Source organism: Parasulfitobacter algicola (assembly GCF_013315265.1).
Taxonomy (GTDB): domain Bacteria; phylum Pseudomonadota; class Alphaproteobacteria; order Rhodobacterales; family Rhodobacteraceae; genus Parasulfitobacter; species Parasulfitobacter algicola.
Genome location: NZ_JABUFE010000002.1, coordinates 1 through 110,566 on the forward strand (window position 1 = coordinate 1; position 110,566 = coordinate 110,566).

The 110,566-nt window shown below is 50.7% G+C and carries 128 protein-coding genes (1 of these 128 cut by a window edge); 45 read left to right on the plus strand and 83 right to left on the minus strand.

The genetic code is table 11. The features are described from left to right. Positions 1-167: 167 nt before the first annotated feature. Positions 168-722 carry a hypothetical protein gene (locus HRQ87_RS03715; protein WP_174135402.1) on the minus strand — a complete coding sequence of 185 codons (555 nt, stop codon included), beginning with the start codon at positions 720-722 and terminating at the stop codon, positions 168-170. Between the two features lie 121 nt (positions 723-843). On the opposite strand from HRQ87_RS03715, the gene HRQ87_RS03720 reads away from it, so the two are divergent. Beyond that, positions 844-2,229 (plus strand): cytochrome P450, encoded by a 1,386-nt coding sequence (locus HRQ87_RS03720; protein WP_174135404.1) that lies wholly within the window; start codon positions 844-846, stop codon positions 2,227-2,229. Here HRQ87_RS03720 and HRQ87_RS03725 read toward each other — a convergent pair. From HRQ87_RS03725 to HRQ87_RS03735, 3 genes are all read right to left on the minus strand, one after another. Continuing rightward, on the minus strand, positions 2,226-3,695 hold the full coding sequence (locus HRQ87_RS03725; protein WP_174135405.1) for a carboxypeptidase M32: 1,470 nt from the start codon (positions 3,693-3,695) through the stop codon (positions 2,226-2,228). The two genes, HRQ87_RS03720 and HRQ87_RS03725, sit on opposite strands and share 4 nt — an antisense overlap. Continuing rightward, on the minus strand, positions 3,696-4,838 hold the full coding sequence (gene ctaA / locus HRQ87_RS03730) for a heme A synthase (RefSeq protein ID WP_174135407.1): 1,143 nt from the start codon (positions 4,836-4,838) through the stop codon (positions 3,696-3,698). 109 nt (positions 4,839-4,947) lie between these two features. Further along, positions 4,948-6,393: a Glu/Leu/Phe/Val family dehydrogenase gene (locus HRQ87_RS03735; RefSeq protein WP_174135409.1), complete on the minus strand. Its 1,446-nt coding sequence runs from the start codon at positions 6,391-6,393 to the stop codon at positions 4,948-4,950. Between the two features lie 611 nt (positions 6,394-7,004). Here HRQ87_RS03735 and HRQ87_RS03740 point away from each other — a divergent pair. The 3 genes from HRQ87_RS03740 to HRQ87_RS03750 are packed head-to-tail and all read left to right on the plus strand — an operon-like array spanning position 7,005 to position 10,254. Continuing rightward, the gene (locus tag HRQ87_RS03740; RefSeq protein WP_174135411.1) at positions 7,005-9,143 is read left to right on the plus strand and encodes a TadE/TadG family type IV pilus assembly protein; all 2,139 of its coding nucleotides are present in this window, start codon (positions 7,005-7,007) and stop codon (positions 9,141-9,143) included. Then, positions 9,140-9,697, plus strand: a complete 558-nt coding sequence (locus HRQ87_RS03745; protein ID WP_174135413.1) for a TadE/TadG family type IV pilus assembly protein — start codon at positions 9,140-9,142, stop codon at positions 9,695-9,697. The genes HRQ87_RS03740 and HRQ87_RS03745 overlap by 4 nt, the downstream gene beginning before the upstream one ends. A gap of 11 nt (positions 9,698-9,708) precedes the next feature. Next, the gene (locus tag HRQ87_RS03750) at positions 9,709-10,254 is read left to right on the plus strand and encodes a TadE/TadG family type IV pilus assembly protein (RefSeq protein WP_174135415.1); all 546 of its coding nucleotides are present in this window, start codon (positions 9,709-9,711) and stop codon (positions 10,252-10,254) included. 5 nt (positions 10,255-10,259) lie between these two features. Here HRQ87_RS03750 and HRQ87_RS03755 read toward each other — a convergent pair whose 3' ends face one another. Together HRQ87_RS03755 and HRQ87_RS03760 are read right to left on the minus strand one after the other, a co-directional pair. Continuing rightward, complete coding sequence (locus HRQ87_RS03755) at positions 10,260-10,730, minus strand: hypothetical protein (RefSeq protein ID WP_174135417.1); 471 nt, start codon at positions 10,728-10,730, stop codon at positions 10,260-10,262. Positions 10,731-10,794: 64 nt separating this feature from the next. Next, positions 10,795-11,073, minus strand: a complete 279-nt coding sequence (locus HRQ87_RS03760) for a DUF3572 domain-containing protein (protein WP_174135418.1) — start codon at positions 11,071-11,073, stop codon at positions 10,795-10,797. A gap of 89 nt (positions 11,074-11,162) precedes the next feature. On the opposite strand from HRQ87_RS03760, the gene HRQ87_RS03765 reads away from it, so the two are divergent. Further along, positions 11,163-12,548: a diguanylate cyclase gene (locus tag HRQ87_RS03765; RefSeq protein ID WP_174135420.1), complete on the plus strand. Its 1,386-nt coding sequence runs from the start codon at positions 11,163-11,165 to the stop codon at positions 12,546-12,548. Here HRQ87_RS03765 and HRQ87_RS03770 read toward each other — a convergent pair. From HRQ87_RS03770 to HRQ87_RS03785, 4 genes are read right to left on the minus strand one after another with little or no spacing between them, the layout of a single operon-like run. Then, positions 12,545-12,997, minus strand: a complete 453-nt coding sequence (locus HRQ87_RS03770; RefSeq protein ID WP_174135422.1) for a periplasmic heavy metal sensor — start codon at positions 12,995-12,997, stop codon at positions 12,545-12,547. The genes HRQ87_RS03765 and HRQ87_RS03770 overlap by 4 nt on opposite strands. Before the next feature lie 3 nt (positions 12,998-13,000). Beyond that, complete coding sequence (locus HRQ87_RS03775; protein WP_174135424.1) at positions 13,001-13,321, minus strand: hypothetical protein; 321 nt, start codon at positions 13,319-13,321, stop codon at positions 13,001-13,003. Then, positions 13,308-13,940, minus strand: coding sequence for an RNA polymerase sigma factor (locus HRQ87_RS03780; RefSeq protein ID WP_343035134.1), 633 nt, complete (start codon positions 13,938-13,940; stop codon positions 13,308-13,310). Before HRQ87_RS03780 ends, HRQ87_RS03775 begins: the two co-directional genes overlap by 14 nt. 18 nt (positions 13,941-13,958) lie before the next feature. Next, a complete protein-coding gene (locus HRQ87_RS03785) occupies positions 13,959-14,363 on the minus strand; it encodes an EF-hand domain-containing protein (protein WP_174135426.1) in 405 nt (134 codons plus the stop codon). Positions 14,364-14,528: 165 nt separating this feature from the next. On the opposite strand from HRQ87_RS03785, the gene HRQ87_RS03790 reads away from it, so the two are divergent. Continuing rightward, positions 14,529-14,915 (plus strand): DUF983 domain-containing protein, encoded by a 387-nt coding sequence (locus HRQ87_RS03790; protein WP_174135428.1) that lies wholly within the window; start codon positions 14,529-14,531, stop codon positions 14,913-14,915. Next, the gene (locus HRQ87_RS03795) at positions 14,908-15,576 is read left to right on the plus strand and encodes an NUDIX hydrolase (RefSeq protein ID WP_246251732.1); all 669 of its coding nucleotides are present in this window, start codon (positions 14,908-14,910) and stop codon (positions 15,574-15,576) included. The genes HRQ87_RS03790 and HRQ87_RS03795 overlap by 8 nt, the downstream gene beginning before the upstream one ends. On the opposite strand, the gene HRQ87_RS03800 is transcribed toward HRQ87_RS03795, so the two are convergent. Continuing rightward, positions 15,573-16,478, minus strand: coding sequence for a fatty acid desaturase (locus tag HRQ87_RS03800; RefSeq protein ID WP_246251734.1), 906 nt, complete (start codon positions 16,476-16,478; stop codon positions 15,573-15,575). The genes HRQ87_RS03795 and HRQ87_RS03800 overlap by 4 nt on opposite strands. A 105-nt stretch (positions 16,479-16,583) precedes the next feature. Here HRQ87_RS03800 and HRQ87_RS03805 point away from each other — a divergent pair, with 105 nt between their 5' ends. Beyond that, positions 16,584-17,444 (plus strand): helix-turn-helix domain-containing protein, encoded by an 861-nt coding sequence (locus HRQ87_RS03805; protein WP_174135432.1) that lies wholly within the window; start codon positions 16,584-16,586, stop codon positions 17,442-17,444. Here HRQ87_RS03805 and HRQ87_RS03810 read toward each other — a convergent pair. The 3 genes from HRQ87_RS03810 to HRQ87_RS03820 are packed head-to-tail and all read right to left on the minus strand — an operon-like array spanning position 17,424 to position 19,449. Next, on the minus strand, positions 17,424-17,894 hold the full coding sequence (locus tag HRQ87_RS03810; protein WP_174135435.1) for a 3-hydroxyacyl-CoA dehydrogenase NAD-binding domain-containing protein: 471 nt from the start codon (positions 17,892-17,894) through the stop codon (positions 17,424-17,426). The two genes, HRQ87_RS03805 and HRQ87_RS03810, sit on opposite strands and share 21 nt — an antisense overlap. Further along, complete coding sequence (locus HRQ87_RS03815) at positions 17,891-18,406, minus strand: lipocalin family protein (RefSeq protein WP_174135437.1); 516 nt, start codon at positions 18,404-18,406, stop codon at positions 17,891-17,893. Before HRQ87_RS03815 ends, HRQ87_RS03810 begins: the two co-directional genes overlap by 4 nt. Continuing rightward, positions 18,406-19,449, minus strand: a complete 1,044-nt coding sequence (locus HRQ87_RS03820) for an aldo/keto reductase (RefSeq protein WP_174135439.1) — start codon at positions 19,447-19,449, stop codon at positions 18,406-18,408. Before HRQ87_RS03820 ends, HRQ87_RS03815 begins: the two co-directional genes overlap by 1 nt. A gap of 119 nt (positions 19,450-19,568) precedes the next feature. On the opposite strand from HRQ87_RS03820, the gene HRQ87_RS03825 reads away from it, so the two are divergent. The 4 genes from HRQ87_RS03825 (at position 19,569) to HRQ87_RS03840 (ending at position 23,057) form a co-directional block, all read left to right on the plus strand. Further along, positions 19,569-20,129, plus strand: a complete 561-nt coding sequence (locus HRQ87_RS03825) for a YceI family protein (RefSeq protein WP_174135440.1) — start codon at positions 19,569-19,571, stop codon at positions 20,127-20,129. A gap of 134 nt (positions 20,130-20,263) precedes the next feature. Continuing rightward, the gene (locus HRQ87_RS03830) at positions 20,264-22,066 is read left to right on the plus strand and encodes a methionine--tRNA ligase (RefSeq protein ID WP_174135442.1); all 1,803 of its coding nucleotides are present in this window, start codon (positions 20,264-20,266) and stop codon (positions 22,064-22,066) included. Continuing rightward, positions 22,063-22,581: a hypothetical protein gene (locus HRQ87_RS03835; RefSeq protein ID WP_174135444.1), complete on the plus strand. Its 519-nt coding sequence runs from the start codon at positions 22,063-22,065 to the stop codon at positions 22,579-22,581. Before HRQ87_RS03830 ends, HRQ87_RS03835 begins: the two co-directional genes overlap by 4 nt. Next, entirely contained in the window at positions 22,581-23,057 is a 477-nt protein-coding gene (locus HRQ87_RS03840; protein WP_174135446.1) for an META domain-containing protein, read from the plus strand. The genes HRQ87_RS03835 and HRQ87_RS03840 overlap by 1 nt, the downstream gene beginning before the upstream one ends. Here the strand turns inward: HRQ87_RS03840 and recO are convergent. Next, the gene (gene recO, locus HRQ87_RS03845) at positions 22,955-23,686 is read right to left on the minus strand and encodes a DNA repair protein RecO (RefSeq protein ID WP_174136285.1); all 732 of its coding nucleotides are present in this window, start codon (positions 23,684-23,686) and stop codon (positions 22,955-22,957) included. The genes HRQ87_RS03840 and recO overlap by 103 nt on opposite strands. 103 nt (positions 23,687-23,789) lie before the next feature. On the opposite strand from recO, the gene HRQ87_RS03850 reads away from it, so the two are divergent. Beyond that, positions 23,790-24,029 carry a hypothetical protein gene (locus HRQ87_RS03850; protein WP_174135448.1) on the plus strand — a complete coding sequence of 80 codons (240 nt, stop codon included), beginning with the start codon at positions 23,790-23,792 and terminating at the stop codon, positions 24,027-24,029. 11 nt (positions 24,030-24,040) lie between these two features. On the opposite strand, the gene HRQ87_RS03855 is transcribed toward HRQ87_RS03850, so the two are convergent. The 12 genes from HRQ87_RS03855 to folK all read right to left on the minus strand — a co-directional run bounded on the left by HRQ87_RS03855 (position 24,041) and on the right by folK (position 33,029). Then, positions 24,041-24,370 carry a DUF1491 family protein gene (locus HRQ87_RS03855; RefSeq protein WP_174135450.1) on the minus strand — a complete coding sequence of 110 codons (330 nt, stop codon included), beginning with the start codon at positions 24,368-24,370 and terminating at the stop codon, positions 24,041-24,043. Continuing rightward, positions 24,367-25,272 (minus strand): GTPase Era, encoded by a 906-nt coding sequence (gene era / locus HRQ87_RS03860; RefSeq protein ID WP_174135452.1) that lies wholly within the window; start codon positions 25,270-25,272, stop codon positions 24,367-24,369. The genes HRQ87_RS03855 and era overlap by 4 nt, the downstream gene beginning before the upstream one ends. Further along, on the minus strand, positions 25,269-25,952 hold the full coding sequence (gene rnc, locus HRQ87_RS03865; RefSeq protein ID WP_174135454.1) for a ribonuclease III: 684 nt from the start codon (positions 25,950-25,952) through the stop codon (positions 25,269-25,271). Before rnc ends, era begins: the two co-directional genes overlap by 4 nt. Next, entirely contained in the window at positions 25,949-26,818 is an 870-nt protein-coding gene (lepB, locus tag HRQ87_RS03870; RefSeq protein WP_174135456.1) for a signal peptidase I, read from the minus strand. Before lepB ends, rnc begins: the two co-directional genes overlap by 4 nt. Before the next feature lie 52 nt (positions 26,819-26,870). Continuing rightward, complete coding sequence (gene acpS / locus HRQ87_RS03875; RefSeq protein WP_174135458.1) at positions 26,871-27,284, minus strand: holo-ACP synthase; 414 nt, start codon at positions 27,282-27,284, stop codon at positions 26,871-26,873. Beyond that, complete coding sequence (locus tag HRQ87_RS03880; RefSeq protein ID WP_174135460.1) at positions 27,281-27,742, minus strand: ABZJ_00895 family protein; 462 nt, start codon at positions 27,740-27,742, stop codon at positions 27,281-27,283. The genes acpS and HRQ87_RS03880 overlap by 4 nt, the downstream gene beginning before the upstream one ends. Positions 27,743-27,763: 21 nt before the next feature. After that, a complete protein-coding gene (locus tag HRQ87_RS03885) occupies positions 27,764-28,513 on the minus strand; it encodes a pyridoxine 5'-phosphate synthase (protein WP_174135462.1) in 750 nt (249 codons plus the stop codon). 61 nt (positions 28,514-28,574) lie between these two features. Next, on the minus strand, positions 28,575-29,165 hold the full coding sequence (locus HRQ87_RS03890; RefSeq protein WP_174135464.1) for an exopolysaccharide biosynthesis protein: 591 nt from the start codon (positions 29,163-29,165) through the stop codon (positions 28,575-28,577). Between the two features lie 9 nt (positions 29,166-29,174). After that, entirely contained in the window at positions 29,175-29,846 is a 672-nt protein-coding gene (locus HRQ87_RS03895; protein WP_174135466.1) for a DUF2062 domain-containing protein, read from the minus strand. A gap of 11 nt (positions 29,847-29,857) precedes the next feature. Further along, positions 29,858-31,993 carry a RelA/SpoT family protein gene (locus HRQ87_RS03900; RefSeq protein WP_174135468.1) on the minus strand — a complete coding sequence of 712 codons (2,136 nt, stop codon included), beginning with the start codon at positions 31,991-31,993 and terminating at the stop codon, positions 29,858-29,860. Between the two features lie 12 nt (positions 31,994-32,005). After that, entirely contained in the window at positions 32,006-32,359 is a 354-nt protein-coding gene (gene rpoZ, locus HRQ87_RS03905) for a DNA-directed RNA polymerase subunit omega (RefSeq protein ID WP_174135470.1), read from the minus strand. 79 nt (positions 32,360-32,438) lie between these two features. Continuing rightward, on the minus strand, positions 32,439-33,029 hold the full coding sequence (folK, locus tag HRQ87_RS03910) for a 2-amino-4-hydroxy-6-hydroxymethyldihydropteridine diphosphokinase (protein ID WP_174135472.1): 591 nt from the start codon (positions 33,027-33,029) through the stop codon (positions 32,439-32,441). Positions 33,030-33,126: 97 nt separating this feature from the next. Here folK and HRQ87_RS03915 point away from each other — a divergent pair, with 97 nt between their 5' ends. From HRQ87_RS03915 to HRQ87_RS20155, 7 genes are all read left to right on the plus strand, one after another. Continuing rightward, complete coding sequence (locus HRQ87_RS03915; protein WP_174135474.1) at positions 33,127-33,708, plus strand: LabA-like NYN domain-containing protein; 582 nt, start codon at positions 33,127-33,129, stop codon at positions 33,706-33,708. A 145-nt stretch (positions 33,709-33,853) separates the two neighbouring features. Next, complete coding sequence (gene ispH, locus HRQ87_RS03920) at positions 33,854-34,804, plus strand: 4-hydroxy-3-methylbut-2-enyl diphosphate reductase (protein WP_174135476.1); 951 nt, start codon at positions 33,854-33,856, stop codon at positions 34,802-34,804. Then, a complete protein-coding gene (locus HRQ87_RS03925; protein ID WP_174135478.1) occupies positions 34,801-35,256 on the plus strand; it encodes a DUF3429 domain-containing protein in 456 nt (151 codons plus the stop codon). Before ispH ends, HRQ87_RS03925 begins: the two co-directional genes overlap by 4 nt. Then, entirely contained in the window at positions 35,249-35,845 is a 597-nt protein-coding gene (locus HRQ87_RS03930; RefSeq protein ID WP_174135481.1) for a class I SAM-dependent methyltransferase, read from the plus strand. Before HRQ87_RS03925 ends, HRQ87_RS03930 begins: the two co-directional genes overlap by 8 nt. Continuing rightward, on the plus strand, positions 35,838-36,293 hold the full coding sequence (gene rnhA, locus HRQ87_RS03935) for a ribonuclease HI (RefSeq protein WP_174135483.1): 456 nt from the start codon (positions 35,838-35,840) through the stop codon (positions 36,291-36,293). Before HRQ87_RS03930 ends, rnhA begins: the two co-directional genes overlap by 8 nt. Positions 36,294-36,614: 321 nt before the next feature. Beyond that, a complete protein-coding gene (locus tag HRQ87_RS03940) occupies positions 36,615-36,935 on the plus strand; it encodes a hypothetical protein (RefSeq protein ID WP_174135485.1) in 321 nt (106 codons plus the stop codon). 458 nt (positions 36,936-37,393) lie between these two features. Further along, positions 37,394-37,543: a hypothetical protein gene (locus HRQ87_RS20155; RefSeq protein WP_246251740.1), complete on the plus strand. Its 150-nt coding sequence runs from the start codon at positions 37,394-37,396 to the stop codon at positions 37,541-37,543. Between the two features lie 18 nt (positions 37,544-37,561). Here the strand turns inward: HRQ87_RS20155 and HRQ87_RS03950 are convergent, their stop codons facing one another. From HRQ87_RS03950 to def (HRQ87_RS03970), 5 genes are all read right to left on the minus strand, one after another. After that, on the minus strand, positions 37,562-37,825 hold the full coding sequence (locus tag HRQ87_RS03950) for a hypothetical protein (protein WP_174135489.1): 264 nt from the start codon (positions 37,823-37,825) through the stop codon (positions 37,562-37,564). A 79-nt stretch (positions 37,826-37,904) separates the two neighbouring features. Beyond that, entirely contained in the window at positions 37,905-38,810 is a 906-nt protein-coding gene (locus tag HRQ87_RS03955; protein WP_174135491.1) for a hypothetical protein, read from the minus strand. Between the two features lie 36 nt (positions 38,811-38,846). Then, positions 38,847-39,758 carry a methionyl-tRNA formyltransferase gene (gene fmt / locus HRQ87_RS03960; RefSeq protein ID WP_174135493.1) on the minus strand — a complete coding sequence of 304 codons (912 nt, stop codon included), beginning with the start codon at positions 39,756-39,758 and terminating at the stop codon, positions 38,847-38,849. After that, a complete protein-coding gene (gene def, locus HRQ87_RS03965; protein WP_174135495.1) occupies positions 39,755-40,255 on the minus strand; it encodes a peptide deformylase in 501 nt (166 codons plus the stop codon). Before def (HRQ87_RS03965) ends, fmt begins: the two co-directional genes overlap by 4 nt. Beyond that, positions 40,255-40,776 (minus strand): peptide deformylase, encoded by a 522-nt coding sequence (gene def / locus HRQ87_RS03970; protein ID WP_174135497.1) that lies wholly within the window; start codon positions 40,774-40,776, stop codon positions 40,255-40,257. Before def (HRQ87_RS03970) ends, def (HRQ87_RS03965) begins: the two co-directional genes overlap by 1 nt. A 97-nt stretch (positions 40,777-40,873) precedes the next feature. Between def (HRQ87_RS03970) and HRQ87_RS03975 the strand changes: the two genes are divergently transcribed. Next, positions 40,874-42,046 (plus strand): MalY/PatB family protein, encoded by a 1,173-nt coding sequence (locus tag HRQ87_RS03975; RefSeq protein WP_174135500.1) that lies wholly within the window; start codon positions 40,874-40,876, stop codon positions 42,044-42,046. 101 nt (positions 42,047-42,147) lie between these two features. Next, entirely contained in the window at positions 42,148-43,137 is a 990-nt protein-coding gene (locus HRQ87_RS03980) for a glutathione S-transferase family protein (protein WP_174135502.1), read from the plus strand. 128 nt (positions 43,138-43,265) lie between these two features. On the opposite strand, the gene rplQ is transcribed toward HRQ87_RS03980, so the two are convergent. From rplQ to leuC, 16 genes are all read right to left on the minus strand, one after another. Further along, positions 43,266-43,685, minus strand: coding sequence for a 50S ribosomal protein L17 (gene rplQ, locus HRQ87_RS03985; RefSeq protein WP_174135504.1), 420 nt, complete (start codon positions 43,683-43,685; stop codon positions 43,266-43,268). Positions 43,686-43,802: 117 nt separating this feature from the next. Next, positions 43,803-44,819 carry a DNA-directed RNA polymerase subunit alpha gene (locus HRQ87_RS03990; protein ID WP_174135505.1) on the minus strand — a complete coding sequence of 339 codons (1,017 nt, stop codon included), beginning with the start codon at positions 44,817-44,819 and terminating at the stop codon, positions 43,803-43,805. 107 nt (positions 44,820-44,926) lie between these two features. Next, positions 44,927-45,316 (minus strand): 30S ribosomal protein S11, encoded by a 390-nt coding sequence (gene rpsK, locus HRQ87_RS03995; RefSeq protein ID WP_174135507.1) that lies wholly within the window; start codon positions 45,314-45,316, stop codon positions 44,927-44,929. Positions 45,317-45,327: 11 nt separating this feature from the next. Then, positions 45,328-45,696: a 30S ribosomal protein S13 gene (gene rpsM / locus HRQ87_RS04000; protein ID WP_174135509.1), complete on the minus strand. Its 369-nt coding sequence runs from the start codon at positions 45,694-45,696 to the stop codon at positions 45,328-45,330. Positions 45,697-45,882: 186 nt separating this feature from the next. Beyond that, positions 45,883-46,533 (minus strand): adenylate kinase, encoded by a 651-nt coding sequence (locus HRQ87_RS04005; protein WP_174135510.1) that lies wholly within the window; start codon positions 46,531-46,533, stop codon positions 45,883-45,885. Then, positions 46,530-47,885 carry a preprotein translocase subunit SecY gene (secY, locus tag HRQ87_RS04010; RefSeq protein WP_174135512.1) on the minus strand — a complete coding sequence of 452 codons (1,356 nt, stop codon included), beginning with the start codon at positions 47,883-47,885 and terminating at the stop codon, positions 46,530-46,532. The genes HRQ87_RS04005 and secY overlap by 4 nt, the downstream gene beginning before the upstream one ends. Positions 47,886-47,991: 106 nt before the next feature. Further along, positions 47,992-48,465 (minus strand): 50S ribosomal protein L15, encoded by a 474-nt coding sequence (gene rplO, locus HRQ87_RS04015; RefSeq protein ID WP_174135514.1) that lies wholly within the window; start codon positions 48,463-48,465, stop codon positions 47,992-47,994. Positions 48,466-48,701: 236 nt separating this feature from the next. Further along, positions 48,702-50,837 (minus strand): xanthine dehydrogenase family protein molybdopterin-binding subunit, encoded by a 2,136-nt coding sequence (locus tag HRQ87_RS04020; protein ID WP_174135516.1) that lies wholly within the window; start codon positions 50,835-50,837, stop codon positions 48,702-48,704. A gap of 2 nt (positions 50,838-50,839) precedes the next feature. Next, positions 50,840-51,301 carry a (2Fe-2S)-binding protein gene (locus HRQ87_RS04025; RefSeq protein WP_174135518.1) on the minus strand — a complete coding sequence of 154 codons (462 nt, stop codon included), beginning with the start codon at positions 51,299-51,301 and terminating at the stop codon, positions 50,840-50,842. Positions 51,302-51,413: 112 nt separating this feature from the next. Beyond that, positions 51,414-52,181, minus strand: a complete 768-nt coding sequence (locus tag HRQ87_RS04030; RefSeq protein ID WP_174135521.1) for a CDP-alcohol phosphatidyltransferase family protein — start codon at positions 52,179-52,181, stop codon at positions 51,414-51,416. A 3-nt stretch (positions 52,182-52,184) separates the two neighbouring features. Further along, positions 52,185-52,562, minus strand: coding sequence for a hypothetical protein (locus HRQ87_RS04035; protein ID WP_174135523.1), 378 nt, complete (start codon positions 52,560-52,562; stop codon positions 52,185-52,187). Continuing rightward, complete coding sequence (locus HRQ87_RS04040; protein WP_174135525.1) at positions 52,562-53,509, minus strand: phosphatidate cytidylyltransferase; 948 nt, start codon at positions 53,507-53,509, stop codon at positions 52,562-52,564. The genes HRQ87_RS04035 and HRQ87_RS04040 overlap by 1 nt, the downstream gene beginning before the upstream one ends. Further along, positions 53,506-54,150 carry a lysophospholipid acyltransferase family protein gene (locus tag HRQ87_RS04045; protein ID WP_246251743.1) on the minus strand — a complete coding sequence of 215 codons (645 nt, stop codon included), beginning with the start codon at positions 54,148-54,150 and terminating at the stop codon, positions 53,506-53,508. The genes HRQ87_RS04040 and HRQ87_RS04045 overlap by 4 nt, the downstream gene beginning before the upstream one ends. 73 nt (positions 54,151-54,223) lie before the next feature. Beyond that, positions 54,224-55,276 carry a quinone-dependent dihydroorotate dehydrogenase gene (locus tag HRQ87_RS04050; protein WP_174135526.1) on the minus strand — a complete coding sequence of 351 codons (1,053 nt, stop codon included), beginning with the start codon at positions 55,274-55,276 and terminating at the stop codon, positions 54,224-54,226. Next, positions 55,273-55,611 carry a DUF952 domain-containing protein gene (locus HRQ87_RS04055; protein ID WP_174135527.1) on the minus strand — a complete coding sequence of 113 codons (339 nt, stop codon included), beginning with the start codon at positions 55,609-55,611 and terminating at the stop codon, positions 55,273-55,275. Before HRQ87_RS04055 ends, HRQ87_RS04050 begins: the two co-directional genes overlap by 4 nt. A 116-nt stretch (positions 55,612-55,727) precedes the next feature. Beyond that, complete coding sequence (gene leuC, locus HRQ87_RS04060) at positions 55,728-57,131, minus strand: 3-isopropylmalate dehydratase large subunit (protein ID WP_174135528.1); 1,404 nt, start codon at positions 57,129-57,131, stop codon at positions 55,728-55,730. Between the two features lie 228 nt (positions 57,132-57,359). Here leuC and HRQ87_RS04065 point away from each other — a divergent pair, with 228 nt between their 5' ends. From HRQ87_RS04065 to HRQ87_RS04095, 7 genes are all read left to right on the plus strand, one after another. Continuing rightward, complete coding sequence (locus tag HRQ87_RS04065) at positions 57,360-58,709, plus strand: mechanosensitive ion channel family protein (protein WP_174135529.1); 1,350 nt, start codon at positions 57,360-57,362, stop codon at positions 58,707-58,709. An 81-nt stretch (positions 58,710-58,790) separates the two neighbouring features. Beyond that, complete coding sequence (locus tag HRQ87_RS04070) at positions 58,791-59,243, plus strand: DUF805 domain-containing protein (RefSeq protein ID WP_174135530.1); 453 nt, start codon at positions 58,791-58,793, stop codon at positions 59,241-59,243. Between the two features lie 111 nt (positions 59,244-59,354). Next, the gene (locus HRQ87_RS04075) at positions 59,355-60,284 is read left to right on the plus strand and encodes a threonine-phosphate decarboxylase (protein WP_174135531.1); all 930 of its coding nucleotides are present in this window, start codon (positions 59,355-59,357) and stop codon (positions 60,282-60,284) included. Continuing rightward, positions 60,281-61,189: an adenosylcobinamide-phosphate synthase CbiB gene (gene cbiB / locus HRQ87_RS04080; protein WP_174135532.1), complete on the plus strand. Its 909-nt coding sequence runs from the start codon at positions 60,281-60,283 to the stop codon at positions 61,187-61,189. The genes HRQ87_RS04075 and cbiB overlap by 4 nt, the downstream gene beginning before the upstream one ends. A 59-nt stretch (positions 61,190-61,248) precedes the next feature. Then, complete coding sequence (locus tag HRQ87_RS04085; RefSeq protein ID WP_174135534.1) at positions 61,249-62,421, plus strand: lytic murein transglycosylase; 1,173 nt, start codon at positions 61,249-61,251, stop codon at positions 62,419-62,421. Positions 62,422-62,507: 86 nt separating this feature from the next. Then, positions 62,508-63,002, plus strand: a complete 495-nt coding sequence (locus HRQ87_RS04090) for a PRC-barrel domain-containing protein (RefSeq protein WP_174135536.1) — start codon at positions 62,508-62,510, stop codon at positions 63,000-63,002. A gap of 120 nt (positions 63,003-63,122) precedes the next feature. Further along, positions 63,123-63,971 (plus strand): glycosyltransferase family A protein, encoded by an 849-nt coding sequence (locus tag HRQ87_RS04095; protein WP_174135538.1) that lies wholly within the window; start codon positions 63,123-63,125, stop codon positions 63,969-63,971. Positions 63,972-63,973: 2 nt separating this feature from the next. Here the strand turns inward: HRQ87_RS04095 and smc are convergent, their stop codons facing one another. Then, a complete protein-coding gene (gene smc / locus HRQ87_RS04100; RefSeq protein ID WP_174135540.1) occupies positions 63,974-67,429 on the minus strand; it encodes a chromosome segregation protein SMC in 3,456 nt (1,151 codons plus the stop codon). A 174-nt stretch (positions 67,430-67,603) separates the two neighbouring features. On the opposite strand from smc, the gene HRQ87_RS04105 reads away from it, so the two are divergent. Next, on the plus strand, positions 67,604-68,059 hold the full coding sequence (locus HRQ87_RS04105; RefSeq protein ID WP_174135542.1) for a GNAT family N-acetyltransferase: 456 nt from the start codon (positions 67,604-67,606) through the stop codon (positions 68,057-68,059). 42 nt (positions 68,060-68,101) lie between these two features. Here HRQ87_RS04105 and HRQ87_RS04110 read toward each other — a convergent pair whose 3' ends face one another. After that, positions 68,102-68,476: a hypothetical protein gene (locus HRQ87_RS04110; protein WP_174135544.1), complete on the minus strand. Its 375-nt coding sequence runs from the start codon at positions 68,474-68,476 to the stop codon at positions 68,102-68,104. A gap of 104 nt (positions 68,477-68,580) precedes the next feature. Beyond that, a complete protein-coding gene (locus HRQ87_RS04115) occupies positions 68,581-70,239 on the minus strand; it encodes a thiamine pyrophosphate-binding protein (RefSeq protein ID WP_174135546.1) in 1,659 nt (552 codons plus the stop codon). Between the two features lie 75 nt (positions 70,240-70,314). Between HRQ87_RS04115 and HRQ87_RS04120 the strand changes: the two genes are divergently transcribed. From HRQ87_RS04120 to HRQ87_RS04130, 3 genes are all read left to right on the plus strand, one after another. Next, positions 70,315-70,851: an NADPH-dependent FMN reductase gene (locus tag HRQ87_RS04120; protein WP_174135548.1), complete on the plus strand. Its 537-nt coding sequence runs from the start codon at positions 70,315-70,317 to the stop codon at positions 70,849-70,851. A gap of 202 nt (positions 70,852-71,053) precedes the next feature. Continuing rightward, the gene (locus HRQ87_RS04125; RefSeq protein ID WP_246251746.1) at positions 71,054-71,860 is read left to right on the plus strand and encodes an abortive infection family protein; all 807 of its coding nucleotides are present in this window, start codon (positions 71,054-71,056) and stop codon (positions 71,858-71,860) included. A gap of 233 nt (positions 71,861-72,093) precedes the next feature. Continuing rightward, positions 72,094-72,900, plus strand: coding sequence for an HTD2 family dehydratase (locus HRQ87_RS04130; RefSeq protein ID WP_174135550.1), 807 nt, complete (start codon positions 72,094-72,096; stop codon positions 72,898-72,900). On the opposite strand, the gene HRQ87_RS04135 is transcribed toward HRQ87_RS04130, so the two are convergent. Continuing rightward, positions 72,895-73,938 (minus strand): NAD(P)/FAD-dependent oxidoreductase, encoded by a 1,044-nt coding sequence (locus HRQ87_RS04135; RefSeq protein ID WP_174135552.1) that lies wholly within the window; start codon positions 73,936-73,938, stop codon positions 72,895-72,897. The genes HRQ87_RS04130 and HRQ87_RS04135 overlap by 6 nt on opposite strands. Before the next feature lie 51 nt (positions 73,939-73,989). Here HRQ87_RS04135 and mnmC2 point away from each other — a divergent pair, with 51 nt between their 5' ends. Together mnmC2 and HRQ87_RS04145 are read left to right on the plus strand one after the other, a co-directional pair. Beyond that, positions 73,990-74,649: a tRNA (5-methylaminomethyl-2-thiouridine)(34)-methyltransferase MnmC2 gene (gene mnmC2, locus HRQ87_RS04140; protein ID WP_174135554.1), complete on the plus strand. Its 660-nt coding sequence runs from the start codon at positions 73,990-73,992 to the stop codon at positions 74,647-74,649. Continuing rightward, the gene (locus tag HRQ87_RS04145) at positions 74,646-75,515 is read left to right on the plus strand and encodes a DMT family transporter (RefSeq protein ID WP_174135556.1); all 870 of its coding nucleotides are present in this window, start codon (positions 74,646-74,648) and stop codon (positions 75,513-75,515) included. The genes mnmC2 and HRQ87_RS04145 overlap by 4 nt, the downstream gene beginning before the upstream one ends. Here HRQ87_RS04145 and HRQ87_RS04150 read toward each other — a convergent pair. Then, a complete protein-coding gene (locus HRQ87_RS04150) occupies positions 75,481-77,499 on the minus strand; it encodes a lytic transglycosylase domain-containing protein (RefSeq protein WP_174135558.1) in 2,019 nt (672 codons plus the stop codon). The genes HRQ87_RS04145 and HRQ87_RS04150 overlap by 35 nt on opposite strands. A gap of 154 nt (positions 77,500-77,653) precedes the next feature. On the opposite strand from HRQ87_RS04150, the gene dapA reads away from it, so the two are divergent. Further along, positions 77,654-78,526 (plus strand): 4-hydroxy-tetrahydrodipicolinate synthase, encoded by an 873-nt coding sequence (gene dapA / locus HRQ87_RS04155; RefSeq protein ID WP_174135560.1) that lies wholly within the window; start codon positions 77,654-77,656, stop codon positions 78,524-78,526. 33 nt (positions 78,527-78,559) lie between these two features. Here the strand turns inward: dapA and HRQ87_RS04160 are convergent, their stop codons facing one another. Continuing rightward, entirely contained in the window at positions 78,560-78,718 is a 159-nt protein-coding gene (locus tag HRQ87_RS04160) for a hypothetical protein (protein ID WP_174135562.1), read from the minus strand. Between the two features lie 108 nt (positions 78,719-78,826). Between HRQ87_RS04160 and HRQ87_RS04165 the strand changes: the two genes are divergently transcribed. Both HRQ87_RS04165 and smpB read left to right on the plus strand, forming a co-directional pair. Continuing rightward, a complete protein-coding gene (locus HRQ87_RS04165) occupies positions 78,827-79,699 on the plus strand; it encodes a LysR family transcriptional regulator (protein ID WP_174135563.1) in 873 nt (290 codons plus the stop codon). A gap of 43 nt (positions 79,700-79,742) precedes the next feature. Continuing rightward, entirely contained in the window at positions 79,743-80,219 is a 477-nt protein-coding gene (gene smpB / locus HRQ87_RS04170) for an SsrA-binding protein SmpB (protein WP_174135565.1), read from the plus strand. 29 nt (positions 80,220-80,248) lie between these two features. On the opposite strand, the gene HRQ87_RS04175 is transcribed toward smpB, so the two are convergent. From HRQ87_RS04175 to HRQ87_RS04210, 8 genes are all read right to left on the minus strand, one after another. Continuing rightward, positions 80,249-80,413, minus strand: a complete 165-nt coding sequence (locus HRQ87_RS04175; RefSeq protein WP_174135567.1) for a hypothetical protein — start codon at positions 80,411-80,413, stop codon at positions 80,249-80,251. Between the two features lie 114 nt (positions 80,414-80,527). Next, positions 80,528-81,247: a gamma-glutamyl-gamma-aminobutyrate hydrolase family protein gene (locus HRQ87_RS04180; protein ID WP_174135569.1), complete on the minus strand. Its 720-nt coding sequence runs from the start codon at positions 81,245-81,247 to the stop codon at positions 80,528-80,530. Next, complete coding sequence (locus tag HRQ87_RS04185; RefSeq protein ID WP_174135571.1) at positions 81,244-82,218, minus strand: amidoligase family protein; 975 nt, start codon at positions 82,216-82,218, stop codon at positions 81,244-81,246. The genes HRQ87_RS04180 and HRQ87_RS04185 overlap by 4 nt, the downstream gene beginning before the upstream one ends. A gap of 67 nt (positions 82,219-82,285) precedes the next feature. Beyond that, positions 82,286-82,798, minus strand: coding sequence for a pyridoxamine 5'-phosphate oxidase family protein (locus tag HRQ87_RS04190; RefSeq protein ID WP_174135573.1), 513 nt, complete (start codon positions 82,796-82,798; stop codon positions 82,286-82,288). 106 nt (positions 82,799-82,904) lie between these two features. Further along, a complete protein-coding gene (locus tag HRQ87_RS04195) occupies positions 82,905-84,440 on the minus strand; it encodes a phospholipase D-like domain-containing protein (RefSeq protein WP_174135576.1) in 1,536 nt (511 codons plus the stop codon). Next, positions 84,440-86,125 carry a sensor histidine kinase gene (locus HRQ87_RS04200; protein ID WP_174135578.1) on the minus strand — a complete coding sequence of 562 codons (1,686 nt, stop codon included), beginning with the start codon at positions 86,123-86,125 and terminating at the stop codon, positions 84,440-84,442. The genes HRQ87_RS04195 and HRQ87_RS04200 overlap by 1 nt, the downstream gene beginning before the upstream one ends. A gap of 49 nt (positions 86,126-86,174) precedes the next feature. Continuing rightward, positions 86,175-86,732, minus strand: coding sequence for an RNA polymerase sigma factor (locus tag HRQ87_RS04205; protein ID WP_174135580.1), 558 nt, complete (start codon positions 86,730-86,732; stop codon positions 86,175-86,177). Continuing rightward, positions 86,729-86,890, minus strand: coding sequence for a NepR family anti-sigma factor (locus HRQ87_RS04210; RefSeq protein WP_174135582.1), 162 nt, complete (start codon positions 86,888-86,890; stop codon positions 86,729-86,731). Before HRQ87_RS04210 ends, HRQ87_RS04205 begins: the two co-directional genes overlap by 4 nt. Before the next feature lie 105 nt (positions 86,891-86,995). Between HRQ87_RS04210 and HRQ87_RS04215 the strand changes: the two genes are divergently transcribed. Next, positions 86,996-87,808 (plus strand): response regulator, encoded by an 813-nt coding sequence (locus HRQ87_RS04215; RefSeq protein ID WP_174135584.1) that lies wholly within the window; start codon positions 86,996-86,998, stop codon positions 87,806-87,808. Positions 87,809-87,861: 53 nt separating this feature from the next. Here HRQ87_RS04215 and HRQ87_RS04220 read toward each other — a convergent pair whose 3' ends face one another. The 4 genes from HRQ87_RS04220 to HRQ87_RS04235 all read right to left on the minus strand — a co-directional run bounded on the left by HRQ87_RS04220 (position 87,862) and on the right by HRQ87_RS04235 (position 91,844). Next, positions 87,862-88,359 (minus strand): Dps family protein, encoded by a 498-nt coding sequence (locus HRQ87_RS04220; protein WP_174135586.1) that lies wholly within the window; start codon positions 88,357-88,359, stop codon positions 87,862-87,864. A gap of 56 nt (positions 88,360-88,415) precedes the next feature. Next, the gene (locus tag HRQ87_RS04225) at positions 88,416-90,059 is read right to left on the minus strand and encodes an acetolactate synthase large subunit (RefSeq protein WP_174135588.1); all 1,644 of its coding nucleotides are present in this window, start codon (positions 90,057-90,059) and stop codon (positions 88,416-88,418) included. Further along, a complete protein-coding gene (gdhA, locus tag HRQ87_RS04230) occupies positions 90,059-91,402 on the minus strand; it encodes an NADP-specific glutamate dehydrogenase (protein ID WP_174135590.1) in 1,344 nt (447 codons plus the stop codon). Before gdhA ends, HRQ87_RS04225 begins: the two co-directional genes overlap by 1 nt. A gap of 79 nt (positions 91,403-91,481) precedes the next feature. After that, on the minus strand, positions 91,482-91,844 hold the full coding sequence (locus HRQ87_RS04235) for a hypothetical protein (RefSeq protein WP_174135592.1): 363 nt from the start codon (positions 91,842-91,844) through the stop codon (positions 91,482-91,484). 85 nt (positions 91,845-91,929) lie between these two features. Between HRQ87_RS04235 and HRQ87_RS04240 the strand changes: the two genes are divergently transcribed. Both HRQ87_RS04240 and HRQ87_RS04245 read left to right on the plus strand, forming a co-directional pair. Next, positions 91,930-92,658 (plus strand): Crp/Fnr family transcriptional regulator, encoded by a 729-nt coding sequence (locus HRQ87_RS04240; protein ID WP_174135594.1) that lies wholly within the window; start codon positions 91,930-91,932, stop codon positions 92,656-92,658. Beyond that, positions 92,658-94,034 (plus strand): MATE family efflux transporter, encoded by a 1,377-nt coding sequence (locus tag HRQ87_RS04245; protein ID WP_174135596.1) that lies wholly within the window; start codon positions 92,658-92,660, stop codon positions 94,032-94,034. Before HRQ87_RS04240 ends, HRQ87_RS04245 begins: the two co-directional genes overlap by 1 nt. Here HRQ87_RS04245 and HRQ87_RS04250 read toward each other — a convergent pair. Genes HRQ87_RS04250 through HRQ87_RS04265 form a run of 4 tightly spaced genes read right to left on the minus strand, consistent with a single transcriptional unit; the run spans position 94,031 to position 96,450 of the window. Further along, positions 94,031-95,026, minus strand: a complete 996-nt coding sequence (locus HRQ87_RS04250; RefSeq protein WP_343035136.1) for a DNA topoisomerase IB — start codon at positions 95,024-95,026, stop codon at positions 94,031-94,033. The genes HRQ87_RS04245 and HRQ87_RS04250 overlap by 4 nt on opposite strands. 47 nt (positions 95,027-95,073) lie before the next feature. Next, entirely contained in the window at positions 95,074-95,289 is a 216-nt protein-coding gene (locus HRQ87_RS04255; RefSeq protein ID WP_174135599.1) for a hypervirulence associated TUDOR domain-containing protein, read from the minus strand. Between the two features lie 43 nt (positions 95,290-95,332). Next, positions 95,333-95,593 carry a DUF7218 family protein gene (locus tag HRQ87_RS04260; protein WP_174135601.1) on the minus strand — a complete coding sequence of 87 codons (261 nt, stop codon included), beginning with the start codon at positions 95,591-95,593 and terminating at the stop codon, positions 95,333-95,335. Beyond that, positions 95,593-96,450: a formate/nitrite transporter family protein gene (locus HRQ87_RS04265; protein ID WP_174135603.1), complete on the minus strand. Its 858-nt coding sequence runs from the start codon at positions 96,448-96,450 to the stop codon at positions 95,593-95,595. The genes HRQ87_RS04260 and HRQ87_RS04265 overlap by 1 nt, the downstream gene beginning before the upstream one ends. A gap of 160 nt (positions 96,451-96,610) precedes the next feature. On the opposite strand from HRQ87_RS04265, the gene HRQ87_RS04270 reads away from it, so the two are divergent. Further along, on the plus strand, positions 96,611-96,796 hold the full coding sequence (locus HRQ87_RS04270; RefSeq protein WP_174135605.1) for a DUF6324 family protein: 186 nt from the start codon (positions 96,611-96,613) through the stop codon (positions 96,794-96,796). 1 nt (position 96,797) lies between these two features. Here the strand turns inward: HRQ87_RS04270 and HRQ87_RS04275 are convergent, their stop codons facing one another. From HRQ87_RS04275 to HRQ87_RS04310, 8 genes are all read right to left on the minus strand, one after another. Continuing rightward, entirely contained in the window at positions 96,798-97,238 is a 441-nt protein-coding gene (locus HRQ87_RS04275) for an MmcB family DNA repair protein (RefSeq protein ID WP_174135607.1), read from the minus strand. Positions 97,239-97,325: 87 nt separating this feature from the next. Continuing rightward, positions 97,326-97,820, minus strand: a complete 495-nt coding sequence (locus HRQ87_RS04280) for a hypothetical protein (RefSeq protein ID WP_174135609.1) — start codon at positions 97,818-97,820, stop codon at positions 97,326-97,328. Positions 97,821-98,230: 410 nt separating this feature from the next. Next, the gene (locus HRQ87_RS04285) at positions 98,231-98,539 is read right to left on the minus strand and encodes a hypothetical protein (protein WP_174135611.1); all 309 of its coding nucleotides are present in this window, start codon (positions 98,537-98,539) and stop codon (positions 98,231-98,233) included. A 58-nt stretch (positions 98,540-98,597) separates the two neighbouring features. Continuing rightward, entirely contained in the window at positions 98,598-99,065 is a 468-nt protein-coding gene (gene nusB / locus HRQ87_RS04290; RefSeq protein WP_174135613.1) for a transcription antitermination factor NusB, read from the minus strand. Beyond that, positions 99,062-99,613, minus strand: coding sequence for a 6,7-dimethyl-8-ribityllumazine synthase (locus HRQ87_RS04295; RefSeq protein ID WP_174135615.1), 552 nt, complete (start codon positions 99,611-99,613; stop codon positions 99,062-99,064). The genes nusB and HRQ87_RS04295 overlap by 4 nt, the downstream gene beginning before the upstream one ends. Further along, positions 99,613-100,737 (minus strand): 3,4-dihydroxy-2-butanone-4-phosphate synthase, encoded by a 1,125-nt coding sequence (gene ribB, locus HRQ87_RS04300; protein ID WP_174135617.1) that lies wholly within the window; start codon positions 100,735-100,737, stop codon positions 99,613-99,615. The genes HRQ87_RS04295 and ribB overlap by 1 nt, the downstream gene beginning before the upstream one ends. Continuing rightward, positions 100,734-101,300 (minus strand): hypothetical protein, encoded by a 567-nt coding sequence (locus tag HRQ87_RS04305; RefSeq protein ID WP_174135619.1) that lies wholly within the window; start codon positions 101,298-101,300, stop codon positions 100,734-100,736. Before HRQ87_RS04305 ends, ribB begins: the two co-directional genes overlap by 4 nt. Beyond that, entirely contained in the window at positions 101,297-101,887 is a 591-nt protein-coding gene (locus tag HRQ87_RS04310) for a riboflavin synthase (RefSeq protein ID WP_174135621.1), read from the minus strand. The genes HRQ87_RS04305 and HRQ87_RS04310 overlap by 4 nt, the downstream gene beginning before the upstream one ends. 162 nt (positions 101,888-102,049) lie before the next feature. Between HRQ87_RS04310 and HRQ87_RS04315 the strand changes: the two genes are divergently transcribed. The 3 genes from HRQ87_RS04315 to HRQ87_RS04325 all read left to right on the plus strand — a co-directional run bounded on the left by HRQ87_RS04315 (position 102,050) and on the right by HRQ87_RS04325 (position 106,543). Further along, a complete protein-coding gene (locus HRQ87_RS04315) occupies positions 102,050-103,351 on the plus strand; it encodes a capsule biosynthesis protein (RefSeq protein WP_174136291.1) in 1,302 nt (433 codons plus the stop codon). An 81-nt stretch (positions 103,352-103,432) separates the two neighbouring features. After that, entirely contained in the window at positions 103,433-104,563 is a 1,131-nt protein-coding gene (locus HRQ87_RS04320) for a polysaccharide biosynthesis/export family protein (RefSeq protein ID WP_484555903.1), read from the plus strand. Beyond that, positions 104,564-106,543 carry a capsular polysaccharide biosynthesis protein gene (locus HRQ87_RS04325; protein ID WP_174135625.1) on the plus strand — a complete coding sequence of 660 codons (1,980 nt, stop codon included), beginning with the start codon at positions 104,564-104,566 and terminating at the stop codon, positions 106,541-106,543. On the opposite strand, the gene ribD is transcribed toward HRQ87_RS04325, so the two are convergent. The 5 genes from ribD to rpoD form a co-directional block, all read right to left on the minus strand. Then, complete coding sequence (ribD, locus tag HRQ87_RS04330) at positions 106,540-107,631, minus strand: bifunctional diaminohydroxyphosphoribosylaminopyrimidine deaminase/5-amino-6-(5-phosphoribosylamino)uracil reductase RibD (RefSeq protein WP_343035151.1); 1,092 nt, start codon at positions 107,629-107,631, stop codon at positions 106,540-106,542. The two genes, HRQ87_RS04325 and ribD, sit on opposite strands and share 4 nt — an antisense overlap. After that, the gene (gene nrdR / locus HRQ87_RS04335) at positions 107,631-108,101 is read right to left on the minus strand and encodes a transcriptional regulator NrdR (protein WP_174135627.1); all 471 of its coding nucleotides are present in this window, start codon (positions 108,099-108,101) and stop codon (positions 107,631-107,633) included. The genes ribD and nrdR overlap by 1 nt, the downstream gene beginning before the upstream one ends. Before the next feature lie 155 nt (positions 108,102-108,256). Next, positions 108,257-108,673: a hypothetical protein gene (locus tag HRQ87_RS04340; RefSeq protein ID WP_174135629.1), complete on the minus strand. Its 417-nt coding sequence runs from the start codon at positions 108,671-108,673 to the stop codon at positions 108,257-108,259. Positions 108,674-109,023: 350 nt separating this feature from the next. Next, positions 109,024-109,815 carry a glycosyltransferase domain-containing protein gene (locus HRQ87_RS04345; RefSeq protein ID WP_174135631.1) on the minus strand — a complete coding sequence of 264 codons (792 nt, stop codon included), beginning with the start codon at positions 109,813-109,815 and terminating at the stop codon, positions 109,024-109,026. 24 nt (positions 109,816-109,839) lie between these two features. Further along, positions 109,840-110,566, minus strand: partial view of an RNA polymerase sigma factor RpoD gene (gene rpoD, locus HRQ87_RS04350; protein WP_174135633.1) — the 3' portion only. Its footprint extends 1,253 nt past the window's final position; 727 of the gene's 1,980 nt are visible here — the last part of the coding sequence; its start codon lies off the right edge, out of view; its stop codon occupies positions 109,840-109,842.

Here is a 110,566-nt window from a genome sequence, read left to right on the forward strand (position 1 = left end):
GTCTTGCCGTGGTCAACATGACCAATCGTACCGATGTTAACATGCGGTTTATTACGCTCAAACTTTTCCTTTGCCATTCCTCAGGCGCCTCTTCAGGTTAATGGGGTCCGCGTGACCCGGTTCATCATCGCGCGCGACATATTGTGATTAGTAAAAGAAATCAAGCATCAGTTGATATCTGATTGCGAAACACCAAACCATGTTTTGTTTTCAACCAACCATTCTTCGATCTTCTTTGCAGCATTGAACGCAAGGTTTTCCATCTGCTTTTCCTTGGTTTGGGTCAAACCCGACCCAATTGCATTTTCTGCAGACAGGGATTCAAAGACAACAAACTGCCGAACTTCTGTGTTAAGCTTTTCGCCTTTGCGATCGTCCCAAAGCGTAACCGAAACGACAATCGTAGATTTGGGCGATACAACCAACGGTATGCCCGGAATAGCCAAAGCATAAGCATCAATGGAAACAGCAACATTATAGAATTTGTCGCCGTCATAGCGGCCAAGACGATTATCAATCGCTGTCTGTAAAACAGCTTCCCATTCATCTGCCGTTGCATCACGGGACGGATCAATTCTGCGGGCCGTTTCACCAACAACGATATTATGGCCCATCTTGAAATTACCCAGTTCCTCTAACGGGCGGGTTTCCAAATTAGGTTTGGCACAAGCTGTTACTAAAATGAGTGATGTAGCGATCAAAAACAGGCGGTGAAAGGGCATTGGTCTCTCCGGAAAAGGTCTTGGTGTTGCCTTAGCCCAGCAATTCAGGGTGTGCAATCATGACCAATGGACGCCGCACGCCTAATGGCTATATGGATGATATGTTATATGTGAGTATTAGATGACCCAAACAGACATTCCCGCCCGCGTCCCGCTTGTGACCCAACCCATGGGCGTTTGGCAATCGTTGCAAACTGCCCGTAAAAATCTGATCGAGATCATCCCCGATATCGCAACAAAACAACCGATGATCACAGGCAAAACCGCGATTGTGCGCTGGCACATGGTGATGGACCCTGACGGCAACCGGCGTGTACTGAAGGATAATTTGGAAAATTATCCAAAATCAGACGTGACCAAGAATATTCTTGAACCTGCCATTGGCAAAAGTCTGTTTAATGCCGAAGGCGCGCATTGGCGATGGCAACGACGCGCAGCAACGCCTGTCTTTACCCATCGCAATATCGCAAATCTGGCCCCGATCATGGGCTTGGCCGCAGATCGGTCGACCGAGCGTTTGGCGCAATCATCAGGCCGCGCAGTGGATCTGTTTCAGGAAATGGTGGCCGCCACATTCGAGGTAATTTCCGACGTGACCTTTTCCGGCGATGAGGGGTTTGACCGCATGGGCGTTCATACTGCAATCGACAATTACATCGCACAAACGGCCAAGCTGTCATTATTTGATATCGTTGGTGTACCAACCTGGGTGCCACGTCCTTCGCGCATGATATCGTCCGGGGCTATTAAGCAGATGAAGGCCATTGCAGATAACGCCATCAATAACCGACGGGACGGATCATCGCGCGATGTGCCGGATTTGCTTGATTTGCTGCTGGAAGGCGAAGATCCCAAAACCAAACGCCAGATGACCACGGCGGAACTGCGCGATAACCTATTGACCTTTATCGTGGCGGGCCACGAGACGACTGCCCTGACGCTGGCCTGGTCACTGTATCTGTGCGCCTTCGATCAGGATGTGCAGGACAAAGCCCGGGCCGAAGCGCAATCGGTTTTAAACGGCAGCACTGCCAACGCTGACGATGTGCCGAAACTTAAATACATCCGTCAGATCATTGATGAAGCACTGCGTCTTTATCCCCCTGCTGCCCTTTTGTCGCGCACTGCGCAAAGTTCCGATACCTTATGCGGTCGTGACATCCGAAAAGGTGATACAGTTATACTTCCCATATATGCATTGCACCGCAATCATCTGTTGTGGGAAAACCCTGACCACTTTGATCCGGACCGCTTTGTTGACCCAAAAGCGATCAACCGTTTTGCCTATCTGCCGTTCGGGGATGGTCCGCGTATTTGCATCGGCGCCAGTTTTGCATTGCAAGAGGCGGTCATCATTCTGGCCACTCTTATATCGCGCTTCCGTTTCAAGCGTGTGCCAGGCAAAGACCCAAAGCCTGTGTTAATCCTGACATTACGACCGGAAGGCGGCGTTTGGCTTGACGTTGAGCGGATTGACGGTAAAGCAGGTGTCGCAAAGACAGCCTAAATATTATAAATATCTAGAAATTTAGCCTCAAGATAATTCAGCAATGGCTTTTCTGTTGGGTCCGCACCTGTTGCCTGTTTTATTAAATCGCGCGGTTCGTACAGGCCGCCATGACGTTGCAGGTTGTCGCGCAACCAGATTGTTGCAGCCGTTAAATTACCTTGTGACAACTGCGCATCAAGATCGGGAACGGCAGCTTGCAAAGCCTCAAACAAACATCCAGCATAGACATTACCAAGTGTATAGGTTGGAAAATACCCAAACAACCCAACCGACCAATGTACATCCTGCAAACAGCCATTTGCAGGCATATCGACCGCAAAGCCGAAATCAGCCAGAAAGCGATCATTCCAAGCGACTTCAAGATCGCCGACAGCCAGTCCGCCCGACATCATCGCGCGTTCCAGATCAAAGCGCATCAAGATATGCAGGTTATATTGCACCTCATCGGCCTCGGTTCGGATAAATCCATCCTGCACAGCGTTTACGGCACGGTAAAATATGTTCGGGTCTTCGATGCCAAAATCACCGAATGTATCAATCATTTGTCCGTGCAACCAACCGGTGAACGCGCGACTGCGACCAAGTTGGTTTTCATAAATTCGGCTTTGGCTTTCATGAATACCCATGGATGCCCCCGCCCCCACAGGTGTCAGCAAATAGGCCGGATCAATCTGCTGTTCATAAGTGGCATGGCCGACCTCGTGAATGGTGGAATAAAAGCAGTTGAACGGATCATCCGCAACGGTGCGCGTGGTGATCCTGACATCTTGACCAGAGCCTGATGAAAAGGGATGGACAGCTTTGTCGATGCGCCCACGTGTCAGGTCATACCCGAAAACCTCAGCCAGTTTTGCAGATAGCTTCAACTGACCCGCTTCATCGAAATTCCCTTGAAGTACAGGTGGTTGATCTGCGTCTTTGATTTGGTCACGCAATGCAACCAAACGGGGGCGCAATGCATCGAACATGTCTTCCAGATCAGCCGTCGTTGCCCCGGGTTCATAATCATCCAGTAACGCATCATATACATTACCGCCATCAGCCAGCGCTGCCCCTTCCTCGCACTTTAGGCTGACAATCTGTTCAAGCGTGGGCGCGAAATCTTTGAATGAATTTGCCTCTCGCGCCTTAGCCCAGATCCCTTGGGCCACACTGGTGGCACGGGCAATTTCCACGGCCAGCTTGGCAGGCACCTTCTGAGATCGCTCAAAACTGCGCCGGATGTGGCGCAACTGTGCTTTTTTCACAGCATTTGAAGGTTTGGCGGACGCTAGCCAATCACCGATACGCGGATCAGTTCGACGCGCATGCAAGACGCTTTCAATCGCAGCCATTTCTTCTGATCTTTGCTCCGAAGCCCCGCGGGGCATCATGGTTTCCTGATCCCAACCCAAACGGCCTGCGATTTCAGACAGCGCTTCTGTTTCGCGCTGATATGCCATCAGACTTGTGTATGCAGACATCTAATCTCTCACTGATTGGGCAAATGGATAACCGGCCAAAAACCGCGCCCGAATGACTAGCACCCAAAGCACCACAGCGCCAAATTGATGTACAATCGCGATGTGCCAAGGGGCTGAATACATCACTGTGACGATGCCCAGAACCATCTGCACAATCATCATGCCAAGTACGGCATGAAAAGCAAACCGCGTGTTGGTATTTGGGCTTTTACGTCCGCGCAGCCAAACCACTATGGCAAAAATCATCAGCAGATATCCGGCTATACGATGCATGAACTGCACCAATCCGTCATCTTCGAAGAAATTGCGCCAGATGGGTTCCAGCTGAAATGGATCGGGCGGGAAAAACCCACCGGCCATAAGTGGCCAATCAACATAATTACGACCTGCATCGATCCCCGCAACAAGTGCACCGATCAGAATTTGCAGCATCACAAAATGCATCAAGCCAGTGCCCATACCGAATAACTTGGCTTCACGCGCGCGCCTGGCTTGCAGCAATTCCGCCTCGGTCCGAGACAGCTTAAAGACCAGCCACGCGATAAAGCCTAAAATAGCAAAAGCTAATCCAAGATGTATGGCCAGACGATACGATGCGACATCCAGCATGCCATCACGCAAACCTGATGATACCATCCACCAGCCAATGGCCCCTTGTGCACCACCCATAGCACCCAGGATTAAAAGCGGTCTGGTCCAGCCCACAGGTATTTGCTTGCGGATCAAAAAGTATAAAAAACCCAATGCCCAGACAAAGCCAATCACCCGACCCCACTGCCGGTGCCCCCATTCCCACCAATAAATCACCTTGAATTCCGCCAGGCTCATGCCGCGATTTTGCAATTGGTATTCTGGGATGGCGCGATATTTATCAAATTCCGACGCCCAGTCTTGGGCCGTCACCGGGGGTATTGCCCCCATGACAGGGAGCCATTCCGTAATCGACAGACCGGAATCTGTCAAACGCGTTAAACCGCCAACCGCAATCATGATGACTACCATCGCAAACAAAACCAACAACCACGCACGAATAGCTTTGCGGGCACCTTTTGGCGCACGGTCGATTGCACCCGGTTGCGCCGTTGCTGTCGCAGATCCAGGCGACTGACTGACTTCTTCAAATATATTCCGCTTGCCGCTCATCATACTCTCATTGCTTTTTGCGAAAGCTAGGCTTGATGACAGGCAGCTTCAAGCGCCAAACCAGCGCAGGGTATACTGCGGCACCGCTAAAGCGCCGCAGATCGCAAGATTAAAGACCTTTGGCGCGATAGCTGGCGGCCACACGATCAATAGCGACCAGATATGCCGACGTGCGTAAATCTTCGACATCACCTCGTTCGTGCCACACTTCACGCATGGCCTGATAGGCGATGCGCATTGTATCATCCAAACCGGATCGTACCAATTCAATCTCATCTGCGCCGCGCAGATATTTTTCTTTAAAACCGGGGCTTAGTTCCCATCCCAACATCTTATCGGACGACAGTCTTTCAAGCTCATCCGTCAAAAGTTGATGGCGCGCTTCTTCTTGTCTGCGTTGAATACGGCCAAAGCGAATATGGCTTAGATTTTTAACCCATTCAAAATAACTGACTGTTACGCCGCCTGCGTTTGCATACATGTCGGGTATGATTACGGTCCCTTTTTTGCGCAAGATATCATCCGCACCAGCAGTGATCGGACCATTGGCTGCTTCGATGATCAACGAGGCTTTGATACGATCTGCATTTGACAGATTGATTACACCCTCTAACGCCGCAGGGATCAAAATATCACAATCTTCTTCAAGAATGGCGGCACCATCTGCTGTGTAAGTTGCATCTGGAAAGCCCTTTACACCACCGTGTTTGACGATCCATTCATAAATAGACGATACGTTCAATCCAGCTTCATCGAAAAGTGCGCCATCGCGCTCAATGATACCAGTAATGATCGCACCGTCTTCTTCCTGCAGAAACTTTGCGGCATGATACCCCACATTTCCCAAACCTTGTACGATCACACGCTTGCCGTCCAGCTTGCCCGACATACCAGCTTTTTCAATATCGCGGGCATCACGGAAAAATTCACGTAATGCATATTGAACACCGCGACCGGTTGCTTCGACACGACCGGCAATACCGCCTGAATTCAATGGCTTGCCAGTAACGCAGGCTTTTGCGTTGATGTCGGTTGTGTTCATCCGTGCATATTCATCTGCAATCCAGGCCATCTCACGTTCCCCGGTTCCCATATCGGGCGCAGGAACGTTCTGTGACGGATTGATCAAGTCGCGCTTTGCCAGTTCATAAGCAAAACGACGCGTGATGCGTTCAAGCTCGTGTTCTTCGTAAAGTCTTGGGTCGATGCGCAAACCGCCTTTTGCACCGCCAAAAGGTGCTTCAACCAAAGCACACTTATAGGTCATCAATGCAGATAGCGCCTCAACCTCGTCCTGGTTAACGCCCATTGCATAGCGAATGCCGCCTTTGACAGGTTCCATATGTTCGGAATGGACTGATCTATAGCCGGTAAATGTATGAATTTGACCACGTAGCCTGACACCAAATCGGACAGTATAAGTTGCATTGCAGACGCGGATTTTTTCTTCCAATCCCGGGGGAAGGTCCATTAATGCAACCGCGCGATTAAACATCATATCGACACTTTCACGAAAGCTTGGTTCGCTTTGCGCGGATTTTTGATTAATTGTCATTTCAATTCCCCCCTGATTTCAAACACATATACAAGCCGTGCTACGATTCTAACGCTATGTCGAATCTGTTTTACAAATCTGCGAAATATTTAGTGTAAAAGTTGAGTTACCAACCCGGAGCGATTCGCGTTAAACACCGCTTGACCAAACGTCATTGCCAATGAGTATCACGAAACAATCTGGATCAGGCGAGCAATTTATCGCTTATCATCGTGTCAAACATGTAAAATTGCAATTTTAAGTAAGAACAATTCTATTCAGATTGCGCCAATCGTATCGTAAACGGAAATCCTTGCCCCATTTTTGCCACAACTTGACAGTTAAGTAGTGCTGTGCAGATTGGGTGATATCTGTAAGTGTAAACTTAGGTTACTTTTGGGGAGCTAACCGAGTTGTTAAAGGTGCGATATTAAATGGGCGTGAATGGGAATATTCCGAATGCCGACCTGCTGCCATTGGTCTGCTCTAAAATGCATCCTCAGATTTGTACACTTTATTCTGCGCGGTCGCAGTTAAAAGACCTGTGCCTATTTACAAGTAATGACACGCTGAACTGAGACCGCTTTGGAAACTAGATTGCCAAAGCTGTACTATGCCTGGAGGCGGAACACATGAAGAAGACGAAAACGATGGACACAAAAAATTCAACGCAGCGCAACAAGAGCGCCGCTCAGAAGTTTCTGAAGAATGAAGATGGTAACCTAATCCTTTTCAGTTTCTTTATGTTTATCATTATGGTTTTCACGTCAGGTATGGCGGTTGACATTGCTAGACATGAAAGTAGACGAGTCACGCTTCAAAATGTTACTGATTCAGCTACACTTGCAGCGACACGTGTTGCACGTGGCGATACTTTTACAGAAATAGACGTTGTAAAAAGTTGGTTTGCAGTGGCTGGCTTTGATGGTGTGGTTAGCGACGATCAAATTCAGGTTCTTGAAAAAGTGGTCGAAAGAGATGCCGATGGCAATGTTATAGGTGTTTCATCACGTTCAGTACAGGTGCAAGCACAGCTTGAAGTTCCAACGGCATTTATGACCTGGCTCAATGTTGATATGATGGTTGCGCCATCCGCAAGCACGGCGAAAGAAACAACTCAGGATATTGAAATATCTCTGGTCTTGGACATTTCCGGATCAATGGCTGGTGATAAAATCATAGCCCTTCAAAAAGCTGCTGCAGGGGATAGAAATGACGCCGATGGTGTAGATACTGGTTTCATTGAAATCATGCTTGCGGATAATCCGACGACGCAAGCTGAAATTAATAATGGTTTACCTCTGACAACCATTTCATTGATCCCCTATAGTCAGTCCGTTAATGCAGGTGCAGCGTTATTCAACCAGTATAATGTACAAGATGGTACCGCCCCTGACGACGAATCTCGCAAACACAACTATTCGCATTGTGCAAACTTCACTGATCAGCAGATGACTCAGGTGAGCCTAAAGCCAAATACCTCTGTGGCTGATCCAGCGAGTACAAATGATAACCCTTTGCCAAACCTTCCCGTGACCGGTGATTTGATCATTCAACAATCATTTTTCAGCACAAATACAAGTGGAGATCCACAGCCTATAAGTGGGGGCATAGTTTGTAACTATGCTGGAAAAAATCAGATTATTCCTGTCAGTATGAATGAAGCAGCGCTAAGAACTGCAATCTATGGGTACACAGCAGGGGGTTGGACAGCGACGGACCATGGCGCAAAATGGGGTGTTGCATTGCTGGACCCCGATACGCAGCCGACCATCACCGCACTCCAATCCTTTCAAAATGGTCCTGAACTTATTGACAACAACAGAAACACTCCAAGAATTGGGTACAAATACAGTAATAGTGTTTTATTTAATCCAAATCGAAAAATATCGCCACAGGCAGTCAGCCCTTGGATCAGCAACCGTCCCGCTCCTTATCAAAACAGCGATACTAAAAAAGTACTCGTTATTATGAGTGACGGCGCAAACACTAGGCAATATGAACTAAAAACGGCTTTGGATAATCTAAATAGTGAATATCTACCAAATGGTATCAAAGGTCAGATGTCGCCTGTTTTCTATAGAACCCGGCCAAATCCAAATGGTGGGCGCTATAGCGTTTTAGTAGAGGGTGATTTTGATCTTGGAGCATATACGGAATATTTGGATGACAATGCAGCTAATCTTTTGACAGACGAAGGTATTGACGTCACAAATATGAACGATAGACAAGTTGAAGACACCATTCAACTATGGCTGGATAGTGATCCTGACGATCCGTTTTCACAAAGGCCAAGATTTTATCACGAAGATGATGAACGTTACGCACGTCATATTGACCAAAGTCGTGGTGATCACAATCCCAACAATATGGACATCATACAACTAAGCTGGGCAGAACTTTATGTTAACTATAACACGCGCAAAGTTGCAGAAAAGTTCTTTAGGGATGCAAGGGATGACGATTATCTGACGAATGCAGATTATAATATGATCCGTACTCCTTATAAGGAAAATCATTCTGGCACCTTAGCTGATGCAAGGCTTAAAAATATCTGTAACGCTGCAAAGGCAACTCGAAACATACAGATCTATACCGTTGGCTTTCAGATTGACGCGTCATCAACCGAAGAAGTGCTTCTTCAGGATTGCGCAAGCAACGATTCCGGTGGAAATTCCAAGCTGTACTTCCCTGCTACAAACGCGTCAGAACTTCAGTCTGCGTTTAGGAGAATTGCCGAAAACATCAAGCAACTGAGATTGACCCAATGATCACTTCATTCATGATGAAAGTCAAAAAAACTGTCTTCGGGTTCAAGCGATCCGAAGACGGCGCAGCCACAATTGAATTTGTGATCATGTTCCCAGTCATTTTTAGCATATTTTTGTCCGCTTATGAGATGGGGCTATATATGCTGAACAACGTGATGCTGGAACGTGCTGCTGACCTTACAGTGCGGGAATTGAGACTGGGAAATCCAAATGTAACAAGCGCGAATGGACTTAAGCAAGAATTGTGCAAAAATCTGAGTATTGTTTCTGATTGTGCTGAAACTGTTGAAGTTGCACTGCAACCAGTAAGCACTGCTACTTGGTCGCCATTTCCGACATCAATACCATGCCGCACACGGGATGAGCCGGTCGATCCATTGAATGAACCAACAGTTGATGCCGGATCCGACAACGACCTGATGTTTGTAAGGTTTTGCTTAAAGATTAAGCCTTTCTTCGGAGATTCACTTTCTATCGGACTGAGTACGATAACAGATGCAAATGATGATCTGAATATCTTTGCGACAACCGCATTCGTAAATGAGCCGAGCTAATGGATTGTTTGATGAAACATATAAAATCTTTTGTTAAAGACACGCATGGATCGGCATCTCTGGAAGCAATACTTATACTTCCAATGCTACTTTGGGCATATGTAGCAATGATAGTATTCTGGGATGGCTATAAAAGCGATTTAATCGTTGAAAAGGCTTCATTTACAATAGCTGATACGCTTTCACGCGAACGCAACCCAGTAGACCAGAATTATCTTGATGGTTTAAACCGAACGTTTGCATGGCTTTCCTACACCAATCAACCAACAAGCGTACGAGTTACAACCGTTAGGCAAAATGTTGATCCAGACGGCAATCGTGAGCTTGTGATGTTGTGGTCAAAGGCATCCGGAGAATTGAGCCCACATGGAAGTGTAAATAATGTTGAGGCATTCACCCCTTTGCTTGGTGGTGGAGAAGAAGCTATAATAGTTGAAACAAAGATGCTGTTTGTCCCTTTTGCAACAGGAGTTCTCCCAGAAATCCCAATCTCTAAGAGAGTTCTGATTTCTCCGCGCTTTGTTGCAAGCTATTGCTGGGATGATGACCCCTGCTAAAAAAGCTATTTAGGTTTTAATCTACTAATAAGAATCTCAGCCATAAATTTTGTTTGATGGGCGGCAGTGATGCCGCCTATTCCTATTTTACGGCCTGTGCACCACCATAGTCCGGGTGACCATGACCTTTCAGCAGGTTGGTCCAAATAAACGACAAATCCGTTTGTTGGCTTAAAAGCGAATAACCCACGATCAACGCGGTTTATATTTGTAAGTTTCGTCAGGATACGGCCGGATGACTCTCTCAATTCCGTCTCAGTCAGTTCTATTGAAACCGATGTGGCGACATACATACGATATGCAAACCACATCCCCCCTGCCCCAGCCAAAATCAATACAATTTGCCCCAAGTAAGAACGCGTTGGCGCGGTAATACCAACCCAGATCAACAGCAAACCAAGAAAAACAAGACCACCTATCCCGAAGGCTTGTTTCAACTGCGATGGCTTAACTTCAGCCAGAATTTTTTCAGACATTTTGTCCCTTTTGGATTTCTTGGACCTTACATTCAAATCATGGTGATTTGAAAGATAAACGCCGTTATGTCCAGTGCACGTGACCGCCCCCCGGCAGATATGTCCTTGCGATCATCGGCTCTGTATAATCAAATCCTTCCGCATCACAAAACTGCTGTACCCACGCATCGTCCATCATTAAAAAATCCAGGACGGAAACCAAAAGATCAGGTTCAGCTGCACGTGATTTCAAATCAGCCTCTGATACACCTGTCGCCCCCATAAAAACCGGTAAGACTTCATCGTTACCTGCCAACCACGTCAAAGCTTTCAGCGCCAATGTTTCGGCGTATTCTTGCCGCATAGATTGCTTCCTCGGTTTACTGGAAAGGCTTTGTTAACCTTTCTCATCAAAAAAGAATATACCGTGTCCTAAAGAAAAGAAGGTCTTTGATGCCTGGTCGTATCCTGATTGTAGACGATGTCGCTAGCAATCGCATCGTAATGCAGGTCAAGCTTGAATCGGCACACTATCAAATTGTCCAAGCTCGCACTGGTGGCGAGGCCCTTGATATCGCACAACGCGAAACGCCAGACCTTATTTTATTGGACATGATGCTGCCAGACATGAATGGCAAGGCCGTATGTGAGGCCCTGAAGAATAATTATGAAACGGCACAAATCCCCATCATCGTTATTACATCTGCATCAGATCTTACCACCAAGATGGCTGCACTCGAAGCCGGAGCCGAAGAATTTTTATCGAAGCCAGTAGATGATATCACTTTACTGGCTCGTGTTCGCAGTCTTCTGCGCGCACGCGATGCAGCTGATGAACTTAGACTGCGTGATGGTACAAACCGTGCATTGGGATTTGCAGAAGAAGAAACCGGATTTGAGTTACCGCCAAAAGTTGCGCTTATCGCACCAAACGCCAAAACTGCACAAAACTGGAAAGACGGACTGAACACGAAACTGCGTGGAAAGTTTGATGTGGTCGACAAGACGAATGTTCTTGATATGGAAACTGCACAAAAAGCACATGATGTCTTTGTTATATCCGCACATTTAAATGTTCGGGACGAAGGCCTGCGGTTAATAACTGACTTGCGTAGTCGTGCGGGTACAAGACATTCCGCAATACTGATTGTCGTTCCCTCAGGTGACAGTAATTTGAGTGCGATGGCATTAGATCTTGGTGCAAATGATCTGATTGCCGAAGGTTTTGATACCGCAGAATTGGCTGTACGCTTGAAGACTCAAATCCGACATAAGCGGCATTCGGACCGTTTACGCGCACGGGTAAAGGATGGACTGCGCGCAGCAATCACGGACCCCCTGACAGGGCTTTATAACCGCCGCTATGCGATGCCACATCTGGAACGAATTGCCGAACGCGCGCATACGAATGGTAAGCCGTTTGCATTGATGCTATTGGACTTAGATCACTTCAAATCTGTAAACGATGCCTATGGCCACGCGGCTGGTGATCAGGTATTGCAAAGCGTTAGCCAATGTCTTCAGGAAAACCTGCGCGCCGTTGATTTGGTGGCACGTATCGGGGGTGAAGAATTTATGGTTGCAATGCCGGACACCAGCTTAGAAGCTGCCAGAGGTGCTGCCAAAAGGCTTTGTGGGGTGATTAGATCAACACCAGTAAAAATTTCAGGCTATTCAGATCCAATATACACAAGTGCAAGCATAGGCGTCGCGATGGCTGACTGGACCCTGAATTCTTCTGCAGATGTGGAAACGGTTTTGCGCCACGCTGATCGTGCCCTTTACGCGGCAAAGGCCGATGGACGAAATCAGGTCACAATAAGCAAAGGGGCCGCCTAACGCATTCTACGTCGCTGCAATATTTTTTCTAACCGATCTACATACGACAATCTTTCTTCATGCGTCATTGTTTGTAACCGTTGAATAAGCATGGATTGAACAAACTTTTGTCGATCCATAAGGAATGTACTTTGATCTGAAAGAATACGTTCAACGGCATCAGTATCCAACGTCTCGGCGCGTAAAAGATCAAATACGTCTTGAAAACCGCGACGCATCCCCTGCATCTGCTCGGGCGACACATTAAACAGCTGCTGGCTAATTTGTCGACGATCTGACGGATCAAGCGCACGTGCATAGGGGCTGAATATCTGAGATCCAGCCCTGACTGGCTGATTAGTGAATACACGCCCCAAAACGATACCAACAATCAGAAAGTTTAGAGCCAGCGAAATTGCAAACCCAATCTTGATCCAAAGCGGTAATTTTTTTTTCAAAGCATTTTGCATGCTTCACCCTTCGTCCATAAAAACACTGACGTCTAATAAAAGATTATCAGACGCCCATATGTCAGCTTCTGACATATAAATATCGCTCACTAACATTGGTGATGTCAGGCCAATAACAATGCCAATACTACAGGCGGTTGCCAACCCTACAGTCACAGGCCAGCCACCCAATTCCGACCATATTTTGTGCCAAAAAGGTGCGTTTTGTGATGCTGCATCATTAAGAATGCGATCGACCAAAGGAACAGGTGGCACATAGGGTGTCGCACGCGCAGCTTCAAAGAAGACGTCTAGATCTGCATCATCTTTTTTATTCTGTTGCATAACTTAAAGCATCCTTTTGATCTGCAAGCATCACACTCAACGCGCGTTTGCCGCGTGCCGTTAAGCTTTCAACAGCCTCCACACTTATGTTCATAATATTCCCAATTTCAGGATTACTGAGTTCTTCAATATGACGTAAAATAATTGCCTGGCGCTGACGATCCGGCAAATTCATTAAAGCGGCTTGCAAGGCACTTGAGCGCGCTGCGTTTTGTAAGCCAGCCGTAACTGGTGGCTGTGTATCTTTCACATCTGATATAACATCCAGACTCATCGGGCGAGTTTTGCGCAATTGGTCTGTGCACAAATTGGCGGTGACCTGATAAAGCCAGGTGGAAATTTTTGCCTCACCCACACGCCATTTCGGTGCGATTTTCCAAAGTCTAAGCATAGCTTCCTGTGTTATATCCTCTGCCAGATCCTGCTGACCTAAAACACGGCTGGCATAACCAAAGACCATTGGCGAAAGCCGGGTGGTCAAAATTTGCGCAGCCATAGGGTTCCCTTTCGCGTAAAGCGCCAACAGTGTTTCATCAGCAGCCTGGATCATGGCATCATAAGACATTGACATCAGTGGATGACATAAGTCGTTTTGAATACGCTTTGTATGCAAATCCAAAACGACACTGCCATTAGGCTATCCCTTATTTTGTTGGCGCATATTGGTGCGACCTGCGTCAAATTCAGTCTTTGAGATTGTACCGTTGCGATCCGTATCCAAGCGCCTGAACATCCGCCCTTCGCCTCTTTGTTGCGGCATCTCATCTTGTGTCAATTGTCCGTCATCATTTGCATCCATACGCGCCATCATTCGACCCGCACGGTTTGCCGCCAACGTTTCAAGCTCGGATTGTGACAATGCACCGTTTCGATCAGCATCTGCATTGGAAAAACGCAACGCTTGCGCCTGCTGCATTTCTTCGCGGCTTAATTCGCCGTTCCCATCTTTATCTAACATATCAAAAGACATTGATTTTCCCTGCTCTTGCGCCATAGCACCGCTTGCAGCGATCAGTATGATTGCGAACCCATATCTTATCATCGCTTGTCTCCATTTTGCGATTTCGAATAAAGGTTAAACGGTCGTATGGGCGGATTCCGTCGTAAAACGTGTAATTTTTTGCGACATCGCGTCACAAAAGTGATTAATCTCTTTTCCTATTGTGCAATATGACCCATCTCATGATGTGTAACATATAGGGCTCTCATGACCGAAGATGCGACAGATCGACTGATGAAACCTGCGATGTGGAACGGATGGCGCAAACGCTGTCCCAACTGCGGCAAAGGGGCTTTGCTGAAAGGCTATTTGAAAGTACGTGACACTTGCGTTGAGTGTGGTCAGGATTTGCATCATCATCGCGCAGATGATGGGCCTGCATATCTTACGATTTTGATCGTGGGTCACTTGATGGCCCCACTGCTGCATATCGTATTTGTTCAGTTCCGCCCCCACCCTGTAGTTCTGGCTGGTATTTTTTGCGTCGGATGCGTGGCCTTGTCTTTATATTTACTACCACGACTAAAAGGCGTCATTGTTGCGATCCAATGGTCACGCCGAATGCATGGGTTTGGCAAATTGCAGGATGGATAAATCTGTAGTTCGAAACGCTGCAACGATTATCGTTGTTAGAAACCCGCAAAATGATCCGCGTGTTTTGATGGGGCAGCGCGGAAAATCGGCAGCATTCATGCCAAACAAGTTCGTATTTCCAGGTGGCGCGGTTGATCATGGTGATCAAGACATTCCATTGCTAGAGGATGTGTCAGAGCCCTGTAAATCGAGACTGGAAAACTGTCTTGATGTTTCATGCAATGCGATTGCTGCTGCCGCAATTCGTGAATTGTGGGAAGAATCCGGATTGGTTTTAGGCGAACGTGCTGCGTGGCACACACCCCCATCTGATTGGCAGGATTTTGCAAATCTAGGGTTTCGCCCTACACCTAAAGGATTGCGGTTCGTATTTCGTGCTATCACACCACCAGGGCGGCCCCGGCGCTTTGATGCAAGGTTTTTCTTATTGGATGCAGCCCATTTACATGGCGATCTAGATGATTTTTCCCGCGCCAGTGATGAGCTGTCTCATTTACAATGGATCCAATTACCCCAAGCCCGCAGTTTTGATCTGCCTTTTATTACCGAGGTGGTGTTGGCCGAAGTCAGTTCCAGGTTGCCGATACTAGATGCGCCGGAAAGCGTGCCCTTTTTCAAAAATAACGATGAAGAAAGCCTGTTTTTACGCCTGCGTGGCTAAGGGTTTCTGCGCCAGATCGGGTGTGGGACGGGGTCTTTCGCTTTCCAAAAATAATCCCTGAAGACCTGCGCATAGGACGCGAAATAATACCCTTCGTTGCGTTTCAGATATCGATCCACATTCGCGCGATACACTGCAGGCAAACGATACCAAGGCAGTTTGGGGTGCATATGATGAACAACGTGCAGGTTATTGTTCAGAAATAGAAAAGCCAATGGACCGTGATCTTCGATAATAACCGTTCGACCGCGCGCCTTTTCATGGGCCTGATGTTCCAGAAAGGTGCGGATTTTCAAAATTGACAATCCCAGATATGTCGCCACCAGATATGCCCAAACCGGCATAGGCGCATAAATTAGCCAAATAATCACAATGCCCATCGCAGGAATATGCCATACCCATCCCATAAGAACTTTTAGATCTTTATTCCGAATGGCGACCCAGTCTGCACGCATAAAAGACAATTGCGAGATTACAGGCCCTACCGTCAATCGTCCCAGCAAACGGTTGTTGAACAAAAGCAATGTCTGCATCCAGCTTGGCAAACGCGCCCATTCCCCGCCGTCCATATAGTTGCTTTCAGGATCATCATAGGGATCCGTTAGAATACTATCCTGATGGTGGGCCAGATGTGTATCCCGAAACCTTAGAAATGGAATAAACAAAGGTAACGCAGGAAAGACCAGCGCCTGATTTAATGCTTTTGTTTTAAAGGGATGGCCATGGATGATTTCATGTTGAAGGGATGCAAACTGCGCTATGGCCAAACCCGTTATCACGATCCCAACAGGCAGCCACAGCGCAGAAAGCCACATCGTGCTTAAAATCCAAACGAAATACGTAGCGGCCAGTAATATCAATGTCGGCCATTCAATATCACGCGCTTTTTGCCAAAGCGTCATTTTTTCCCCAATTTTGATTAGCAAGCCGACATTAGCACTTGTATCAAATGTGCATAATTCTGAAGATACGCAGCATGAATTCAATTTTGTTTAGGAAATTCACAAGTGTTGGGAAAAACCGATAAACGTGACCGCGCGCAGATGTTTCGTGACAGGCTAATGCTTGCAATGACACAGATCGGCAGCAACCAAAGTCAGCTTGCACGCAATGTCGGTGTTGATCGGTCAACGATTAGTCAAATTTTAAATGGCGATGGAACGCGATTGCCCAATGCCCAAGTCGTCGGTGAATGCGCTTTGGCGTTGGGGGTTTCGACGGATTGGCTTTTGGGGCTTTCTGAACGTCCAGAAAGTGCAGCTGATCTGCTTGCAGCATCAATGACCATGACCCATGCCCCCCGCGCTTTGGTCGATGAACAGATATTTGCTTGGCACAAAGAGGCCGCTGGCTATAAAATTCGCCATGTTCCAGCAGGGTTACCGGATATGTTGAAAACCCATGATCTTTTACAGTGGGAATATGAACCATCGCTTGGGCGCACAACAGATCAAGCGATTGGCGCATCTGAAGATCGCTTGTCATGGATGCGCAGTTTGCAATCTGATTATGAAATCGCAATGCCACTACATGAACTGCAGGTTTTTGCGCAAGCCAAAGGCTATTACTGCGGTCTTCCGGCATCCATCAGGCGTCAACAAATCGATTGGCTGTTAACGCTTCACGAACAGCTTTACCCATCCTTGCGGATTTTTCTGTTCAATGCGCGAAAGCTGTACTCTGCACCCATCACAATTTTTGGACCGTTGCTGTCAGTAATTTATATGGGCAGCAATTATCTGGCTTTTCGCGATACTGAACGGGTTCAGGCAATTACCCGGCACTTTGACGGATTGGTCCGCGAGGCTGAAATCTCGTCCCGTCATTTGCCGGCATTTTTACAATCCTTACGCGACCAGATGCCCTGACCATTGCGTACGAACATCACAACCGGCATCCGCCAAAAAGGCTTGTGCAAGATCAACAAAAGCATTCGGGTTCCGGTGTGAAGCCAAAAGCCTGATACAATCTGTCCGTCGATGGGCCAACAAGATCTGCTCTGATCGTACAGCACAACTTTGTAATTGTTTGATAGTGAATATTTGAGATGCCGACGCAACAATAGCATCGGTACTGCAATGCGATTGCACGACCTGCAGCACTTTTTGCTTTAACGCTAACCTTTCGGGCACACATTCTTGTATCCAGGCAGCACCAGAAACCGCATCAGACATCGTTTTGTGAAATGTAATATTTTCAGCCGTGAAATGCGCCGATGTATCGGGATCAAATATACGGACACTTAACCCTTGATCAGAAAACCAAGTCACCCAACTGGTGCCTTCTTGACCACATCCTATCACAGTGACAACGGTCATTGCGGCGTACGCACCAACTTACTAACGTCGTACCCGTTGAAATCCAGCACCTCAAGCGCCGCGCGCAAACGGTCTGGTGAAATTTCAGGATCTCTGTTCAAAATCCAACCCGCCCGACCATTTGGTGTGCCGACAACAGCCGTACGATAATCTGCGTCCACCCAAAGCACCCAATAAGGCGCGCTAAAGGGAATACCGTTGAAAGATACGTCCAACCGTCCGGGCGATACGACTTGCGCTTGACCCTGAATTGAACGGACCTGACCATCCAGTGTATCTTGTCGGCATGTATTTTTAACAGAAAGTGTCCCATCGGGCTGAACTTTATATTCAGCCGTTACACCGACACAGCCCTTTTGAAACGGCACAGGAAAGCGCGCAATTTCATACCATAACCCGGCATAGAGATCGGCATCAAACCGCGTGGTTGACGCGATTGGGACATTTTCATCACGATATGTCGGAGCCACCGCGCAACCCGCCAACAGCGCAAATAGAACAAGCCAGCGCATCAGTATGGCATCGGGTGAAGTTTATGAGCTGCTGTAATCTCGGATAGGATTTCATCACTTAGCGTCACATCAACAGACCCAAGCGCACGGTTCAAATGATCCATTGTCGTCGCACCAAAGATGGCCGATGCCATGAATGGGCGCGTTCGACACCAGGCCAAAGCCATATGCACAGGATCCAGCCCGTGCCGTTCAGCAATCTGCAAATAAGCATCAACCGCAGGAAAAGCACGATCTGTCCGACGCCCACCCAAATCGCCATTCAAATCCATTCTGCTGTTCTTTGGGACAACACCGTTTTGATATTTTCCGGTCAAAAGACCCGCCGCAAGAGGTGAAAAGGCCAAAAGCCCCACATCTTCATTCACGCTTAATTCAGCCAGATCAGTATCATAAAGCCTGCACATTAACGAATATTCATTCTGAATTGACGCCACCCGCGGCAGGCTTTTTTCTTCGCTGATGCGCAACCATTGTGCTGTGCCCCAGGCACTTTCGTTCGACAGGCCAAAGTGACGAATATTCCCCTTGTCGACCTGCTTTTGCAGCGCCTCAAGCGCCTCTTCCATGTGTGCCATCGTGTCGGCCCGGTCTTGCCCGGACGGATCAAATGTCCAGTTCTGCCGGAACATATAAGACCCGCGGTTTGGCCAGTGGAATTGATACAGATCGATGTAATCTGTCTTTAGTCTTTTCAGGTTGCCTTCGATTGTCACAGGGATACTTTTCGCTGAAATCCCAGCACCATCACGTACATGGGCAAAACCAGACCCTGAATGTTTTGTTGCCAGAATAATATCCGACCGCCGACCAGTTTTGGCGAACCACTCACCAATAATCTCTTCTGTGCGGCCAACAGTTTCAGCTGTAATCGGATTGACCGGATACATTTCAGCCGTATCAATGAAATTGATCCCTGCATCCAGCGAACGGTCGATCTGTGCGTGGCCTTCTTCAAGCGTATTCTGCGACCCCCAGGTCATCGATCCCAGGCACAGCTCGCTGACTATGATGCCGGTGCGCCCCAATTCTTTCATCTGCATGTAAACGGCCCCTCTGTTATGTGTTATTCGGGACTTTAGCGGATCACCCCGGGACAACAACCCGATTAAAAAGACATGAGTCAGAAAACTATTTGAATGACAAAAGGTACATACGGATTATGCGACTTATACTCTTTCTTTTTTGTGTGCTTGCAGGTCCGGCATTGGCCGATCCGCAAGCCTACAGGCTGGATGCACAACGATCGAGCGTGGGCTTTACCTATGCTTTTCAGGGGCAGCCCACGCAAGGGACCATGCCGGTGCGGTCTGCCGATATCACCCTTGATCTAAGGGATGTATCGCGCAGTCAGGTTACGGTTGCGCTGGACCCAAGCCGGGCACGAGCGGGGTTTGTCTTTGCCACGCAGACGATGAAGGGGCCCAGTATTCTGGACACCGCGCGGTTTCCGACGATTACCTTCCGGTCAACGCGTGTGACGGGTACGGTGAACGATGCGCGTCTGACGGGTGATATCACGATCCGTGGTGTGACACGGCCTATTACGCTGACAGCCGGGCTGTTTCAGGAACAGGGCGTTGATCCAGCGCAGCGGGACAAGCTGCTGATTGTGATGAAGGGGTCGGTGAACCGCAATGATTTCGGCGCGGGTGGCTGGCCCGATTATGTGGATGAACGGATTGATCTGAACATTCGCGCCTGGATTGACCGGGTGCAGTAGGCCGGTTTCGGACTGGGGGCTGCCTGCCCCCAGACCCCCGGGAGTATTTTTTGAACAATGAAAGGGCGTGGCGCTTGCATCGGGTCGTGCGGGGGCGTTAAACGGATCGGACCACAGCAACAAAGGCGTGTTCCATGGCCCGGCATCTAATTACCTCTGCCATTCCCTATATCAACGGCATCAAGCATCTGGGCAATCTGATCGGGTCCCAACTGCCTGCCGATCTGTTCGCCCGCTATCAGCGTGCGCGCGGGCATGAGGTGATGTTTCTGTGTGCCACCGATGAACATGGTACGCCGGCTGAACTGGCGGCGGCCAAGGCGGGCAAGCCGGTCGATGAATATTGCCGTGAGATGCACGCCATTCAGTTGGAGTTGTCGAACGGCTTTCGGCTGTCTTTTGATCATTTCGGCCGATCCTCAAGCCCGCAGAACCACCGGCTGACACAGTATTTTGCTGGGCGTCTGGCCGAGGCCGGGTTGATTGAAGAGGTCAGTGAAAAGCAGGTTTATTCGAACGCTGACGGGCGGTTCCTGCCCGACCGCTATATCGAAGGCACCTGCCCCAACTGCGGCTATGACAAGGCGCGGGGGGATCAGTGCGAAAACTGCACAATTCAGCTGAACCCCACCGACCTGATCAACCCGCGCAGTGCGATTTCGGGATCAAGTGATCTTGAGGTACGTGAGACAAAGCATCTTCACCTGCGTCAATCCGCGATGAAGGATAAGCTGGATCAGTGGATTGATGAAAAGATCAACCAATCCACATTTTCAAAGCTGCACGAAGGCAGTGATTCAGATGAGAGCAGAAAGCTACTCACAGATCCTAGGACTATGCCTTGGCCCGTGCTGACGACCTCGATTGCCAAGAAGTGGCTGCACGATGGTGACGGTCTGCAGGATCGCGGCATCACCCGCGATCTGGACTGGGGCATCCCAGTGAAAAAGGGCGATCAGGACTGGCCGGGGATGGAGGACAAGGTCTTCTACGTCTGGTTCGACGCGCCCATTGAATACATCGCCTGCGGTGGCGAATGGGCCGAGGCGCATGGCAAGACGGATGCCGACTGGGAACGCTGGTGGCGCACCGATAAAGGCGCCGATGACGTGCGCTATACGCAGTTCATGGGCAAGGACAACGTGCCCTTCCACACGCTGTCGTTCCCGGCGACGATCATGGGGTCGGGCGAACCGTGGAAGCTGGTCGATTATATCAAATCGTTCAACTATCTGAACTATGACGGCGGCCAGTTCAGCACGTCGCAGGGGCGTGGTGTGTTCATGGATCAGGCGCTGGCGATCCTGCCTGCCGATTACTGGCGCTGGTGGCTGCTAAGCCATGCGCCCGAAAATTCAGACAGCGAGTTCACCTGGGAAAATTTCCAAGCCTCGGTCAACAAAGACCTGGCCGATGTGCTGGGCAATTTTGTCAGCCGCGTGACCAAGTTCTGCCGGTCTAAGTTTGGCGAGGAAGTGCCCGCGGGGGGTGACTATGGGCCGCAGGAACAGGCGCTGATCGACGATCTGACCCGCCGCATCCGCGCGTATCAGGCGCATATGGACGCGATTGAGATCCGCAAAGCCGCAGGCGAGTTGCGCGCGATCTGGGTGGCCGGGAATGAATACCTGCAATCGGCCGAGCCTTGGGCCAAATTCAAGACCGACCCAGATGCCGCCGCTGCCGTCGTACGCCTGTCGCTGAACCTGATCCGGCTTTATGCGGTGCTGTCGCAACCGTTCATTCCCGATGCCGCTGCCACGCTGATGACGGCGATGAACACCGACGACAACAGCTGGCCCGATGATGTCGAACAGGCGCTATCGGCTTTGCCCGCGGGTCATGGCTTTGCCGTTCCAGACGTGCTGTTTCGCAAGATCACGGATGAGGAACGCGAAGACTGGCAAACCCGATTTTCAGGCACGCGCGACGGATGAAGGCCATTCTGTTTCCATCGGCTGAGACACTGACCAAGTGGTTGGCCAGCCGAACCGATGCGGACGAGCATGTCGTTGCTTTGCCCGAAGCCGAGGAATATTCAGCCAGTCTTGAAATCGAACATGCCATCATCGCCCATGGCTGGTGGCGCATTGGTCCTGCGATTTCCAGACGTGGTAACAGTGTTGCGGTGATCCGTCCTATGGAAAAGGGCAAGGTGCTAAGTGACCACATGACGGCGGCGGCAATTGGGGCCAGGGTGCGCGGCTGGATGATGCCCGCAGGAAACGCCCTCATCAAGGCTGACCCAATGGCCCAGGATGTAAAAGACATCCCCGAAGATTTGCGCAGTATTCTTGAGGATCACGATGTTTCGGATGTGTGGGAAATGGTGCCCGTCAGCATGCAGAACATCATGCTTGCAAGTCTGGCGCTGGCACCGCCGGATGAACGTCAGGGGGCCATGATATCGATCGCAGATAACCTTGTGAAAATCAGGCAACGATATCAGTGATGTGGCGGGTTTTCTTTCTGGTACCTTTCTTGGTGGCTGCCTGTGTGAGGGATGAAACCATATCTGCATATGCTGAAAAGAACGCGATATATGAACTAATCGAGATCAATAATATGGTTGTTTCAAGTCTTGCGACGATCCAGTTTCCGAGCAAAGGCAAAGTTACAGGTCAAGGCCCGTGCAATCGTTTCAACGCCAAGCAATCAGCGCCATATCCGTGGATCAATTTGAGCTTGATCGAAAGTACCGAACTGGCCTGTCCAAAACTTACCGATGAACGCCAATACTTTGAATCCCTGGGCAAAATGACATTGGCCGAGGTGTCAGGGGATGTACTGATTCTGTCGAATGACGAAGGGGATCAAATGGTGTTTCAGACGCGTAGGCAACGCGTGAGAACATCCAGAAATCTGGCGCGAACAGGCGGTAAGGGGCGGTTACCCAAAGCAGGTGCCAAAGCGTTTTCCAGAAAATAACCAGTCGTGCGTAATGCCAACACGATCTCTGCATCATCTGATGTGCCACTACCCAGCATGACAGGCGGTAAAGGCAGCAGCTTATCGGCCCAATCCCCTGCGCCTTGCTTTGTAACTGCCCGCCCGCTTTTAGGCGAGACATATGCGAGCCCATCGACCGCGCCCGTCACAGCACAAGTGGACAGATCAAGGCCAAAGCCCAATTCCTCAAGCAGGGCCATTTCCCATTGCAAATAGGCCAATGGCCACAGCGTGTTTTGCCCCAATAAATCCAACAATGCAGTTGTACGGGCATAAAGCGGCGGGTGGGGCTCGCGTTCAGCCAGCGCAAAACATAACAACCCGCAGACCGTATTCAGGCCAGCCAAAGCCATTGCATCGCCCATGACCAAAGCCGCACGACTGCGCAGTGGTTCAACCGCAAAAGTCCCGATATGTTCATCTAACCGCGCTTTCCAGACAACATCCAACTGCGCGCCCGGCTGCAGAACAGGTGCGATTTTGCGGCTGCTTGCCCCACGCACGACCCCAGCATGAAGACCGTTTTGTTCAGTAAAAATCTCGATAATTGCAGCGGTTTCCCCGTGTTTGCGCACGGATAACAACACACCTTGGTCGCGCCATTCGATCATTCATAAATGCCCAATTTAATCTGGTCATGCTTACCATAAAACTTGCATTTTTGTTCATGAATGATCATCAAGACATTCAATAATAAGGACAAAACAGAATATGCAGAAAATAGCACTTGCGATTCAACCCGTTGTGAAAATTGCCGCCTATGTTGGTATATTTATAGGTATATGTGGAATGGGTCTTGGCCTTGCGGTTATATTCGGTATAGCGCCGCCCCCGCCTGATGATATTACAGGCTTTCATATAATCGTTGGCAGTGCGGCATTTATTGCAGTCATGATACTACAGCTTTTTATTTTCAAATATCTGATCAACCAGGTAAAAAACAATACCTGAAAAATTGATTACTACTCTAATCCCGGTTCATCCAGCATGTGCCGCCCGGCGCGGTCTTCAACTTCGATCACCCACAGATCAGGGTCAAACCCGCGCTGCTTCTGGATACTGGCGTCCACATCCGTCTCGGACCCTTCGACCAGCACACCCCACGTTCGATCCCCTGTCATCAGATCAAAGGACCGCTGATAGACCACGGCTTGTCCGTCAAGCGTGTTCAGCTTCACAAAAACGGCCCCTGCTGTTGCATCCCCTTTGGCTGTGACAAACGCCGGAATATCCGCCAAACGCAATCGCGTCAGATAAGCATACACCCAAAAATCAGCGGTCAGTCGCGTCATGCGTTCCCGTCACGAAAATCAAGGCCCATTTCGGAGTAGCGTTCCTTGTCCTCAAGCCAGTTCGGGCGGACTTTAATCTGCGTGAACAGATGCACTTTGCGGTCCAGAAACTCTTCCAACTCTTCGCGTGCGGCTTTGCCCACAGCCTTGATCGTTTCACCTTTGTTGCCAAGCACGATACCTTTGTGGCCGTCACGCATTACATAAATCAGTTGATCAATCCGGACCGAGCCATCCTTGCGATCGTCCCATTTTTCCGTCTCGACCGTCAGTTGATAAGGCAGTTCCTGATGCAATCGCAGTGTGAGCTTTTCGCGCGTAATTTCTGCCGCGATCATGCGCAGTGGCAGATCAGCAATCTGATCTTCGGGATAAAGAAATGGACCTTCTGGCAATTGATCGGCCAACCATGCCTTAAGGTCATTGGCGCCGTGTCCCTTTTCAGCAGAAATCATAAAGGTTTCGGCAAAGTTAAACCGATCATTCAGATCTTTTGACAGGCCCAGCAAAACCTCAGACTGCACACGGTCGATTTTATTGATCGCCAACGCAATCGTCTGACCTTCGGCCCGCTCTTGCAGGCTGTTCAGAATAGCTTCGACACCATCCGTGATGCCCCGGTGCGCTTCGACCATCAGTACAACAATATCGGCATCGGCAGCCCCACCCCACGCAGCAGCCACCATAGCGCGGTCCAGCCTGCGGCGTGGGCGAAACAAGCCGGGTGTATCCACAAAAACAATCTGTGCATCGCCGTGCATCGCTACACCACGAATACGTGCGCGGGTGGTTTGCACCTTGTGTGTCACGATGGAAACCTTGGCACCCACCATCCGATTCAGCAGGGTCGATTTTCCCGCATTCGGTTCCCCGATCAACGCCACAAAGCCTGCACGTGTCATTCTGATTGTACCTTTTCCAGCAGGGCTTTCGCAGCAGCCTGTTCTGCGTGTCGTTTCGAACCGGCTGTTGCGATCGCCGTCTGACCAGAGCTTAGCTGTACTTCAATCGTAAAAATAGGGGCATGGTCTGGGCCTTTGCGGCTTAATTCAACATACGCAGGCGGTGTCTGCCCCCTGGCCTGGGCCCATTCCTGAAGCGACGTTTTTGCATCACGCGCGTCCGCTTCGACACGGTTAATCCGGTCACCCCAAAGACGCAGTACCAGTGCCTTGGCGGCATCAAAGCCTGCATCACGGTAAACGGCTGCAATCACTGCCTCCATCGCGTCGGCCAACAAAGCCTCTTTCCGGCGCCCGCCTGATATCATCTCAGACCGACCCAGTTTAAGCACATCACCAAGATTTATCTGCCTGGCAACATCGGCACAGGTTTCCTTGCGAACAAGCGCATTGAAACGAGGTGCCAGTTGACCTTCGCTGGCGTTTCTGTCCGCTTCCAATAATGCCTCGGCCATAACCAGCCCCAGCACACGGTCACCTAAAAATTCCAGCCGTTCGTTATCATCACGCGTCGGCGATGAGATGGACGCATGCGTCACCGCACGGATCAGGATTTCGGGTCGCTTGAAATCATGTCCGATCAATGCCGCAAAGGCCTGAAGATCTGCTGCCAGCTTCAATCGAGCCTCTTGAAGAAACGATCTGATCGCCATGTCCAGAAAAACAGAATTGAGGCGCCTTCGGCCGAGAAAATCACACGGTCTGCGCGGCCAACCAGAAATTCTTCGGATACAAAACCAACACCGGGTTGGGGAAAGCTGTTTTGCGCAACGCGGCTATCGACCGAGTTATCGCGATTATCACCCATAAAGAAATAATGACCCTGTGGTACGATATATACCGGAGTGTTATCTTGTATTTTTGGACCAATATTCAGAATGCTGTGGCTAACCCCATTGGGCAACACTTCTGTAAAGCGCTCTTTTTCACAAATAGCCCCTTGGCCGGGGTTTCCATTTGAACAAGACGGTGTGTTTCGCGGATCCCTAGGGAAGGTAAAATCACCTGTTCTGACGCCGCGCATAACCATCTGTATTGTACGTGGGATCACCATCGTGGTGCCCTGAAGCTCATAGGTTTCTTCGAAATCCTCGACCTGAGTGGTGGGGACAGGTTGACCATTCAAATGCAAAAAACCTTGCACCATCTGGACCCTGTCGCCGGGCAGACCGACCAGACGTTTAATATAATCCTGATTGGTTACCGGGTGACGAAAAACCACAATATCGCCACGTTCAGGTTCACTGCCAAACAACCGACCGCTGATGGGGCATGCAGCAAAGGGGCACGAATATTTCGAATAACCATAGGCCATTTTATTGACGAATAAAAAATCGCCAATCAGCAGCGTATCTTTCATGGATCCAGACGGAATCCAGAACGGCTGAAAAAAGAAAGACCGGAAAATCCCGGCGATCAGTAACGCATAAAAAACGGTCTTGAGCGTCTCATTGAACCCGTCTTTTTTAGCAGCCTTGTCGGCCATAATGTAAACTCCTGCAAAACTTGGTGTTACATGCGCAGCCTGCGCGGGGGTGTCAAGCGGGCGAAGACGATATTGGCCGCGCTTCGATCACGACAAAGGCTTGGGCCCAAGGATGATCATCGGTCAATGTGACGTGGATAATCGCCTCATGACCCGGTGGCGTCATGTCTGCAAGGCGTTCAGCCGCCCATCCAGTAACAGCCATAACAGGCTGACCCGTTTTCAAATTGCTAACAGCCATATCTTTCCAGGAAATACCCATACGCAGGCCTGTACCCAGCGCCTTTGAACAAGCTTCCTTGGCGGCCCACCGCTTGGCATAAGTGCCAGCGGTATCCTTACGACGTTCTGCCTTGCGTTGTTCAATATCGGTAAAAACACGGTCACGGAACCGATCTCCGAACCGATCCAGCGTTCCTTGGATCCGCTCGATATTTGCCAGATCAGTTCCGATGCCAAGTATCAATCGAACGTCCTTGAAACATCATCCACAAGCGATTTGGCTTGAATTTTGGCACCTAAGCCAAAACCAATGCGATTGGATATCAGCGCGATGACACCAAACACTAGCGTAGCAAGAAGCATTGCCGCCGCAAAAGCCGCAGGAGCCATTTCTTCTTCGCCAAACCGCATCGCCCAGAATACCAATGCCGCCAAAGGTATGATTATCGCCACGAAAATCAGGCTCATGTATGTCGCAGTGATCCATGCATATCCATTGCTGGGTCTTTGCCCACACACACGAACATACCGCATGCCCGAATCCATCGCTGCAAACATCGGGGTCAGAACAGAGGCAAAGCCTGTCGGCAACTCAAGTCCCGCAAAAGTTGCAGCGATATAGTTCACTGCACTCAGGGCGAAGTTCAACCCTATGAAAATCAATGTGTATCTAAGATAACGAACAGGCTTTTTTTGCGACATTTACATACTCTTTTCAACTCGTTAGTGACGTGCCTCATCCATCAAGGCGCGCATCTTTTGGATGGCAGGTTGTAACCCAAGAAAGACTGCCTCTCCAATTAAAAAATGCCCTATGTTCAGTTCCTGAACCTCAGGTAAGGCTGCGATGGGCTGGACTGTGTCATAGGTCAGACCATGGCCCGCGTGCACCTCAAGACCAAGCGAATGGGCAAAGCTAGCCATATCGCGCAGGCGATCCAATTCGGCGTTACGTTCATCAAACTGGCCCTCTGCATGCGCATCGCAATAGGCGCCGGTATGCAATTCAATTACTTGTGCACCAATGCGATTTGCGGCCTCGATCTGGCGCTTGTCTGCGGCGATAAAGATGGACACACGGCAGCCTGCGTCACGCAATGGCGCAATAAAATGCGCCAGTTTATTTTCTTCGCGCGCCACCTCAAGCCCGCCTTCTGTCGTGCGTTCTTCGCGTCGTTCGGGCACAATACAAACCGCATGCGGTTTATGACGCAGCGCTATTTTCTGCATCTCATCCGTAGCGGCCATTTCAAAATTCAACGGCAAGTCAAGCGCTTCCATCAATCCTTCGATATCAGTATCCGAGATATGGCGACGATCTTCGCGTAAATGGGCCGTGATCCCATCGGCCCCTGACTCTTCGGCCAATTTGGCCGCGCGAATAGGATCGGGATAAATTCCACCCCGCGCATTACGGACTGTCGCCACATGATCAATATTCACACCAAGACGAAGTTTACCAACCGCCGACATATCAGAACTCCTTGTGACCGAATGCATGTTTACGCCCTGCCGCAAGCGCGTCAATGCCCGACTAAAACAGCTTGGTCAGAATGAAAACCGGCAGTGATGCCGCAATGGTCAAAAACAAGCATCCAAACACGACATACAATCCATCGCGCGCCAAAAGGCTAAGCGAAAAGCAAAGTATGGCAGCGCCCATCAAGGAAGAGGAAAAGGGGATAGCTTCCATGAACGGAATGGCAAGTCCTGCGACAATTGGTAAGGCCTGAACCACATAGATCATCGGAGGCCCAACAAGCAGGCGAAACCGTTTTCTTGAATGACGGTCCAACCAATTGGCCAACCAGCGTAGCCTGCGCGTACCTGCCTGCAACCGATCAAGCGCAATATGCCGATTTCGCAGGAATTTTGGCAACCAAATGCAATGGCGCTGCATCAACATCTGGGCTGCAACGACCGCAACCAAAAGACCGCAAACCGATGAAAACAGCGGAATACCACTGAGTGGCGATATTAACAAAAGCGCGGGCGCAATCATCATAGGTAAAAAAGATGTCGCGCCAAAGGTGCTTAAAACCGAACCAAGAGTAGGACTTTCATTTTCCTGAAGATCATTCAGACGGTCAAGAACCTGAGTCACAGACTGCGGGTCATGGGCCATATGTCTGCCTTAGCGTGGCGGGTTCTTTGCTGCTTGTTCTTTTTCGGCGGCCTTGCGGGCTGCCTTTTCGCGTAAATTCGCAAGCTTGGCCTTGATCCGGCCCTTTCGGCGGTTTTGATAAGCACGGATCAGCGGAACGCTTATAAAATACGCGATATAGCCCGCCAACATACCAGGGATCAGACCACCAATCAGATAGGGATAGAAAATATCGGTGTAAAAGACAGTAAGCCCCGACCAATCTGCCGTCCGATCTGTGAAAATCGCCAGAAAATTGTGCCAAAGGTCGTTCCCCGCATCAACAAACTTACCACCCAAAGACCGATCTACATCTGTCTTGGGTTCTTTGCCCAAAAGCAAATACCCCGTATTCAGTGATATAATACCAATTGGCACATACGTAAGAGGATTGCCAAAAAAAGTGGCCAGCAATGCCGCCAGAATGTTGCCACGCATAAAGATAGCTGTGGTTCCGGCAACGATAAAATGCACCCCGTAAAAGGGCGTGAATGTGGTAAAGACGCCAGCCCATATGCCGCGTGCGATTTTTTCAGGGGTATCGGGAAGTCTGCGCAAACGATGTTTGACATAGACAAATGCACGTCCCCATCCACCGCGAGGATACACAAATTCGCGCAGTATCTTGAAAATGCTTCGTCTGTCGCGGCGTTTGAATACCAAGTCTTCTTTCCCTATTCGGCAGCAGCCGCCAAACCCCTTCCCGGATCGCGTACACGCGTTACATGAGCAACGTCTGTTTCCGCTTCAAGTGCGGTCATCACAGCATGCAGGTGTTCTACGTCACGTAAATCTACGTCGATAATGAGGCGATAGTAGTCCGGTTTCCTGTCAATAAAATTAAGATTGCTGATATTGGCCTTTTTCTCTCCGATCAATGTGCAAATCCGTCCCAGCACACCTGCATCATTACTTATGGTCACTTCAAGGCTTACTGTATAAATTTCCGGGTGTGGGCCATCGTGCCAACGCAAATCAATCCAGCGTTGGGGCTGATTTTCGAATTCCACCAGCTTTTCACAATCAATCGCGTGCACCACCACCCCCTGCCCACGGACCGTAATGCCAATAATTCGTTCGCCCGGAACAGCCTGGCAACATGGGGCACGGCGGAAAGACTGATCAGGATTCAGGCCAACGACAGCATGATCTTCTGATACCAGATCCCCCTGTTTTGCTGCCAGTGCGGGATAAAGCACTTCGATAACTTCGCTGGTTGTCAATTCAGCACTACCAAGACGCGCCAAAAGTTCATCACGATCAGGCAACGCCATATTGCGCGCGGCCGTTTCCAATGCTTTGTCCGTCGCGCGTTTCCCAATGTGCGAAAAGGCCACCCGCGCCAGTTCTTTCCCCAACTTCACAAAGCGTTCGCGGTCTTCTTCACGCAAGGCTTTTCTGATCGCCGATTTTGCCTTGCCGGTGACAACAATATCAATCCAGGTGGCTTGTGGCGTTTGACCCTGAGCGGTCAGAACCTCGACCGATTGTCCGTTTTTCAGTCGCGTCCACAAAGGCACACGCAGACCGTCAACCTTGGCCCCGACACATGCGCTTCCGATGCGGGTATGAATGGCATAGGCAAAATCAATAGGCGTCGCACCACGGGGCAGCTTGAACACATCGCCCTTGGGGGTAAAGCAAAACACCTGATCCGAATACATCTCAAGCTTGACAGCTTCGAGAAATTCGTCGTGATCCTCGGCAGCTTCAAACCGTTCCTTTAAGCCCGCGATCCATTTTGCGGGATCAACTGCAAAGGGGTTTTCGGAACGGACGCCATCACGGTATGACCAGTGCGCGGCCACACCGCTTTCAGCCACATCATGCATCTGGCGGGTTCTGATCTGAACCTCGACCCGTTTCCCATCCCGGCCAGAAACGGTGGTGTGCAAACTGCGGTATCCGTTTGACTTGGGCTGGCTGATGTAATCCTTGAAGCGCCCCGGCACAGCCCGCCAACGTTGATGAATAGCGCCAAGCGTGCGATAACAATCGCCTTCCGTGCGGGTAATAATGCGAAATCCGTATATATCGGACAGACGCGAAAAACCCTGATCCTTTTCCTGCATCTTGCGCCAGATCGAATAGGGTTTCTTGGCGCGGCCAAAGACATCTGCTTCAATATCAGCTTCATCCAACTCGTCACGCATGTCGCTGGTGATCTTGTGGATCACATCGCCCGTTTCTTTCTGCAATGTGATAAAGCGGCGGATGATCGACGCACGACCGTCGGGATTTAGCACCTTAAAAGCCAGATCCTCAAGCTCTTCGCGCATCCATTGCATACCCATTCGGCCAGCAAGGGGCGCAAAGATATCCATCGTTTCACGCGCTTTTTGCACTTGCTTGTCAGGGCGCATCGCCTTGATCGTACGCATATTATGCAACCGATCGGCCAGTTTGACCAAAATAACGCGCAGGTCCTTTGACATCGCCATGAAAAGCTTGCGAAAATTTTCAGCCTGTTTGGTTTCGGTCGAGGTCAGCTGGATATTCGTCAGCTTGGTAACACCATCAACCAGTTCGGCGATTTCCTTGCCGAAACGCTTTTCGACTTCTGAATAGCTGGCGCGCGTGTCTTCGATCGTGTCGTGCAAAAGGGCCGTTATAATCGTCGCATCATCCAGCCTTTGTTCGGTCAGAATGGCAGCAACAGCGATAGGATGTGAAAAATAGGGTTCGCCCGAATGGCGCTTTTGCCCTTCGTGCATATCGCGGCCATAATCATAGGCCGCGCGAATAAGATTTTCGTTTGTCTTGGGGTTGTAGCTGCGGACAAGCGCAATCAGATCATCGACTGCGATCATCCACCGCCATCCTTATTTTGGCCCCTGTGCTTCCATCAGCGCACGCAGAAGTTTTTCTTCTGACATATCGTCCTGGGCAGGTTTATCAGCCTCGGCTCCCATAAGAAGCGCCATTGCATCTTCTTCTGGCTCATCAACTTCGATCTGGCTTTGGTTCGATTCGATCAGACGTTCACGCAGATCATCCGCTTGCTGGGTTTCGTCGGCAATCTCACGCAGGCTAACAACAGGGTTCTTATCGTTGTCGCGATCCACGGTTATGGGCGAGCCGCTGGCGATCTCGCGGGCGCGGTGTGCAGCAAGCATCACGAGTTCAAAGCGGTTCGGAACCTTATCGACACAATCTTCCACGGTTACGCGGGCCATCAAGCTCTCCAATATTGCAAGTGGTCAGAAAGCGATCATTTACGCCCAATTTATTTAATTTACAAGGGCACTTTATGCCTCACGAGACAGATTTCACCTGCGATATCTCATCCATTGGGTAATGATCCAGCATTTCGGCAACACTCAGCCCCAAAACAGGATGCTTCCAGTCATCTGCGACGTCCAATAATGGCACCAATACAAATGGGCGATCCTGAATGCGTGGGTGGGGCAGAATCAATTCATCCGGTGTGTTGTTCGCTTGATCGGACAAGGGCATCCCAATCCAGTTCTCGGCTTGGGTACGATTCGGCAAAATCATATCGCCCACGGCCAGCAAATCCAGATCAAGGGAACGGCTGCCCCATCGCTGCAATCTTTCACGCCCGAAATATGTTTCGATATTATGCAAACGCAGCAATATATCGCTTGGCTCAGAATTTGTGACGACGGACACTGCAGCATTCACATAATCAGGCCCAAAACCAACGGGAAAACAGGGAGTTTCATATAATTTACTTTTTTTTCGAATTTTCCCAACTTCTTCTTCGATAAAGTCAAACGCCTTAAAAACAGTTGTTTTCGCATCCCCAAGGAATGATCCTGTATTGCTTCCCAATGCGATCAACACATTGTTTGCGGCAACTTCTTGCACATGGGGTTGCAGCATGCTTTATTTTCCCTAATTTAGTTTGTCAGTTCTGCCATATTTCAAATCATTCACTCACGGCAACTCTCGGCGGAACGAAATCTGGAAGGATAACTTAATGTTTTATCAAGGCGAACGGCTGGCGCTGTTCATTGATGGATCAAATCTATATGCGGCCGCCAAAGCACTTGGGTTTGACATCGATTATAAACTATTGCGCCAGGAATTTATGCGTCGTGGAAAATTATTACGCGCATTTTACTATACGGCCCTGTTAGAGAATGACGAATATTCACCTATCCGCCCATTGGTGGATTGGCTGCATTACAATGGGTTTTCGATGGTTACGAAACCCGCCAAGGAATACACCGACAGCCAGGGTCGTCGCAAAGTCAAAGGCAATATGGATATTGAGCTGACAGTCGATGCGATGGAGCTTAGCCCCTATGTCGATCATGTGGTTATCTTTTCAGGCGATGGCGATTTCCGCCCACTGATCGAAGCCCTGCAGCGCAAAGGTGTTCGTGTTTCTGTTGTATCAACCATTCGAAGCCAGCCCCCGATGATTGCTGATGAACTGCGTCGTCAGGCAGATAATTTTATTGAGTTATATGAATTAAAAGATGTGATCGGACGCCCGCCGCGCGAACCGCGCGAGATGGAAGGTGAAATGTACGAACAGGAAGTCGAAGTCGAATAATTAAAAACCGGGGCCAGTTCCCGGTTTTTTTATTTTCCTAAGCTCTGGCCGCGACGCAAACGCGCGGGGCTATTTATTCCCCGAAATGATATGTTAAATCTGTCTGCAAGGCGTTATCTGCGTCAGGGACAAGAGGATCAAACATATGGGCAAACCCGCTTTGACACTTTATCTGGCCGCACCGCGTGGATTTTGCGCAGGTGTTGATCGTGCGATAAAGATCGTCGAAATGGCACTGGATAAATGGGGTGCGCCGGTATTTGTGCGCCACGAAATCGTGCATAATAAGTATGTCGTTGATGAACTGCGTGAAAAAGGTGCTGTGTTCGTCGAAGAGCTTGACGATTGCCCAGATGATCGCCCGGTGATCTTTTCCGCCCACGGTGTTCCCAAGGCCGTTCCGGCTGAGGCCGCAAAGCGCGAAATGATATTTGTGGATGCAACCTGCCCACTTGTCAGCAAGGTCCATATCGAAGCAGAACGTCATCATCAGAATGGCCTTCAAATGATCATGATCGGTCACAAAGGCCATCCCGAAACGGTGGGAACGATGGGTCAGCTGCCTGATGGCGAAGTGCTGTTGGTCGAAACTGTCGAAGATGTTGCCACGGTGCAAGTGCGTGATCCGAATAAACTGGCTTTTGTCACCCAGACAACCCTTTCCGTCGATGATACCGCAGATATAGTCGCCGCTCTTCAGGTACGATTTTCAGGGATCGTAGGGCCCCACAAAGAAGATATCTGCTATGCCACAACAAACCGGCAAGAGGCGGTCAAAGCTATGGCACCCAAATGTGATGCAATGCTGGTAGTGGGGGCGCCCAACAGCTCAAACTCGAAACGTCTGGTCGAGGTCGGTGCGCGGGCTGGATGCAAATATTCCCAACTTGTACAGCGTGCTGCCGATATCGACTGGCGCGCGTTGTCTGGCATTTCGTCGGTTGGGATAACGGCGGGTGCATCGGCACCCGAAGTGCTGATAAACGAAGTCATTGATGCTTTTTGCGACAAATTCGATGTGACCGTTGAACAGGTCGTGACTGCTGAAGAAAATGTCGAATTCAAAGTGCCCCGTGTGCTGCGCGAACCCGCATGATCCAGATCCCACGCTCTGCCCTTTGGCTTGGCATTGCCGGACTGACCCCGTTCCTTTGGGGGGCTGCAACCCAAATTGCCCCCAGTGTGACGGGCTTGATGCCTGGCTTTCTGGGTCCGCTGTACATCGGTCCTTATATACAGGTTATCTACGGCCAGGTGATCTTGTCTTTTATGTCAGGTGTCCTTTGGGGGTTTTCTGCACGGGCGCAGGGGCAAACGGCCACTGTTGGATACACCTTATCTGTTATACCCGCCCTTTGGGTTTTTTTTGCAACCAATGGCACCCCAGACACAGCTGCGATCAATCTAATTTTTGGGTTCATCGGCGTTCTGGGGCTGGACTGGTTGTTTTGGCAACATCAACTGGCCCCAAAATGGTGGCTAAAGCTACGCATTATTCTGACTTTGATCGTGGTCACATGTCTGGGGGTTGGGCTTTTTTATGGATAGAAAAACGCTTGCCACCTATACCGCCAAGGCAAACCATTACGCAACGCTGGTATCGCGCGGCACACCAGATCAGGACTTGCAGACCTTTATCGATGCGATCCCCACAAATGGTGTTGTACTGGATCTGGGCTGTGGCCCAGGCAATTCAGCCGCAATGATGCGCGATGCAGGATTGCAGGTTGAAGCAACAGATGCCTGTGCTGAAATGGTCCAACTGGCCAAGGATCAATATGGAATTGACGCTCGCCTTGAAACCTTCGACCAGCTTACCGCGAAAGGTCATTACCATGGCATCTGGGCCAACTTCAGTCTTTTGCATGCTGTACAAGCCGATATTCCGGTTCACCTGACACAGATTCACAATGCTCTGCGGATCGACGGATATTTTCATATCGGCATGAAACTGGGAAGCGGTGAAAAGCGTGACAAGATCGGGCGGTTTTATTCATTTTACTCTGAAGAAGACTTGACCAATCTGCTGATCAATTGCGGTTTTGAACCCGAATACAAGCGGCAAGGCGAAGGCAAAGGGTTGGCTGGAACTGTCGAGCCTTTCATCATCATTCAATCAAGGAAAGCAAATGCCTGATCTTTTCGCCTATACCGATGGCGCATGCAGTGGAAATCCCGGCCCCGGTGGCTGGGGTGTATTGATGCTGGCTAAAAACGGTGATGATGTCGTCAAAGAACGTGAGCTGAAAGGCGGTGAGCCCGATACAACGAACAACAGGATGGAGCTTTTGGCCGCGATCCACGCGCTTGAGGCGTTGAGCCGCGCAACTAAAGTCACGATCGTGACCGACAGCGCCTATGTCAAAGGTGGCATCACCGAATGGATGTATGGCTGGAAAAAGAACGGCTGGAAGACCTCGACCAAGAAACCTGTGAAAAACGTAGACCTGTGGCAACGATTGGATGAGGCGCGCAAACCACATGATGTGACATGGGAATGGGTCAAAGGACATGCCGGGCATCCTGAAAATGAACGCGCTGACGTATTGGCACGGGCCGGAATGGCACCTTTTAAACAAGAATAAATGATATAAATTGCCCTAACGTCAGTCACGCCAATTGTGAAAAGACATAGTTCTTTTTAGAATGCATATAACTTACAGTCGATGTGCGAATAAAATTTCCTTTATTTTCAATGAAATTTGCCAACCATACAACCGAAACATGTGCTCACATTTGATTGATGTGCAATTATGCACAAAGCAGCATGCTGTTTTGATCAATAGAAAAATATTGAGTGTTACATAAGTCTTAATCATCAACAACGGGTGTTTTGCCCAACCGAAAACAGGCCGATAGGTCAAAATACAATCGCCCAGAGATGGGCATAGATAAGGAATGTTAAAATGTACGTTAAAGTTTCTCTTGCCGCACTTGCCCTTGCCGCAGCCCCTGCTTTTGCAAACGACCAATTGGCTGGTTCCGTTGGCGTAGACGCAGGTTCCTTTACAACAAGTCAACTTGCGCAGTTGAAATCTGCCCTGGAAGGTGACGATCAGAACATCGCATCCTTTATCAAAGCGGGTGGCAGCGAAGTGATATCAACACAAAGTGGTATTTCGGCAGGTCACGCACAACTGGCGCAATCTCTGGGCCTTGATGCAAATGAATATTCAGTCAGCGAGCTGGCGCGGATCAAAAGCATTCGTGATTCAGACGAAGGGTAATTCGAACACAAAAATAAAGAGAAAACGAGGCTTCTGAAAGGATGGCCTCGTTTTGGTTTTTAAATCACTACCATATGAAAAATCATTTTTCGTATTGAGTACAGCAAGTTTCAGTGCTTTGTTTTCATTAATAAATGGTAACAGTCTATCCAATTGTATCTCATGAATTTTTCGACACAAATGTCGATCTGAAACTTAGGAAAATAACGTTTATGGTATTCAAATCACGCCTTGTCATGGCCTTTTCAATAAGTGCGCTTTTTATCGTTTCCGGTTGCGCAACAGTAACCCGCGGATCGAATGATATGTTGCAAATTGTATCGCAGCCAGCGGGCGCGCAAGTTAAAACAAGCAACGGTTATAGCTGCGACAATACACCATGCGAATTAAAAATACCGCGTCGGTCAAAATTCGTTGTGACCATTTCAAAAGCGGGCTGTCAAACTCAGCAGGTTAAAGTGACAAATGAACTTGCCGAAGGTGGCGCCGCAGGCATGGCCGGAAATGTATTGATAGGCGGTGTGATTGGAATTGGCGTGGATGCAGCCACGGGTGCAACCCAGAACCTAGAACCAAACCCGGTCATGGTTAATTTGCGCTGCAGATAAAGCCTAATATCGGCGCATTTACTTGCGCCGATTGCGCCGCCGGTTTGCAGCGGCTTCAGTCGGGATCAGGATAAGAGCGGCTGACGCGCCGATAATCGCGTCAATTCCCGGGCTGCCAAAGCTTAGGTCAAACATCACCCGGATCATGAAAAGCAGAATAACTGCCCCAAGCGAAATGATAACAGACGCAATGAAACCATTGTGTGTAATACCCCATTTTTCAAACAGAACACCGACAATCCCGCCGATCATCAATGATCCAAAGAATGAAAAAAAGCCCATTCGTTTCTCCTAATCCGTTCTTAGTTCTGTACCGTCGTAATCGGCAAATATAAGTCTGTCGTCACCCAAGCGAATTTTGTTAACAATCATATCCTTCGATAATGCGCACGGGTTTATCAAAAAGTCTTGAAAAATCATCGGCAATCAAATCAAGCGCATCAACTGCATAGCTTTCAAGAAGAGCCAAATCTTTTTCACACGATTTCATGAAAAGATCATCCCCTGTATATTTGATTATAAGATAGGATCCACCGCCTCCTTTTGCCGGTTGGATACGATGCAGTTCAAATTCCGTGAAAGCCGCCATTTGAACAAACGCCATTACCTCCGCATCCAGAACCAAACAGTCATTGCTGCGCCCAACAGATGGTACGATACCACCCCGACAAGGTTTACGTTCGCGGATCACCTCAAATTTATTTCGAACATAGCGGCGCCCATATAAGCGAACCTGTTGTTTCTTGTGATCATCAGAATGCTTTGCCACAGGGACGTACGTCGCAATCAAGCTTTCTTCCGCGGCACTGAGTGCCGGCAAATAGCCATGATGGATCGTCATAATGCACGCGTTGTGAAGTTTATTTTCAAAAACATAGTGATCCGTCACTTTGCCACGCTGAAATCTGAGACCCACATCAAATAATCCGCATGTCCAGTGGTCGTATATCCCCTGCTGCGTGTTTTTACGGTCAGACTTTCCTAAAAACCGCGATATGAATTTTGATGCGATATCAATGTTTTGGGGACCTTTCCCCCCGAAATCAAGGTATCCGGTCCACTCTGTCACAGGATATCTTGGGCTATCTGATGTTGAAACTTCGGCACGTAAGGGCACGATCAGACCTGGTATGGCCCCTTTGGTTTCAGTATATTCGACCGCTTTTCGCCCATGCCACGAACCATCTTGAAGGCCATGATGGTCGATTAAATGCTGCAGCGACACCAAATGATCAAGCTTCAAAGCGGTTAACAGGCCTTCAACCATATGCCGTACTTTCGAAAATTTTTACGGTCGAAAACATCAGTTTTCCCCCAAAACCGTATCTGGCAAAATCTGGGTACCGTTCAGAAATTCTTTCTGGCTTTGTCGGCTGCGTCCCTCAAATTGTACATCTAAAAGTTCGATCGCCCCAGTCCCACAGCAAACGGTCAAACCAGACGCAACAGTCCCCGGCATCCCATTCTTTTCAACAACGCGCGACCGCAGGACCTTTAATCGTTTGCCGTGCAAGGTCGTCCAAGCCCCTGGAAAAGGCGACAGCCCACGGATCAGACGATCGACGTCTACGGCAGGCTTAGTCCAGTTAATTTGCGCCTCGGATTTATCGATTTTATTAGCATAGGTCACACCGTTTGCGGACTGCACAACAGGCGTCAGGTTTGGCAAATCAGCCAATGCTTTAACAATTAATCCTGCACCCATTTTCGATAAGCGATCATGCAAATCGCCTGTCGTTTCTGTATCAGAAATCGGGATACTTTCATGCAACATCACAGGGCCCGTATCCAACCCGGCTTCCATCTGCATGATACAGATGCCCGTTTCAGCATCACCTGCCATAATCGCCCGGTGGATAGGCGCAGCACCGCGCCATCGGGGCAAGAGACTGGCATGAATATTCAGGCACCCATAGGTTGGCGCGTCTAAAATGGGTTGGGGCAAAATCAAACCATAGGCCACAACAACAGCGATATCCGCATTCAGGTCTGCAAATTCTGCCTGCGCATCTGCATTTCGCAAAGATATCGGATGACGAACGGTTAAGCCAAGCGCTTCAGCTCGCGCATGTACGGGCGTCAGGCGTTCTTTTTTGCCCCGCCCTGCCCTGCGCGGCGGCTGGCAATAAACGGCACATATATCGTGCCCTGCCTGCATCAAAGCATCCAGCACGGGCACCGAAAAGTCCGGCGTTCCCATAAAGATGACTTTCATCCCCGGCCCTTTTTCGCTTTGCGCAACAGCATATCGCGTTTTATCTTGCTTAGGTTATCAAAAAACATGCGACCATTCAGATGATCGATCTGATGTTGCACGCTGGTTGCCCAAAGCCCTACAAAATCGCGCCTGTCAATAATTCCCTGTTCGTTCAGATATCTGACAGTTACCGCACGCGGACGAGTGATCTTAGCCGACACCCCGGGCAAATTCGGTGACGCTTCTTCGTGATCCCGCATTTGCGTGCTGGTATGCAGGATTTCAGGGTTTGCCATCCGCACGGCCTGCCCCCGTTTGTCAGACGCATCGACAACAGCCAGGCGCAACATCACACCGATTTGCGGGGCTGCCAAACCGACGCCGGGCATGACGTCCATCGTTTCGATCATATCATCCCAGATCGCCCGGATGTCATCTGTGATGGTGTCGACCGGATCAGCCACAGTGCGTAACCGCTTGTCAGGCCACGGAACAAAGGGGCGCACGTTCCCCATCAGTCGCGCGCACGCTCGCGCTTGAGCTTGATCATACGGCGGGTAATCATCTGACGTTTAAGCGGTTTCAGGTAATCGATGAACAACTTGCCATCTAGATGATCAATCTCATGCTGCGCACAGGTCGCCCAAAGGCCGTCAAAATCCTGAGTTTGTATATTGCCATCACGATCCAGCCATTCGACAGTCACCTCAGCCGGGCGCTCCACGTCGCCATATTGGTCCGGGATCGAAAGACAGCCTTCCTCATAAACATTCATTTCGTCGGATGACGCTAAAATACGCGGATTGAACATGACTGTTGGTTGTGCGGCAGCCCCTTCTTCCTTGACGCAATCCATCACGATCAGGCGTTGATTAATGCCGATCTGCGGGGCCGCCAGTCCAACACCAGGCGCGTGATACATGGTTTCCAGCATGTCATCTGCCAACGCGCGCAGATCATCACTGATATCAGGCACAGCATCAGCTGTCTTTTTCAGACGCGGGTCGGGGTGAAGTAAAATAGATCTAAGTGTCATGGCCTTGATTTAGGCGATGCATTCGCGTTGTGCAATCACACTTGGCACTTGTTGGCGACACAGATAGGATTTCGCAAAACCAGCAGGAGCATCAAGGATGTCATTCGACAAAATCATCGACCGCCGCGGCACCCATTGTTCAAAATGGGATATGATGGAGCCGCTTTATGGCGTTCCTGCCGATGATGGCTTGGCCATGTGGGTGGCCGATATGGATTTTCGCCCCCCGCAATGCGTACAGGACGCAGTGCGCGATATGCATGACCATGGCGTTTATGGCTATTTCGGTGACGAAAGCAAATATCGCAAGGCCATTCAGTGGTGGATGCAAACGCGTCACGGTTGGACAATTGAACCCGATTGGATTTTCAGCACTCATGGGCTAGTGAATGGTACGGCCATGTGTATCGACACCTATACGCAGCCCGGCGATGGCGTTGTACTGTTTACACCTGTTTATCATGCATTTGCCAAGGTCATTAAGGCATCAGACCGTCAGGTTGTCGAATGCCAATTGGTTAATGATAACGGCCGATATCTTATGGATTTTGATGCCTATGACTCGCAAATGACAGGTAGTGAAAAAATGGTGATCCTGTGTTCACCCCATAACCCAGGCGGGCGCGTCTGGACACGAGACGAACTGCAAGGTGTTGCCGATTTTGCCAAACGGCACGACCTGATCCTTGTCAGCGATGAAATCCACCATGATCTGACATTCCCCGGTCACACGCACACAGCCATGTCGCTGGTGGATCCGTCTATCACCGACAGGCTGATCATGATGACGGCTGTGACAAAGACATTCAACATTGCAGGATCTCATATCGGTAATGTCATCATCAAAGATCCCGATCTACGTGCGCGCTTTGCCAAGCGGATGATGGGGTTGGGCATTTCGGCCAACAGCTTTGGTCTGTTCATGGCAACCGCCGCCTATTCCCCCGAAGGGGCCGCTTGGGTTGATGAGCTAAAGGGCTATCTGGATGCAAATCGCAAGATATTTGACGATGGGATCAACGCCATTCCAGGCCTGAAATCCATGCCGCTGGAAGCGACATATCTGGCGTGGGTCGATTTTTCCGACATCGGCATGACGCGTAACGATTTTACAGATCGTGTGACCAAGGATGCCAAGATCGCCGTGAACCACGGGCCAACATTTGGAACCGGCGGCGAAGATTTTTTGCGTTTCAACATTGCAACCCCACGTGCGCTGGTCGAAGACGCAATCGCCCGCATGCAAAAGGCATTCGGCGATCTGCAATAGTCCCCTGTGCGCTGACACATATACCCTGCGCGCGCCTGCCCGATGCCAGACAGGCGAACATAGTCTATGTATGATCCAACCTTAAAAACAGGAGATTACATATGGGCCAGTTGGTTGACGGCGTCTGGCATGACGTCTGGTACGACACGAAATCATCGGGTGGAAAATTTGTCCGCTCGACCGCAAAATTCCGCAATTGGATCACAGCCGACGGAAGTGCTGGTCCATCTGGTGAATATGGTTTTCCGGCTAAAAGCGGACGCTATCATCTTTATATCAGCTATGCGTGTCCCTGGGCGCACCGCACATTGATCTTTCGCAAGCTGAAGGGCTTGGAAGATCATATCACCATTTCCGCCGTCCACCCTGACATGCTGTCAGAAGGCTGGACCTTTAAAACAGATAACCATGGCGCAACGGGCGACACGCTTTATGGATTGCCCTTTGCACGCGACATCTACTTGAAAGCAGATCCCAAAATTTCGGGTCGTGTGACTGTTCCGATCCTGTGGGATAAGCAGCGTGAAACGATCGTTTCAAATGAAAGTTCTGAAATTATCCGCATGTTCAATTCGGCATTTGATGGGCTAACTGGAAACACGCTGGATTTTTGGCCCCAACACATGCGCGATGCGATTAAAGACGTGAATACCCGCGTCTATGACACCGTCAACAACGGCGTTTACAAATCGGGATTTGCAACCAGCCAAACAGCCTATGATGACGCCGTTAGCCCCTTGTTCGACAGTCTGGACTGGCTGGAAGATCGGCTATCGTCAAACCGCTATCTGATGGGCGATCAGGTGACCGAGGCGGATTGGAGGTTGTTTACGACCCTTATTCGGTTTGATCACGTTTACCACCTGCATTTCAAATGCAACCGCACACGAATTATCGATTATCCAAATCTGTCAGGATACGTACGTGAGCTTTATCAATGGCCAGGCGTTGCGGAAACTGTGAACATGGATCATATCGTGCGCCACTATCACTATAGTCACGAAACCATTAATCCAAGCCGAATTATACCGGTTAACCCCAATATTAATTTCAACGCGCCCCACAATCGAGATCGATTGAAAGCGGCCTGACTTCATTATTCCAAGAGTACTGAAAAACAAAACCCAGCCAATGGCTGGGTTTTCTCATCTGAACGCGCGTTAGACTTAACAAGTCTATGCTGCAAATAAATTCCAGACAGGATTTAAAGAAGAATGGCTTATTCGGCCGTCGCGTCTTCTGCCGCAACACGTGCTTTGTCAGCAGCGCCTTTGGCAGATACATCCCGATCAACAAATTCGATGATGGCCATGGGTGCCATGTCCCCGTAACGGAAACCCGCTTTCAGAACGCGGACATAACCGCCCTGACGTTCTTTGTAACGGGGGCCAAGCACGTCGAACAGCTTCTCAACATACTGATGCTGCTTAAGCTGGCTTGCTGCCTGACGGCGTGCATGGTCATCGCCCCGTTTGCCAAGCGTGATCAGTTTTTCAACGATCCGGCGCAGTTCTTTGGCTTTTGGCAACGTTGTCTTGATCTGTTCATGTTCAATCAACGAACCCGCCATATTCGCCCAAAGGGCCTTGCGGTGTTCGTGGGTTCGGTTCAGGCGGCGATAGCCTCTGGCGTGACGCATTTTCTTAGTCCTTTTTCAAGCTTTTGCTTTGTCTGGCAGCTGATGCGTGTCAGCCACTCTCCTTGGGGCGGGATTGCCCGGGTGCGCAAAATGGGGCCGAAGCCCCACCCTGCAAAATTAAAACGAATCCTCGAACTTTTTGGCGAGGTCTTCGATATTGTCCGGTGGCCAATCTTCGACATCCATGCCAAGGTGCAGACCCATTCCAGACAGCACTTCCTTGATTTCATTCAAGGATTTACGGCCAAAGTTCGGCGTGCGCAGCATTTCAGCTTCGGTTTTCTGGATCAGATCGCCGATATAAACGATGTTGTCGTTCTTCAGACAGTTTGCAGATCGAACCGACAATTCTAGCTCGTCGACCTTTTTCAGAAGCAGCGGGTTGAATTCCAACCCGTCGTCTTCCTGCATCGCTGTCGCGCTTTCAGGTTCGTCAAAGTTCACGAAAATTGACAACTGATCCTGCAAAATACGCGCAGCATAGGCCACAGCGTCATCCGGCGTGATCGACCCGTCTGTTTCCAACTTCAGCGTCAGCTTGTCATAGTCCAGAACCTGACCTTCACGGGTTGGTTGAACATCATAACTGACTTTCTTGACCGGCGAATAGATCGCATCAATCGGCATCAAACCAATGGGCGCATCTTCGGGGCGGTTCTTGTCAGCGGCAACATAGCCTTTGCCGGTATTGACGGTCAGTTCCATGTACAGATCAGCACCGTCATCAAGGTGGCAAATCACGTGGTCGCGGTTCAGAATATCAATACCAGCTGTTTCAACGATATCACTGGCCTTGACAACGCCAGGTCCTTTTGCAGAAATCGAAAGACGCTTCGGTCCCTCAACTTCCATACGGATCGAAACACCCTTGAGATTCAGAATAATGTCGGTGACATCTTCGCGAACACCAGCAACGCTGGAAAATTCGTGCAGTACATTGTCAATCTGTACGCTAGTAATGGCAGCACCCTGAAGTGAGCTCATCAATACGCGGCGCAGTGCGTTACCCATTGTCAGACCAAAGCCACGTTCCAGCGGTTCAGCAACAACCGTTGCCTGACGCGCGGGGTCGTTGCCCGGTTTGACGTCAAGCTGCGTTGGCTTGATCAGTTCTGCCCAATTTTTGTGGATCATGCGTCCCTCCATTCCAGCCTGCCTTCCATGTCCTAAAAGGCAAGCGCCCGAGGATAAAAATGACGGGTTGGGGCAAGCCCGAAGGCAGTCCCAACCATGAATACTTATTAAACGCGGCGGCGTTTCGGCGGACGGCAGCCATTGTGTGCCATAGGCGTGACATCACGGATAGATGTGATGTTGAACCCAACAGCCGCCAAAGCGCGCAATGCACTTTCACGACCCGATCCGGGCCCCTGCACTTCAACCTCAAGCGTTTTGACACCGTGTTCCTGTGCTTTTTTGCCTACGTCTTCTGCAGCCATCTGGGCAGCATAAGGTGTCGATTTGCGCGACCCTTTGAAACCCATGGTGCCTGCAGACGACCATGCAATTGCGTTACCCTGAACGTCCGAGATCAGGATTTTCGTGTTGTTAAAGGTGCTGTTCACATGCGCCACACCAGCGGCGATGTTCTTGGAGACCTTCTTTTTTGCGCGACGTGCTTCGCGTGCCATATCGTGTCCCCCTACTTCTTCTTGCCAGCGATTGCTTTCGCCGGACCTTTACGCGTGCGCGCATTGGTATGCGTCCGCTGACCGCGAACAGGAAGATTACGACGATGACGCAGACCGCGATAGCAACCAAGATCCATCAGACGCTTGATGTTCATCTGCACTTCACGACGCAGGTCACCTTCAACGGTGTGGTTCGCATCGATATGCTCGCGAACGGCAAGCACTTCTGCGTCGCTCAATTCATTGACGCGACGGGTCGGGTCAATCTTAACGGCTTCGCAAATGGATTTAGCCGATGCAGGGCCAATTCCAGTGATATATGTCAGGGCGATCGGGACCCGTTTTTGGGTCGGGATATTAACGCCGGCGATACGTGCCAAGTGTCACTTTCCTTTTGTTGCGGTTCCGTAACTCCAGAACCTTTTTTCACAACGTAGGCCCGAGGCATTCACCATCGGGCCGCAGCTGATTTCAGGTGGTCTTGCAAACGGGATACTTCCCGGCGCAAATTGATTCCATTAAAGATAGGGCTAGCTATGGGGTTTTCGGCCAAGCGTCAAGGGCATTTACCCCTTGTCAAGAACTTTCGTAATATCAGCCGCGACTGTATCAATTTCAGACAACCCATTGATTGATATCAACTCGCCCTTTGCATAATAATATCCGATCAACGGGGATGTTTTCTTGTAATATTCCATCAGACGCTGCCGCAACGAATCTTCGTTGTCGTCTGCCCGGCGTTTGAAATCGCTGGCCCCGCAAACGCTGCACTTTCCATCATCCGGTTCGGGCTTGGTCACATCATGGTAAACCTCGCCGCATTGACCACATGTTGACCGCCCCGTGATCCGACTGACCAACACATCATCATTCACCTTCATTTCGATCACTGCATCCAGCTTTTCGCCAAGTTTTTGCAGCAAGTCCCCCAAGGCATCCGCTTGGACCAATGTGCGTGGAAAACCGTCAAAGATAAAACCAGCTGCGTGATCATCATTCAGTTTTTCTTCGATCAGGCCAATGACAATATCATCGGTGACAAGTTCGCCGCGGGCCATCACTTCGGCAACACGGTTGCCCATTTCGGTTCCGCTTGCTTTGGCTTCGCGCAGCATATCCCCAGTGGAAAGCTGGATCATGCCCCGCTCCTCCACCAATCGCCGCGCCTGAGTTCCCTTACCGGCGCCCGGTGGCCCGAGCAGAATGATATTCGTCATTTACGTGCTGGTCCCTTCTTTTTGCGCTTTCTGCCGCGCAACTGAGACTTTTCAAGAAGTCCTTCGTATTGATGTGCCAGCAAATGGGATTGCACCTGCTGTATCGTATCCATACCAACCGACACGATAATCAGAATAGATGTACCACCAAAATATGCCGTGATCGACAACTGCGATCGCACCATTTCCGGTAACAGACACACCAGTGCCAGATAGCCAGACCCAAGCACCAACAGGCGCGACACAACATAATCCAGATACTCGGCGGTCTTTTTGCCTGGGCGAATACCAGGGACAAAGCCATTCTGATTTTTCAGATTATCTGCCACGTCATCCGTTTTGAACGACACATTGAACGTATAGAAATACGTGAAAAAGATGATCATCGTTGCGAAAAACAGCAGATAAAGCGGCTGACCAGGACCGAAATAGGCCAGCAAGGTCGCCATGATCGGCCCAGCATCCTGACCCGAGAATGTCGAAACGGTTGTGGGCAACAACAAGAGTGAACTGGCAAAGATCGCAGGAATAACGCCCGCAGGGTTGACCTTGACCGGCAAATGGCTGGATCCGCCATCATACATTTTCATGCCAACCTGACGTCGCGGGTACTGAATGTTGATTTTCCTCAGCGCCCTTTCCATGAAGACCACAAAGACCAACGTGGCAAAGATCATGATGATCACACCTACGATCACCGCGGGTGTCAGCGCACCAGACCGGCCCTGACTAAAGAACTGTGCAAGTGCCGCTGGAATTTCAGCCACGATGCCAACGAAAATGATCAGTGAAATACCGTTGCCGATACCACGCGCCGTGATCTGTTCACCCAACCACATCAGGAACATTGTGCCACCAACCAGCGTGATCACGCAGGACGCACGGAAAAACCAGCCCGGATCAGTCACCAACTCACCGGCTTCAAGGCTGACAGCCAAGCCATAAGCCTGGAATGTTGCCAATATAACAGTACCATAGCGGGTATATTGGTTGATCTTCTTGCGGCCCTGTTCGCCCTCTTTCTTCAATTGCTCAAGCTGAGGAACCATAGCGGTCAACAACTGAACAATGATCGAGGCCGAGATATAAGGCATGATGCCAAGTGCTAGAATACCCATTCGGCTAAGCGCGCCGCCGGTAAACATACCAAGCACACCGGCAATGCCTGATTGCGCCTGATCCATGAAATTACGCAGTGCTTCGGCGTCGATACCGGGGACCGGAATGTAAGTCCCGATGCGGTAAACAATCAAAAGCCCGATCGTAAAGAAAATCCGTTGACGCAGTTCAGTGGCTTTGCTCAAGGCGCCCCAACTGATGTTTGCCGCCATTTGCTCTGCTGCAGATGCCATTCGTGATCTCTTTCATATCAACGCCGCCAGACCGGGTTTCCCGGGCGGCGGCGTTTTGGAAAACTTGTGAAAGTATGTAAGCGGCAGATGCACCGCTCACAACCTCTTATTCTGTAGCTGCCGCCGTTGTGACGTTAAGTGAACCGCCCGCCTTTTCGACGACCTCAACGGCTGACTTAGACGCACCGGTCACGCTTAGCTTGATTTTAGCGGAAAAATCGCCTTTGGCCAGAATGCGCACACCGTCCAGTTTGCGACGTACCAAACCGCTTTCGATCAACTTATCTTCGGTGATCTCGCCCTTGGTATCCAGCTTTTTGGCGTCGATGAACTTCTGGATCAGACCCAGGTTCACAACTGCGAATTTTTTACGGTTTGGCTTGTTGAAGCCACGCTTAGGAAGACGTTGGTACAGCGGCATTTGCCCGCCTTCATACCCTTTGATCGCCACACCTGAACGGGATTTCTGACCTTTAATACCACGACCACCGGTTTTACCTGTGCCGGATCCCGGTCCACGACCGATCCGTTTGCGTTTTTTGGTTGCACCGGGATTATCGTGCAGTTCATTCAGTCTCATTTCGCTTCTCCTAAGCCGGATGTGACCCCCGAAGCGTATGGGTCAACCACGGCATGTCTTGATTTCTGAGTCGGGCTAAAAGCAGCCACCGGCGGGCTATACGCTGTGTTGGCAACCGGATCAAGGGGCAGTCTTACTTTTACTTTATCATCCGATATCAGACATCGACGCCCCACCCGAGTATCCATAGGGATACGAGATAAAGAAATGGCGCGCCTGGGCGCGCCACCTTTAGATCACGCCCGCACGAACGGCAAACGCTTTGGTGTTTCGCCGGTCAAAGCCCGCCATGCGTTCCCAACAGCAGGCGCAATTGGGGGTGTACCGGGTTCGCCAATACCCGTCGGATCGGCAGAGCTGTCCATGATCGATACTTCGATCTCGGGCATCTCTGTGTTGCGCAGAATGCGGTACAGATCATAGTTGGCTTGATCGACCATCCCCCCATCAAGCAGGGTGATTTCCTCAAACATAGCAGCCGATAGACCGTATCCGATTGCGCCGGCGACCTGTGCTTCGATAATCGACGGGTTGATCGCAATACCACAATCGACAGCCACCCAAACCTTGTGCACGCGTGGCTGACCGCCATCATCGGACACGTCCGCCACCATCGCGACATAGCTGTTGAAGCTTTCATGCAAGGCGACACCCCGAGCAATCCCATTGCCCGCATCAACACCCTGCCAGCCAGATATCTCGGCCACACGTTCCAGTACTGCACGATCACGACCAGCGTCACCACTCAGTATATCAAGCCGACCCTGCACACGGTCTTTGCCACCCTTTTCCAGCAACTCATCCAGAAACGTCTCGGTCGCGTAAGCCGTATGCGTATGCCCGACAGAACGCCACCAAAGAACCGGCACACGACTATCCATGGTTGCCAGCGTCACCTTTGAATTCGGCAACACATAAGGCATCCGCGTGGATCCTTCGATCGAGGTCGCGTCAATCCCACCTTCAATCATCGCTTCAAACGGCGATCCTTTCAGAATGGATTGCGTGGCCACATTGTTGCGCCATCCCACAATATTACCATCTGCATCCAAACCGCCTTGCATATAATGCACGGTCAGCGGCCGGTAATAGCCGCCGGTCATGTCGTCTTCCCGGCTCCATTGCAGCTTGTAATTGCCTGGTCCGCTGGCCTTGGCAGCAGCGGCAAGTTCGGCCACAAACTGATTGTCTGGCTGCGCGCGGCGCCCGAATGATCCGCCCGTCAGCATCGTGTTGATAGTCACGTTTGGCGGCTCGAACCCCAGAATGCCCGCAATGGTCGCCTGATCTGTTGTCGGGATCTGCGATCCGGTCCAAACCTCGGCACCATCTTCGCGCACTTCGATGACCGCGTCCAATGGTTCCATCGACGCATGGGCCAGATACGGAAAGCGATATTCGGCCTCAATCACCTGCGCGGCATCCGCCATAGCAGCATCAAGATCACCGGTTTCTTCTGCTGTCAGCCCGCCGTCACGTGCAGCTGTAGCCCAGGTTGTCATTATCTGTTCGGTTGATCGCAGTTCGGCATTGGCATCGTCCCAGGTGATGTCCAATGCATCACGGCCCTGAAATGCCGCCCACGTGTCATCTGCATAAACTGCCACGCCTGATGGGATTTGTTCGACCTTGTTCACACCTGACACCTGCAGCGCCGCAGTGGCATCAAAGGATCCGACCGTGGCACCAAACTTGGGTGGATGGGCCACAGCCACCGTTTGCATACCATCGCGAAACACGTCGATTGTGAATTGCGCCGTACCATTGGTTTTCTGCGGCACTTCAATACGGGCAACGTTTTTGCCGATCAATGTAAACTGATCGGATGTCTTCAATGTCGGTTCGGCGGGGGCGGTGCTGTCCGCCGCAGCGGTTGCCAAATCACCAAAACTGGCACTTTGACCAGATCCGACGTGGCTGACAACGCCGTTGCTGACCGTAATTTCACCAGCGGGCACATCCCACGTACGGGCCGCGGCATCGACCAGCATTGCCCGCGCAGCAGCGCCTGCCTGACGCATTGGCATCCACGACGATGGCGTCGCTGTTGATCCGCCCGTCCCCTGAATTCCGAACAAGGCATTGGCATAAAGCGAGGCATCCGCAGGCGCATGTTCGGCCCGCATCTGCGTCCAGTCAGCGTCCATCTCGTCGGCGACCATTGTCGTCAGACCGGTCCATGTTCCTTGACCAAATTCAATATGCTTGACCAAGACCGTCACAGTATTATCCGGGGCAACGCGGATAAACGCATTGGGGACAAAGGTTTGCGCGTTAGATTGTGCACGAAGACGGCGCGGCAGGGATACTGCCAGCACAAGCCCGGCAGAGCCTGCCAGAAAAGCACGGCGGGTGGGTTTGAGTTCGCCCATGATCAAGCCTCCAGACTGTCGGCAGCTTTGCGCACCGCCGCACGAATGCGGGTATATGTGGCGCAGCGGCACAGGTTACCATCCATCGCGAAAGCGATATCTTCATCAGTCGGGTTCTGCGTTTCGGTCAAAAACGATGTCGCCGTCATGATCTGCCCTGATTGGCAGTATCCGCATTGCGGCACTTCGATTTCGGTCCACGCAGCCTGCACAGCGGCAGCTTCGGGCCCAGAAAGTCCTTCGATGGTTGTGATCTCGGCGCCCTCGACACTGTCCACGGGTGTGACACAGGATCGCGACGCGACCCCATCAATCATCACGGTACATGCACCGCACTGCGCAACACCGCAGCCATATTTTGTTCCGGTTAATTTCAGTTCGTCCCGTATCACCCAAAGCAACGGCTTTGCGGGGTCAGTATCTGTCGTGCGGGGGGTTCCGTTGACCGTGAAACTGATCGACATCTGGCGTCTCCTTCTGCTGGATAAAACAGCAGATAGGTCGAAGTTTTCACTCTACCAGAGGTCGTAGAAAGAATGACGGATTAATAACGCAAACGTGCTGATTTCCGCCCGTTTACTTCGTCATATCCTTCAAACGCTGCATCAATTCATCTTCGGGATCCTCTTCGTCGCCCTCAGTCGTTTCTTCTTCGTCAGTGTTTCCCTCGCCATCGGTCTTGACGGGCTTTTTCTTTCTCACGATGCTAGACGGTCGTGTCTGTTCCATCGTCTGGATAATCGTATAAGCGCGGCTGCCGATGGTTCCGATGGTGGCTAAAACAATGATGACCAACGCGATCAGCATCGCAACATTGCTCCAGAATATCGCGACAACAGCACCTGCGATCACGGCCGCCATCCGGTGCGGTTTGGCCATAGGACCCGAATAATCATTTCCCAGACCTTCGGCGCGGCCAAATTCACGAACGTATGCCGTACAAATGGCAAACGCGGCAGCCGCCCAGCCCAGCATGGGCGCGCCTGCTGAAAAACCTACTCCAACAAGGATCATGATATCTGACAAACGATCTGGCACTTCGTTCCAAAACGCACCATCCGCTTCGCCATACCCGCTTTCATCTGCAACCATGCCATCCAACAAATTGCACAAAAGACGTCCAACAACGCCGATGATCCCGAAGATCAGCAGAAACACTCGCACGGCACCACCAGATGCAACACCGGACAACGCAAATGCGATCCCCGCAAAAGCAGCAAACCCGATCGCCGCCTGCGATATCTGATTTGGCGTGATCTGTGCTGCTGCCAATTTTTCCGCCAGCTTCTTAGCCCAGGCTGTGTTACGACTGGCGATTGGTCGGCGTGATACATCTTCGGTCATGATTTATTCCCCCCGCGTCCGTGTCCAAATAGAATATGTGTATGTGACACTGTAAACTGTTGCGACTGTTACCGGAAAAATGATCGTCGCCAAGACTTCAGGCGTCTTTGCAAGTGTGTGTAGGATAGAAAGCACACTCACCGAAATGAGTGCAGCGATCATTGGCGGGATAATCAATGCGACATAGCCATTCAGACTAAACACAAGTTTTTCCAACATAATTTTCATCACAAACGTGATACAGGCCGACAAAACACCCTGTAACAACCCTGCAATCAATGGCGCGGGCATCGGATGATGACGGTTTGCAATCAGCGCCCATCCGCCCATCAAAAGAAACCCGACCAACATATGAAGGGCCGTTTTGCCAGCCCCGCGCATTATGTCAAAGACCACCAGAAACGGACAAGATGGAAAAAGATCGGCGCTGAAAAAATCACGGAATCCAACCGATCAATAAATCCACCGTGTCCCGCAATCAGATGCCCCCAGTCCTTGATCCCGCGGTCGCGCTTGATGGCCGACATAACCAGCCCGCCAAAAAAACCCATCAGCGTGATCACAAAAGACAATCCCGCAGATTGCAGAACTGTAAAGGGTGTCATCCACCACAGACAGGCCCCGATCAATGTGGCGCTTAACACGCCCCCGATCAGACCTTCCCATGTCTTTGACGGCGACAACGATGGCGCAACCGGATGCTTACCAATCAGCTTGCCCCACACATATTGCAGCACGTCGCTGATCTGCACCACGACCACCAGATAGGCAATCAGCAGCACATTCTTGCCCTCATATCCAGGGATATCCAGATACAAAAGCGCAGGCACGTGGGATACGCAAAATACTGATATCATCAGACCATACTGGGTCTCGGACGTCCGGATCAGAAAATCCTGGGTATCGCCGCGCAACGACGCGACAATCGGCAAAAGCAAAAAGGCGTAGACGGGGATAAAAATTGAATAAAGCCCATACCAGTCGATCCAGATCAGCCAGTATTGTGCAGGCAAAACAACAAAAAATGCAGCCGCAAGCGACCAGTGATCGGCCCGTGATTTGGTCGTCAACGTCAGAAATTCACGCAATGCCGCGAATGAGCAGAATGCAAACAACATAATCACACCGCCCCGCCCCGCCAGAAATGCGATCGACAGCAAGATTACCATGCCCCACCAGGCCGTAATCCGTGCGTTCAGATTTTCAACCGTGGGGCTGGCCCCACCCTGACCAATTTTCTGTTTCAACACGAACCCCACGGCTGATGCCGCGACAAGCACTGCGATAATCCCAATGAGAAGGGTGATAAATTCAGCATGAACCGTCATGATGACGCCCTCCTTACGGTTTCAGACAGCTTCACCAACGCGTCACTCGCGCGGGCCAGAAAGGCGTCTTTATCTTCGTCTTTGTCGACATCAAGCGGCTCGCCGAAGGTCACGGTGCAAACCAGCGGGATTGGGATCACTTCGCCCTTGGGCATCACGCTGTTTAGGTTTTCGATCCAGACAGGCACCAAATCAACATCTGGCCGCGCCTGCGCAAGATTGTATATGCCCGCTTTGAAGGGCAGTAAAAATTCTTCAGTGTTGTTGCGTTTACCTTCGGGAAAAATAATCAACGATGATCCTTCATCAACTGCATTTATAATCAACTCCATCGGATCATGGTCTCGATCTTCGGGGCGACGATCAATCAAAACAGCATTAAAGACTTCCTGTCCGATAAAAGCGCGCAGCTTCGATGACAGCCAATAATCCGCTGCAGCCACAGGGCGCGTTTTGGCCCGCATATAAGACGGCAAAACCGCCCAAATCAGAATGAAATCACCATTACTGGTGTGATTGGCAAAATAAACACGCTGTCGCGGTACCGGTTCAATACCATGCCAAATGCCGCGTACCGCTGTCATAAATCGGGCAAACAGCAAAATCGCCTCGCCCGTCATCAACGCCATAAATGCTTTCATATCAACTTCTTCACAAATAACACACAGATGAAATTACCCGATCCAGAACAAAGGTCCTAGTGCATAATTCAGATCACGCCCACCTGTGGCGCTCAGCCCCCACCGCATCTTCAATATTGTCATATCCGTCGCGGGCCAAAAGCTGATCGAGTTCTGCGGGCAAATGCGCCGCCATCGACACGCCCTGATAAACCATCGCCGTATAGAATTGGACGGCCGATGCCCCCGCCTTGATCTTGTCATAGGCATCCTGGGCCGAAAAAATCCCACCCACCCCAATCAGCGGCAAGTCGGTTTGCCTGGCAAGCTGTGCCAAAACGCGGGTCGACCGCTTGAACAACGGTTTGCCCGACATACCACCTGCCTGATCCTGAAGCGCACTTGTTAAACCTTCACGGTCAAGCGTCGTATTCGTCGCGATAATTCCATCTATGCCTGACAGCCCAGCAACGTCTGAAACCTCGCCGATTTCAGCATCACTCAGATCCGGCGCAATTTTCAAAAAAATTGGAATATTGCGCGCCATTCCGGCACGGGCGTCAATAACACCGGCCAGCAAAGCACCCAGTGCGTCTTTACCCTGCAAATCGCGCAATTTTTCTGTATTAGGACTACTAACATTCACAGTTGCAAAATCCACGTAAGGACCACAATGCGCCAGAACTGTCGCGAAATCCGCCGCGCGATCGTGGCTGTCCTTATTGGCCCCCAGGTTCAGCCCGATCACGGCATCCTTGGGCCGCTCCGCCAGCCGTTCGGCCACCACATCCATGCCTTCGTTGTTGAAGCCAAACCGATTGATCGCCGCATGATCTTCGGTCAAGCGAAACAGCCGGGGCTTTGGATTACCCTGCTGCGGGCGTGGCGTAACAGCGCCCACTTCTATGAAACCAAAACCGGCACGCGCCAAGGGCGCAAGGGCCTCGGCATTCTTATCGAAGCCTGCCGCCAACCCAACCGGATTGGGCAATGTCAGCCCCGCAACCGTGGTCCGCAACCGATCTGATGTCACAACACCCGACGTAGGTGCCAGCCCCATTTTCAAAGCTTTGATCGAAAGCCCGTGGGCATATTCCGGGTCCATCCGGCGCAATACGCCAAGCCCCATACGTTCCAGCGGGGTCATACCATATCATCCGGAAACTGGTGAACTGTCCCCACTAATGACAACGGCTTGACCCAAGCGACCTCATTCAAACGCAATTGCCGATATAAGTGCGGAAACAACGCCCCTCCTCGCGATGGCTCCCACTTCAAGGCATCACCCAAAGCCTCAGCGTCAAATGCCACCAGCCATAATCCATCGATCCCGGCAAAGTGCCTGGCTGTCGTCTCGATGACCTGTTCTGCCGTCGAAAAATGAATAAACCCATCGGCCAAATCCACAGGCGCGCCATCCGTCCAACCATCCGACTGAAAGACCTCCCACTCAGGCGTCCGGAATATCTTGTAAATCCTCATTCCAGGTACGTCCTTCTTCTTGGTCCAAATATTCCCGCCGGAGGCACCGCAGCGCGACAGCGCGGCGCAAAAAACGTGGCGCGCATCAGCGCGCCTCCGTTCTTAAAAGACCCAACTTACATCAAGTCGCGCACATCCGTCAGACGTCCGGTAATGGCTGCCGCTGCCGCCATGGCAGGCGACATCAAATGCGTGCGCCCGCCACGCCCCTGACGGCCTTCAAAGTTTCGGTTGCTGGTCGCGGCACACCGCTCACCCGGACTTAACTGATCAGGGTTCATCGCCAGGCACATCGAACACCCCGCAAGGCGCCATTCAAATCCGGCGTTTTTAAAGATATCGGCCAGACCTTCTTCCTCGGCTTGTGCACGCACCAAACCCGATCCGGGCACGATCATCGCACGCAACCCATTCTTGATCTTCTTGCCTTTCAAAATCGCCGCCGCTGCGCGCAAATCTTCAATTCGACCATTGGTACAAGATCCGATAAAGACAGTGTCGATTTCAACCTCACTCAAAGGGGTACCAGGCGTTAGTCCCATATACTCCAGCGACCGCTGTGCAGCGCCCACTTTTCCACCCGTAAAATCCTCAGCTGCAGGCACATTGGCCGTGATCGGCAGCACATCTTCCGGACTGGTGCCCCATGTCACAACGGGCGCGATATCTTCGCCCTTGATCGTGATCACCTTATCGAAATGCGCGTTCTCATCCGTATAAAGCGTCTTCCACCAGTCAAGCGCGGCGTCCCACTGTGCCCCTTTCGGGGCATGCGGGCGGCCCTTGACGTATTCAAACGTCTTTTCATCCGGTGCAATCAAGCCTGCGCGCGCGCCACCCTCAATCGCCATATTGCAGACGGTCATGCGCCCTTCCATCGACAGATCGCGGATCGCTTCGCCACAGTATTCAATGACATAACCCGTGCCGCCGGCGGTTCCGGTTTCGCCGATCACGGACAGGGTGATATCCTTGGCCGTCACGCCACGGCGCAGCTTGCCGGTGATCTCAACCTTCATATTTTTGGATTTCTTCTGGATCAGCGTCTGCGTGGCCAGAACGTGTTCAACCTCAGACGTCCCGATCCCATGGGCCAGTGCTCCAAAAGCCCCATGCGTGGCTGTGTGACTGTCGCCGCAGACCACCGTCATGCCAGGCAAAGTCCACCCCTGTTCGGGGCCGACAATATGCACAATCCCCTGACGCACGTCAGACACCGGATAATAATGTATCCCGAAATCCTTGGCGTTTTTATCCAACGCGTCGACCTGAATGCGGCTTTCTTCATTCATGCCCCCTTCAGCACGATCCAATGTGGTGGGCACATTGTGATCAGGCACCGCAATCGTCTTGTCGGGCGCATGCACCGGACGGCCTGCCATACGCAGCCCCTCAAAGGCTTGCGGGCTTGTGACCTCGTGCACCAGATGGCGATCAATATACAGCAAACAGGTGCCATCATCGGCCTCGTGCGCGATGTGAGCATCCCAGATTTTATCGTAAAGCGTCTTGGGGGACATTGTCCTCTCCCATAGTTATTGGTTGAAACAGATGGTAAAAGGCGCGTTATAGTCGCGCCAATACAGTGCAGGACGCCCCATAAAACCGCCAAGGCAGACGCGCACGATCATCCATGTCAAAAATCGGTATCATGGGATGCAGATACATCGCGTTGGCCCGTCTATCAAGGCGCGACTTGTCCCATACGCATCAACCGGGCAGTATGAACGAAACAAAAGGTATCGAGTATGGATTTCCCGGAACCCGACGAACTGGTGGCAGAACAGGCAAATGCATTGGAAATAGGCGAAAGCCTGTTGTTGCAGGGCGAAGGTATGATCGCCAACCTGCTGCGGCCTTGGGGTGCTTATCAGATCGGAATCGCCCTTGCTGTTTTGCTGATGGCGCATCTGCTTCGGGCTTACATCGGGCCGAAAATGCATGACTGGATGCGCACACGCGAAGGCTGGCCGAAATGGCGGATGCGTATTCTGGTCGTCGTTCATAAACGTCTGCGCAGTATTTTTTATGTGATTCTGATCTGGCTGGTCATCGCGGCGATGCGCGAAATCACCTGGCCCAGCCGCAGTTATTGGCTGACGATTATTGCCAACCTGGCCACCGCGTGGCTGATCGTGGCTTTCGGCACCCGGTTGATACGCAATGTCGTTTTACGCCAGCTGGTGCGTTACGGCGCATGGATCTGGGTCACCTTGCGCATTCTGAACCTGTCCGAGGAAGCCCAGCAATTGCTGGACAGTCTGGCCATCACAATCGGCGAAACCCGCATTTCGATCTGGCTGGTTCTTCAGGCCACCTTTGTCCTTGGCATATTCCTTTTCAGCGCACGGTTCGTGTCGCGCACCACGTCTGACCGCATTCAAAGAAACGAAAACATCTCGCCTTCGATGCGTGTCCTGACGGTCAAGTTTCTGCAGGTTGTCCTATATGGCGCGGCTTTCTTTATCGGTTTGCGCGCAGTTGGCTTTGATCTGACAGGGCTTGCTGTGCTGTCCGGTGCCATCGGTGTGGGCCTTGGATTTGGTCTGCAAAAGGTGGTGTCGAACCTGGTGTCTGGCATCATTATCCTGCTGGATAAATCCATCAAACCGGGGGACGTGATCAGCCTTGGCGATACTTTTGGCTGGATCAATTCGCTTGGCGCACGTTATGTGTCGGTTGTCACCCGTGATGGCCGCGAATACCTGATCCCGAACGAAGATCTGATCACAGGTCAGGTGGTCAACTGGTCACATTCCAATGATTTTGTGCGGCTCGATATCTATTTCGGCACCGCCTATCACGATGACCCACATACTGTCCGCCCTATCGCAATCGAAGCCGCCATGAGCGTTGATCGCGTGCTAAGCCATCCGCGCAAGCCCGTATGTCACATCGTCGGGTTCGGCGACAGTTCGGTCGACTATATCCTGAGGTTCTGGATTTCCGATCCAACGGGCGGGCTGACCAACGTGCGTGGACAGGTCTATCTGGCGTTGTGGGATGCATTTCAGGAAAACGGTATTTCGATCCCGTTCCCGCAGCGCGAGGTCAAAATGCTGCAAGGCAGCGAACTGCAGACAAAAGCATTAGACTGATCGCACCACAGATTTTAATAGCATATGCATAAAGCATGTTCGGCAAGTGCCGAACTAAATTTATAAAGGGAATTTTACCAAATGGAATTTACGAAAGCGCTGAAACACAACATGGTCAAACCGTTCGAAGGTCGGGCATCACGCTCGGAATTCTGGTGGTTTTTCCTTTGGTTCTTCATCTTGGGTATCGGCGGTACGATCCTGCTGTTTGTCGTCTTTATCGGACCAATTGCAGCGTCTGCTTCGATGGATTCTGACGCCGCAGCGGCTGGTGCGGCCGTGGGTGGTTTGATCGGGATTATTTTTATGCCCATTCTCTATATGATGATTGGGTGGATGGCTCTTGCGCTGATCTGTACGTCAATCCGGCGTTTGCATGACCAGAATAAATCCGGTTGGTGGTACCTGATTGGACTGGTCCCTTTTGTTGGTGGAATTGTCCTGCTGGTCTTTTACTGCCTGCCGGGCACTCCGGGGCCTAACCGGTTTGGTCCCGATCCCCTGCAAAACACCGACGAAGATGTCTTTTCATAAGGCATATCGGTCGCCACCACGTTGAATAGCGTCAAAAACCATATCAATTGGTGTGGTTTTACAAATCAAAGCACTGGATTAGATACGCCATTGATGGTCTGACTGCACGTTATGAATCACAAGCTACGGGATCACGGCGGCGGGCTGGATGCAGCCATTTTGCAATATGGCGGCACGCGTGCGGGCTGGATCGATCTGTCTACAGGTATCAACCCGCATCCCTATCCCATTGGCACACCTGCGATGTCAGACTGGATCCAGTTGCCCGACCAAGGCGCAGTGAACACCTTGCTGGTCGAGGCCCGCAAATTCTGGCAGATCCCTGACAGCGCGGCTATTATAGCAGCCCCCGGCGCGTCCGCCCTGATCGCCCGCATCCCTGCGCTTTTCCCGACCGCAAACGTTGATATCCCGACGCCCACATACAATGAACATGCTGCCGCTTTCAAAGCACATGGCTGGCAGATCAATTCGGGCGACGCCAAAGTCATTGTACACCCCAACAACCCCGATGGCCGATGGTACACCGCTGACGATCTGCAAACATCTGTTCGCATCATCGACGAAAGCTTTTGTGACGTGGCCCCGGATCGCAGCCTGATCCATCTGGCCGATACCCCCGGCACAATCATCCTGAAAAGTTTTGGTAAGTTCTGGGGTCTGGCGGGGCTGCGCCTTGGCTTTGCCATCGGCGATCCTGCCTTGATCGTACGCTTGTCCGACCTGATCGGCCCATGGCCCGTGGCGGGCCCGGCCCTGCGGATTGGCACCGCAGCTTTGCAAGATACAAAATGGGCACATGACACACGACAGCGATTACAAGACGACGCAGATCGTCTGGATACCGTGATGCAAGATCACGCCCAACTGATTGGGGGGACATCCCTGTTCCGCCTGTATGATGTACCCGATGCCGCACAGATGCAGGACCAGTTGGCACACCATCACATCTGGTCACGCATCTTTCCCTATTCCAAAACATGGGTGCGCCTTGGCCTGCCGCCTGCAGATGGTTGGGATCGTCTAAAGGCTGCCCTATGACCTTTGCCCCTGCCCTTTTTTGTGCGCTGATCCTGGATGCCATCCTGGGTGAACCGAAATGGCTGTGGGACCGTATCCCCCATCCTGCCGTTCTGATAGGCCGCGCGATCAGCTGGCTTGAGACACGATTTAACAATGATCCCGCCCGCCGCATCAAAGGCACCGAAGTCGTTGCCTTGCTTAGCTTTGCCGCCATCGCCTTGGGCTATGGTCTGTCACTGCTTGGCCCCGTGGCTGAAATTCTGGTGGCCGCCATCCTTCTGGCGCAAAAATCTCTGACACAGCACGTCCGCGCCGTCGCGGATGCCTTGCGCTTGTCTGTGCCAGCCGGTCGACAGGCCGTCGCCATGATTGTCGGCCGCAATACAAAAGATATGACTGAAAGCGATGTCAGCCGCGCGGCCATTGAATCTGCTGCCGAAAACCTGTCCGACGGTGTGATCGCGCCTGCGTTCTGGTTTCTGGTGGCAGGGCTGCCGGGACTGTTACTTTATAAAATCGTAAATACCGCCGACAGCATGATCGGCCACCGTACGGAACAATTCGAAAAATTCGGATGGGCGGCCGCCCGTCTGGATGATGTGCTGAACTGGATACCGGCCCGCCTGACACCTGTTCTGATGGCTTTGGCATATGCGCGGTTGGATGTCTTTAAAACCCTGCGCCGTGACGCCCGCCTGCACCGATCCCCAAACGCGGGCTGGCCCGAAGCCGCAATCGCCGTCTTGCTGAATACCCCCCTGTCCGGCCCACGATCCTATGACGGGAAACGGCAGGATTTTCCGTGGGTCTACCCCGAAGGCAAACAGATGGCAGGGCCGGGCGAAATAGATCAGGCGGTTGCCATATTATGGCGCACATGGGCGCTTGCCACGGGTCTTATCCTGATCATCGCCCTGATCTGACATGTTGCGCCCTGCCACAAGATCGCTAATCTGATCATGATTTTATCAGGAGTGTATTCATGCGATTAAGCCTTGCCACGATCTTTTGTTTTGCAATTACAACGGCGGTCACCCATGCAAACTGTGGCGGCAGTTTTAACAGTTTTGTCACCGACTTGAAAAAAAAAGCGCGACAGGCCGGACATTCCAGCGAAACGGTAAATCGGTTTTTTGCATCTGTTCGACAAGACCCCAAAGTCATTCGCGCCGATCGCAGTCAGGGTGTTTTCAAAAAGAATTTCATCGAATTTTCCCGCGCCGTTATATCCGCGAACCGGCTGCAAAACGGACAACGTAACGCACAAAAATATTCCAAAGTCTTCGACCGCGCACAGCGCGAATATGGCGTACCGTCAGGTGTTTTATTAGCATTCTGGGCGCTTGAGACTGACTATGGCGCGGTGCAGGGCAACTTCAACACACTCAATGCGCTGGTCACATTGTCCCATGACTGCCGACGCCCCCAGTTGTTCCGCCCGCAGATTTTCGCAGCCATAAAACTGTATGAACGTGGCGAATTTGACCCCGCCCGCACCACAGGGGCATGGGCCGGAGAAATCGGCATGGTTCAGATGCTGCCCGAAGATATCCTGACCAATGGCGTCGATGCGGACGGCGATGGCAAAGTCAGCCTTAAGACTTCGCCCCCCGATGCGCTAATGTCCGGGGCCAAAATGCTGCACGATCTAGGGTGGCGCGCGAATGAACCGTGGCTGCAGGAAATTACCGTTCCGAACACATTGGATTGGTCTAAAACCGGATTTGATACCACAATCACCGTTGATGAATGGGCTAAAATGGGGGTGCGTGGTCGGTCGGGTGATCTGGGTTCGCGAAATTTGCAGGCTTCGGTGTTGCTGCCAATGGGCAAAGATGGCCCTGCGTTTCTGGCCTATCCGAATTACACTGTTTATTTTGAATGGAATCAAAGCTTTATCTACGTGACCACCGCGGCATATTTCGCCACACGACTGTCGGGCGCGCCACCCTATGACCCGCGCAATCCCGAAAGCGGTCTGAACGACACGGAAATGAAAATGCTGCAAACCAAACTGCGCAATCGTGGCCATGATGTTGGTAAAATTGACGGCATTCTGGGCCGCAAAACGCGCGCAGCTGTTCAGGCTGAACAACAGCGCCTTGGCTTACCAGCCGACGCCTGGCCAACCCGGAATTTATTACAAGCTCTTTGAGGTTTTCGGGAACAAATCTGTACGTATCTCGTTTTGATTACAAGGGGCGAAAGAAAGTCTCATTAACAATCATAGGAGGAATGTCCATGCGTACTTTCCTTGCAACCACAGCCGTCATCTGTGTAACTTTGCCAGCCTTGGCTGAAACAACAACATACGATTCACAAGCCACTACGTCTGAAAATGTTGGTGTGTTTTTCTTTGAACCCCAAAACTTTGGTGCTGACACGCTTTCTGCAAGTACCCTTATTGGCAAATATGTCTATACGACCGAACTTAAAGAGTTTGCCAGCAATGGATCCATTGATGTTGAAAAGGAATGGAATAATATCGGCGAAGTGCGTGATGTCGTCATGTCAGCCGACGGGAAAACACGCTCTGTCATTCTTGATATTGGTGGCTTCCTTGGGATGGGTGAACACACAGTCGCCGTGAACATGGATCAACTGAAATTGGTCAATGATCGTGATGATGCCGGCGATTTCTTCGTCGTTGTTCAATCAACCAAAGACAAACTTATGAATGCCCCCGCATTCGACATGTCAGAAATCGGTGCATGGGCAGCAGAAGATCAATCGTAATCAATACGCTTGATTTAACAATGGCCTCGGATTTCTTCCGGGGCCTTTTTGCTTGCCTCGGCTCATACTTGTAACTTTTAAAACTGACTGCTAGCGATGACATCAAAATAGGAACTTTTGATGGCGTATTCTTTAAAGCATCTTTGGGAAGGCAAAGCACCTTTTCAGCGCAATTTAAGTGGCCGGCTTTGGCAGTGGCGCCATACACTGACACCCCCTTCAACTGAACCTATGATCTATGTAGCCATCCCATTAGTCGCAAAAGACAGAGCCGACGATTGGTCCCGCCTTGAACGCATATTGGATCGCACTTTAAAAAGCCTGTTACATCAAACAAATCCGAACTGGCAGGCCGTTATATGTGGGCAAAATGAACCTGATCTAACCGTTAAGGATCCTCGTATTCGGTTCTTGAAATACCCCGAACCAAGCAATTTTTCAGATCAAAGGGGTAAACTTTCCTATCTGGTGGACGACCTAAAATTATCATCCACAGGCGACGGATATTACTTTGCGCTGGATGCTGACGATATTTTGCATCCCGAACTCTTTTCTCATATCCAATCTGACAACAACGGCCAGGGATATTACCTAAGTGCAGGTTACATGATTGACGCAAAGACCAGTCAACTTGCACCCCTTTATTCGCCCCATTCGCCTTTGTACAAAGCGTGTGGATCCAGTACAGCCATGCGATTTGACTTTCGGTCCGATTTTCAATTTGAAAAAATATTACGCAAACGGGGCAAGCATGGAAGTGTGCCGGATAACGTGGCGTATTATGGCTTTGAAATGCAATCAATCGCGTTTCCATCTGTGCTTTATCTGGTAAATCACGGTGAAAACATGCAAAAGCGGCGCGGTAAAATTGATAGTAAACTGGCATATATCTCTGATAATTTGATAACCGATCAGATCTATATCGCAAAAATTCGCGAAGAATTTAAACTGGATACTTTAGACCTCTGACCTTAAGCCACCATTGCTTCGGCTTTTTTCAGATCGACGCTGACCAACTGGCTGACCCCTTGTTCACCCATCGTCACACCAAACAAACGGTCCATCCGCGACATGGTGACGGCATGGTGTGTGATGATCAAAAAGCGGGTGTTGGTGCGCCGCGTCATCTCATCCAACAGATCGCAAAAGCGCGTCACATTGGCATCATCCAGCGGTGCGTCGACCTCGTCCAGCACACAAATCGGTGCTGGGTTGGCCAGAAACACCGCAAAGATCAGCGCCAGTGCGGTCAGGGTCTGTTCGCCCCCCGACAACAAGCTAAGCGTCGACAGTTTTTTACCCGGCGGCTGACACATAATCTCAAGGCCCGCTTCCAGCGGATCATCGCTTTCCACCAGAACCAGCTTGGCCTCACCACCACCAAACAGATGCGTAAACAGCAAGCCGAAATTCGTGTTCACCTGTTCAAACGCCGTCAAAAGACGTTCGCGCCCCTCGCGATTTAGGCTGGCAATTCCGGTGCGTAGTGCCTTGATTGCGTCTTCCAGATCAGCCTTTTCGCTGACAAGAGTGTCATGTTCTTGTTGAACCTCTTTGGCGTCTTCTTCGGCACGCAGGTTGACGGCCCCCAAAGCATCACGCTGCCGTTTCAGCCGGTTGACATCGGCCTCGATCACTTCGGCCTCGGGCATTTTTTCCGGGTCTGCGTCCAATGTTTCCAACAGTTTATCGGGCGTTATATCCTGTGCCTCAACAATCCGTTCGGCGGCATAGGCCACGGTCTCACGCGCAGCATCTGCACGTGCTTCGGCGCGTGCGCGTGCCTCGCGCGCCTCTGATGCTGACCGTTCCGCATCTCGTTCGGCCTGTTCCGCCTCGCGCAGAACTGTTTCAGCTTCGGCCAGTTTATCGGCAGACGCCTTGCGCCGGGTTTCAGCCGCATCAACGGCATCGGCCAACTCTGCGCGTTTTGCTGCGATTTCCTCGGGCGCCTCAGTTGCGGTTTTCAGCTCTTCTTCGGATTCCGTCTTGCGTTCCAGCAATTCCTTTGACCGCTTTTCAGCCGTCTCAAGCCGGTGTTTCCAACCACTGATTTCCTTGGTAATCTCTTGCTTTCGTTTCAATCGCGCGTCGCCTTCGCGGCGCAACTCATCGTGCCCGGACCGTTTGGCCATCATCGTCATGCGCGCCGCTTCGACGGTCATCTTGATGTCTTCGACCGAATGCCGCGCGGCGTCCAGATCGCCCAGATCCGCCACACCCCGTTCAGCTTCCACAAGCCGCTGACGCGCCGCCGTCGCTTCATCATCATAGCGTTTAACAGCCAACCCAAGGCTTTCCAGCTTGCCCGTAGCGATGCTTTTATCCGCCTCGGCCCGTGACAATGCGCGGTTTGCATCAGCTAACAGACGGTCCGCATCACGGCGCGTCTGGCGGGCGGCTTGATCGGCTTGGGTTGCGTCAGACAACGTGGACGAAAGCACCTCATAGCTTTGCCGCGCGGCATCGGCCCGCGTATCCGCATCAGCCGCCTGACTTTTCAACTCTTCCAACCGGTTTAACTGCTGCAATCGCAACGCAGCCGCCGATGGCGCGTCTTCGGCCCCCGCGCGAAATCCATCCCAGCGCCACAGGTCGCCGTCGGCACTGACCAGCCGCTGCCCTGGCTTTAGATCAGCCTGCAAGCGCGGTCCATCCGCCGCCGCAACAAGCCCAATTTGCGCCAGACGCCGCGCCAAAACATCGGGGGCAGTCACATATTGTACCAGTGGTTTAGACCCGGCAGGCAAGGCTTGCACCTGGTCATAGGCCGGCAACATTGCCCAACCCGATGGCGCATCTGCCCCAATCTGCGGGGCCTTCAGATCATCGGCCAAGGCCGCACCCAGCGCTTTTTCATGGCCCGGCTTAACCGATAAAACATCCAAAATCTGGCCGTCCTCAGACGCCTCGCGCGCGACCAATTTCGACAATGCCGCCACCTCGGCCCGCAAAGCGTTCGCCTCGCCGTCGGCTTCGGATTTTGTCGCACGCGCATTGCTTTCTTCCAATTGCGCTTCCGCCCGCGCGGCCTCAGCCTCGGCCAGCGCTGTATCGGCATCTGTCACAGCAACAGTTGCCGCTTTTTCGGCCGTGGCGGCATCTTCGAAATCCGCGCTGGCCTTGCCCACTGCGTCTTCGGCGGCCTGAACGGCCTCGCGCGCGCTGGCTGCTTCGGCCTCGTACTTGTCCAACGTTTTGCGGCTGTCATCCAGCAAGCGATGCGCCGATTGATGCCGCGCGGCCAAACGTGCCACATCTTCAGTGATCTGGCTTAACTCAGCCTCGCGCTCTTGTAAGATCGACGCCCCGTTGCGCGCTTCTTCGGCCGCGGCTTCCAGACGTCCGTCGTGCCCTTCGGCGGCCTTGGCAAGCTCAGTCGCTTCCCACTCTAGCCGCGAAATCGTTTCGCCCGCGTCGTGGTTCAACCCCGCCTCGCGTTCGATATCGCGCGCCAATTGTTCGATCCGCGATTGCAGCGTTTCAATAGTCTGCAGGGCGCGTGCTTCCTGATCATTCAGCGTATCGCGTTGCACCTGCAATCGCTGCAAAACTGCGGCGGCAATCGCCTCTTCTTCGCGCAAAGCAGGCAAAGCGCCATCGCGTTCCTGACGCACCTTCGCCGCCTGACGTGCAGCAATTTCAGCCTGCCCCGCCATCTTTGTCCGTTCGGTCAACTCAGCCGCCGCAACCGCCAGCGCCTGATCGGCTTCTTTCCAGCGACGATACAATAGCAACCCTTCGGCGCGGCGCAAATCTGTCCCGATTTCGCGATAACGCGCAGCTTGCCGCGCCTGACGGGCCAATTGCGCCAGCTGATTGGCCAATTGTTCGACCACATCATCCACGCGCGCCAGATTGGTTTCAGCGCCCTTCAGCTTTAATTCAGCCTCGTGCCGCCGCTGATAAAGCCCTGAAATTCCCGCCGCTTCTTCTAATATTCGCCGCCGCGATTTTGGCTTGGCGTTGATCAATTCACTGATCTGCCCCTGCCGCACCAGTGCCGGCGAATGCGCCCCCGTAGATGCATCGGCAAACAACATCTGAATATCGCGCGCGCGTACGTCCTTGGTGTTTGCCTTATAAGCACTGCCCACATCACGGGTGATCCGGCGCACGATCTCAAGCTGGTCATTGTCGTTGAAACCCGCAGGCGCCAGTCGTTCGCTGTTATCCAGGATCAGACAAACTTCGGCAAAATTCCGGGCAGGCCGCGTGGCTGCCCCGGCAAAGATCACATCTTCCATCCCGCCGCCACGCATCGCAGTGGGGCGGTTTTCCCCCATCACCCAACGCAACGCCTCAAGCAGGTTCGATTTGCCACAGCCATTGGGGCCAACAACCCCCGTCAACCCATCCGCGATCACCAGATCTGTGGGGTCAACAAAGCTTTTAAAGCCATTCAATCGAAGCCGCGAAAACCGCAAAAGCGTGATCCTGATACCATTTTACTAGGGACATAGTGGACCCTTGCAAAACGCGTCTGTCAACGGGATGCCCCCGCATGTGGGGAAATTCGCCGACTTATCCACAACATATTGCGCATCTATAATCAGAAAAGTGATCTTGCAGTCACAAAAAACTGCGGCATAAATGCGGATATGACCCTGACCGTTCACATCGAATCGCCCCTGACCCAAGATGCCGCCATCCTGATACAAGGCAGTGAGGCCGCGCTGCGTGATGTCTATACCGCTGACGAATGCTTTAGCTTTACCGCAGCTGAACTGGACAAGCCCGGTATTTCTTTTTTCGTCGCGCGCAGCAATGGCGCGCCAGTCGGGTGTGTTGCCCTTTGCGCATATGAAACCTATGGCGAAATCAAACGGCTTTATGTTGATCCGACGGGTCGTGGGTTGGGCATCGCCAAAACCTTGATGGCAGCGCTTGAAACCCATGCCAAAGACGCGAGCCTGGATCAGATCAAGCTGGAAACCGGCGACAAGCTGGCCGCCGCCGTCGCGCTGTATGGCCGATTGGGATATAAAATCTGTGGCCCGTTCGGTGATTATTCCGAACACCCTGCCAGTCTGTTCATGGAAAAATCCCTGATCTGACGGGCTATCAGTTCAAATACAGATTAACGGTAACAGCGCCCATCAGCGCGTTTTGCCATATGCATCACATTCCACATCCGCTTTGACCTGTCGCAGCCCATCATTTTCATAGATATCCGTCACCTCGCACTCAAGCTGATCAACCACCGGCACAGGTACCCGGGGCGCTTTTCCACCACAGGCAAGGCGTGCATTGATAATCACCTGATCCCCGTTAAGCGACCCTTTCGCAATTCGGCACCCGCTGACCTTTTCGATCGCCAAGGCAGCCTTGGGATACATCCGATCAGGCCGCGGGGCGTATTGCATATTCACCCGAATGGCCTGCGCCTGATTGTCTTTGATACGCACATCAAACGTACTGCCCTCAACGGTCATCCGCGTTGCGGGCACTCCGTAATAGGCGGGCGGCGGCATACTGCAGCCCGCCAAAATCATCAGGCAGCCCATAAGAAAAAAACGCAGATGTGTGATTCCGTAACGCATTCGTAAAGTGATAGAGCGCACAGATTAACAAAGACTTAGGATGCCCCCATCGCGCGCGCCTGTGACAACGTAAGGCCTGGCGACAGTGCTTCGGGGTCGACTTTCAATTCAATCACCGACAGCTTGCCCGATGCCTGCGCGCGCTGAAATGCATCAAAGAAATCATCTGTCTTTTCAATGACTTCCCCGTGTCCGCCATAGGCTCGTGCAAGGGTTGCAAAATCCGGATTGGCCAGATCGGTGCCAGAGACACGCGCGGGATATGTCTTCTCCTGATGCATTCGGATCGTGCCATACCGCCCGTTGTTTACCACGATCACAATCACCGCAGCGCCGTGTTGTGCCGCTGTCGACATCTCGTTCAGGGTCATTTGAAAACAACCATCGCCCGCGAAACAGACCACCGTTTTATCAGGGTTTTCCAGCTTGGCCGCGATGGCCGCCGGAAACCCGTACCCCATGCTGCCACTGGTCGGCGCAAGCTGGCTGCGAAAGGTTTTGAACTGGAAATAGCGATGGACCCACGCCGCATAATTACCCGCGCCGTTGGTTATAATGGCATCATCAGGCAGCATATCCGACAACCCACTTACGACCTGCTCGAATTTCATATCGCCCGGCGTTTCAGCGGGCGCGCGCCATGCAAGATAATCCGCGTTGGCGTGTTTCGCCCGTTCTTCTGTCGCATTGCCCGGCACGGCGACCAGCGCAGATATAAGCGCAGGTGCATCACATGTCACGGCCAGATCGGGCCGATAGACCCGCCCCAACTCATCCGCGTCGGCATGGACGTGAATGATCGTCTTGCCCGGCGCATCCGGATTGATCAAGGTATACCCACCCGTTTCAACATCGCCCAAACGCGATCCCAGAACCAGCAGACAATCACTGTCCCGCACACGCGCAGCCAATTTCGGGTTGGTCCCAAAACTTAAATCCCCGGCATAATTAGAGTGCCGGTTATCGATATAATCCTGCCGCCGAAAGCCTGTCGCAACAGGCAGATCATGGGCCTGTGCAAAGACCTCAAGATCGCGTGCGGCTTGCGCGGTCCAATGCGGGCCGCCGACGATTATCAGGGGTCGCTTTGCATGGCTCAGACGATCTGCAATCTTCTCAGCGGCGTTGAATAAATCATGTGGTAGCTCAGGCGCAGGGGCCGAGCGAAAGTTGACAGCTGTCAACTTTGTTAACACATCTTCAGGAAGTGCCAGAACAACCGGCCCCGGCCTGCCCGATTGTGCGACATGGAACGCACGGCCGATATATTCGGGCAAACGGTCTGCGTCGTCAATCTCGGCCACCCATTTTGCCAGGGGCGCGAACATGGCGCGATAGTCAACTTCCTGAAACGCCTCGCGATCCCGATGTCCGCGCGCGATCTGGCCCACAAACAGGATCATAGGCGTCGAATCCTGCCGCGCGATATGCACACCACATGACGCATTTGTGGCCCCCGGCCCGCGCGTAACAAAGGCAATGCCGGGTATACCCGTTAGTTTGCCATGCGCTTCGGCCATCATCGCGGCCCCGCCTTCGTGACGGCAGACAATGTTTTCGATCTGGCTGTCATAAAGTCCGTCCAACACCGGCAAAAAGCTTTCGCCCGGAACTGAAAACACGCGTTTCACACCAAAAGCTGCCAATTGTTCGACCAGACATTTGCCACCGTGGCGCAACTTATCTTTTTTCATGTGTTTTCAGCAACCTTTCTTGTCATTCTGCGTTTGTATCCTATCGTCTGAACAGACCAACAAAAGGATATTTTCATGCACCTACTTGGCATCTCTGGTTCGCTTAGAAAAGCGTCAACCAACACATTGCTGATCCACGAGGCCGCGCGGTATTTTGAGCCCGCGCAATTTACCCAAGGAAATCTGCGTTTTCCCTTGTATGACGGTGATCTTGAGGAAGAAAAAGGCATTCCAACCGAGGTGCAAACACTGGCCGATCAAATTGCTGAGGCTGATGCTGTGGTGATTGCAACGCCCGAATACAACAAGGCCCCGTCAGGCGTTTTGAAAAACGCGCTGGACTGGGTCAGCCGAACCGAAGGCAATGTCTGGGGCGACAAACCTGTGGCAATCATGTCGGCCACCGCAGGGCGCGCAGGCGGGGAACGCGCGCAATTCGCGTTGCGCTTGATGATGATGCCCTTTGCGACCCACCTGCTGCAAACGCCCGAGGTTCTGGTGGCCGCAAGTCATAAAGAATTCGACGACGATGGCCGCCTGAAGGGCGAGATGTATCAGGATCTGTTGGGAAAACTGATGAACAATCTGAAAGCCGCCGCCAAAAGTAAATGAAAGGTTAATGCAGCGGGTGCTTTCGGACCCGCTGTAAAAAATCTGAGTGCTTTGCCGGAAAGGGCGAAATGGGGCGCTTTGTGGTGTGTTTTTGTCAGTGTATGGTTTGGGATCAGATTGACGGATGCTTCGACTAATTTGAACAATAGCTTTAAGTCTGGGTCTACTAGCAGGTAACTTCACGAATTGATATTTGGATGTCATGGACGAACGAAAAACATACGAAAAAATGATCCCTCGAAGTGAGCGTAACTTTCTAGAGCAGGCACTTGGCATGGAATCAGGTTATGTTCTCGACTTCAGCGAAAAGACATTTAACGAGTTTTTTTATGAAACTGTTGCTATCGATCCAGATTACGAGGCGCATCTTTTCAACGGACGTGGCACGTCTAAAGCAAATCGCTTCCGCGCCTTCATTGAACACAGCAATCCATCCACCGTCGCTAAGCTTTTGCGAGAGATCTGGGAGTATCGTGCTAGTCTTGAGTATTGGCCTCCCTCGTCTGATGAAGAAAAAATGCGCCATAGTTTCTTTTCGACAATTGCGCGTATTGAGGGTCGGTCGGATATGATAGATACATCCGCAATTGAAGCATTTGAACCAAATGAAACCCTTGAAGAGCTTGTTGCGTCTATTCGACGTGATCTGGATGCAAAAAAGCCTCAGGCAGGCATTGATCGACTTCATACCTACTGCATGAAGCGATTTGCGTCTCTTGTTAGAAAGCGTGGAGGCGGAGAATGTGGCAAAGACGATCCACTCCACTCTCGTGTCGGAAAATATGTCAATCTACTGCGGACGCAAAATAACCTTACCCCCATGTCCGAAAGAATTATGCGAAGTTCTATCAGCGTCTTCGAGGCCATGAATCCTATTCGTAATGATCGCTCCTTCGCGCACGACAATCCAGATCTTGTTGAGATGGAGGAGGCTCGCTTCATTTTTGATAGCGTTACAGCATTCCTGCGCTACTCAAAGGCAGTTGATGGGCGTCACTTCGAAGATTAAGAGAATACTGTGGATTGCTGTGATCTGACATTTAGTAGAGCGGGGTGGAAACACTCTCTACCCCGCAAAACTGCCGCAACTTCCCTCTATCGGGCTGTGTAGTTAAAATCAGCCTAATCGCCCATCAGGCTCCACTCTCCCGCAATAAAAATCGTTCTGAAGCGATGTTGAAATCGTGTTAAGTGATGTTTGATCAAACACGCATGCATCATACCGATGAAGGAGCCTTGTTGATGTCAGAAAACAGTGCAGTCGGGCAGTTCAAAACGCAGTCGGATATCATGGATCCGGCGCGGGGTGCGGCGTTGCTGACCGTTTTGGGACAGGACGGCAATATCAGGGCTGGCGATGCGTTGCCGCCGTTTTTTCATCAGGCCTATTTCTGGGATGTTCAGGCACAGGATGACCTGGGGCGGGATGGGCACCCGGGGCTTGGGGGCTTTATCCCCAATTTGGATTTGCCGCGGCGGATGTGGGCCGGTGGTCGGATCGAATTCAAACGCCCGTTGATTGCAGGAATGCCTGCTGAAAAACGCGTGACAATCGAAAATATCACACGGAAAACAGGGCGGTCGGGTCCGTTGGGCTTTGTGACTTTGCGCCATGAGATTTGGCAAGGTGAGGCGCTTTGCGTGACCGAGCGGCAGGATCTTGTTTATCGTAATGATCCGACGGAGCGGGACGCGCAAATTGACCCGCCACCTGCGCCAGACGGGCATATCGTTGATCGCGTGAATTTCGGACCAACCCAGTTGTTTCGATATTCTGCGCTGACCTTCAACGGGCACCGCATTCATTATGATCTGGATTATTGTCGCAAGGTCGAAGGCTATGCCGGGCTGGTCGTGCATGGCCCGTTACTGGCACAGCATCTTATCTTGATGTGTCAGGCAAAGCTGGGAGCCCTGTCCAGTTTTGATTTTCGCGCCACAGCTCCATTGTTGGATTTTGAAACCGCCCAGATGGGCTGGAAAGACGGCAAAGCCTGGATCAAAGGGCCGGATGAGCGGTTGTGCATGACAGCCCGCGCGACATCATAGATTATCGGTCACGTTGAACCCTGTGGGGATGATATCGCGGGCCTCTAGGATCAGATCGGCCATGACCTGCCCCACTTTGGGCGCCATGCCGAAGCCGATTTTGAAGCCGCCATTTGCGATAAAATCCCCTTTGCGCAGGGGGTGATGACCCAACATCGGCGCGCGGCTTTTGGCACGGGGGCGCACGCTGGCCCATCGTTCGATTATCGGCGCATTGCGCAGCACGGGAAAGCTGTGGACCGCCCGAGCGATGATATCATTCAACTGCGCATCGGTTGACCGTGGGTCGTCAAATTCCCGTTCTGACGTGGATCCGATGGCGACCGTCCCATTGTGATGGGGCACGATATGTAGGGCATCCGCAAACAGCTGCGGCGTGTCACGGGCATCGAATTGCAGCAGTGCGGCTTGCCCTTTGACACCGTTGCCGATGGGTTTTCCCATATCATGCGATAACTCCAACAGCCCATGGTATCCGGTGGCCCAAATAGTGGGGCCATTTGTGTCAGGTGCCTGTGTCACGATCTGCCCGCCCAGATTTTCAACAGCGCGGGCCAGCGCACGGGTGGCGTGCCGTGGATGGATGCGGGCGGATAGCGTGTCATGGATCAGATATCCGGTGGCGCTTTGCGGGGCCCAATCGGCATGATCAGAGTGTGGTACGATCTGCCACGTCGCCCGGCCTTGCCACAGGTCGGCGGCCCCCTGCACCCTGACGCGCGCCAGTTCAACAGCGCGATCATCGGGCAAGGGCTGCAGCCGCCCTGTCCGCGCATATCCGGTGGGCAGACCAGAATGGGATTGCACCTGCGCCCAATAATCCTGCGCCATGATCAGGCTATCGAACTGAAACGCTTTTTTTTCATTCCAGTTTTCAGGTGTATGGGGGGCCAGTGCGCCAACAATGCCACCACTGGCACCTGCGGCCACACCATTGGGATCAACAACACACACCCTGGCACCCCGCAGCATACAGGCATAGGCGACGGACAAACCGAATATACCTGCACCGCGTATCGTCACATCAGCCATTGCCAAGACCTGATCCCCACTTCATTGTTTCGTAACGCTTTAAAGGACACAGCGACGATGAACCAGACAGCAGATTTGGACTGGCGGGATGGTAAAACCCCGATTTCCCGGCGCTTTGATGATCCTTATTTTTCATTGGAAAACGGTCTGGCCGAAACGCAGCATGTGTTTTTGCATGGCAATGATCTGCCCGCACGGTTCCGCGATGGATTTCAGGTTGCAGAATTGGGGTTTGGAACGGGTCTGAACTTTTTGGTCGCGTGGCAGGCATGGCGTGCAGCGAATGTTCAAGGCGTGCTGCATTTCACATCATTCGAGGCTTTTCCGATGGACTCAAACGACATGCGCAAGGCGCTGCACGCCTTTCCCGATTTGACAGACCTGGCAGACCAGATGGTGCAGGCGCTTGAGGACGATAATGATCTGGGTGATGCGCGGCTGACAGTGATCCATGGGGACGCGCGCCGGACACTTGCAGATTGGGATGGGGCTGCGGATGCCTGGTTTCTGGATGGGTTTTCGCCCGCCAAGAACCCCGAATTATGGCAACCTGACTTGCTGGCTAATGTCGCACGGCATACGCGTCTGGGTGGAACGGCTGCGACCTATACCGCCGCAGGGGCGGTGCGGCGTGCTTTGCAGGATGCCGGGTTTGAAGTCACGCGCACCACAGGATACGGACGCAAGCGGCACATGACACAAGCGGTTCTGGCATGACGACACAGAACACGAAACTGGGGATCATTTTGATGATCGCCACAACATTCGTTTTCGCGGTGCAAGACGGCATTTCACGGTATCTGGCCAGTGAATACAATGTGCTGATGATTGTCATGATCCGCTATTGGTTCTTTGCGGCTTTTGTCATCGCAGTGGCAGGCCGATCAGCGGGCGGCATCAAAAAGGCCGCAGCCACCCGGCAACCGTTTCTGCAGGCGTTTCGCGGGTTTCTTCTGGCGGCGGAAATCTGTGTGATGGTGTTGGCGTTCGTTTTGCTGGGGCTTGTTGAAAGCCATGCGATATTTGCCTGTTACCCGTTGCTGATTGCCGCGTTATCCGGGCCGATCCTGGGTGAAAAGGTCGGTTGGCGACGGTGGGTCGCAATCGGGATCGGTTTTTTGGGTGTGCTGATCATCCTGCAACCTGGGATCAAGGTCTTTTCCCCATCGGCCATCGTTGCCGTGATATCGGCGCTTATGTTTGCGCTTTACGGTTTGCTGACCCGGTATGCCGCCCGCCAGGACAGTGCGGCCACCAGCTTTTTCTGGACGGGCACGACCGGGGCCATTTTGATGACCTGTATCGGCGTTTGGTATTGGGAACCGATGACCGCCTATGACTGGCGCTGGATGGGCGCGCTTTGCATCACTGGCGCGCTTGGGCATTTTCTGCTGATCAAATGTTATGAGGTGGCCGAGGCCAGTGCCGTTCAGCCCTTTGCCTATCTACAACTTGTTTTTGCATCCATCATCGGGTTGACGCTGTTTCAGGAAGAGCTTGAAACCAATGTGGCCATCGGGGCGGCGATTGTCGTCGGCGCGGGGCTGTTTACCTTATATCGTTCTCGGCAGACGTCGGACTAAGCTGCGTTGCCGGCGACAATTGTTCTGGCCGCGCACGGGGCCGTACAACAGCTTTGGCGCCGATCAATTCTTCCATAAACCGCAGATTTTGTGGCTGTCCGGTCAATTGCGCGCGGTAGACGGGCAAGGATTCCATCACTCGCATCACATAGTTCCGGGTTTCGCGAAACTCAATGTGTTCGATCCAGTCGATTACATCCACTTCGCCAATTCTGGGGTCACCCCGTTCATCCATCCATCGCAACGGGCGGCTTGGCCCGGCATTATAAGCAGCCGCAACCATTACATTGGACGGGCCAAAAATATCTGTCAGATCACGCAGATAGGCCGTGCCAAGTATGGCGTTATACACAGCATCCGACAATCTGGCGGTTGTGTGGGTCAATTCAAGATCTGCTGCGACCGCCTTGGCAGTGGCTGGCATCAACTGCATCAAGCCGCGCGCGCCGACCTGACTGCGCACGGACGGGTCAAATTCGCTTTCGCGACGTGCAATGGCCAGCGCCAGTTCAGGGGCAACAGGGATGTCTGCATCCATCAGCGGGTGCAGTGGAAACAATGCAGAGGGCACCGTGACACCGCCGCGCGATGCGCGCTTGCCAATCATAACGGACAAATGCGGTTGGTCTTCCTGCTGCAAAAACAGGGCCAATTGCGCGACACCCTGATCATCCAGACTTTCCGCCAGATGGGTCAAAAAGACCTCGGCCAGGCTGATGTGGCCCGCGTCCATCAAAATGCGCCCCGCTGCAAAGACAGAACTGTCCGCGAAAGGCATATCGCCTTGTGTGGGCCGGTTCGCCAGCGCGGGGTCCATGGGCAGGCTTAGGCGTTCGGCTGCCAGAAGCCCATAAAAACTGGTCTGATGTTGTGCGCCATCTGCATAGGCACGACCTGCGGCTTGCGGATCGCCCGCCGCTTCATACGCACGCCCCAACCAATATCCGGCCCGTCCACGGGAAATGGGCGATGAAACCGCATCGGAAAAGCGTTGAAAGTGATTCACGGCCACTTGCGGACGGTTCAGTTTACGCAAAGCGATATAACCCGCCAGCCATTCCAGATCCGCAAAATTGGACCCAGCTTTCAGGTGATGCGCGCTGGCCAGATCATATGCACGTGCGGCGTTCCCCTGCCGCATTTCCTGACGCGCTAATAAACGCCTGCGATTGGCCCATTCTTCTGGCAAACCCAACCCTTCGGCGGTTTTTGATTGGTCCAGAATAATCTGCATTGCACCGGCGCGCATGCCTTTCTTGATGCGCCACTCAAACCGGGCATGGGCCAGACCTGCGTCTGCTTGCAGGTCTTCTGGCACGGCTTTGATCAGATCATCCACGCCTGGCATGTTTCGTTGCAGGGCGATGCGTGCCTTGGCAAGGGCGGTTTGATCTTTACCCATCAGCGGTAGCAGACGTTCAGCTTCGACCAGACGCCCCCGCCACAATAGCATATCAAGCCGCTCGGTATGATGCGGGGCCAGTAGTTTGGTGTTTTGCGTCAGAAAGGTCGCGAATTCCGCCTTGGTCAATGTCATCGTTTTCCAGGCATGAACGACCATCTGATCGCCGGTTTCTTGGTCACCCGTCGCACGCAAGGCAATGGCAAGACGTAACATACCGTGACCTGTTTGCGGCGGTTGGTCTTTAAAATAGGCTAAAACCTGATCAGGTGGCGTTGATGGAGCCAGTGTTTGTTCACCGATCCGCCGAAGTCGCTGCAATCCGGGCCAATCAGGATGATTTTGCAAAAAGCGATTCGTCTCGGCCAGCGTGCCGCCGTCTTCGCGCAAGCGGCGCCATTCAACGATATCGGCAAGGATCGTGCTGCGCTTTTCAGCACTTTCACGCGCTTTGTCCCAATCGCCTTGATTTATTGCCCGAAACGCGGCCAGCAATGCCACGCCATCACGCCGATCCTGCGCAGTCGCAGGTGCTGTGGCAAGTACGATAAACAACATTGAAACAAGGGGAAAAAAGCGCATTCAAAGCCCGGTCAGACAACAGCGATCATGCAAGAGTACTCTGCAATCTCTGGACATCAAACCCTAATCTTGGCAATTGGGCCTTTGGCGGCTAGGGTCCGCCGCATTAACGGGGCGAAATTGCCCGTAACATGAAAAGAAAAGGAAGCGTGTCATGATCAAAGGGTCTCTACCTGCCCTCGTCACGCCGTTCGCGGACGGCCAGTTGGATCTGGATACGCTGAAAAAGCTGGTCGAGTGGCATATTGAACAGGGAAGTCGCGGGATTGTGCCGGTCGGAACAACTGGCGAAAGCCCGACGCTAAGCCATACTGAGCATGACACCGTTGTCGAAACGGTCGTAAAAGCTGTGAATGGTCGGGTTCCGGTCATTGCTGGTGCCGGATCAAACAATACGATCGAAACCGTGCGACTGGTCAATCAGGCCAAAGCCGTGGGCGCAGACGCGGCCTTGGTCGTGACGCCATATTACAATAAACCGACGCAGCGCGGGCTGATCGAACATTATATGGCAGCCGCAGACTGTGGCCTGCCGATCATAATCTATAACATCCCCGGTCGGTCCGTCGTGGACATGTCGCCCGATACAATGGGCAAGCTGGCAGAACATCCAATGATCGTCGGCGTTAAGGATGCCACCGGCGACATCACACGCGTCAGCTATCAACGCCAGACCTGCGGTAAGGATTTTGTGCAAGTGTCGGGCGAAGATGCATCCGCCCTTGGGTTTAACGCGCATGGTGGGGTTGGATGCATTTCGGTTACGGCTAATGTTGCGCCCAAGCTTTGTGCGGAATTTCAGGCCGCGACGCTTGCGGGCGATTATACAAAGGCACTGGACTATCAAGATCGCCTGATGCCGTTGCACCACGCGATCTTTCTTGAGCCTGGTCTGGTTGGTGCAAAATACGGATTGTCCCTGTTGGGGCTATGCCGGGAGGAGGTCCGCAGCCCGCTGACTGCGTTGTCCGATGGCACCAAGCTGGTGATCAAGGACGCGATGATTCATGCGGGTCTGATCAACTAGCGATACGGGCCGCCCTTACAGGACGGCCCGGTTTCACCACATCCCGGTGTATTTGTTCCAGCGGCGCAAAAATTCTGCGTCGGCTTTTCTGTTTTCTTCCCTACGACGGCGACGTTCGTCATAATCCAGCGACAGGTCGTGACGTTTGTTTCGAGTGGCGACCATCATCGCGTCTGCAATTACGGTAAGCATCGGGACATCTCCTTTTTTATCCGATGAATTAAAGCTAGCAGTTGCCACCGCTTTGACCGAGTCACGAATATTATTGATCTGTAAGTTAAACTAACATTTAATAAGATCATGACGATTGACTGGCGCATTATACCATCACTTTCAGCCCTAAGGGCATTTGAGGCCGCAGCCCGACTTGAAAGTTTGACTGACGCAGCAAATACCTTGAACGTCACCCATGCAGCGATTTCACAACACATCAGGACCTTAGAGGCCAATCTGGAAACCAGCCTGATGATCCGACAAGGCCGCAAGATGGAATTAACCGAAGACGGTCGACGTTTGGCCACCGCTCTGGCCACCGGCTTTGGTCATATCGCAGACGAAATTACAGCGATGAAAGCCAGCAGCGCGGCGGCTCCACTTAAGGTTTCTGTGACGGCATCGCTGGCTGAACACTGGCTGATGCCGCGCTTGGGCGCGTTCTGGACCAAATATCCAGATATTGAGATTTCGCTAACGCCGTCGCCCGCGTTGGTTGATCTGAAGCAAGACGGGTTTGATTTGGCCCTGCGGTACGGACGCGGACATTGGCCGCCTTATGAGGCCGAAAAACTGGTTTCAGCCAACTTTATTATGATTGCACATCCCGATGTTGCCAATACACAGCACAAAGACGGCAGTTGGCCCAAAAATACTCGTTGGTTCATAGAGAGCAAAGGCAAGGAACATCAGAAATGGGAAAAAGTGCATCGTATGATGTATGAAGACCATTCCGTTACGGTTTATGATACAATCCAAATGGTTTTATCTGCTGTGCGTGCTGGATATGGCTTATCTGTTCAACCAAAAGCGATTTTGGAACATGACTTGGTAACAGGTCAACTTGTGGCCATTGAAGAACAAGCCGATCCCGACCTGAACTATTATATCGTCACGCGCAAAGGGCATCAGTCGAAAAATCTGCAAACCTTTGTGCGATGGTTAAGGCAAAGCGCGTAATAGCTCTTGGATACAGATACCAAATTCCCTATATCGCAACGCTATGGCACAGACAAAAACAGATCCTAATTACAAAGTAATCGCCGAAAATCGGCGTGCGCGGTACGATTATGCGATCGAGGAAGATTTGGAAGTCGGCATCATGCTGATGGGGTCCGAGGTAAAATCGCTGCGCGGCGGTCAGGCCAATATTGCAGAAAGCTATGTTGCTGTTGAAAATGGCGAATTGTGGCTGACCAACAGCTATGTGCCCCTGTATTCCCAAGCCAAAACCTTTGGTCATGAGGAACGCCGTAAAAGAAAGCTGTTGGCGTCAAGACGGGAAGTTGCGCGAATGTGGCAGGCGACTTCAAGGCAAGGCATGACAATCGTGCCATTGGTTATGTATTTCAATCACAAAGGTCTTGTGAAATTGAAAATCGGTATCGCGAAAGGCAAAAAGAATGTCGACAAGCGCGCCACTGAAGCCAAACGTGACTGGGGGCGGCAAAAACAGCGTTTGCTACGCCATGGGGATTAGGGCGCGCTTTGACATTTTTGAATGATGCTTCACTTTGTGTTTCCGTGACTGTCTGTATCCGCAGCCAGTGATGATTTTTCACTGTTCGGATTTTCTTTCTTTTCGACAACCTGTTTTTTGCTGGTTAAAGCAAAAATAATAACGGCTGCGAATGTGACACCAGCCAAGCCGAGTATTAGTACATCTATGGTCATTTTGCTCTCCTCGGTTTCGGTTCCATTGTCTGAATAACGCACCTGATTGCGCGTTGTTCCGTAGGGTATCTGTGACAATGTGTCAGAGGCGAAGCCAGGAAAGCATTTTCTGTTTTATGCAGACGATATCGCGTCTTCTTTGACCGCTTTGATCTGATTTTCATTTTCCATCAACGCGGTTGCAGCCGCAACCAATGCTTTGAATATGCGTCGCTGACGGCGGGCGTAAAAGATATGTTCCGGGTGCCATTGCACACCAAGCGCGAAGGGATCTGTAATACGTTCAATTGCTTGTATCATGCCACCTTCATCACGTGCTGCCACGCGCAGACCATCACCCAAGGTATCAACTGCCTGCGAATGCAAAGCGTTGACCTTCATGGGGTCGTTTCCTGCGATTTGGGACAACCGTGTTTCATCGGAAACTGTCACAGTCTTGCGGGGCAAAATGGTTTTATAGCGTCTGGATGAAAACACACCATACGCATCTTGATGCAGTGTTCCGCCAAGGGCGATATTCAACATTTGCGACCCGCGGCAGACCCCAAGAATGGGAATATTGCAATCAAACGCTTGCTTGATCACATCAAGTTCAAGCGCGTCGCGTGTATCGTCGAAAAATGCCTCGGCCACGATTTCACCGCCATAAAGAGATGGTGAAATATCATCGCCACCACCAATTATAACGCCTTTGACGCTTTCGATATCGACCTTATTCGGGTTTTGCCAGCGGACCGCCCTGCCCCCGGCAAGCCAGATGTTCAGCGCAAACAGCGGGAATACACGCCACCCACTGCGGCGCGATACGGTGACACCAATTCTGGGACGAGTCATGCGGTCACCTTTTGCTCTGAATCGTCCAGGATTGATTTGGCCGTTTTAGCCCAATCCCAACGCACAGTGGTCCATGATGCGCGCTGGTCGCGCCATGCGCGTTCCAAAGCCGCCATAACGTCAGGGGAATTTGCAATTTGTTCGACGGCCACCCACCTGTTCCATTCATAGGCAATGGACCAATCTTTTTCATCAATCCGACAATCAGGCATGCGATAATGAAATGCTGGCCGTGCCGAAATTGACGGGCTATCGGCATCTTTCGCGACACGGTCCGGGGCGATGTGGGCGAAAATCGGTAGCATATCCAGTGCGCGATTACGCGTTGGTGTTTCTTCCAGATAAAGATCAATCAAATCATCGACATCTTCAAATTCTTCGGCAACCAGACAGTCTATAAAGCGTCGCGGATAAGGGTCACTGAATGGCAGCGCGCGCCGAGAGATATCCATCTGATCCTGATCACGCAAGACATCTTCCAGCAATGCAAATGCCTTAAGTGTCGGCAAAATATCCTTTAATTTCGGGCTGACAATTTCGATATTCAAATGAACGCCGTAGCCCAATAAAATACCACTACGACTGCCCATGGCGCCCTTTTCACGCAAGGCATTCCGCGCAATATCAATCACAGAAATCTGAGATGGTTCAACGGGTTGCGTTACAATTTCAATTGGAACGACACTACGTGACAGGTCAATTCCCAGATCCATCAACTTGCTATTGTCATCTTTACGATAACGGATATCCAAATAGATTTCGACATCGCCTATTTCACTATCTTTCAACAGATGATCGTTGTTTTCATCTACAGAGATACTTCCGCCTAAATTATCTTTTAATACGGATGTGGCCTGTGCTTCGTCCAAACCGCCCAACTCAATTTCAATACCGACTTTTCTGATATCGCCGTCAGCATTATTCTGAATAGGAAGCGTGTGAACGTCTGTTTTGCTTATTTGATCAAACATGACCATAAAACGCACTGCGCCGTGTTTGGTTCCACAGTCCAGTGCGTTTAAATTTTTGAATGATCGGCTACATCGCTTTTCGAAAATCAACGATCTTATGTGTCCCGACGTCCGGCGTATGTTCCGGGTTCAGATGCGCTTTGATCAATTGATAGCCAAGCTTCGCGATATTATCGGTCGAAGACCAGATCGCCGCTTCGCCCAGTGTCATTTTCAGCAAAATGACATCAGGGTCGGTTTCATCGCCCTCAAACCAGGCGCTGACCATAACACCCCATAGCTCTTCCAGTTTTTTCTGGTCCATAGTCTGTATAATCGGCCCCTGAAGCGAGATATGGAAATCCTGATCAGGCGAAACCGCAGTATATTGTGCTGTGGCGCCCTGGCCGATTGCAGCAACCAAATCTGTCTGACGCGATGTGATAAACCACACAACGCCTGTTTCGCGATCCAGAAAATGGGTCATCGGCTGCGGGTGCTGATCAGACCCCTTGATGCTAAGCATGCCGTTTCGGATATCATCCAATTGATCAAATAAGGCATCCATTGGTTTTTCTTCTGCGTACTGTACATCAGCCATTTTGGCCCCCTAAACTGTTTTCGTGAAAAAACCGCATCACGCGATTGTCTTGGAAAAGAAACGCAAGGGATGCCAACATGTTCCAGGCCAAGGCCAGAAAATCAGTTCAGACAATCGCTTCTGGTACGCCGGGCAGATTTTTCCCAAATCTGCGGGCAACTGTCAGTGGATAGGGAAGCAAAAAGCCCTTGCGACTTTGCGGGCTTTGCTTTTTGTTTTGATCCGCCAAAGCACGCCAGGCGGCCACAGCAGTTTCGGGATTGAACAAGTTGTCCGCAGCGTCATCAGGCAACCAATGTTCAAAACAGCGCTGACGCAGATTTTGAACATCCTGCGGCTTATCCAGGATCACACCAGCTTCGGTATCCCAATTAAAACTTCGGCCGTTCAGATTGGCCGATGACACCATTGCAGTGTCATCAAAAATAGAAACTTTTGCATGAACATAAATGATGGGTGCGGCATGAAGCGTATCACGATCATCGCTGTCAAGCTTGCGCGGTTGGGCCGGGGCACCGATAAAGGCACGTGATCCAAAAGCCTGACTGACGGTCGAAACACATTTTGCCTGAAGATATTCGCCATATCTGATATCTGACGTTTTACTTCGCTCGAACGCGGCCTCTTCTGGGGCGGCAGGAAGAATTAAGATCAGCCCAAGTGATGGGTTGTTTTTGGCGGCCTGCGCTAACGTATTGGCAAGCTGCGTATCCCGAAAGAACTGCGTTTCCAGATAGATCAAATTCTGCGCTTTTTTGACCTGATCATAATGAAAATCGGCAATTTCCGTCAATTCGGTGCGTGGCGATATGGATAGCGCATTAAACTGTTTTGGTCTTGATAAAGTCCGGCGCAGCTGATGTGTGACCGGCGTGGCATACTTTGGGTTTTCAAAGGCCTTGAGGTGGCTTTCGGCTTCTTTTGCGACGGGCCCTTTGACCAAAAGCTGCATATCATGCCAGGTTTGCGATGCCTCTTGCGCGTGATCCGGATCATCATATCGGCGATCATTCAAATCAAGACCGCCAATATACAGACGTTCGCTGTCAAAAACGGCCAACTTCTGATGATGTGACGCAGGTATAAGGCCAGGTAAAACACCCTGTTTTACGGTCAGTTCATCATCCTTGATATCAATGTATTGCTGCAATCCCGGCATCAGTTCCACAGCATCCATCCGATCATTTTTATCAAGATCGTTCAGTATGTTGATTGTATTTTTCAGCTCATCCCGCGCTTTTTTCATAAATATAATGCGCGGCAAAACCCCAACCTTGGCGGGATGCATAGCCGCTTTGGCTGTCAAAAGTGCTTCTTGGCCTGATTGTTTGGCGGCTTTGCGCAAAGCACGCATGGTTTCCCATGTTCCTTTGTGCAGCCAAGGCCGTGCGATTGGATCAAAATCTGAGACTATCAGATTGATCTGGACACCGCGTGACAATGTATGGACCACCAAATCGAACCAGGTCTTTCCGATTTTTTGGGCAGCAGGCGAACGTAGCTTTGTCGACAGATCAAAAACACGAAACCCCGCGCGAATGTCTTTTTCCGCTTCCAAAAAGCATGTTTCAAGAACAGGGAACGCTTCGGCTGCAGTCATGAGGATCTGCACGGATGCAGGATCGTTTTGGTGTGCTGACATCAATAATCCAACGGTGCGTCTATGAATTCGGATACAGGGAATTCAACCTTGACCTGATACGCTTCGTCTGTTTCCTCAATAGTTATACTGCCCTCAAGTTGGCGTGCAAACGCCTGGATCAACTGCGATCCCAACCCGGTTTTGCCCAATACCGGAGGCTGCGACCCTTTGGAATTTATGATTACCAGTCGGGCATTTACGGTATCAATCAATTCAAGATGTACTTTAATCCATCGTTCATCGTTCGTTTCTGTACCAACATATTTAATGGCATTCGTTATAGCTTCTGACAACAGCAATGACATCGGGACAGCCTGATCGGGATATAGCACAATCTGATCCAGATCGGTTTGCACATCAATCGTCGCACCTGGCTGTTCACCAACGACAAGCAACTGATTTGTAATCTCTTTCACCAATATACTTGCATCAACCTGACTAAGGTTTTCCGTTTGATACAAATTTCTATGTATTGTCGCCAAGCCTAGCACACGGTCCTGCAACCGCTTGACCACATCGATGGTTTCCTGATTAGAGGTCTTGCGCATCTGCATATTCATAATTGAACTGATCAGTTGCAAATTGTTTTTCACACGGTGATGCACTTCTTTAAGCAAAACATTTTTTTCACGAACTGAGTCTTCCAATTGTGCTTCTTCTTCCATCAGGGAATAGGCCATCAATTGAAAGTTTTTTTGCATATCAAGCAATTCAAGAGGCATCATATTGGCTTCTTGCAGATCAGGAAGGCGCCGGTTTTGCGCAAAACGACGCATTTGCGTACCAAGTTGATTGATGTGTCGCACGACCAAACGATGAACGGAAAAATAAGCTACAATCAAACTCGCTACCCACATCACCACCGCGAACAGCATAGGCGAGACAATTGAATTAAAATTAGTAAGCAGCGGGATATTCGGACTCCAGGTTCCCAATGCAAAGACAACGCCCGGCACAATCGGCACCACGGCAAATTCCCGTTCTTGTCCATTTCGATTAACTCCGGAAAAGACATTGGGTTTTTGTCCGACCAATTCTGCTAACTCTATACCGTCAGGCAAATGATCTTCCACATTGTCAAACCCACCCTCTGCGGTCAGGATATCGCCATTGGCATTGAAGGTTATCAATTCCAGCGGTGTGCGATCCATAATGCGATCGCTTGCCTCTGACACGGTTGAATGTGGCACCGAAACTGAAACATATCCGTTAAATTCATCATCCACAAAAAAAGGCTGCATGATAATCAAAACCGATGTTTGGCTTATAGGTGCATCAAGGTTCACATCAACGTATGGTCTTGGATTTTCGATAAGATCCTGAAATCCAGCAGAACCGGAAAAGTCAAATTCCTGAGTTACCGAAGAACAGCGAATAACGCCATCAGTACGTTGTAAACCGATAAATGAATACATTTCAGTTTCATTCAGATATCGTTCAAGATATTGCTGACATCTTATCGGATCTTCGCGGATCAACTGCAACACGACACCTAGGGCTTGCGCTGCACCAAACGCATGTTCGACAACCTGCCTTTCTTCTGTTGCAGCGTGTTCTGTCATGGCCAGCAGAGACAACTCAGAGCGCTTGCGAACCTCTTCCACAACTTCGGATGTTTGATAAATTGCGATCAAACCAATGGGTAAAAGTGCCATCGACAGTAGGAAAATTATCCTGATTGCCAATGATTTATGCCATGATCTCCTGCGAGATTTGGCTGTTAATATTGATTTATCAGAGACTGCCTGGACCATTATTCGCGACGACCGCCATTGTTGCACTGTCTGTCAATTCCATTGCACCATCGTCATCGAGTGACAAAATTTCCGTCAGTCTTGCCCGCCCTCTGTTGGCACGACTTTTCACTGTGCCAACAGCGACACCGCACATTTCCGCCGCTTCTTCATAGGAAAATCCTGACGCACCAACAAGTATAAGAACTTCACGCTGTTCAACTGGCAATGTGTCAAAAGCTTTGCGAAAATCAGCCATTTGAAGATGCCCATCATGGGCAGGCTTTTCTGCCAGACCGGCTGTAAATACGCCATCAACGTCTGCCACTTCCCGCTTTAATTTACGACGGCTAGAATAATATGTGTTGCGCAGGATTGTAAAAAGCCAAGCGCGCATGTTTGTTCCGGGGTCAAATTTATCTATATTCGTCCATGCTTTAACAATCGTGTCTTGCACCATATCATCAGCAGTCGAATTATTTCGTGTCAAACTCATTGCAAATGCTCTTAGGGCCGGTAAATGCTCTACCAGCTCGTCACGCGGATCAGCGTTTTTCATTCTGCGCCGCCTTCGGTCGTGTTGGAATCTTTTGCTTTCAGTTGATTCAGCAAATCCATAAATCGATCAGGTAATTCCTCTTGCAGCGCTTCTTGATAGACGCGCTTTAAATTTTCATCGATTTGAACTGCTCTTTTATCTGAGCTTTTATCTGTCATCACTTGCCTACTGCCAAAAAATTTATCACATTCCACACATTTACTGGAACCAAACGCACACACGAAACGTTTGGTTCCCGAATAAAACGAAAAAAGGTTTTCTCGATGCAAGATAACGCTCAAGCGACGGATCTGACAACACAGATTGGCATACATCTTCCCTTTCTGCGACGGTATGCCCGTGCGCTGACAGGAAGCCAAAACAGTGGTGACAAATATGCTATTGCCACGTTGGAGGCGATCTTAGAGGACGCATTGGTTCTTGACAGCGAAATGGCAGTGAAAACTGCACTTTTCAAAGCATTTCATGCAATTTGGCAAACAACGGGCGCACCGGTTTCATCTGAAGAAACGGGTTTGCGCGCCGAAGCACAAAGGCATTTGTCAAAACTGACAACAAACACACGTGAAGCCCTTTTGTTACACACTGTGGAAGAATTTACTTTTTCCGAAGTAGCAAAAATTATGCAGATCGATACAGTCGAAGCAGAACATCTGATTAAAGTTGCGCGCCAGGAAATGGAAGATTTTATCGCCGGTTCCGTTTTGATTATCGAAGACGAAGCGATTATCGCCATGGATCTGGAAACATTGGTTGCAGACATGGGCCACCGTGTCACCGGCGTGGCACGCACCAGAGCCAGCGCGCATGACCTTGCCAAATCCGATCATCCAGATTTGATTTTGGCAGATATCCAACTTGCAGATAATTCGTCTGGTATAGATGCTGTAAACGACATTCTGTCCGAACTGGGTGACCGTCCAGTGATCTTTATAACCGCATTTCCTGAACGTTTGTTGACAGGGGATCGACCAGAACCTGCCTTCTTGATCTCTAAACCTTATACAGAGGATCAGGTTCGATCCGCAGTCAGCCAAGCAATGTTCTTTTCTTCAACCGAAACGCTGAAGGCCTAAACGAAATGAAAGTCTAAACAAAAAGGCCCCGCTATTTGCGGGGCTTTATTACTTTATTGCTTTGCAATCGCTTTCAGCATCCATGCCGCTTTTTCATGAAACGCGGACCTTTCTGTCGCCAGATCTTCGGTCACAGGATCATTTCGTTCACCCGCCAATTCAACCAGAGCATGAAGTCTGTGCGCAATTTTTTCGTGATTTTCAGCAAGATCTTCACACATTTTGCCAGCGGAAGGTAATTCATCCATATCGGTAATGACGGAATTCTCCACAATATCACTAATTTTCATTGGGGCCATTTTACCCAAGGCACGAATACGCTCGGCAATTTCATCGGCTGCCTTGAACATATTTTCATACTGTTCTTCAGTCAGATTGTGAACCGAATAAAACAGCGGGCCTTCGACATTCCAATGATACGCATGTGTCTTGAAAAGAAGACGATATGTATCTGCAAGAATATCTGCCAGCCCTTCTGCAACACCTTCAACATTGCGTACGCCGCTTTGAACGCTGTTTTCTTCGGGAATAACTTTCAGTGCATCTGTCATGTCAAACTCCTTCTTTAGTTCGAAGTTTTAACGTCTTGACGATCTGTATTGTTCCATCAGGCTGCAGGTTTTTCGGCGTCAACGGATGGTGGTTGCAAGTCATTCCCGTAATCAATCGCCAAGGTTATCAAAACCGGTCCAGTGGCTGCCTTTGCATCTTTCAGTATTCCTTCAAGCTGGCTAAATTGATCGACAGGTATGTGCTGCCATCCAAAGGCCTTTGCCAAATAACCCCAGTCTGGATTTTCAAAAGACAGCTCTGTGTGTGTGTCGGCGTCAGCTTCCTGTTTGGCCTTTATCAGACCATAGCCTTTGTCTTCCCAAACCATCACCGTGACAGGCAGATCAAGCCGTGCTGCCGTTTCCATATCCTGGACATTCATCATAAAATCACCATCGCCACAGATGGCCATGACATGTCCTGTATCCTGCAAGTCCGCCGCTGCGATGACGCCGGGTAAAGCAAGCCCCATACCGGCCAATCCATTGGCGATTATAACCTGGCCTGCACGTTTTGGCGCAAGGTTACGGGCAACTTTCAGTTTATGTGTTCCAACACCGGAAATAATCCAATCATCAGTTTCCAGTTGTTGTTCCACGACGGCCAACACATCTTCGGCACGCATGACATCAGCATCAGATGCGGTCAGACAGGTTGCGCGATCAGATCGCATACGGTTTTGCACATCCGCAACCTCTGACCACAAATCCCATTGATGGCCCGATAATGCTGCGACCAAACCTTTCAGCGTTGCAGACAGCGACCCTGTCACATCGCAGGATATCGCCCAACCCACGTCTATCGCTGCTGGTGTTTCTGCAAGGTGCAACACCGGCACACGACCGCCGTTGGTTAATTTGGATGGTGAATATTCAATTGGATCAAACCCAATCGCGATAATCAGGTCGGCCGACCCCAATGCCGTGTCAATGTGATCTTCGTAAGGTTGCCCAAGGGAAAATATGTTCAATTCATGATCGGCAGGCAGCAAGCCCTTGCCCATGAACGATGTTGCAACAGGTAACTTCAGGCTTTCTGCGAAATACTGCAACTGATCATGCGCCTGCGCACGTACAACGCCTGCCCCCGCAACCACAATAGGCTGACTTGATCCACGTAAAAGCTGTGCAGCTGCCAAAACCGCTTTAGGGTCAGGCAAACCCATTTTGGGGAACGTGACTGTGATCGGGGATGCATCAACGTCTGTACCGGCGACATCGACCGGCAACGAAAGGTGAACAGCACCGGGGCGTTCAGCGCAGGCAACACGAACAGCTTCCGCGACGGTTCCCGGAATAGACTGCGTGTTCAGTATTGTTTGCGACATCTTCGTAATGGGCTTGAACAAGGCGTCTAGATCAATCACCTGGTGGCTTTCCGACATCTGCATCCGGCCAACTTCGCCTTGGGCAGAGATCGCAACAAGTGGCACAAAATCAAGCGTGGCGTCCGCAACGCCAGTCACTAAATTCGTAGCACCAGGTCCAAGGGTCGCCAAACACCCTGCGGGCTTGCCCGTCATGCGTCCATAAACGGATGCCATGAAAGCAGCAGCCTGTTCGTGGCGCACCAGAACAAATCGTATATCAGATTGATCAATGGCCAGCATAAGGTCAGTGTTTTCTTCGCCGGGAATGCCGTAAATAACTTCTATTCCAGCGGCTTGCAGACATTTTACGAAAAGCTCAGCACCTGTCATTATATCACCCCATAAGCCGTCATAGCATCTGCGACCTTGCGATATGCCGCGATATTTGCGCCACGGCGGTAGTTTATGAAATTACCATCACGGCCTTCGCCCGCTGCGCGATGATGTATGCCTTTCATTATATCCTTCAAGGCCGTGTCGATTTGCTCTGATGATTGAAACTGTCCATGGGCGTTCTGGCTCATCTCAAGTCCAGAAATGGCAACACCGCCCGCATTTGCAGCTTTGCCAGGTGCATAGTGAATATTTTCATCAGCAACCAATTGCGCAGCGCCAGCCGTCAAAGGCATGTTTGCCCCTTCAGCAATAATCTTAGCCCCTGCATCCAACGCATCTTTGGCGTGGGATTTATGCATCTCATTTTGGGTGGCACAGGGCAAAACAATGTCAGCGCCAAGACCCCATGGCAAAGCGTTTTCTTTGAATGTCAGTCCAAGGCTTAATGGCGGATCAGCAACGTCTTCACCTGCCGCTTTGCGATCTTGCACCCATTTGACAGCGTCTTGACCAAAGCCATCTTCATTTACCAATGTGCCGCTTGTGTCCGACAAACTGATGACTTTGGCCCCTTCGCAAATGGCTTTTTCCGCAGCATGGGTGGCAACATTTCCTTTTCCGGAAATGACAATTCGCTTGCCTTCAATGCTTTGGCCCTGTTCCGCCAGCATATTCTGCACAAAATAAATCAGCCCATAACCAGTGGCCTCAACCCGCATCGCGCTTCCACCAAAGGCTTGTCCCTTGCCCGTAATCGCGCCATGAAACTGACCTTCGTGGCGTTTATATGCCCCGAACAGAAACCCAATCTCGCGCGTGCCGACATTGATATCTCCCGCAGGCACATCGCGATCTGGTCCAATATGATGACTAAGCTCGGCCATGAAGGCCTGGCAAAATCGCATGATCTCGCGTGTGGATCGCCCTTTGGGATTAAAGTCAGATCCGCCTTTACCGCCCCCCAAAGGCAGACCAGTCAGTGCATTCTTGAAAACCTGCTCAAAACCCAAAAACTTCAAGATCGATGGACCGACTGTAGGATGAAAGCGAATACCACCTTTATAAGGCCCTATGGCATTTGACATCTGCACGCGCCAGCCACGGTTAATCTGAACTTCGCCGTTATCGTCTTCCCAAGTTACGCGAAATCCAATGATACGATCAGGTTCGGATAAACGTTCCAGCACTTTGGCAGCTGCATAATCACTGTGTGCTTTTTCGATTGTAATGACATCTTCTGCCACTTCCTGCACAGCTTGCAAGAATGCATCCTGCCCTTCATTGCGATCTTTCACCGCTTTCATAAAATCACGAACTAAAACTTGACGATCTGTCATAGATTCACTGCCTTTCAGGCACGCCTTTTTTTGCGCGCATTGAAGCATAACCCACAAGTCGTCGGAATAGTTCCCGTATTTATTCAGCGGATATCTTGCAAAGATTTTGGATAATCTCACTAATTGAATCAGTTGTGAAAGGCATTTCAACAAAGGTGCAGTTGAAATGATCTGATGTTTCGTAACGATCTTCATCACGTATTATCAAAACATGCCCGCTGCACTGAACAATCTTTTCCGCCAAGCCGGACTTTTGAATGTCAGCCGGGCGCGCATTTACAAATGCAGCTGTTAAATCATCAATCTTCTCAAGCGCTGCCAAAGCAGCTTCCTGCGTTTCGCAGACCGTAACCACCGAACCCGGTGCAGAAGCCATAACAATTTCACTTAGATCGCGCGCAACAAATGGGTTAGGCTCAAGGATAAGAAAGTTTAAAGACATATTTTAGCCCCCACCAAAAAATAAGGTATGGAACAATCTTGATGCCGCCGCATTTAACTATGACATAGAAGAAAGATTTTTTGTTATGACAACTGACTGCAACCGATGCCCACTTAGGAAATTGCCCGCTTTTGTGGAATTCAACCGCAATGACCTTTCTTTTATGCAGAAATTCAAATCTGGTGAACTAACAATTGATCCTAAAACCCCCCTTTTAATGGAAGGATCAAACAGCCCACAGCTTTTCACTTCCTTGCGCGGTATGGGTCTTCGGTACAAAACTTTAGAAGATGGACAACGGCAGGTCATCAATTTTGTGTTTCCAGGGGATTTCATTGGCATGCAGGCGGCAGTCATGGGGGAAATGTGTCATTCGGTTGAAGCGACAACATCCATGACATTATGTGTTTTTAACCGTTCAGAGTTTTGGAATTTTTTCAAAGAAAACCCAGAACGCGCATTTGATTTAACGTGGCTTTCTGCCGTTGAAGAACACTTTTTGGGTGAGGCACTGACGTCGATCGGACAACGCACCGCGATGCAAGCAATGTCTTGGGCATTTGTTCGAATATTCCTGCGCGGACAATCCTTGGGTATGGTTGAAAATGCAGTTATGCCGCTTCCTTATAAGCAACAGGATATCGCAGATGCACTTGGGCTTTCGCTGGTGCACACGAATAAAACACTGGCCAAATTACGGGATCTTCAGTTGGCGTCATGGTCAGATGGTGTTTTGCAGATCAATGACTTGGAGGCACTGGCCGAAATTGCCCATACATCATCAGACCCATTGCCAGAACGCCCTTTGATATAATGGCATCAAAAGATCTGACCAAAGGGCCCGTTTGGAAGGCCCTGGCAAGCGTATCAGCGCCAATGTCTTTTGGCATATTAGCCGTTCTAAGTGTTGGCATTGCTGATGCTTATTTTCTTGGGCAATTGGGTGGTGCGCCCTTGGCGGCGGTTGGCTTCGTCTACCCCGTTACAACCGCAATTACGTCCTTGGCTATTGGTCTGTCAGCCGGTGCAAACGCTGCAATATCGCAAAGCCTGGGGCGCGGTGATGATACGGCCGAAACCAGTCGTCTGGCATTTCATGCATTTGGACTTGGTATAATATTATCGATCATGGTCGCCTTCCTGTTTGCACTTGCCGGACAATATTTATTCAAGGCAATGGGTGCAAATGGGCAGGTGCTGGAAGAAACAAAGAAATATCTTCCATTCTGGTCATTATCGTTTCCTTTTCTTGTTGTGATGATGATTACAAATTCGATCTTTCGGGCGAATGGTGACGGCGGAACATCTGCTGTCATCATGATATTGGCAGCCCTTATCAACATTGCGTTGACCCCATTGTTTATATTCGGGTGGGCCAGCATACCAGCAATGGGTACGGCAGGTGCGGCATTTGCGACAGCGATTGCACAAGCGACAGCGGCGTTCGTTGCCGTCGGATATGCAATTTTCACCAAGACTGTGATTTTATGCGGCAATCCAATGAAAAACCTGATGCAATCCATTAAACAGGTAATGGCAGTTGGGCTGCCTGCATCGTTTTCCAATGCAATCAATCCAGCCGGAATGGCGCTGGTCACGGCAGCCGTTGCCACCCTGGGTGACGCCGCTGTGGCAGGTTTCGGGGCCGCAGCACGTGTCCAATCCATAGCAATCGTTGCACTGCTTGCTTTATCTGCTGGTATTGGCCCGGTGGTTGGGCAGAACTGGGGCGCTGAGCGTCAGGACCGCGCCCGTGAAGCCGTTCGCCTGTCTTGGACATTTTGCGTCATATACGGGATTGTCATTGCAATTATATTAACCGCTTTTTCAACGCTGATTGCAGATACAATCGCGTCTGATCCCGAGGCCGCGGAGTACACGGCACGTTATCTTCAAGTTGTTGGTTGGAGCTTGTTTGGATATGGCATCCTTGTCACGGCAAATGCCGCCATGAATGCGCGGTCAAAGGCGGTCCATTCAATGGGATTGAGTCTGGCGCGCATATTTGCCATCTATCTGCCGCTGGCTTGGCTGGGCGTGTGGATGTTTGGATATATGGGTATTCTTGGCGCAACAGTATTAGGTAATATTTTCGCGGTTTTCGGTGCGATAATCACTGGAATAGCGACAGGGCTAGTCAAGATAGACAATACGTTCCTGCAGCGTTCGGCAAATTGGTTAAAAAACTAAGACAAGAACGTCAGAAGTTCAGCTTCGCCCTGTCTTAAGCCTGATATGGATGATGGCTTTAGCGCTTTCAGCCATCGCGCATGTTGATCTTTGTTCAGATCCGAAAGGGCAATGATATCAGGATGAATATAGCTGTTGCGCGCAATCGTTGGCGTATTGTGTAATCTTTCTGCGGCAGCCGTTGCCATATCTTTTATTGTTACGGGCGCTGATGTTAAGGCCATTTGAAATGCCGCATGGGATCCATTCCATGTTCGCAATGTCTTGGCGCTGATATTTTCGCCGCATATTCCTTTTAGAACTGTTTGTACTTGTTCTGACCTGACAGCTTTGACATCGCCTTCTGAGTTGATCCATGACACCAATTCTGGACCTGGTAAATCTTCGCTTTGTTCAAGAACACGCTGCAGTTTCTTACCTTGCAACTGCTTGGAAACCGCTTTGCCACCTTTGGCAGTATAATTCAGAATAATCTTTGACCCATCAAAATCGACATGCCTGTTGCGCAATGTTGTTGCGCCATAGCTTCCGTTATCGGCCGTGTAATCGGGATGACCAACGCGCAGTGACGCACGATCTATTAAAGCCAAGACAGCTGCTACTGCTGTTTCAACCTCTCCAACTTCGCCTGATAGACGATCATCAATCCAACGTCTTAGACTTGGTAGCGTTTCACCGAAATTTGCGAGCTGATCAAACTTACGCTGTGCCCTTTGTGCAGACCAATCTGGATGATACTGATATTGTTTTCGATTTCTATCATCACGGCCCGTTGCTTGAAGATGGCCATTATCATGCGGTGACATCCACACATTTTGATAGGCTGGCGGCACAGCAAGTGCGTTCAAACGAGCACGCATTTTTTTGCACGCAACACGTGTGCCATCTGACGCCAAGTATGAAAATCCACGACCCCTTTTTTGCCGTGTAATTCCTGGTTTTTCGTCAGGATAATAAATTAACCCAGAGATCAACGACTGCATTGCTGACATCGATATACTGAAGTGCTTTGAAGCGCTGACAAAATCATATCATGACTCTATTTTTTGCTAAGCTCACTTCCTGATTTCAAAACCTGATCCCCGTCATTCTGTTCAACCAGATAGGCGGGGTCATCCTTTGACGCGTTTCTCGTAACTTCGGTTCCTTTCAGGGTTTTTGTGATGTCGCTTGTGTATTTTTCGACAATTTCACCCTGACCTGTCCCATTGCCCCAGTTCCATTTAACCGTATCACCCTTGGAATAATCCGACATTTTACGCCTCCATTCTTCAGCATTTATAATTCAATATGCTGCTTTAACGCCGCAATGCTTTGATTAGTTCAGATTTTGTCATGTCCCACCGACCTTCGATGTCCAACTCAGTAGCACGATCAAGCAGGTCATCCTTCGTCCATTCCTCGTAAGGTGGCGCCTTGCCACCTTTTTCAGAAGGCGACATGTCTCTATTGGCTTGCGCATTCGCAATTGCAGCTGATTTTTGCTTTGAATAGCCTTTATCCCGCAAGGCTTCGTATGTTTCTTCATTTTTAACTGAAGGGCCATGATCTTTGTTCATCAATTTTCCCTTTCGCTTGCATCACTTATGAATTCGTCTTTGACTTGCCCCCAGGCCAACAGGGCGAAAATCGCTGTGCCACCTACGATATTACCTGCCAAAACCGGTAGGAAAAATCCGAATATCGCATTCATTATGCCCAGCTCACCACGTAAAAGTAGAAATGCCATTTCAACAGATCCCGCAACAACATGTGTGAAATCGCCTGCAGCAATCAGCCACGTAAAGGTCAGGATCACCATAAAGGCGGAACTTTCAGACTGTGGTAACATCCAAACAATTGCGGCAACCAAAATGCCCGCAGGAATTGCACGCATAAAGCTTTCACCAGCCGGCATGCCGACAGCATGTTCTGATAACGACGTTATTGCCGGTAAAAGTTCAGCGGGAATTGCGCTTGTGTGGGCGTATAATGCTGCGATTGCAAAGGCCCCAACAACGTTTGCTGCAAGAACAATTGCCCACAGTCTTGCAACGCATCCGAACATTGAAAAAGTGGGTTTGACCATAAATGGAAGAACAGTGGATATGGTGTTTTCAGTGAAAAGCTGCATACGGCCCAAAATGACCAGCAAAAATCCCAGACTGTATCCTAGGTTTTCAACCAAATAGCGCCAAGGCGCATCTGGTAGATATGTTCGAAAAATTGCTTCGCCCAGAACAGAAAAGCTGATCATGATGCCAGCGGCAATACCAGACCAGATCAAAGACCTTGTCGTGCGCTCAAGCTCTTCTTCACCGTCGCGGCGTATAACCTCATAGATCAATTTTGAAGAAAGTTTTGAAGCTGCTTCTATAGATCTACGCTCGGATTTTTTATCCAGCCTGACTATATCGTCTTTATCATTATCTGACACTTTTTGCCCTCGAATTCATATAACGTATCTTTTAAAACACCGGTTGGACCGGAAAGTTCCTCTTAAGTTTTATTCTGTTCACTTATATGGTTTATTGCACATCTTTGCCGAATAAGGCAGGGATTATCGCGATCAAAGCACTGCTGCTAAAGGATAAATCATGGGTATTAATACGGAAAAAGATGTCGAAGCAAACTTGCAGATCGGTCCAACTGATCTTGGCATGGTTCGTATTTTTATCGAAGCAAATGGTGTTGAAATTCCAATGGATTTCGAACCAGAGGAAGCGCAAGAAATCGCCGAAGAAATTTTAGCGGCTGCCAAGGCTGCAAAAGCAACAAAATAGATCAAAGATGGATCAACCCCGGATCCCGCGCATTATGCCAGCGCATAGCAGCTTGACGTGCGAATTTATGTAATAACGTTTTGCGACGCGGCGCAGACAACTTGTTTTCAGGCCCAGTTCTTATGATATCTGCATAATATGCATCTGCAATTATAATGCCGGTTTCCTCAGGCAGAAGTTCTGTCATGAAATCGCTATTAACAGCCCAGAAATATCGGTCACACCATTCAAGATAGTTTTGCCATTTTTTATCTGATTGAAAGTCATTTCTGCTGGATTTGCATTCTATAATCCAGAATTCGCCTTTGGGCCCCAACGCCATGACATCGACACGCAGGCCCGTTTTTGGTGTGAATTCTTCTATTGAAACAAAATCAAGGGACGCCAGATGGCGACACACTCCGCGTGCAAGTTCCTGGCCTGGCTTTAGTTCAAGTGTCATACGCAACAATATGAACAAAAAGTGAACAAGCGCAATGGCACTTGTTCACTTTTTCAAACTCTTTCACCCTGTGGGATGAGCGTGGAGTTAGGCAGATAATCTCATGCCAACATTGTGCACGATACGAGAGGTTGCAAATACAGGCATATGCTTGCCAAATCGTATCTCTGAAAAACTTTCAGCCACTTGGAACTTTTTGCCCAGCAACAATGGGACATCTTTTTTAGTTTCTGCAGCTGAATTTGCGATCTTGGCAATGCTTTTCGCATCACATCCATTTCCGAGAATGCTGTATAAAGATGGAAGCAAATCGAACAATTCATCCGCATCTTCACCGTTTCTGTCGCTTAACAGAATTGTTGAAACATTTGGATTATAATATTCTGCAGCCAACGAAACTGACAGGGTATGTTGATCACCCACATAATCGCGAAGTATCAACAAATCGATTGGCGATGTTCTCAGGAAAGAAAGAGCACCATCAACAGTAAGTTTTTGCTTGGCTGATATACTGTGTGCTTTCAAGGCAGTGCCGATTTTACCAACTGACGAAAACCGGGAATCTAGTACTAGTGCGTGCATTCGGCTTCTCCTACACAAAACAATCGTTAAACTTTGCCCCTAAGCAGTGAAAACAATGTGACCTATGCGCACTTAAAAATTGATGAAAATGTTGGCTATTTGTTTTTTGGCATGAAAAGAAATAGATAAAATTCAAACAAAACAATCACTAACTTGAAATATAAAAGCATCAGCCTTGCCGCACGCCCTATTAAGGCATAGGTAAGCGATTGGCGGGTTCTGCCCTTCTCGTACATAAGGTTAAATTCCAGTGGCCTTAAGCAATTCCGAGGGAGCTGGCTCTGATTGGGCCGTGGTCTAGTTATCTGGCGCCCACCTGTACATACAGGTCCTCGGGAATTCATTACCTTCACGGTTGCGTGCGGGCCCGCCGCTTTCAATATTTTGCATGATTGAACTGTAACGGTAAATCAGAGCCGCTTTTTTTGCGCAGCGGCTTTTACCATAACAGGTTGTAATTCACGTGGCATGATAGGTGTACCACGTTTTGGCGTATCGTCTTCTTTCATATTCATAATAGCTATGCCAAATTGCACGCCTGAAAAAACAATACCGTTCAACATAAACAGTACAAAAGCCGCCAACCAACCGCCTTGGGTGTGCGTCACAAGATGCCAAAGGTTCGCGATGTTGAAATAAAACAGACCAACTACGAATACGGCTGAGATAATGAAGCCAATGATCGTATGCTTTATATAGAGGTGGACAAGTTTTGGCATCTTTGATCTCCTTAAACGTACTTTAATAATAGCCCGAGTAGCCTGTTTTACAAATGGATCAGAAAGCGTCTGGTCGTGCCTCTCGGGCCATGTGATCCAAAACGGCGTTGACGAACTTAGGTTCCTTGCCTTCGGGGAAAAAAGCCCGGGCGATATCTACAAATTCAGTGATAACAACTTTTGGAGGTGTTTTTGTTTTGACCATCTCTGCCCCCGCTGCACGGAACAACGCACGCAATGTTGGGTCAATCCGTGCAATTGGCCATTTGGCAACCAAGGCACGATCTGTCATCTGATCAATGGTAGCCTGATTATCAACAGCGTTTTCCATCAGATCACGAAAGGTGTCGATATCGCCTTCGGCCATTTCGTCACCTTCGTAAGTGGCGCCAAAGCGGTGATCTTCAAATTCGCTTATGACACCATCGACACTTTGGCCAATTGCCTCCATCTGGAAAAGCGCCTGAACAGCATAAAGTCGTGCTGCCGATTTCATCTTGCGCTTTTGATTGTTGGATATTGTCATGCCGTCGTTGATCCATCTGCATTACCTGCCAAAAGGATATTTTCTGATGCAGGTTTAAAACCCACCCCTTTGGTGCGTCCACCCCATTTGCGGCTAAGCGCAATTAGATGCAAGGCCGCAGCCGCAGCACCACCCCCTTTATTTTGATCTGCAGGATCTGCACGAACCTCGGCTTGTTTACGGTTTTCAACCGTCAGAATACCGTTACCGATACAAAGCCCTTGCAGTCCCAGCAATTGCAACGCGCGACTACTGTCATTGCAGACGGTCTCGTAGTGGGTGGTTTCGCCGCGAATGACACAGCCTAATGCGACGTATCCGTCAAAGTTGGAAAGTCGTTCAGCAATACACACAGCCGTCGGCACTTCAAGCGCTCCAGGAACTTCGGTGATCTCATACGTGGCACCTGCGGCATCTAACTCGGCCTTGGCACCATCAATCATATTATCCGCGATATCGCGATAATAAGGGGCGACAACGATCAAAACCTTGACCGGTCTGTCAAATTCCGGTCGTGGCAATATGTAATGTGTTTCATGTCCGACCATCAGCCAATCTCCGATATTTTACAAGTCCCGACAATTTCCAGGCCATAGGCGTCTAATCCGACGACTTTTGGTGTGGGGGAATTTGTTAGCAAAACCAACTTTGACAACCCGAGTGATGATAATATTTGGGCACCTAAACCGTATTGCCGCAATGTCTGTGGCGATACCTCACTCTCGGCGCTTAGCTTCATATGAACATCGCGCAGTAATACCAAAACCCCGCGACCTTGATCAGCGATAAGGCGCATGGCATCACTGAATTCTGCCGCCCTGCCCTGACCACCAACGCCGACGATATCCAGCATCGGGTCCATCGCATGCATACGCACCAAAACAGGATCATCACCGGAAATGTCGCCCTTGATCAACGCAATATGCTCTGCACCTTGGGTTTCATCCGTATAAATCCGCAAATCCCAATCGCCGCCAAATTCTGATGTGATCGTCTTTGATGTGCGCTGTTTGACCAGATTATCATGTCGGCGACGATACGAGATTAGATCGCTGATCGTACCGATCTTCAAGTTATGAAGCTGCGCAAAGGCAACTAAATCCGGCAGGCGGGCCATGGATCCGTCTTCGTTCATAATTTCGCAAATGACACCTGATGGGTTTAACCCTGCTAAGCGGCTAACGTCCACTGCCGCCTCAGTATGACCCGCACGCACCAGCACACCACCATCGCGTGCGCGCAACGGAAAGACATGGCCCGGACTTGCGATATCAGCCGCGGTTTTTCCACTGTCGATGGCGACGGCCACCGTACGGGCACGATCATGGGCGGAAATCCCGGTGCTGACGCCTTCGCGGGCCTCAATCGAGACGGTAAAGGCAGTTTCATGACGTGATGAATTATAAGATGCCATCAATGGCAGCCCCAAGGCATCAATGCGGTCGCCTGGCAAAGACAGACAGATCAGACCGCGCCCGTGCATCGCCATAAAATTAATCGCCTCAGGCGTGGCCATTTGCGCAGGAATAACCAGATCACCTTCGTTTTCGCGATCCTCATGGTCCACAAGAATAAACATCCGGCCATTACGTGCATCTTCAATGATTTCTTCAATCGAACTGATGGCATCGCGCCAGTTTTCTTCGACCGGACCCGGTATTTCAAAACTCATGGGTGTTCTCCAAAGTAGGTGTCAGCCGTGATATAGCCCGCAAGACGCCCAGCCTTGGACCATTCCCGTTCAAGATCAGTATCGCCAATCAAAATGATGCCGTCTGAAGAGGCATCGGCCAAACGAACAGCCTTTGTGATGCTTGCCCGTGTATCAGACCAGCCTGACGTAAACTTCGGTGCAATCGTAGCGGCATCAAGTACAGCGTTCTGTTCGACAATGACCTGCGCATCTAAAGGGGCGTGAACAACGGCAATACGGCTGCAATATTTCAGGTCTGACAATTTTTCCCGGCGATTTTCCGGAAGGCAAGCATTGGATTTAATCAGTCGCAATGCATTGCTGGAAAACAGAAACCCAATTACATCCCGGCCGGTACTGGCCCTGACACTTGCGTATGATTTGTAATCCAGCCCAAGTTCCTGAGCCCGTTTGACGCGGACACGTATAACTTCAATTGGAAGTTTGGGCAGCAGATCAGACCGCGCCTTGGTCCAAGAATGCTTTCGCCAACTATAACCCGGCTCCATTGTGGGGCCGTTGTTGTGCCCTATCAGACTCATGTTTCATAATCTTTCAGACGGGCCACATAACGCGCCAGCGTATCAATTTCCAAATTTACATGATCGGCGACTTTCACAGTACCCCATGTTGTCGCAGATTTGGTATGTGGAATGAAATTGATGCCAAAATCGGTGCCATTCACTTCATTCACGGTCAGTGACGTGCCATTCAGTGCAACCGAACCCTTTGGCGCGATAAATTTAGCCAGGGCTGACGGCGCGCGCAATGTGACGCGCGTACTGTCTCCATCGTCTTTAACCGCAATAACATCGGCCACACCATCCACATGGCCTGAAACAATATGACCGCCCAGCTCATCCCCCACCTTCAACGCACGCTCAAGGTTAATATGATAACCTTTTGACCACCGTTTCAGATTACTTTTTGACAAAGTCTCGGCCGATACATCCACATCAAACCAATCGTCGCCCAACGCGACGACGGTTAGACAAACGCCATCACACGCAATGGATGCCCCGATATCAATTTTGCCAGTGTCATAACGCGTTTCAATACGGGCACGCAGGTCCCCGCTTTGCTGAACGCTTTTTACCTTGCCAATATCCGTAATGATGCCTGTAAACATGTATGCCTCTTTTGCTATTCCCCACCTAGCCCGAGTGATGGGCTGACACAAGATGCGACACTGAGTTACAAAATTAAGTAATTGTTCAGCCTTTTCATCAAAAGCTTTCAATAACTTTTGATTTATGGCTAAATCAGAAGGGGGTTATTGATCGAGTATCTAATGGCGTATGTGACTGGAAAAGGCCGGAATTTTTTGCTTTTGCAAGGGCCGCATGGGCCGTTTTTCAACCGCTTGGGCCACATGCTGACACTTGCCGGTGCCGATGTCTGGCGCGTGGGTTTTAATACAGGTGATCATTTCTTTTGGTCAGACAAAGCACGCTATATTCCTTTCTACGGACGCGCAGAAGATTGGCCAGGCACTTTAAAACGACTTTTGAACGAAAAATCCGTAACCGATATTGTGATATACGCAGATACACGCCCCCTTCATGCGCAAGCTGTGAAAATTGCTAAGGAAAACGACATCAACGTGCATGTTTTCGAAGAAGGATATTTGCGCCCCTATTGGATCAGTTATGAACGCGAAGGGTCGAATGGCAACTCGAAATTGATGAATATGTCCGTCTCTGACATGCGCGCGATAATGGCGAAAAATGATCTGGATGTACCCTTGGCCCCAGATCATTGGGGTGCCTTGCGCCAACATATGTTTTACGGCGCGTTGTATCATTGGTTTGTCATGTTCAGAAATGGCAACTATCGCAACTTCAAACCGCACAGAAGTATCTCAGTCGGGAAAGAATTCCGGCTGCATCTGTCGCGGCTTATGCTACTTCCGCTTCATGCAATTGAGCGTATGCTGGCCACATACCGGGTAAAACAAGGCGGGTATCCCTATCATATCGCTTTGTTGCAACTTGAACATGACGCCAGTTTTCAGGATCATTCACCATTTTCCAACATATCTGAATTCTTAAGGCTTGTCATGGAAGGCTTTGCCAAGGGTGCGCCCACACACCATCATCTTGTTTTCAAAGCCCATCCGCTTGAAGATGGCCGCGCACCAGTTAGAAGCGAAATCCGCCGATTGGCTAAAAAATACGGTGTCGAAGATCGGACACACTACATCCGCGGCGGAAAACTGGCACGACTGCTGGATCACGCCCGCAGTGCAGTGACTGTTAATTCGACCGCCGCCCAACAGGTTCTTTGGCGTGGCTTGCCATTGAAAGCCTTTGGCACTGCCATTTATGGCAAGCCTGAATTTGTATCGACACAGCCGCTTGCCGATTTCTTTTCAATGCCTTCAAAACCCGATAATGCCGCCTATCGTGATTTTCGTCGTTATCTTCTTGAAACATCACAATTACCAGGTAGTTTCTATTCAACCAAAGGGCGCCGGCAACTGCTGCGGCAAGTGGTCGATATGATGCTTATGCCCATGGACCCATATGATGCCTTGAAAGCAGGCACCCCTGCACCAAGGCAACAGCTTAGCGTCGTAAATAGCGTCCGTTAACCGAACACTGGCTTTTCACAAAGGACTGATCTAAGTTGTGGATAAATCGAGGCAAAAAAACAAAATAACAGGAACATGGCAGTGAAGAACCTTGTGGTGCGCACGGTAAAGTTTGCGCTATTTTTGGCATTTGCCGCAAACTTGGCAGCCTGTGGTTTGCCACGGTCTGGACCGACGAAATCAGAATTGACCCGACAAGACAGCGAAACGGGTCAGGCATCTTTTGTCGTGAATGTCGATGACAGCATCATGCGTGTTTCAAATATTCAACCTGAACTGGGTTTTCCGAATGACTTCAAGCGTGTTGGCATGGTGGGGTCTGATATTATCCGGCCGGGCGATGTGCTTGGATTGACGATTTGGGAAAACGTTGATGACGGCTTGTTGGCAGGTCAGGGACAAAATTCAACTATTCTGGAAGAGGTCCAGGTGGACGGTGCAGGCAATATTTTTGTGCCATACGCCGGTAAATTGCGCGCCTCAGGGCAAACGCCGGAACAATTGCGCCAAGTCATCACACGCAAACTGAATGATCAAACACCGGACCCACAGGTCCAGGTGCGCCGTGTTGCAGGGGATGGCGCCACTGTTTCTGTATCAGGTGCTGTCAGTGGGCAGGGTATCTATGCAATAGAACGTCCAACACGCACATTGTCAGCCATGCTTGCCCGTGCGGGCGGCGTTGCGGTTGAACCTGAAATTGCACAAATCGTACTTGTCAGGGGAAACAGACGCGGCCGCATCTGGTTTGAAGATCTTTATGACGATCCATCCCTTGATGTCCCACTTCGCGGCGGGGATCGCATTCTGGTCGAAGCGGATACACGCAAATATACTGCACTTGGTTCGACAGGCGCCCAAAGTCTTGTGGCTTTTGAAATGCAAAACTTATCCGCACTTGAGGCGCTTGCACAGGTTGGCGGACTTTTGTCCACAACAGCTGACCCGACCGGAATATTTATTCTTCGGGATGAGCAGCCCAACATTGCCAATACGCTACTTGGGCGTAGTGATTTCAAAGCCAGTCAGCGGATTGTCTATGTCCTGAACCTGACCGAACCAAATGGTCTGTTTTATGCGCGCGATTTTCATATTCGCGATGGCGATACTGTCTATGTAACCGAAGCACCGTTTACGCAATGGGACAAAACAATCTCGGCCCTGACGGGGTCGTTGGGGCGTGTTAACTCATTGAGTAATCTGGCAAATTAGGTGCAGAACAAGACGTCATTGTATGTCTATAACGGTGGCTTTCTGACACAAAAACGTGTCAGGCGTATTCTTGAATTGTCAGGATATGACATCCGTCTGGGCAAACCTGATGCGGACGCGATGATTGCAGTCTGGGGAAAAAGCCCGACTGCGCCACGTGGCGAAAGCATTGCTGATAAAACAAACGCGCCCCTTCTTCGGGTCGAGGACGCTTTTCTAAGATCAATCCATACCGGTCGCGATGGTGATGCGCCTTTGGGACTTACATTGGATAAAAGCGGCGTACATTTCGATGCGGCATCCGCATCAGATCTTGAAACACTTCTGGCAACGCATCCTTTGGATGACACCGCCCTTTTGAACCGCGGGCGTTATGCGGTTGAGCGGCTGCAAGAAGCTCATCTATCCAAATACAATAATTTTGATCCCGATATCCCGCACCCGGATCCTGGGTATGTTATCGTCATCGATCAAACCAAAGGCGACGCGTCCGTCACATCATGTGGCGCTAATTCTGCGACATTTCAGGAAATGCTGGTCTTTGCGCAGGAAGAAAATCCAGACGCCACAGTTTTGATCAAGACCCATCCTGAAACCCGCAGCGGGCATCGTGAAGGCTATTTTTCAAAGGCGCATGAAACGGGGCGCGTTCAATTATATGACGAAAATATATCGCCTTGGCGTTTGTTCGAAGGCGCTCGTGGTGTCTATACCGTCAGTTCTCAACTGGGGTTCGAGGCGATTTATGCCGGACACAAGCCCAAGGTTTTCGGCCAACCCTTTTATGCCGGATGGGGCTTAACCGACGACCGCATGCCTATTGATCGCAGGCAGCGCACATTGACCCGTGCCCAACTTTTTGCAGCCGCGATGATCCTATATCCCACATGGTATGATCCATATCGCGATCAGCTATGCGAGTTGGAAGACGTTATAACAACACTTGAAGCGCAAACACGCGCATGGCGAGAAGATCGCTTTGGTTGGTCCGCCCATGGCATGCGCTTGTGGAAACGCGCGCATTTACAGAAAATCTTTGGGCAGTCTCGCAAGATGGTTTTTAGCAAACATAATGCAAAAAACTATCGAACTATGGTTTGGGCCAATCAGTGGACACCTGATCTGCAAGACGCCACACGGCTTGAGGATGGTTTTATCCGTTCAAGCGGTCTGGGTGCCGCACTTGTCCCACCTTTGTCATTGATTGGGGACCAACGTGGCATTTACTATGACCCCAATCAGGAAAACGATCTGGAGCTTTTGATCGCAACGCGCGAAGAGCTTCCTGAATGGGCCGAGCGGCGCGCAGAAACCGTTATCAAAAAAATCATATCTGCAAGGCTAAGTAAATATAATCTGCAGGGCGCTTTGCATGATCTACCCGACGGCTATCGCATTCTGGTGCCAGGTCAGGTCGAAGATGATGCATCCATTCTGTTGGGCGCCCCGGATGTTTGTACCAACCTAGACATGCTCAAAGCTGTCAGGCACGCTAACCCCGATGCGATCTTGATCTATAAACCGCACCCTGACGTCGAAACCGGCCTGCGCAAAGGGACGTTAAGCGAAAATCAGGCCATGCAATACGCTGACGTCTTTGCGGCGAATACAGATCCCATATCGCTGATTGAACAGGTCAATGAGATATGGACAATGACATCATTAATAGGGTTCGAAGCGTTGTTGCGCAATGTGCCAGTCACCTGTTTGGGCGTTCCATTCTATGCAGGTTGGGGGCTGACGACCGACCTTATAACAACACCTGAACGCAGGCAGGCACGACCTTCACTACAAGCTTTTGTCTATGCGGCTTTGATAGATTACCCACGCTATTATGATCCCATTACCAAGGGGCCATGCCCGATCGAAGTTGTTCTGGATCGCCTTGCAAATGATGAAATTCCCGCGCCTGGCGCTTTGAATAATACACTTTCAAAGGTGCAGGGTCTTTTCGCAAGCTACGCCTATCTTTGGCGCTAAATACGCCCCCACCGATGCATGACATCGCCGCCAATATTCTGCGTGTCGATCAGGTGAAAACGCGGGGCGTCATTTAATGCGTCAATGCCCATGGCCCCCAATCCGGGACGCCCTTCAGCGCCCAGTGCAAGCCCTGCGGTAAAGCCCACAAGTTCATCAACCAAACCCGCATTCAGCAAGGATGCCGCCAGCGCGCCGCCGCCTTCGCAAAAGACGCGTGTCAAACCTGCGTTCCCAAGGTTTTGCAGAACAGAAGCAACATCCAGCTGCCGACCAATCAAATCACATGGGAACAGTCTTGCCCCTAAATCCGCCCATTTGCGGCACACGTCAGGGTCCGCATCCGTACCATGACATATCCATATCGGAATATCGCGCGCTGTTTCAGCCAGAATGCTATGTGTCGGAATATCCAGTTTGCGCGATACGACCACACGCACAGGTTGGTGCTGAACACCCAAATCACGAACCGTCAAACTGGGATTATCCGCTCGCGCAGTCCCGCCGCCAACCATCACAGCATCATGGGTGCCACGCATCGCGTGAACCCAACGCCGCGCCTTAGGGCCGGTGATCCACTGACTTTCGCCATTTGCTGTAGCAATCCGCCCATCAAAACTGGTCGCAAGCTTCAATGTTACCATCGGCCGGCCCTGCGTGACCTTTAGAAAGAAGCCCTTGTGCGCCAAGACCGCTTGATCCGCCAAAACACCTGTTGTCACCTGAACCCCCGCCGCGCGCAATTGTGCGAAACCTTTGCCAGAAACACGGGGATCATCGTCGGTCAAAGGGGCTACGACACGCGAAACACCTGCTTTGATCAATGCATCCGTGCAAGGCGGCGTTTGCCCATGATGCGCGCAAGGCTCAAGCGAAACATAGGCCACCCCCCCCCGCGCCATACCACCCGCTTGTGACAATGCGATGACCTCAGCGTGCGGTCGACCACCCTTGGCAGTAACCCCGCGTCCGATAATGCGGCCGTTGTTTACGATCACACAACCAACCGCTGGATTTGGCCAGCATCGACCAAGGCCACGCCGTCCCAGGGAAAGCGCAAGCGACATAAAGCGTTGATCGTCAGTGATCACACGTCTTCGGCAGGGTCGTCCGGACGCAGTTCAGATACGAACTTATCGAAATCATCTGCCGCCTGGAAGTTCTTATAAACGCTCGCAAAACGCACATAGGCAACTGTGTCAATACGTGCCAGTGCTTCCATCACTATCTCGCCAATGGTTTTACTTGGGATATCGGTTTCGCCCATGCTTTCCAACCGCCGCACGATACCAGAAATCATCTGGTCCATACGTTCTGGCTCAACAGGGCGCTTCTGCAGTGCGATACGTATAGATCGTTCCAACTTGTCGCGATCAAAATCTTCGCGTCGGCCATTGGTTTTGATGACCACCAGATCACGCAGTTGAACACGTTCATAAGTCGTGAAACGCCCCCCGCATGCCGGACAAAACCTGCGCCGCCGAATGGCAACGTGATCCTCTGCCGGTCTTGAATCTTTGACTTGCGTGTCGATATTCCCGCAAAACGGACAGCGCATTCGCGTCCCCCTTGTATCTTTAATTCCGCCTCTGGGGTCTTCGCCCCTTGTTATCCACACGGACTATAGGTGACACGCTACCGTTTGGGTAGAGGGGAAATGCAGATACTTGATATTGAATACAAAATGCTGTCTTAGGTTTTGCGAAAGCCAAGTTAGTCGTTGATCCGGCTGCCTTTTGTATTTTTACATAAAAATACAGAATGCCCGACTGTTCGACTTAATCCAATATTGCGGGGTGACAGAACAAAGCTGTTTTTTGCACTACGCTTTGCGCCAGCCGGAACCAACTTAAAACCCATGCTGCGTTGGTTTGCGCGTGTTGGGCTACCGCCAGGTGCACGGCTAATGACAATACGGTCTGTCGTGTCAGCCCCTAATTTACGCCGCGCAAAGTCACCGGCTGCACAAAAGTAATCCGATCCATGCGAGCCTGCGCGGGTGAAAACCTCAATCTCGGATCCGGCGCCAGATTGGGTGCGCAATCCGTTCAACGCCAATAAAGACTCTGCGGATGCAACTGCAGGCACACCAAATAAAACAGCTACAATAAGTGGCTTCAGATAAGACATAAGCATGATCCTTTTTAAATCTGCTTTATAAATATAGTCGGTTTCACATTAATACGCCAGATTACACACCACATGGCTGGCTCACGCTAAATGGACCACGATCCTATGGTGCGGCGCGTTGCGATGTTCAAAGACATCAATTCCTTGCTTAGCGCCATGACCGAATTATTCATTCGTAACAGGGCTTCGTAATTAAAGTTGAATGCGTTCTGATCTATCTATCCACTATTCGATACGACAAAAAATTCTAAGATCATAAGCTGAATGATAGCATATCTATACCATCAAGTCGCAACGACCGCATCGTACTTTCTAGCAAAATACCAAAACTAGCCTTAATCAACGTAAAATTAAGAACTTGAAGATCCCTTGCTTAGTTTTGAAAATATTTTCTTAATTCTTTGTAAAAATTTCTTTTTCTTCTTTTTTTGTTTTGCAGTTGACCAATCTCTTCTCTGCTTTCTTCTAAAAATCGGCCATTCAAACAGCGCGGCTTTATTAAGGCCAATATCTTCAAGAAAAAACGGAACGATGTTACAACGCCGCGCAGTAAAGCCAAAACTCAACTGATCACGGCGTGAAAAGACAAGTAAATGTTCGAACCAAAGTCTACCAAGCTTTACCAAATCAGGCGCACGGTGATTACGCACGATAAATCCACCATAGATTAATCCCGCCTCTTCAGGGTATCCCTGTGCTCTGTAGACACGCATTTGATTGCGTATGGTCTCCTCGGTATCTTTATATGCATCTATACAAGCGTTTGCCTCCGCATAAACACACGTCCGGTCAGGATGGCGCGTGAACGAAATAGTGGGCGCTCCTGCGTCTTCAAGCGCGGTTATCAATTGTAAAGGATCAACGATGATACGGGCATTATTATCGATATAAATCGACCAATCAACGTCTGGGAAATACGCATCCGGCATAAGTTTTGCACGCCGAGACGCACGATTCACATCCAAAGTTGAGCTATCATCAAAGAGTAATGTCATACCAGATGGCAGTTTCAAATCAGCATCGTCTGACACAACAACACAAGGATAGTGTCCAAGGGCATCACCAAATACTGTTGTGTTGAACGGTTCGGGCTTGCCGTAATAACAACTAAAAAGAACAATTCTTAATGCGTCGTCACTCAATGCCGAAGACCCTACTATCAGCGGTCATTGATCCAAGAAACTCCGCAGCTTGCGGCTGCGACTTGGGTGCTTGAGTTTCCGTAGTGCTTTCGCTTCAATCTGACGGATACGTTCACGGGTGACGCTGAACTGCTGGCCAACTTCCTCAAGCGTGTGGTCTGTATTCATGCCGATGCCGAACCGCATGCGCAACACACGTTCTTCACGCGGCGTTAGACTGGCCAGCACACGCGTCGTGGTTTCTTTCAGATTTTCCTGAATGGCACTGTCCAGTGGCAATACGGCGTTTTTATCTTCGATGAAATCGCCAAGCTGGCTGTCTTCTTCATCCCCAATCGGGGTTTCCAATGAAATAGGTTCTTTGGCGATTTTCATCACCTTGCGCACTTTCTCAAGTGGCATCTGCAGTTTTGCGGCCAATTCCTCGGGCGTGGGTTCGCGGCCGATTTCGTGCAGCATCTGACGGCCTGTACGGACCAGTTTGTTAATCGTTTCGATCATATGGACCGGAATACGAATGGTACGCGCCTGATCCGCAATAGATCGCGTAATCGCCTGACGGATCCACCACGTCGCATAAGTCGAAAACTTATAGCCCCGGCGATATTCAAACTTGTCCACGGCCTTCATCAGACCGATGTTACCTTCCTGAATGAGATCAAGAAATTGCAAGCCACGATTGGTGTATTTCTTGGCAATTGAGATCACAAGACGCAGGTTTGCTTCGACCATTTCTTTCTTGGCCTGACGC

Excerpts from the sequence above, each read along its gene's own strand:
- HRQ87_RS03915 (WP_174135474.1), top strand. The coding sequence starts at position 33,127 with ATGTTTTATCAAGGCGAACGGCTGGCGCTGTTCATTGATGGATCAAAT.
- HRQ87_RS03900 (WP_174135468.1), bottom strand. The coding sequence starts at position 31,993 with ATGATCGCAGTCGATGATCTGATTGCGCTTGTCCGCAGCTACAACCCC.
- HRQ87_RS03930 (WP_174135481.1), top strand. The coding sequence starts at position 35,249 with ATGGATAGAAAAACGCTTGCCACCTATACCGCCAAGGCAAACCATTAC.
- HRQ87_RS04315 (WP_174136291.1), top strand. The coding sequence starts at position 102,050 with ATGGCGTATGTGACTGGAAAAGGCCGGAATTTTTTGCTTTTGCAAGGG.
- HRQ87_RS04270 (WP_174135605.1), top strand. The coding sequence starts at position 96,611 with ATGGGTATTAATACGGAAAAAGATGTCGAAGCAAACTTGCAGATCGGT.
- HRQ87_RS03830 (WP_174135442.1), top strand. The coding sequence starts at position 20,264 with ATGGCCCGGCATCTAATTACCTCTGCCATTCCCTATATCAACGGCATC.
- fmt (WP_174135493.1), bottom strand. The coding sequence starts at position 39,758 with ATGAAAGTCATCTTTATGGGAACGCCGGACTTTTCGGTGCCCGTGCTG.
- smpB (WP_174135565.1), top strand. The coding sequence starts at position 79,743 with ATGGCACAGACAAAAACAGATCCTAATTACAAAGTAATCGCCGAAAAT.
- cbiB (WP_174135532.1), top strand. The coding sequence starts at position 60,281 with ATGACCTTTGCCCCTGCCCTTTTTTGTGCGCTGATCCTGGATGCCATC.
- HRQ87_RS04205 (WP_174135580.1), bottom strand. The coding sequence starts at position 86,732 with ATGAAAAACGCTGATCCGCGTGACGAGCTGGTAGAGCATTTACCGGCC.
- HRQ87_RS04160 (WP_174135562.1), bottom strand. The coding sequence starts at position 78,718 with ATGCTTACCGTAATTGCAGACGCGATGATGGTCGCCACTCGAAACAAA.
- HRQ87_RS04065 (WP_174135529.1), top strand. The coding sequence starts at position 57,360 with ATGGATTTCCCGGAACCCGACGAACTGGTGGCAGAACAGGCAAATGCA.
- HRQ87_RS03975 (WP_174135500.1), top strand. The coding sequence starts at position 40,874 with ATGTCATTCGACAAAATCATCGACCGCCGCGGCACCCATTGTTCAAAA.
- HRQ87_RS03755 (WP_174135417.1), bottom strand. The coding sequence starts at position 10,730 with ATGTCTGAAAAAATTCTGGCTGAAGTTAAGCCATCGCAGTTGAAACAA.
- HRQ87_RS04310 (WP_174135621.1), bottom strand. The coding sequence starts at position 101,887 with ATGTTTACAGGCATCATTACGGATATTGGCAAGGTAAAAAGCGTTCAG.
- HRQ87_RS03720 (WP_174135404.1), top strand. The coding sequence starts at position 844 with ATGACCCAAACAGACATTCCCGCCCGCGTCCCGCTTGTGACCCAACCC.
- HRQ87_RS04250 (WP_343035136.1), bottom strand. The coding sequence starts at position 95,026 with ATGTCAGCAATGCAGTCGTTGATCTCTGGGTTAATTTATTATCCTGAC.
- HRQ87_RS04150 (WP_174135558.1), bottom strand. The coding sequence starts at position 77,499 with ATGCGCTTTTTTCCCCTTGTTTCAATGTTGTTTATCGTACTTGCCACA.
- HRQ87_RS04045 (WP_246251743.1), bottom strand. The coding sequence starts at position 54,150 with ATGAAAGCATTTATGGCGTTGATGACGGGCGAGGCGATTTTGCTGTTT.
- HRQ87_RS04240 (WP_174135594.1), top strand. The coding sequence starts at position 91,930 with ATGACAACTGACTGCAACCGATGCCCACTTAGGAAATTGCCCGCTTTT.
- HRQ87_RS04220 (WP_174135586.1), bottom strand. The coding sequence starts at position 88,359 with ATGACAGATGCACTGAAAGTTATTCCCGAAGAAAACAGCGTTCAAAGC.
- HRQ87_RS04190 (WP_174135573.1), bottom strand. The coding sequence starts at position 82,798 with ATGGCTGATGTACAGTACGCAGAAGAAAAACCAATGGATGCCTTATTT.
- rnhA (WP_174135483.1), top strand. The coding sequence starts at position 35,838 with ATGCCTGATCTTTTCGCCTATACCGATGGCGCATGCAGTGGAAATCCC.
- HRQ87_RS03725 (WP_174135405.1), bottom strand. The coding sequence starts at position 3,695 with ATGTCTGCATACACAAGTCTGATGGCATATCAGCGCGAAACAGAAGCG.
- dapA (WP_174135560.1), top strand. The coding sequence starts at position 77,654 with ATGATCAAAGGGTCTCTACCTGCCCTCGTCACGCCGTTCGCGGACGGC.
- HRQ87_RS04055 (WP_174135527.1), bottom strand. The coding sequence starts at position 55,611 with ATGAGGATTTACAAGATATTCCGGACGCCTGAGTGGGAGGTCTTTCAG.
- HRQ87_RS03835 (WP_174135444.1), top strand. The coding sequence starts at position 22,063 with ATGAAGGCCATTCTGTTTCCATCGGCTGAGACACTGACCAAGTGGTTG.
- HRQ87_RS04095 (WP_174135538.1), top strand. The coding sequence starts at position 63,123 with ATGGCGTATTCTTTAAAGCATCTTTGGGAAGGCAAAGCACCTTTTCAG.
- HRQ87_RS04035 (WP_174135523.1), bottom strand. The coding sequence starts at position 52,562 with ATGCGCGGGGCTGGCAAAACGGCCCTTCATATGTTGGTCGGGTTTCTT.
- HRQ87_RS03735 (WP_174135409.1), bottom strand. The coding sequence starts at position 6,393 with ATGACAATTAATCAAAAATCCGCGCAAAGCGAACCAAGCTTTCGTGAA.
- HRQ87_RS04085 (WP_174135534.1), top strand. The coding sequence starts at position 61,249 with ATGCGATTAAGCCTTGCCACGATCTTTTGTTTTGCAATTACAACGGCG.
- HRQ87_RS04020 (WP_174135516.1), bottom strand. The coding sequence starts at position 50,837 with ATGGGCGAACTCAAACCCACCCGCCGTGCTTTTCTGGCAGGCTCTGCC.
- HRQ87_RS03990 (WP_174135505.1), bottom strand. The coding sequence starts at position 44,819 with ATGATCCACAAAAATTGGGCAGAACTGATCAAGCCAACGCAGCTTGAC.
- HRQ87_RS04275 (WP_174135607.1), bottom strand. The coding sequence starts at position 97,238 with ATGACACTTGAACTAAAGCCAGGCCAGGAACTTGCACGCGGAGTGTGT.
- rpsK (WP_174135507.1), bottom strand. The coding sequence starts at position 45,316 with ATGGCACGCGAAGCACGTCGCGCAAAAAAGAAGGTCTCCAAGAACATC.
- HRQ87_RS03765 (WP_174135420.1), top strand. The coding sequence starts at position 11,163 with ATGCCTGGTCGTATCCTGATTGTAGACGATGTCGCTAGCAATCGCATC.
- HRQ87_RS04195 (WP_174135576.1), bottom strand. The coding sequence starts at position 84,440 with ATGTCAGCACACCAAAACGATCCTGCATCCGTGCAGATCCTCATGACT.
- HRQ87_RS04025 (WP_174135518.1), bottom strand. The coding sequence starts at position 51,301 with ATGTCGATCAGTTTCACGGTCAACGGAACCCCCCGCACGACAGATACT.
- secY (WP_174135512.1), bottom strand. The coding sequence starts at position 47,885 with ATGGCATCTGCAGCAGAGCAAATGGCGGCAAACATCAGTTGGGGCGCC.
- HRQ87_RS03855 (WP_174135450.1), bottom strand. The coding sequence starts at position 24,370 with ATGACGCGACTGACCGCTGATTTTTGGGTGTATGCTTATCTGACGCGA.
- rpoZ (WP_174135470.1), bottom strand. The coding sequence starts at position 32,359 with ATGGCCCGCGTAACCGTGGAAGATTGTGTCGATAAGGTTCCGAACCGC.
- def (WP_174135497.1), bottom strand. The coding sequence starts at position 40,776 with ATGACACTTAGATCTATTTTACTTCACCCCGACCCGCGTCTGAAAAAG.
- HRQ87_RS03740 (WP_174135411.1), top strand. The coding sequence starts at position 7,005 with ATGAAGAAGACGAAAACGATGGACACAAAAAATTCAACGCAGCGCAAC.
- HRQ87_RS04215 (WP_174135584.1), top strand. The coding sequence starts at position 86,996 with ATGCAAGATAACGCTCAAGCGACGGATCTGACAACACAGATTGGCATA.
- HRQ87_RS03785 (WP_174135426.1), bottom strand. The coding sequence starts at position 14,363 with ATGATAAGATATGGGTTCGCAATCATACTGATCGCTGCAAGCGGTGCT.
- HRQ87_RS04040 (WP_174135525.1), bottom strand. The coding sequence starts at position 53,509 with ATGACGGTTCATGCTGAATTTATCACCCTTCTCATTGGGATTATCGCA.
- HRQ87_RS03820 (WP_174135439.1), bottom strand. The coding sequence starts at position 19,449 with ATGCAGATGAAAGAATTGGGGCGCACCGGCATCATAGTCAGCGAGCTG.
- HRQ87_RS03790 (WP_174135428.1), top strand. The coding sequence starts at position 14,529 with ATGACCGAAGATGCGACAGATCGACTGATGAAACCTGCGATGTGGAAC.
- HRQ87_RS04245 (WP_174135596.1), top strand. The coding sequence starts at position 92,658 with ATGGCATCAAAAGATCTGACCAAAGGGCCCGTTTGGAAGGCCCTGGCA.
- HRQ87_RS04030 (WP_174135521.1), bottom strand. The coding sequence starts at position 52,181 with ATGACCGAAGATGTATCACGCCGACCAATCGCCAGTCGTAACACAGCC.
- HRQ87_RS04340 (WP_174135629.1), bottom strand. The coding sequence starts at position 108,673 with ATGTCTTATCTGAAGCCACTTATTGTAGCTGTTTTATTTGGTGTGCCT.
- HRQ87_RS04165 (WP_174135563.1), top strand. The coding sequence starts at position 78,827 with ATGACGATTGACTGGCGCATTATACCATCACTTTCAGCCCTAAGGGCA.
- HRQ87_RS03760 (WP_174135418.1), bottom strand. The coding sequence starts at position 11,073 with ATGCGGCAAGAATACGCCGAAACATTGGCGCTGAAAGCTTTGACGTGG.
- rplQ (WP_174135504.1), bottom strand. The coding sequence starts at position 43,685 with ATGCGTCACGCCAGAGGCTATCGCCGCCTGAACCGAACCCACGAACAC.
- HRQ87_RS04105 (WP_174135542.1), top strand. The coding sequence starts at position 67,604 with ATGACCCTGACCGTTCACATCGAATCGCCCCTGACCCAAGATGCCGCC.
- HRQ87_RS03825 (WP_174135440.1), top strand. The coding sequence starts at position 19,569 with ATGCGACTTATACTCTTTCTTTTTTGTGTGCTTGCAGGTCCGGCATTG.
- HRQ87_RS04075 (WP_174135531.1), top strand. The coding sequence starts at position 59,355 with ATGAATCACAAGCTACGGGATCACGGCGGCGGGCTGGATGCAGCCATT.
- lepB (WP_174135456.1), bottom strand. The coding sequence starts at position 26,818 with ATGGCCGACAAGGCTGCTAAAAAAGACGGGTTCAATGAGACGCTCAAG.
- nusB (WP_174135613.1), bottom strand. The coding sequence starts at position 99,065 with ATGACAATATCCAACAATCAAAAGCGCAAGATGAAATCGGCAGCACGA.
- HRQ87_RS04180 (WP_174135569.1), bottom strand. The coding sequence starts at position 81,247 with ATGACTCGTCCCAGAATTGGTGTCACCGTATCGCGCCGCAGTGGGTGG.
- HRQ87_RS03880 (WP_174135460.1), bottom strand. The coding sequence starts at position 27,742 with ATGTCGCAAAAAAAGCCTGTTCGTTATCTTAGATACACATTGATTTTC.
- HRQ87_RS03955 (WP_174135491.1), bottom strand. The coding sequence starts at position 38,810 with ATGGTTGAAGGCCTGTTAACCGCTTTGAAGCTTGATCATTTGGTGTCG.
- HRQ87_RS03885 (WP_174135462.1), bottom strand. The coding sequence starts at position 28,513 with ATGTCGGCGGTTGGTAAACTTCGTCTTGGTGTGAATATTGATCATGTG.
- HRQ87_RS04255 (WP_174135599.1), bottom strand. The coding sequence starts at position 95,289 with ATGTCGGATTATTCCAAGGGTGATACGGTTAAATGGAACTGGGGCAAT.
- HRQ87_RS04070 (WP_174135530.1), top strand. The coding sequence starts at position 58,791 with ATGGAATTTACGAAAGCGCTGAAACACAACATGGTCAAACCGTTCGAA.
- ribB (WP_174135617.1), bottom strand. The coding sequence starts at position 100,737 with ATGAGTTTTGAAATACCGGGTCCGGTCGAAGAAAACTGGCGCGATGCC.
- HRQ87_RS04110 (WP_174135544.1), bottom strand. The coding sequence starts at position 68,476 with ATGCCGCCGCCCGCCTATTACGGAGTGCCCGCAACGCGGATGACCGTT.
- mnmC2 (WP_174135554.1), top strand. The coding sequence starts at position 73,990 with ATGAACCAGACAGCAGATTTGGACTGGCGGGATGGTAAAACCCCGATT.
- HRQ87_RS04145 (WP_174135556.1), top strand. The coding sequence starts at position 74,646 with ATGACGACACAGAACACGAAACTGGGGATCATTTTGATGATCGCCACA.
- HRQ87_RS03840 (WP_174135446.1), top strand. The coding sequence starts at position 22,581 with ATGTGGCGGGTTTTCTTTCTGGTACCTTTCTTGGTGGCTGCCTGTGTG.
- HRQ87_RS04225 (WP_174135588.1), bottom strand. The coding sequence starts at position 90,059 with ATGACAGGTGCTGAGCTTTTCGTAAAATGTCTGCAAGCCGCTGGAATA.
- HRQ87_RS04285 (WP_174135611.1), bottom strand. The coding sequence starts at position 98,539 with ATGCCAAAACTTGTCCACCTCTATATAAAGCATACGATCATTGGCTTC.
- HRQ87_RS03980 (WP_174135502.1), top strand. The coding sequence starts at position 42,148 with ATGGGCCAGTTGGTTGACGGCGTCTGGCATGACGTCTGGTACGACACG.
- HRQ87_RS03745 (WP_174135413.1), top strand. The coding sequence starts at position 9,140 with ATGATCACTTCATTCATGATGAAAGTCAAAAAAACTGTCTTCGGGTTC.
- HRQ87_RS03750 (WP_174135415.1), top strand. The coding sequence starts at position 9,709 with ATGAAACATATAAAATCTTTTGTTAAAGACACGCATGGATCGGCATCT.
- HRQ87_RS04175 (WP_174135567.1), bottom strand. The coding sequence starts at position 80,413 with ATGACCATAGATGTACTAATACTCGGCTTGGCTGGTGTCACATTCGCA.
- HRQ87_RS04090 (WP_174135536.1), top strand. The coding sequence starts at position 62,508 with ATGCGTACTTTCCTTGCAACCACAGCCGTCATCTGTGTAACTTTGCCA.
- HRQ87_RS04120 (WP_174135548.1), top strand. The coding sequence starts at position 70,315 with ATGCACCTACTTGGCATCTCTGGTTCGCTTAGAAAAGCGTCAACCAAC.
- HRQ87_RS04050 (WP_174135526.1), bottom strand. The coding sequence starts at position 55,276 with ATGACCCCGCTGGAACGTATGGGGCTTGGCGTATTGCGCCGGATGGAC.
- HRQ87_RS03775 (WP_174135424.1), bottom strand. The coding sequence starts at position 13,321 with ATGCAACAGAATAAAAAAGATGATGCAGATCTAGACGTCTTCTTTGAA.
- HRQ87_RS03770 (WP_174135422.1), bottom strand. The coding sequence starts at position 12,997 with ATGCAAAATGCTTTGAAAAAAAAATTACCGCTTTGGATCAAGATTGGG.
- HRQ87_RS04295 (WP_174135615.1), bottom strand. The coding sequence starts at position 99,613 with ATGGTCGGACATGAAACACATTACATATTGCCACGACCGGAATTTGAC.
- nrdR (WP_174135627.1), bottom strand. The coding sequence starts at position 108,101 with ATGCGCTGTCCGTTTTGCGGGAATATCGACACGCAAGTCAAAGATTCA.
- ctaA (WP_174135407.1), bottom strand. The coding sequence starts at position 4,838 with ATGAGCGGCAAGCGGAATATATTTGAAGAAGTCAGTCAGTCGCCTGGA.
- leuC (WP_174135528.1), bottom strand. The coding sequence starts at position 57,131 with ATGTCCCCCAAGACGCTTTACGATAAAATCTGGGATGCTCACATCGCG.
- era (WP_174135452.1), bottom strand. The coding sequence starts at position 25,272 with ATGACACGTGCAGGCTTTGTGGCGTTGATCGGGGAACCGAATGCGGGA.
- ispH (WP_174135476.1), top strand. The coding sequence starts at position 33,854 with ATGGGCAAACCCGCTTTGACACTTTATCTGGCCGCACCGCGTGGATTT.
- gdhA (WP_174135590.1), bottom strand. The coding sequence starts at position 91,402 with ATGACAGATCGTCAAGTTTTAGTTCGTGATTTTATGAAAGCGGTGAAA.
- HRQ87_RS04260 (WP_174135601.1), bottom strand. The coding sequence starts at position 95,593 with ATGAACAAAGATCATGGCCCTTCAGTTAAAAATGAAGAAACATACGAA.
- folK (WP_174135472.1), bottom strand. The coding sequence starts at position 33,029 with ATGCTGCAACCCCATGTGCAAGAAGTTGCCGCAAACAATGTGTTGATC.
- HRQ87_RS04305 (WP_174135619.1), bottom strand. The coding sequence starts at position 101,300 with ATGAGTCTGATAGGGCACAACAACGGCCCCACAATGGAGCCGGGTTAT.
- def (WP_174135495.1), bottom strand. The coding sequence starts at position 40,255 with ATGGGGAACGTGCGCCCCTTTGTTCCGTGGCCTGACAAGCGGTTACGC.
- HRQ87_RS04005 (WP_174135510.1), bottom strand. The coding sequence starts at position 46,533 with ATGACGAATATCATTCTGCTCGGGCCACCGGGCGCCGGTAAGGGAACT.
- HRQ87_RS03850 (WP_174135448.1), top strand. The coding sequence starts at position 23,790 with ATGCAGAAAATAGCACTTGCGATTCAACCCGTTGTGAAAATTGCCGCC.
- HRQ87_RS04130 (WP_174135550.1), top strand. The coding sequence starts at position 72,094 with ATGTCAGAAAACAGTGCAGTCGGGCAGTTCAAAACGCAGTCGGATATC.
- HRQ87_RS03810 (WP_174135435.1), bottom strand. The coding sequence starts at position 17,894 with ATGACCGTTGTCACTGTGATAGGATGTGGTCAAGAAGGCACCAGTTGG.
- HRQ87_RS04185 (WP_174135571.1), bottom strand. The coding sequence starts at position 82,218 with ATGTTTGATCAAATAAGCAAAACAGACGTTCACACGCTTCCTATTCAG.
- HRQ87_RS04210 (WP_174135582.1), bottom strand. The coding sequence starts at position 86,890 with ATGACAGATAAAAGCTCAGATAAAAGAGCAGTTCAAATCGATGAAAAT.
- HRQ87_RS03950 (WP_174135489.1), bottom strand. The coding sequence starts at position 37,825 with ATGGGCTTTTTTTCATTCTTTGGATCATTGATGATCGGCGGGATTGTC.
- HRQ87_RS04125 (WP_246251746.1), top strand. The coding sequence starts at position 71,054 with ATGGACGAACGAAAAACATACGAAAAAATGATCCCTCGAAGTGAGCGT.
- rplO (WP_174135514.1), bottom strand. The coding sequence starts at position 48,465 with ATGAGACTGAATGAACTGCACGATAATCCCGGTGCAACCAAAAAACGC.
- HRQ87_RS03890 (WP_174135464.1), bottom strand. The coding sequence starts at position 29,165 with ATGGCCCATGACCCGCAGTCTGTGACTCAGGTTCTTGACCGTCTGAAT.
- HRQ87_RS03815 (WP_174135437.1), bottom strand. The coding sequence starts at position 18,406 with ATGCGCTGGCTTGTTCTATTTGCGCTGTTGGCGGGTTGCGCGGTGGCT.
- HRQ87_RS03715 (WP_174135402.1), bottom strand. The coding sequence starts at position 722 with ATGCCCTTTCACCGCCTGTTTTTGATCGCTACATCACTCATTTTAGTA.
- HRQ87_RS03925 (WP_174135478.1), top strand. The coding sequence starts at position 34,801 with ATGATCCAGATCCCACGCTCTGCCCTTTGGCTTGGCATTGCCGGACTG.
- HRQ87_RS03940 (WP_174135485.1), top strand. The coding sequence starts at position 36,615 with ATGTACGTTAAAGTTTCTCTTGCCGCACTTGCCCTTGCCGCAGCCCCT.
- HRQ87_RS04235 (WP_174135592.1), bottom strand. The coding sequence starts at position 91,844 with ATGTCTTTAAACTTTCTTATCCTTGAGCCTAACCCATTTGTTGCGCGC.
- HRQ87_RS04115 (WP_174135546.1), bottom strand. The coding sequence starts at position 70,239 with ATGAAAAAAGATAAGTTGCGCCACGGTGGCAAATGTCTGGTCGAACAA.
- HRQ87_RS04280 (WP_174135609.1), bottom strand. The coding sequence starts at position 97,820 with ATGCACGCACTAGTACTAGATTCCCGGTTTTCGTCAGTTGGTAAAATC.
- HRQ87_RS03795 (WP_246251732.1), top strand. The coding sequence starts at position 14,908 with ATGGATAAATCTGTAGTTCGAAACGCTGCAACGATTATCGTTGTTAGA.
- HRQ87_RS03800 (WP_246251734.1), bottom strand. The coding sequence starts at position 16,478 with ATGACGCTTTGGCAAAAAGCGCGTGATATTGAATGGCCGACATTGATA.